The organism is Galbibacter pacificus (assembly GCF_029603165.1).
GTDB lineage: Bacteria > Bacteroidota > Bacteroidia > Flavobacteriales > Flavobacteriaceae > Galbibacter > Galbibacter pacificus.
Genome location: NZ_JAQSVC010000002.1, coordinates 57,672 through 173,014, shown reverse-complemented (window position 1 = coordinate 173,014; position 115,343 = coordinate 57,672). Strand labels below are relative to the sequence as shown.

The 115,343-nt window shown below is 36.5% G+C and carries 93 protein-coding genes (2 of these 93 cut by a window edge); 43 read left to right on the top strand and 50 right to left on the bottom strand.

All coding sequences use genetic code 11. The annotated features are described in order from the left end of the window. Together PSF86_RS05290 and PSF86_RS05285 are read right to left on the bottom strand one after the other, a co-directional pair. On the bottom strand, positions 1-3,731 hold the 5' portion of the coding sequence (locus PSF86_RS05290) for a CusA/CzcA family heavy metal efflux RND transporter (RefSeq protein ID WP_277899016.1). Its footprint begins 655 nt before the window's first position; only the first 3,731 of its 4,386 coding nucleotides appear in the window; the start codon lies at positions 3,729-3,731; the stop codon falls past the left edge of the window. 77 nt (positions 3,732-3,808) lie between these two features. After that, positions 3,809-4,117 (bottom strand): DUF6660 family protein, encoded by a 309-nt coding sequence (locus tag PSF86_RS05285; protein ID WP_277899015.1) that lies wholly within the window; start codon positions 4,115-4,117, stop codon positions 3,809-3,811. A gap of 159 nt (positions 4,118-4,276) precedes the next feature. Here PSF86_RS05285 and PSF86_RS05280 point away from each other — a divergent pair, with 159 nt between their 5' ends. From PSF86_RS05280 to PSF86_RS05245, 8 genes are all read left to right on the top strand, one after another. Next, on the top strand, positions 4,277-4,693 hold the full coding sequence (locus PSF86_RS05280; RefSeq protein ID WP_277899014.1) for an HYC_CC_PP family protein: 417 nt from the start codon (positions 4,277-4,279) through the stop codon (positions 4,691-4,693). A 117-nt stretch (positions 4,694-4,810) separates the two neighbouring features. Next, entirely contained in the window at positions 4,811-8,518 is a 3,708-nt protein-coding gene (locus PSF86_RS05275) for an efflux RND transporter permease subunit (protein ID WP_277899013.1), read from the top strand. A 38-nt stretch (positions 8,519-8,556) separates the two neighbouring features. Then, positions 8,557-9,777, top strand: a complete 1,221-nt coding sequence (locus PSF86_RS05270; RefSeq protein ID WP_277899012.1) for a TolC family protein — start codon at positions 8,557-8,559, stop codon at positions 9,775-9,777. 22 nt (positions 9,778-9,799) lie between these two features. Further along, positions 9,800-10,303 carry a DUF3347 domain-containing protein gene (locus PSF86_RS05265; RefSeq protein ID WP_277899011.1) on the top strand — a complete coding sequence of 168 codons (504 nt, stop codon included), beginning with the start codon at positions 9,800-9,802 and terminating at the stop codon, positions 10,301-10,303. Between the two features lie 26 nt (positions 10,304-10,329). Further along, positions 10,330-10,881 (top strand): helix-turn-helix domain-containing protein, encoded by a 552-nt coding sequence (locus tag PSF86_RS05260; protein ID WP_277899010.1) that lies wholly within the window; start codon positions 10,330-10,332, stop codon positions 10,879-10,881. Positions 10,882-10,948: 67 nt separating this feature from the next. After that, a complete protein-coding gene (locus PSF86_RS05255) occupies positions 10,949-13,471 on the top strand; it encodes a heavy metal translocating P-type ATPase (protein ID WP_277899009.1) in 2,523 nt (840 codons plus the stop codon). A 33-nt stretch (positions 13,472-13,504) separates the two neighbouring features. After that, positions 13,505-13,978 carry a DUF305 domain-containing protein gene (locus PSF86_RS05250; protein WP_277899008.1) on the top strand — a complete coding sequence of 158 codons (474 nt, stop codon included), beginning with the start codon at positions 13,505-13,507 and terminating at the stop codon, positions 13,976-13,978. Positions 13,979-14,010: 32 nt separating this feature from the next. Beyond that, entirely contained in the window at positions 14,011-15,240 is a 1,230-nt protein-coding gene (locus tag PSF86_RS05245; RefSeq protein WP_277899007.1) for an efflux RND transporter periplasmic adaptor subunit, read from the top strand. A gap of 178 nt (positions 15,241-15,418) precedes the next feature. Here the strand turns inward: PSF86_RS05245 and PSF86_RS05240 are convergent, their stop codons facing one another. The 5 genes from PSF86_RS05240 to PSF86_RS05220 all read right to left on the bottom strand — a co-directional run bounded on the left by PSF86_RS05240 (position 15,419) and on the right by PSF86_RS05220 (position 23,791). Then, positions 15,419-15,979: an RNA polymerase sigma-70 factor gene (locus tag PSF86_RS05240; protein WP_277899006.1), complete on the bottom strand. Its 561-nt coding sequence runs from the start codon at positions 15,977-15,979 to the stop codon at positions 15,419-15,421. A 153-nt stretch (positions 15,980-16,132) separates the two neighbouring features. Beyond that, on the bottom strand, positions 16,133-17,731 hold the full coding sequence (locus PSF86_RS05235) for a calcineurin-like phosphoesterase family protein (protein WP_277899005.1): 1,599 nt from the start codon (positions 17,729-17,731) through the stop codon (positions 16,133-16,135). An 18-nt stretch (positions 17,732-17,749) separates the two neighbouring features. After that, positions 17,750-19,183, bottom strand: a complete 1,434-nt coding sequence (locus tag PSF86_RS05230) for a SusD/RagB family nutrient-binding outer membrane lipoprotein (RefSeq protein ID WP_407933315.1) — start codon at positions 19,181-19,183, stop codon at positions 17,750-17,752. Between the two features lie 18 nt (positions 19,184-19,201). Then, positions 19,202-22,696: a SusC/RagA family TonB-linked outer membrane protein gene (locus tag PSF86_RS05225; RefSeq protein ID WP_277899003.1), complete on the bottom strand. Its 3,495-nt coding sequence runs from the start codon at positions 22,694-22,696 to the stop codon at positions 19,202-19,204. A gap of 150 nt (positions 22,697-22,846) precedes the next feature. Continuing rightward, positions 22,847-23,791: a FecR family protein gene (locus PSF86_RS05220; RefSeq protein WP_277899002.1), complete on the bottom strand. Its 945-nt coding sequence runs from the start codon at positions 23,789-23,791 to the stop codon at positions 22,847-22,849. Between the two features lie 160 nt (positions 23,792-23,951). Here PSF86_RS05220 and PSF86_RS05215 point away from each other — a divergent pair, with 160 nt between their 5' ends. Next, positions 23,952-24,338, top strand: a complete 387-nt coding sequence (locus PSF86_RS05215) for a hypothetical protein (RefSeq protein ID WP_277899001.1) — start codon at positions 23,952-23,954, stop codon at positions 24,336-24,338. Between the two features lie 64 nt (positions 24,339-24,402). On the opposite strand, the gene PSF86_RS05210 is transcribed toward PSF86_RS05215, so the two are convergent. From PSF86_RS05210 to PSF86_RS05200, 3 genes are all read right to left on the bottom strand, one after another. Then, entirely contained in the window at positions 24,403-24,759 is a 357-nt protein-coding gene (locus PSF86_RS05210) for a hypothetical protein (protein ID WP_277899000.1), read from the bottom strand. Between the two features lie 462 nt (positions 24,760-25,221). Further along, the gene (locus PSF86_RS05205) at positions 25,222-25,641 is read right to left on the bottom strand and encodes a hypothetical protein (RefSeq protein ID WP_277898999.1); all 420 of its coding nucleotides are present in this window, start codon (positions 25,639-25,641) and stop codon (positions 25,222-25,224) included. Between the two features lie 64 nt (positions 25,642-25,705). Continuing rightward, positions 25,706-27,358 (bottom strand): hypothetical protein, encoded by a 1,653-nt coding sequence (locus PSF86_RS05200; RefSeq protein ID WP_277898998.1) that lies wholly within the window; start codon positions 27,356-27,358, stop codon positions 25,706-25,708. 612 nt (positions 27,359-27,970) lie between these two features. Between PSF86_RS05200 and PSF86_RS05195 the strand changes: the two genes are divergently transcribed. The 29 genes from PSF86_RS05195 to PSF86_RS05055 all read left to right on the top strand — a co-directional run bounded on the left by PSF86_RS05195 (position 27,971) and on the right by PSF86_RS05055 (position 53,277). Further along, positions 27,971-28,402 (top strand): hypothetical protein, encoded by a 432-nt coding sequence (locus PSF86_RS05195; RefSeq protein WP_277898997.1) that lies wholly within the window; start codon positions 27,971-27,973, stop codon positions 28,400-28,402. Continuing rightward, positions 28,399-28,800 (top strand): hypothetical protein, encoded by a 402-nt coding sequence (locus tag PSF86_RS05190; protein WP_277898996.1) that lies wholly within the window; start codon positions 28,399-28,401, stop codon positions 28,798-28,800. Before PSF86_RS05195 ends, PSF86_RS05190 begins: the two co-directional genes overlap by 4 nt. A 55-nt stretch (positions 28,801-28,855) precedes the next feature. Continuing rightward, on the top strand, positions 28,856-29,638 hold the full coding sequence (locus tag PSF86_RS05185) for a methyltransferase (protein ID WP_277898995.1): 783 nt from the start codon (positions 28,856-28,858) through the stop codon (positions 29,636-29,638). A 246-nt stretch (positions 29,639-29,884) separates the two neighbouring features. Then, positions 29,885-30,496: a hypothetical protein gene (locus PSF86_RS05180; protein WP_277898994.1), complete on the top strand. Its 612-nt coding sequence runs from the start codon at positions 29,885-29,887 to the stop codon at positions 30,494-30,496. Between the two features lie 362 nt (positions 30,497-30,858). After that, positions 30,859-31,359: a hypothetical protein gene (locus tag PSF86_RS05175; protein ID WP_277898993.1), complete on the top strand. Its 501-nt coding sequence runs from the start codon at positions 30,859-30,861 to the stop codon at positions 31,357-31,359. 55 nt (positions 31,360-31,414) lie between these two features. After that, positions 31,415-32,488, top strand: a complete 1,074-nt coding sequence (locus PSF86_RS05170; protein ID WP_277898992.1) for a Clp protease ClpP — start codon at positions 31,415-31,417, stop codon at positions 32,486-32,488. Positions 32,489-32,527: 39 nt separating this feature from the next. After that, entirely contained in the window at positions 32,528-33,442 is a 915-nt protein-coding gene (locus tag PSF86_RS05165) for a hypothetical protein (RefSeq protein ID WP_277898991.1), read from the top strand. A gap of 77 nt (positions 33,443-33,519) precedes the next feature. After that, positions 33,520-34,095: a hypothetical protein gene (locus PSF86_RS05160; RefSeq protein ID WP_277898990.1), complete on the top strand. Its 576-nt coding sequence runs from the start codon at positions 33,520-33,522 to the stop codon at positions 34,093-34,095. A 73-nt stretch (positions 34,096-34,168) separates the two neighbouring features. Then, positions 34,169-34,669, top strand: coding sequence for a hypothetical protein (locus PSF86_RS05155; protein ID WP_277898989.1), 501 nt, complete (start codon positions 34,169-34,171; stop codon positions 34,667-34,669). A gap of 5 nt (positions 34,670-34,674) precedes the next feature. Beyond that, a complete protein-coding gene (locus PSF86_RS05150) occupies positions 34,675-35,829 on the top strand; it encodes a hypothetical protein (RefSeq protein WP_277898988.1) in 1,155 nt (384 codons plus the stop codon). Further along, a complete protein-coding gene (locus PSF86_RS05145; protein ID WP_277898987.1) occupies positions 35,813-36,346 on the top strand; it encodes a DUF6712 family protein in 534 nt (177 codons plus the stop codon). The genes PSF86_RS05150 and PSF86_RS05145 overlap by 17 nt, the downstream gene beginning before the upstream one ends. 25 nt (positions 36,347-36,371) lie before the next feature. Beyond that, a complete protein-coding gene (locus PSF86_RS05140) occupies positions 36,372-38,840 on the top strand; it encodes a pyocin knob domain-containing S74 family peptidase (RefSeq protein WP_277898986.1) in 2,469 nt (822 codons plus the stop codon). Next, positions 38,837-40,342, top strand: coding sequence for a tail fiber domain-containing protein (locus tag PSF86_RS05135; RefSeq protein WP_277898985.1), 1,506 nt, complete (start codon positions 38,837-38,839; stop codon positions 40,340-40,342). Before PSF86_RS05140 ends, PSF86_RS05135 begins: the two co-directional genes overlap by 4 nt. Before the next feature lie 123 nt (positions 40,343-40,465). Then, the gene (locus tag PSF86_RS05130) at positions 40,466-41,401 is read left to right on the top strand and encodes a BACON domain-containing protein (RefSeq protein WP_277898984.1); all 936 of its coding nucleotides are present in this window, start codon (positions 40,466-40,468) and stop codon (positions 41,399-41,401) included. A 32-nt stretch (positions 41,402-41,433) separates the two neighbouring features. Further along, positions 41,434-41,685: a hypothetical protein gene (locus PSF86_RS05125; protein ID WP_277898983.1), complete on the top strand. Its 252-nt coding sequence runs from the start codon at positions 41,434-41,436 to the stop codon at positions 41,683-41,685. A 1-nt stretch (position 41,686) separates the two neighbouring features. Next, on the top strand, positions 41,687-41,857 hold the full coding sequence (locus PSF86_RS05120) for a hypothetical protein (RefSeq protein ID WP_277898982.1): 171 nt from the start codon (positions 41,687-41,689) through the stop codon (positions 41,855-41,857). Next, entirely contained in the window at positions 41,844-42,293 is a 450-nt protein-coding gene (locus tag PSF86_RS05115; RefSeq protein ID WP_277898981.1) for a lysozyme, read from the top strand. Before PSF86_RS05120 ends, PSF86_RS05115 begins: the two co-directional genes overlap by 14 nt. Before the next feature lie 123 nt (positions 42,294-42,416). Beyond that, positions 42,417-42,923 (top strand): hypothetical protein, encoded by a 507-nt coding sequence (locus PSF86_RS05110; RefSeq protein WP_277898980.1) that lies wholly within the window; start codon positions 42,417-42,419, stop codon positions 42,921-42,923. Beyond that, complete coding sequence (locus PSF86_RS05105; RefSeq protein WP_277898979.1) at positions 42,920-44,089, top strand: PBSX family phage terminase large subunit; 1,170 nt, start codon at positions 42,920-42,922, stop codon at positions 44,087-44,089. The genes PSF86_RS05110 and PSF86_RS05105 overlap by 4 nt, the downstream gene beginning before the upstream one ends. Beyond that, positions 44,089-44,652: a hypothetical protein gene (locus PSF86_RS05100; RefSeq protein WP_277898978.1), complete on the top strand. Its 564-nt coding sequence runs from the start codon at positions 44,089-44,091 to the stop codon at positions 44,650-44,652. Before PSF86_RS05105 ends, PSF86_RS05100 begins: the two co-directional genes overlap by 1 nt. Before the next feature lie 7 nt (positions 44,653-44,659). Continuing rightward, complete coding sequence (locus PSF86_RS05095; RefSeq protein ID WP_277898977.1) at positions 44,660-45,079, top strand: hypothetical protein; 420 nt, start codon at positions 44,660-44,662, stop codon at positions 45,077-45,079. A 7-nt stretch (positions 45,080-45,086) separates the two neighbouring features. Next, positions 45,087-45,548, top strand: coding sequence for a hypothetical protein (locus PSF86_RS05090; RefSeq protein WP_277898976.1), 462 nt, complete (start codon positions 45,087-45,089; stop codon positions 45,546-45,548). Next, positions 45,548-46,693, top strand: a complete 1,146-nt coding sequence (locus PSF86_RS05085; protein ID WP_277898975.1) for a hypothetical protein — start codon at positions 45,548-45,550, stop codon at positions 46,691-46,693. The genes PSF86_RS05090 and PSF86_RS05085 overlap by 1 nt, the downstream gene beginning before the upstream one ends. Then, positions 46,693-48,585 (top strand): hypothetical protein, encoded by a 1,893-nt coding sequence (locus PSF86_RS05080; protein ID WP_277898974.1) that lies wholly within the window; start codon positions 46,693-46,695, stop codon positions 48,583-48,585. Before PSF86_RS05085 ends, PSF86_RS05080 begins: the two co-directional genes overlap by 1 nt. A gap of 23 nt (positions 48,586-48,608) precedes the next feature. Continuing rightward, positions 48,609-51,080, top strand: coding sequence for a coiled-coil domain-containing protein (locus PSF86_RS05075; RefSeq protein WP_277898973.1), 2,472 nt, complete (start codon positions 48,609-48,611; stop codon positions 51,078-51,080). A gap of 196 nt (positions 51,081-51,276) precedes the next feature. Then, positions 51,277-51,915: a sigma-70 family RNA polymerase sigma factor gene (locus tag PSF86_RS05070; RefSeq protein ID WP_277898972.1), complete on the top strand. Its 639-nt coding sequence runs from the start codon at positions 51,277-51,279 to the stop codon at positions 51,913-51,915. Beyond that, entirely contained in the window at positions 51,896-52,135 is a 240-nt protein-coding gene (locus tag PSF86_RS05065) for a hypothetical protein (RefSeq protein ID WP_277899616.1), read from the top strand. Before PSF86_RS05070 ends, PSF86_RS05065 begins: the two co-directional genes overlap by 20 nt. Before the next feature lie 55 nt (positions 52,136-52,190). Then, complete coding sequence (locus PSF86_RS05060; RefSeq protein WP_277898971.1) at positions 52,191-52,679, top strand: hypothetical protein; 489 nt, start codon at positions 52,191-52,193, stop codon at positions 52,677-52,679. Between the two features lie 109 nt (positions 52,680-52,788). Continuing rightward, entirely contained in the window at positions 52,789-53,277 is a 489-nt protein-coding gene (locus tag PSF86_RS05055; protein WP_277898970.1) for a hypothetical protein, read from the top strand. A 326-nt stretch (positions 53,278-53,603) separates the two neighbouring features. Here the strand turns inward: PSF86_RS05055 and PSF86_RS05050 are convergent, their stop codons facing one another. The 6 genes from PSF86_RS05050 to PSF86_RS05025 all read right to left on the bottom strand — a co-directional run bounded on the left by PSF86_RS05050 (position 53,604) and on the right by PSF86_RS05025 (position 59,612). Next, entirely contained in the window at positions 53,604-54,002 is a 399-nt protein-coding gene (locus PSF86_RS05050) for a hypothetical protein (RefSeq protein ID WP_277898969.1), read from the bottom strand. 40 nt (positions 54,003-54,042) lie between these two features. Then, entirely contained in the window at positions 54,043-54,444 is a 402-nt protein-coding gene (locus tag PSF86_RS05045; protein ID WP_277898968.1) for a hypothetical protein, read from the bottom strand. Positions 54,445-54,885: 441 nt separating this feature from the next. Further along, on the bottom strand, positions 54,886-55,659 hold the full coding sequence (locus tag PSF86_RS05040) for a sigma factor-like helix-turn-helix DNA-binding protein (protein ID WP_277898967.1): 774 nt from the start codon (positions 55,657-55,659) through the stop codon (positions 54,886-54,888). Positions 55,660-55,943: 284 nt separating this feature from the next. Then, a complete protein-coding gene (locus PSF86_RS05035) occupies positions 55,944-57,485 on the bottom strand; it encodes a recombinase family protein (protein ID WP_277898966.1) in 1,542 nt (513 codons plus the stop codon). A 463-nt stretch (positions 57,486-57,948) separates the two neighbouring features. Then, positions 57,949-59,295, bottom strand: coding sequence for a fibronectin type III domain-containing protein (locus PSF86_RS05030; RefSeq protein ID WP_277898965.1), 1,347 nt, complete (start codon positions 59,293-59,295; stop codon positions 57,949-57,951). A 140-nt stretch (positions 59,296-59,435) separates the two neighbouring features. Next, on the bottom strand, positions 59,436-59,612 hold the full coding sequence (locus tag PSF86_RS05025) for an adenylosuccinate synthetase (protein ID WP_277898964.1): 177 nt from the start codon (positions 59,610-59,612) through the stop codon (positions 59,436-59,438). A gap of 191 nt (positions 59,613-59,803) precedes the next feature. On the opposite strand from PSF86_RS05025, the gene PSF86_RS05020 reads away from it, so the two are divergent. After that, a complete protein-coding gene (locus tag PSF86_RS05020; protein ID WP_277898963.1) occupies positions 59,804-60,547 on the top strand; it encodes a tyrosine-protein phosphatase in 744 nt (247 codons plus the stop codon). Here PSF86_RS05020 and PSF86_RS05015 read toward each other — a convergent pair. From PSF86_RS05015 to PSF86_RS05000, 4 genes are read right to left on the bottom strand one after another with little or no spacing between them, the layout of a single operon-like run. Further along, positions 60,544-62,874 carry a GumC family protein gene (locus PSF86_RS05015; RefSeq protein ID WP_277898962.1) on the bottom strand — a complete coding sequence of 777 codons (2,331 nt, stop codon included), beginning with the start codon at positions 62,872-62,874 and terminating at the stop codon, positions 60,544-60,546. The two genes, PSF86_RS05020 and PSF86_RS05015, sit on opposite strands and share 4 nt — an antisense overlap. After that, the gene (locus PSF86_RS05010; protein WP_277898961.1) at positions 62,874-63,641 is read right to left on the bottom strand and encodes a polysaccharide biosynthesis/export family protein; all 768 of its coding nucleotides are present in this window, start codon (positions 63,639-63,641) and stop codon (positions 62,874-62,876) included. The genes PSF86_RS05015 and PSF86_RS05010 overlap by 1 nt, the downstream gene beginning before the upstream one ends. Before the next feature lie 22 nt (positions 63,642-63,663). Then, positions 63,664-65,628 (bottom strand): polysaccharide biosynthesis protein, encoded by a 1,965-nt coding sequence (locus PSF86_RS05005; RefSeq protein ID WP_277898960.1) that lies wholly within the window; start codon positions 65,626-65,628, stop codon positions 63,664-63,666. Then, the gene (locus tag PSF86_RS05000; protein WP_277898959.1) at positions 65,625-66,758 is read right to left on the bottom strand and encodes a DegT/DnrJ/EryC1/StrS family aminotransferase; all 1,134 of its coding nucleotides are present in this window, start codon (positions 66,756-66,758) and stop codon (positions 65,625-65,627) included. The genes PSF86_RS05005 and PSF86_RS05000 overlap by 4 nt, the downstream gene beginning before the upstream one ends. A 565-nt stretch (positions 66,759-67,323) precedes the next feature. On the opposite strand from PSF86_RS05000, the gene PSF86_RS04995 reads away from it, so the two are divergent. Continuing rightward, positions 67,324-68,724: a nucleotide sugar dehydrogenase gene (locus PSF86_RS04995; protein ID WP_277898958.1), complete on the top strand. Its 1,401-nt coding sequence runs from the start codon at positions 67,324-67,326 to the stop codon at positions 68,722-68,724. 368 nt (positions 68,725-69,092) lie between these two features. On the opposite strand, the gene PSF86_RS04990 is transcribed toward PSF86_RS04995, so the two are convergent. From PSF86_RS04990 to PSF86_RS04950, 9 genes are read right to left on the bottom strand one after another with little or no spacing between them, the layout of a single operon-like run. Continuing rightward, positions 69,093-70,226 (bottom strand): glycosyltransferase family 4 protein, encoded by a 1,134-nt coding sequence (locus PSF86_RS04990; RefSeq protein WP_277898957.1) that lies wholly within the window; start codon positions 70,224-70,226, stop codon positions 69,093-69,095. Beyond that, entirely contained in the window at positions 70,223-71,200 is a 978-nt protein-coding gene (locus tag PSF86_RS04985) for a glycosyltransferase family 2 protein (RefSeq protein WP_277898956.1), read from the bottom strand. The genes PSF86_RS04990 and PSF86_RS04985 overlap by 4 nt, the downstream gene beginning before the upstream one ends. A gap of 7 nt (positions 71,201-71,207) precedes the next feature. Next, positions 71,208-72,305 (bottom strand): EpsG family protein, encoded by a 1,098-nt coding sequence (locus tag PSF86_RS04980; RefSeq protein WP_277898955.1) that lies wholly within the window; start codon positions 72,303-72,305, stop codon positions 71,208-71,210. A gap of 6 nt (positions 72,306-72,311) precedes the next feature. After that, positions 72,312-73,388: a polysaccharide pyruvyl transferase family protein gene (locus PSF86_RS04975; RefSeq protein ID WP_277898954.1), complete on the bottom strand. Its 1,077-nt coding sequence runs from the start codon at positions 73,386-73,388 to the stop codon at positions 72,312-72,314. Beyond that, on the bottom strand, positions 73,370-74,389 hold the full coding sequence (locus tag PSF86_RS04970) for a glycosyltransferase family 2 protein (RefSeq protein WP_277898953.1): 1,020 nt from the start codon (positions 74,387-74,389) through the stop codon (positions 73,370-73,372). Before PSF86_RS04970 ends, PSF86_RS04975 begins: the two co-directional genes overlap by 19 nt. Beyond that, entirely contained in the window at positions 74,386-74,940 is a 555-nt protein-coding gene (locus tag PSF86_RS04965; protein WP_277898952.1) for a serine acetyltransferase, read from the bottom strand. The genes PSF86_RS04970 and PSF86_RS04965 overlap by 4 nt, the downstream gene beginning before the upstream one ends. Positions 74,941-74,947: 7 nt before the next feature. Continuing rightward, the gene (locus PSF86_RS04960; protein ID WP_277898951.1) at positions 74,948-76,072 is read right to left on the bottom strand and encodes a glycosyltransferase; all 1,125 of its coding nucleotides are present in this window, start codon (positions 76,070-76,072) and stop codon (positions 74,948-74,950) included. Between the two features lies 1 nt (position 76,073). Further along, positions 76,074-77,075 carry a glycosyltransferase gene (locus PSF86_RS04955; protein WP_277898950.1) on the bottom strand — a complete coding sequence of 334 codons (1,002 nt, stop codon included), beginning with the start codon at positions 77,073-77,075 and terminating at the stop codon, positions 76,074-76,076. Between the two features lies 1 nt (position 77,076). Beyond that, complete coding sequence (locus PSF86_RS04950) at positions 77,077-78,594, bottom strand: lipopolysaccharide biosynthesis protein (RefSeq protein ID WP_277898949.1); 1,518 nt, start codon at positions 78,592-78,594, stop codon at positions 77,077-77,079. Positions 78,595-78,931: 337 nt separating this feature from the next. Here PSF86_RS04950 and PSF86_RS04945 point away from each other — a divergent pair, with 337 nt between their 5' ends. Further along, a complete protein-coding gene (locus PSF86_RS04945) occupies positions 78,932-79,198 on the top strand; it encodes a hypothetical protein (RefSeq protein WP_277898948.1) in 267 nt (88 codons plus the stop codon). A 305-nt stretch (positions 79,199-79,503) separates the two neighbouring features. On the opposite strand, the gene PSF86_RS04940 is transcribed toward PSF86_RS04945, so the two are convergent. The 10 genes from PSF86_RS04940 to xylE form a co-directional block, all read right to left on the bottom strand. After that, the gene (locus tag PSF86_RS04940; RefSeq protein WP_277898947.1) at positions 79,504-81,390 is read right to left on the bottom strand and encodes a right-handed parallel beta-helix repeat-containing protein; all 1,887 of its coding nucleotides are present in this window, start codon (positions 81,388-81,390) and stop codon (positions 79,504-79,506) included. A 476-nt stretch (positions 81,391-81,866) separates the two neighbouring features. After that, a complete protein-coding gene (locus PSF86_RS04935) occupies positions 81,867-83,879 on the bottom strand; it encodes a glycoside hydrolase family 97 protein (protein WP_277898946.1) in 2,013 nt (670 codons plus the stop codon). A 6-nt stretch (positions 83,880-83,885) separates the two neighbouring features. Next, entirely contained in the window at positions 83,886-86,231 is a 2,346-nt protein-coding gene (locus PSF86_RS04930) for a glycoside hydrolase family 31 protein (RefSeq protein ID WP_277899600.1), read from the bottom strand. Between the two features lie 100 nt (positions 86,232-86,331). Beyond that, positions 86,332-88,824: a beta-galactosidase GalB gene (galB, locus tag PSF86_RS04925; protein WP_277898945.1), complete on the bottom strand. Its 2,493-nt coding sequence runs from the start codon at positions 88,822-88,824 to the stop codon at positions 86,332-86,334. A 75-nt stretch (positions 88,825-88,899) separates the two neighbouring features. Further along, positions 88,900-90,264 (bottom strand): hypothetical protein, encoded by a 1,365-nt coding sequence (locus PSF86_RS04920; protein WP_277898944.1) that lies wholly within the window; start codon positions 90,262-90,264, stop codon positions 88,900-88,902. A gap of 24 nt (positions 90,265-90,288) precedes the next feature. Beyond that, positions 90,289-91,884, bottom strand: a complete 1,596-nt coding sequence (locus PSF86_RS04915) for a RagB/SusD family nutrient uptake outer membrane protein (RefSeq protein WP_277898943.1) — start codon at positions 91,882-91,884, stop codon at positions 90,289-90,291. A gap of 4 nt (positions 91,885-91,888) precedes the next feature. Beyond that, positions 91,889-95,023, bottom strand: a complete 3,135-nt coding sequence (locus PSF86_RS04910; protein ID WP_277898942.1) for a SusC/RagA family TonB-linked outer membrane protein — start codon at positions 95,021-95,023, stop codon at positions 91,889-91,891. Between the two features lie 432 nt (positions 95,024-95,455). Continuing rightward, the gene (gene xylA, locus PSF86_RS04905) at positions 95,456-96,763 is read right to left on the bottom strand and encodes a xylose isomerase (protein ID WP_277898941.1); all 1,308 of its coding nucleotides are present in this window, start codon (positions 96,761-96,763) and stop codon (positions 95,456-95,458) included. Positions 96,764-96,777: 14 nt separating this feature from the next. Next, positions 96,778-98,259 carry a xylulokinase gene (locus PSF86_RS04900; protein WP_277898940.1) on the bottom strand — a complete coding sequence of 494 codons (1,482 nt, stop codon included), beginning with the start codon at positions 98,257-98,259 and terminating at the stop codon, positions 96,778-96,780. Between the two features lies 1 nt (position 98,260). Next, entirely contained in the window at positions 98,261-99,901 is a 1,641-nt protein-coding gene (gene xylE, locus PSF86_RS04895; protein ID WP_277898939.1) for a D-xylose transporter XylE, read from the bottom strand. Between the two features lie 180 nt (positions 99,902-100,081). Between xylE and PSF86_RS04890 the strand changes: the two genes are divergently transcribed. Next, positions 100,082-100,801 (top strand): NUDIX hydrolase, encoded by a 720-nt coding sequence (locus PSF86_RS04890; RefSeq protein ID WP_277899599.1) that lies wholly within the window; start codon positions 100,082-100,084, stop codon positions 100,799-100,801. Positions 100,802-100,822: 21 nt separating this feature from the next. Here the strand turns inward: PSF86_RS04890 and PSF86_RS04885 are convergent, their stop codons facing one another. The 9 genes from PSF86_RS04885 to PSF86_RS04845 all read right to left on the bottom strand — a co-directional run bounded on the left by PSF86_RS04885 (position 100,823) and on the right by PSF86_RS04845 (position 112,172). Continuing rightward, positions 100,823-101,065 carry a pirin-like C-terminal cupin domain-containing protein gene (locus PSF86_RS04885; RefSeq protein ID WP_277899598.1) on the bottom strand — a complete coding sequence of 81 codons (243 nt, stop codon included), beginning with the start codon at positions 101,063-101,065 and terminating at the stop codon, positions 100,823-100,825. Continuing rightward, the gene (locus tag PSF86_RS04880) at positions 101,065-101,589 is read right to left on the bottom strand and encodes a pirin family protein (protein WP_277898938.1); all 525 of its coding nucleotides are present in this window, start codon (positions 101,587-101,589) and stop codon (positions 101,065-101,067) included. Before PSF86_RS04880 ends, PSF86_RS04885 begins: the two co-directional genes overlap by 1 nt. Before the next feature lie 185 nt (positions 101,590-101,774). Further along, positions 101,775-103,394 (bottom strand): sodium:solute symporter, encoded by a 1,620-nt coding sequence (locus tag PSF86_RS04875; RefSeq protein ID WP_277898937.1) that lies wholly within the window; start codon positions 103,392-103,394, stop codon positions 101,775-101,777. A gap of 27 nt (positions 103,395-103,421) precedes the next feature. Beyond that, positions 103,422-104,615 (bottom strand): aldose epimerase family protein, encoded by a 1,194-nt coding sequence (locus PSF86_RS04870; protein ID WP_277898936.1) that lies wholly within the window; start codon positions 104,613-104,615, stop codon positions 103,422-103,424. Positions 104,616-104,637: 22 nt separating this feature from the next. Next, a complete protein-coding gene (araA, locus tag PSF86_RS04865) occupies positions 104,638-106,143 on the bottom strand; it encodes an L-arabinose isomerase (RefSeq protein WP_277898935.1) in 1,506 nt (501 codons plus the stop codon). 16 nt (positions 106,144-106,159) lie between these two features. Continuing rightward, positions 106,160-106,864, bottom strand: a complete 705-nt coding sequence (locus PSF86_RS04860; protein WP_277898934.1) for an L-ribulose-5-phosphate 4-epimerase — start codon at positions 106,862-106,864, stop codon at positions 106,160-106,162. Between the two features lie 2 nt (positions 106,865-106,866). After that, the gene (locus PSF86_RS04855; protein WP_277898933.1) at positions 106,867-108,558 is read right to left on the bottom strand and encodes a ribulokinase; all 1,692 of its coding nucleotides are present in this window, start codon (positions 108,556-108,558) and stop codon (positions 106,867-106,869) included. Between the two features lie 62 nt (positions 108,559-108,620). Then, on the bottom strand, positions 108,621-110,612 hold the full coding sequence (locus PSF86_RS04850; RefSeq protein WP_277898932.1) for a glycoside hydrolase family 127 protein: 1,992 nt from the start codon (positions 110,610-110,612) through the stop codon (positions 108,621-108,623). 21 nt (positions 110,613-110,633) lie between these two features. Next, on the bottom strand, positions 110,634-112,172 hold the full coding sequence (locus PSF86_RS04845) for an alpha-N-arabinofuranosidase (protein ID WP_277898931.1): 1,539 nt from the start codon (positions 112,170-112,172) through the stop codon (positions 110,634-110,636). Between the two features lie 240 nt (positions 112,173-112,412). Here PSF86_RS04845 and PSF86_RS04840 point away from each other — a divergent pair, with 240 nt between their 5' ends. Further along, positions 112,413-113,102 (top strand): NUDIX hydrolase, encoded by a 690-nt coding sequence (locus PSF86_RS04840; RefSeq protein WP_277898930.1) that lies wholly within the window; start codon positions 112,413-112,415, stop codon positions 113,100-113,102. A 142-nt stretch (positions 113,103-113,244) separates the two neighbouring features. On the opposite strand, the gene PSF86_RS04835 is transcribed toward PSF86_RS04840, so the two are convergent. Then, positions 113,245-114,687 (bottom strand): efflux transporter outer membrane subunit, encoded by a 1,443-nt coding sequence (locus PSF86_RS04835; RefSeq protein ID WP_277898929.1) that lies wholly within the window; start codon positions 114,685-114,687, stop codon positions 113,245-113,247. Positions 114,688-114,697: 10 nt separating this feature from the next. Then, positions 114,698-115,343, bottom strand: partial view of an efflux RND transporter permease subunit gene (locus PSF86_RS04830; protein WP_277898928.1) — the end only. The gene runs 2,504 nt beyond the window's last position; 646 of the gene's 3,150 nt are visible here — the last part of the coding sequence; its start codon lies off the right edge, out of view — the gene reads right to left on this strand; its stop codon occupies positions 114,698-114,700.

Sequence of the window (115,343 nt, the reverse complement as noted above, 5' to 3'; positions counted from 1 at the left end):
TTCAACTCCAATTGTACCTGATTGGACTGGTTGGAGGTCGCCAAAAATTCCAATTTTGAGGTTGCCTCTACTTCATAGCGTAACTTGGCGGCATTTTGAATATTAGAGAATACCGAATCAAGACCTTTGTATACCCTCAATATTTGCTTTTTAACCAACACATCTGCCCAAGCCAGGCTTGCTTCGCGCTCTATTTGGGCTTTGTTGAGCTCAAGTTGGGCCTCTGCCAATTGCACCTTCTCTTTTTGCAGTTTCATTTTTGAAGGAATCCCGAACAGGTCTATATTGCTCTGCTGTATCCCAATCTTGTTAAAAACTCCATCAGAATTGTTACCGACTTCTTCCTTGCCCGTAAATACTTGTGTATTGCCAAAATCGAAAGCACTTTTTTTCATTGCCTGTTCGCTTTTTACTTGCAATTCGGCAGCCTTTAATTGCGGGTAATTTTCAATGGCCATTGTCTGTGCTTTTTCCATGCTGATTGTTGGCAACGATTGTAATTCCTGAGCATTTCCTACAGAAACCACAGCCAATAAAACCACGAACAGTGCTGGTTTTATTAATTTATTCCTTTTCCACATATTTTTTAGCGATTTTTCTTCCATAAGCATGTAAAGCCCCGGTAAAACAAGAAGCGTTAGTATGGTTGCAGAAATCATCCCGCCAATAACTACCGTTGCCAACGGGCGTTGTACTTCTGCCCCAGCCGATACCGAAAAGGCCATTGGCAGAAAACCAAAAATATCGGTGGTTGCCGTAAGGAAAATAGGCCGGATACGTTCTTTGGTGCCTCTTTTTATAATATTGAGTATGTTATCTTCGCCTTCGGCTTTTAAATCGTTAAAACGGTTGATTAACACCAGCCCGTTTAATACCGCCACGCCAAACAATACAATAAACCCTACTCCCGCAGAAATGCTAAAGGGCATTCCACGCAACCACAAAGCCCAGACCCCACCAATGGCCGCCAAAGGGATAGCGGCATAAATCATTAAGGTTTGGCTAAACGATTGAAGTGCAAAATACAGCAAAATAAAAATGAGCGTTAGTGCAATGGGCACAACAATCAACAATCTGTTTTTGGCACTTTGAAGATTTTCAAACTCCCCGCCGTATGTAACGTAATAGCCGGGCGATAAATCGAGTTCGTTTTCCAGTTTTTCCTGAATATCCTTTACAACCGATTCTACATCTCTGCCACGAACGTTTACGCCCACATAGGTACGCCTAAAAGTATTTTCCCGGGAAATCTGCATCGGGCCGGGCAGGTAACTTATATTGGCAACTTCGTCAAGGTGGATTTGTGTTCCGTTGGGTAAATCGATGTATAGGTTTTCTATGTCTTTAATTCCCTGCTTTTGTTTTTCGGCCAAACGGACCACCAAATCGAACCGTTTTTCACCCTCAAAAACTTTCCCGGCCACGCCTCCGGCAAAAGCAGTGCTTATATAATTGTTTACCTTTTCAATGCTTAGGCCATATTGCGCAATTTTTTTCCTGTCGTATTGTACGGTTATTTGTGGCAGTCCAGAAATACGTTCGGCACTTGCATCGCCAACGCCGGGAATTGTTTTTATAAGTGCCTCCATTTTTTCGGCTTTTTCAGAAAGCACCTGTAAATCTTCACCATACAATTTAACGGCTATGTCTTCGCGTACCCCGGTTACCAGTTCGTTAAACCTCAATTCCACTGGTTGGCTAAAAATAAGGTTCACCCCAACCAGAACCGAGAGTTTTTCTTTCATTTTCTCGATAAGTTCTTCCTTGGACGTAGCCGAAGTCCATGTGTCCCTGTTCTTGTTCAAAATAATGTACATATCGGCTATATCCATGGGCATGGGATCGGTGGGAATATCGGCAACCCCGATACGGGCCACCACGGTTTTTACCTCGGGAAAATTCTCTAAAAGTATTTTTTCTATCTTTTGAGAAACATCTACAGATTCGCTCAATGCACTTCCAGGGCGTACCAATGCCTGCATGGCAATATCGCCTTCATCGAGTTGGGGGATAAACTCGCCTCCCATCCGGGAAAATAGTACACCGCTCATCAACATCAATAAAAGACTTACACCAACAACAGCTATCTTGCGTTTCAACACCCATGTTAAAATTGGCTCGTACACTTTTTGGATGCGCCCAAAAATACGGTCGCTAAACCTTTCCAAAGCCATTTCCATTTTTGCCCAACGGCTGTTTTCGTTTCGCGAAGGTTTCATAAAAAGCGAAGCCATCATGGGAACATAGGTTAAACACAGCACAATGGCACCAATCATGGCAAAACCAAAGGTATATGCCATTGGTTTAAACATTTTTCCTTCAACTCCGGTAAGAAAAAGTATGGGCGTGAATACAATTAAAATAATCAACTGACCGAAAAAAGCCGAGTTCATCATTTGACTTCCTGCGGTATAAGTGAGCTCGTCCATTGTTTTTTGACCGATCAACATTTTATTCTTTTTCAGTTTTTGCTGAATCTGAAAAACGGTGCCTTCAATAATAATTACAGCTCCGTCCACGATAATACCAAAGTCGATGGCGCCCAAGCTCATTAAATTTGCCCATACGTTGAACTGCTTCATCAAAATAAAAGCGAACAAAAGCGATAACGGAATGGTAGTAGCAGTAATAAGCCCGCCACGGAAGCTTCCCAACAAAATTACCAGGGCAAAAATTACAATCAACGCTCCTTCCAAGAGGTTTTGCTTTACGGTATCGGTCGTTCGGGCAATAAGCTCGCTCCGGTCCAAAAAGGGTCTAATCTCGATTCCTTCGGGAAGCGATTTTTGTATTTCCTTCATACGTTCCTGGACGTTCGTAATTACTTTACTGGGGTTGGATCCTCGCAACATGAGCACCATGCCGCCAACAGCTTCCTTTCCATCCTGAGTAAAAGCCCCGTAACGAACTTGTTTGCCATACGCTACATTTTCTGCAACGTCTTTAACAAGCACCGGAACACCATTAACGTTTTTAATAACAATATTTTTAATATCGTCTAAAGAGGCTATCAAGCCATCGCCACGAATAAAGTTGGCCATCCTGTTTTTTTCAATATAGGCACCTCCTGTGTTGATGTTATTTTGCTCCAAAGCTTCGAATACTTCAGAAATGGTTACCCCATTGGCATTTAGCCTATCAGAATCTATGGAAACTTCATATTGTTTAACATGCCCCCCAAAGGCATTTACCTCAATAACGCCTTCGGTAAGTGCCAATTGACGTTTTACGATCCAATCCTGAATGGTACGTAAATCTGTAGGCGAATATTTATTTTCATATCCGGGCTCGGTCTCCAGCGTATATTGATATATTTCTCCCAGACCGGTAGTAATGGGGCCCATGCTAGGTTTCCCAAAAGATTCGGGCAGGGTTGCGCTTACCTCGTTAAGTTTTTCTTGTACCAATTGGCGCGGCAAATAGGTACCCACATTGTCTTCAAAAACAACTGTGACCACCGATAGACCAAAACGCGAAATAGAGCGTATTTCCTTGACATCGGGTAAATTGGACATGGCCAGTTCTACCGGATAAGTAATAAACTGTTCCATATCTTCTGTGGCAAGGTTTTGCGATACGGTAATAACCTGTACCTGATTGTTGGTAATATCCGGGACCGACCCCAGATTAATAGTTGCCATGGACCATAACCCTATGCCAATTATAGCCACGGTGAGCAAACCTATAATAAGTTTGTTCTTAATGGAAAAGAAAATGATTTTATTAATCATAATATAATTCAAAAAAATTAAACACATGCATATACCTGTTCAAGGAACAAGTATTTAACTATTATCTGTATTTTGAATTATACTCTGGGGGGTTGTAAAATATCTATCGGAAAATCATCGTCTACTTGTAAATAATGAAATTCTATTTTTGATGAAATCTCCGTTGTTGACAAGTAATATTTTTCTGAAGTATTTTGAACTATATGTACATGGCAACAGTGACATTGGCAAAAAGGAGAACATAAATCTGCATCGGCATGGTCTGCACAGGAATCGGCAGCAACCATTTCATGCGTTGTTTTGTTAGTTGGCTCAACCCGGTCGTTACAGACCATAAAATTGAGTGCCAAAAAATAAAAAGATAGTATGTAAATAATCCATTTCACAAAACAAAAATACAATAATTAACATGCAATGCCATTGCATTTTTGAGTTTTTAATTTCAATTTTGGTCTTTTGAAAATAGTAAATTTGTACATCTCAACTCGTTAATTATTCTCTAAAAAAACATCATATATGTAATTTTTATTATTTTTGCATTTGGAATGAAAACCGTTTTGCAAAATATAGCAACTTGTTTAATGGCACTTGTCGTGCTGTTTTCTACCATGTCTTTTACCGTAGATATGCACTATTGCGGAAATGAATTGGTAGATGTAGCTTTATTGAAACCCGCCAAAAACTGTGGTATGGACATGCAAAACGATGCTTCTTCCAGCAATACACTTACTAAAAGCCACTGTTGTACCGATGAACATTTGGTGGTTGAAGGGCAAAAGGAATTAAAAGTATCTTCTTTTGATAAACTTACCTTCCACCAACAAGTTATCTTGGTATCGTATGTTTTTTCTTCTATAAATCTTTTTGAAGGTTTGGAAGAAAACATTATCCCGTTTAAAGATTATGCCCCACCCCTTCTCGTCTCGGAAATACACTTGGAGAACGAGACTTTTCTTATTTGATATTGAAACAGTTTTAATCAATCTGTATTGAAAGAAATTTCAACACGGAATGAATCGGTTATGTTGCGGTTTAGCAACGTTCAATCTATTATTTAACTGTATTCAATATGCAAGATTATGCTCAACAAAAGCATCAAGTTTTTAATCGAAAACAAATTAGTGGCCTTACTGTTGCTCATTCTTTTTACAGGATGGGGAATTATAAATGCGCCCTTTAATTGGAATACCGGATTTTTGCCAAACAATCCAGTGGCCGTAGATGCCATTCCCGATATTGGCGAAAATCAACAAATTGTTTCCACTGCTTGGGACGGGCGTTCGCCTCAAGACATTGAAGATCAAATTACATATCCGCTTACCTCTGCCCTTTTGGGTATTCCGGGCGTAAAAACCATACGGAGTTCTTCCATGTTCGGGCTTTCAAATATTTACATCATTTTTGAAGAAGATGTGGAATTCTATTGGAGCCGGAGTCGGATTTTAGAAAAACTCAATTCCCTCCCCGCCAATTTACTCCCCGAAGGAGTTAATCCCGCTTTAGGCCCCGACGCCACAGGGCTTGGACAAATATTCTGGTATACATTAGAAGGCAGGGATAAAAAAGGAAACGTAACCGGGGGATGGGATTTGAACGAGCTGAGAAGTATTCAGAATTTCTATGTAAAATACGGCTTGGCTTCTGCCGGAGGAGTTTCCGAGGTGGCTTCCATTGGTGGTTTCGTACAAGAATACCAAGTGGATGTAAACCCCGAACTGATGAGTCAATACAATATCGACCTTTCTCAAATAGTCAAGGCCGTTAAAAACAGCAACCGCGAAATTGGTGCACAAACATTGGAAATCAATAAAGCCGAATATTTGGTGCGCGGACTTGGTTATGTAAAATCAGCCAGCGATATCGAAAACGCCGTTGTTGCTTCAAAAAACTACACGCCCATTCGTGTAAAGGATGTGGCAAATGTTTCCCTTGGCCCTGAAGCGCGCAGGGGCATTCTCGATAAAGAAGGTGCCGAAGTTGTTGGTGGCGTTGTGGTGGCCCGTTATGGAGCCAATCCATTGGAGGTCATTAACAACGTAAAAGCCAAAATAGCTGCCATAAGCAACGGGATGCCTTCAAAAAAATTAATGGACGGACGCACCTCCAAACTAACCATCGTTCCTTTTTACGACCGCACACAACTTATCAACGAAACATTGCACACGCTCGACGAAGCGCTAACTTTAGAAATTTTAGTCACCATTTTGGTTATTGTGGTAATGGTCTTTAATTTAAGGGCTTCCATCCTTATTTCGGGCTTGCTTCCCATTGCCGTGCTCATGGTTTTCATTGCAATGAAAGTTTTTAACGTAGATGCCAATATTGTAGCGCTCTCCGGAATTGCAATTGCCATCGGGACAATGGTTGATGTGGGCGTAATCCTTTCAGAAAATATTATTCGCCATTTAGATATTTCTGATGATAAAACACCCATAAATACAGTTGTTTACAATGCCACTTCCGAAGTTTCGGGGGCCATTCTCACGGCGGTTTTGACAACCATTATTAGTTTTGTGCCCGTATTTACCATGATTGGGGCCGAAGGTAAATTATTCCGCCCGTTGGCCTTCACCAAAACCATGGCGCTCACCGCTTCCATTTTGGTAGCATTGTTCCTCATTCCACCGTTTGCAGCCTTTATTTTCAGAAAAAAACAATGGAAATCGTCATTGACATTTATTGGCAACACACTATTAATTGTCATTGGCATTACGTCAATTATTTATGGTTTTTGGTTGGGCTTGGCACTTATTGCATTCGCCCTGGTCAACATTTTTAAAAAGCGCAATAAAATAACAGCACAGTTGGCAAATAAATTAATGGTTATTATTACCGTATTAACCATTACTGCCTTGTTAACAGCATATTGGCGACCCTTGGGAGTTGACAAAAATTTAATCTTTAATTTCTTGTTTGTGGCCCTTATCTGCTTTGGTCTGCTAGGCATTTTTATAATTTTCAGCCGTTATTATACCCGTATTTTGCAATGGGCATTGGCAAATAAATTAGCCTTTTTGTCCATTCCATTGACTATTGTTGTGTTAGGGATTTCAATTATGCTGAATACTGGAAAAGAGTTTATGCCATCGCTTAACGAAGGTACTTTTTTGCTCATGCCTACTTCCCTACCGCATGCCGGGGTTGAAGAAAACAAAAAAGTTTTACAGCAACTTGACATGGCGGTAGCCCATATACCAGAAATTGAAACGGTGGTGGGGAAAGCTGGAAGGACCAATTCGGCACTCGACCCTGCCCCGCTTTCCATGTATGAAAACATTATTCAGTACAAACCGGAATATATAGAGGATAAAAATGGTAAACGCCAACGTTTTAAGGTGAATGAAGATGAGCTGTTTGTTCTAAAAAACGGAAAAACGATTGCCGATGGAAAAACAAATGGGCAATTACAAAAAATTTCTTCAGAAGAATTAATTCCTGATGAAGACGGGGAATACTTCCGTAATTGGCGTCCACACATACAATCGTCCAACGATATTTGGGACGAAATTGTCAATGCCACCAAAATTCCCGGCGTAACTTCTGCACCAAAACTACAGCCCATTGAAACACGGCTAGTCATGCTTCAAACGGGAATGCGTGCGCCCATGGGCATTAAGGTAAAAGGAAACAACCTAAAAACCATTGAACGTTTTGGGTTGGAGTTGGAAAACATCCTTAAAAGTACAGAAGGTGTAAAACAGGAAGCCGTTTTTGCCGACCGGATTATCGGGAAACCGTATTTGCTGATCGACATTGACCGAAATCGACTTGCGCAATACGGAATTTCCATTGAAGATGTACAGGAAATCCTTCAGGTTGCCATTGGTGGAAAAGTGCTTACTAAAACTATTGAAGGCCGCGAGCGCTACAACATTCGGGTGCGTTACCCACGGGAACTACGCGACGGGCCGTCAACATTCGAAAATATTTACGTCCCCATTGAAAACGGAAACCCCGTTCCGCTTAAAGAGCTGGCCACTATACGCTACGAAAAAGGGCCACAAGTAATTAAAAGCGAAGATACTTTTTTAGTGGGTTACGTTTTATTTGATAAATTGGATGGTTTTGCCGAAGTAAATGTTGTTGAAAATGCCCAGAAAGCAATTAAACAGCATATAGCGTCGGGCGACCTTAAAATTCCGCAAGGCATTAGTTACGAGTTTACGGGAACATACGAAAACCAAATCCGTGCCGAAAAAACCTTGTCGTTTGTCGTTCCGTTGGCATTGCTTATCATTTTCCTTATTCTCTATTTTCAATTCCGTTCCGTAAGCACTTCGTTTATTGTCTTTTCGGGCATTGCAGTAGCTTTTGCCGGAGGTTTTATATTGATATGGCTTTATGGTCAAGATTGGTTTATGAACTTTGGCTTCTTCGGGAAAAACATTCGGGAACTTTTTCATATGCATACCATTGACCTGAGCGTTGCCGTTTGGGTCGGGTTTATAGCCTTGTTTGGTATCGCTACCGACGATGGCGTGGTCATGGCCACCTATTTAAAGCAAACATTCGAGAAAAATACCCCCGAAAATATTAAAGACATTAGAGCATCGGTAATAGAAGCAGGTGCCAAACGTATCCGCCCGTGCCTAATGACCACTGCAACCACATTATTGGCATTGCTTCCGGTATTAACATCGTCCGGGCGCGGAAGCGATATTATGATCCCAATGGCCATTCCCAGTTTTGGCGGAATGCTCATTGCCTTGATTACCCTTTTTGTGGTTCCGGTGCTGTATGCATGGACAAAAGAAGTTAAAATCCCCCAAAGGGAAGGAGTTAATTGATTATAAGAATCTTGTAGGTACAAGTAATTAGAAAACAAATGAAAAATTTAATAACAAGTTTTATTTTTATCATGGTCGGGTTTCTAGTGAATGCGCAAACCCTAAACGATTATATCGATATAGCGCTTAACAATAACCCGCAAATAAAGGCTTATAATCTTAAATACAACATTGCCGAAGAAAAAACCAATGAATCGGCTACGTTGTCCAATACCGAGTTTGGCGCGGGCTATTTTGTAAGCGAACCCGAAACCCGAACAGGACCGCAGCGGTTTAAACTCTCTACCAAGCAAATGTTGCCTTGGTTTGGTACCATTACGGCCAGGGAAAATTACGCAAATTCGCTCGCCGAATCGGTTTATGCAGATATTGCCGTGGCCAAACGTAAATTAAGTCTTTCCGTTGCGCAATCGTATTACAATTTGTACGCCTTGAAGACCAAGCAAACCGTTTTACAAGAGCAAATAGAACTGTTAAAACATTATAAACAAATAGCCTTAACGGGGGTTGAAGTTGGAAAAACATCGGCTGTAAAAGTATTGCAACTACAAATACGCGAAAACGAGCTGGAAGAACAGCAAAAAATATTTGAGCAGGACTTTTTGGGCGAACAAAGTCGTTTTAATTCGCTATTAAACCAGCCCAAAGAGCATCAAATAACCATTGTTGAGAAGTTGCTTATCCCAACGGAAGCGGAAGAAATTAATATTGACAGCCTCTATGTGCATCCGGAATTATTAAAATATGATGCCATGTATGCATCTGTAACAGAAGCTGAATTGCTGAACCAAAAAAGTAGCGGACCAAATCTGGGGGTCGGTCTGGATTATATCAACGTTGCCGAAAGAACCGATATGGACATGCCCGACAACGGTAAGGATATTGTAATGCCCATGGTGTCGGTATCCATTCCCATTTTCAATAAAAGCATCCGTTCAAAAACCATTCAAAATAAATTACAGCAAGAACAGTTGTTAGCAGAAAAAAATACCAAGACCAACGAGCTTGAATCGTATTTGGAAATTGCCCTCAAAAAGAGAAAAGCAGCCAGAATTAGCCATGAAACACAAATAAAAAACTTAAATCAGGCAAAAAATGCAGAAGAAATATTGATAAAAAACTACGAAACCGAAACCATGAACTTTAACGACCTGCTCGATATTTTGGAGCTTCAATTAAATTTTCAGCTCAATAAAATAGAAGCCGAAAAAAACTATTACGTACAAAGTGCAACCATTAATTACCTTACAAATAAATAATAACTCTTAAATTTATAATATCATGAAAAAAGCAAGTTTTAAATTATCGATTATCGCCATTGCCCTTATTGGGTTTATTGCTGTAGGCTGTAAAAACCAGAACAATGAAAGTGCAGCAAACGGGAAAGCACTGGCGTTTAAAAACGACCTTACGGAAAAAGCATTTTTGCATTACCAGGAAATAAAAACAGCCCTTACCAAAGGCAATGTAGACGCCGCCAAAATTGGGGGTAAAAAGCTATCGGAAACCATTAGCAACAACTATATGGACGTCTCCAACCTTAGCAAAGAAATTGCTACCGAAGACGACATTGAAAAACAAAAAGTTTCATTCTCCAAACTTACAGAGGCCATTCAGCCTATTTTTGAATCCAATATTTCTGAAGGGGCTTTATACAAACAGTTCTGCCCCATGGCCTTAAACAACGAAGGGGGGTATTGGTTTTCTACTTCAGAAACTATTGAAAATCCTTATTTTGAAGGTAAAATGGATACCTGCGGCTCGGTAAAGGAAGTTTTAAAGTAATCCTTTATAAAATAAAAAAAAGGAAGATGAAGATACTGGTTAAAAATATGGTATGTGAACGTTGTAAAACAATTCTAAAACAGGAACTGGAAGCATCGGGCATGAGCATTAACGCAATTGAACTGGGGGAAATTGATATTCAAGCTGCCCGAGGAACCGACATGCAAACCATTGAAAATATTATTACCAAAAATGGTTTTGAAATGGTGAAGGACAATACCGACCTACTTGTTGAAAACATCAAGGCTCAACTGCTTCAGTTGGCAAACGAACCAAAAAATATAGCTTTATCTTCCTTTTTATCAAACAAATTCCACAAAGATTATTCGGTACTGAGCAAGGTATTCAGCAAACACCAAGGTATTACCATCGAAAAGTATTTTATCAACATAAAAATTGAAAAAGTAAAAGAGCTCATTCAACTCGGAAGGTTAAATTTCTCGGAAATTGCTTATCAGCTCAACTACAAAAACAGCAGTCACTTAGCCCAACAATTCAAAGCTATTACAGGAATGTCGATGAGTACGTACAAAGACCTAAAAAACTGGAACAGGAAACCTTTGGACCAAATACTATAAAAATTGCCCATAATTCCAAAAAGCGCCAACGCAATGAAAAGGTAATTTTGTTTATAAACAGATAAAGATGAAACATACATATAGCGTACAGGGAATGAGTTGCCAAGGTTGCAAAAACCATGTAGAAAAGGTTTTAGGTGAAGTAAAAAACGTTTCTAAAGTTACCGTTGACCTTGAAAAAGCCTCGGCGACCATTGAAATGAACGAGCACGTACCAATTGAGACGTTGCAAGAAGCCTTAAAAAAAGACGGCGGGCATTATAGCTTTTATCCAAAAGAAGAAGCGCATACAGCTTCGTGTTGTGGCAATCATTCAGAAAAAACATCAAAAGAAAAAAGAAAAAAGCAAGGTACAGGGGTGTTTTATTGCCCCATGCACTGCGAAGGCGATAAAACATACAACGAGCCGGGCGATTGCCCCGTTTGTGGGATGGATTTAGTAGAAGAGCAAAGCATTTCGAGCTCTAAAGAAACCGTTTACACTTGTCCAATGCATCCGGAAGTTGAAAAAGACGAACCCGGCGATTGCCCCATTTGTGGTATGGAGCTCGTACCAAAGGCCCCCGATGTTTCTGCCGAAGAAAAAAATTACCGGGCCTTAAAAAGGAAATTTTGGATAGCACTGGCCTTTACCCTTCCCATTTTTTTAATTGCCATGTCCGAGATGCTGCACAACAATCCGCTGTATGGAATAGCCGACCTAAAATACTGGAACTGGATACAATTTAGCCTTTCCATTCCGGTAGTTTTCTATGCCACATGGATGTTCTTTGAGCGTGCCTATAAATCCATAAAAACATGGAACCTCAATATGTTTACCCTTATTGGCATTGGTGCAGGCATTGCGTGGATTTTTAGTGTTGTGGGCATGTTGTTCCCCAATATTTTTCCCGATCAGTTTAAAACCGAAAGCGGTACCGTGCATGTTTATTTCGAATCGGCTACCGTTATTCTTACTTTGGTGCTATTCGGGCAATTGTTGGAAGCCCGTGCACACAGCAAAACAAACTCGGCCGTAAAAGAGCTGCTAAAATTGGCACCCAACAAAGCCATTCGTGTAGTTGATGGAAATGAGGAAGAAATTGCCATTGAAAAAATTAACATCGGCGACATTCTACGTGTGAAACCGGGCGATAAAATTCCCGTTGACGGAAAAGTTACGGAAGGAGAAAGCTCCATAGACGAATCCATGATAACGGGAGAGCCCGTTCCGGTAGAAAAGCAAAAAGGCGACACGGTAAACAGCGGAACCATAAACGGCAACCAATCCTTTTTAATGGAAGCCGAAAAAGTGGGAAGCGATACATTGCTCTCGCAAATCGTTACCATGGTAAACAATGCCAGCCGCAGCAAAGCGCCCATACAAAAACTGGCCGATAAGGTTTCGGCTTATTTTGTACCTATTGTTGTGCTTATTTCCCTTGTTACTTTTATCGTATGGGCCATTTGGGGGCCCTCGCCTGCCTATGTTTATGCACTGGTAAATGCCATAGCCGTGCTTATTATTGCATGTCCATGTGCCTTGGGCCTGGCCACGCCCATGTCGGTTATGGTAGGTGTGGGAAAAGGAGCTAAATCGGGCGTACTTATTAAAAATGCCGAAGCCCTGGAAACCATGTTAAAGGTTACTACCCTTATTGTTGATAAAACAGGAACGCTTACCGAAGGAAAACCCACCGTTGAAAAAGTAGTGGTTACAGAAAAAGATATTCCTGAAGAAGAAGCATTAAAATACCTGGTATCCATTAATAGTAACAGCGAGCATCCTTTGGCCAATGCCACTGTAACCTACGGAAAGGAAAAAGGCATAAAACCCGAAAGTACAAAAGATTTTAATTCCGTCACCGGAAAAGGGGTTGAAGGAACGGTAAACGGTAAAAAGGTTAAACTGGGCAACCAAAAGCTTTTTGAAAATGCATCGGTTAATTTTTCAGAAAGCATTCAAAAAGAAGCTTCAGATTATCAAGCACAGGGAAAAACTATTTCTTATTTGGCTGTTGATGATAATGTGGTTGCTTTTGTGGTCATTTCAGATAAAATAAAAGAAAGCAGTAAAAAAGCCATTCAGCAATTACATAAAAAGGGAATTGAGGTAATCATGCTTACCGGAGACAACGAAAATACCGCCAAAGCTATTGCCAACGAATTGGGAATTGATGGATTTAAGGCGCAAATGCTTCCAGAAGACAAGCTTAACGAAGTAGAAAGGCTACAAAATGAAGGAAAAACAGTAGCCATGGCAGGAGATGGCATTAACGATGCCCCGGCCTTGGCAAAAAGTAATGTGGGCATAGCCATGGGAACCGGAACCGATGTGGCCATAGAGAGTGCTGCCATAACTTTGGTAAAAGGCGACATGCACGGTATTGTAAAAGCCCGCACATTAAGCGAAAAGGTGATGAAAAACATTAAACAAAACCTATTTTTTGCCCTTATTTACAATACACTGGGCATTCCCGTTGCGGCAGGCGTGTTGTTCCCGGTGTTTGGTTTGCTGCTCTCGCCCATGATTGCCGCCTTGGCCATGAGTTTTAGCTCGGTGTCTGTAATTGCCAATGCATTGCGGTTAAGAACAGTAGCCGTTGAATAAACATATTTATGAACAATAAAAAAGAATAGAAATATGCAAACAAAGAAAAAAATGACAGGGAATTATACAAAGTTCTTTTTAATGTTGGGCTTTTCGTTTATAGCCATGTACATAACCATGTACCTAAACAGTTATGCAATAGACCATGTTTATTTTAGCCTTACGCGTTTCTATATGGCCTGTTTGGGAATTTCAACAATGGCAATTATCATGCTCTTGTTTATGCTTAAAATGTATAAAAACAACCGGAAGAACATTAGTATTGTATTGGGGAGCGTTGTACTTTTTTTAACAGCATTATTTTTGGTAAGAACCCAGAAGCCCATTATTGGAGACATTTTATGGATGAAAGCCATGATACCCCACCATTCCATTGCAATTTTAACCAGTGAACGCGCAGACATTAAAGATCCGGAAGTAAAACAATTGGCAGAAGATATCATTAAAGCTCAAAAAAGAGAGATTGAAGAAATGAAGGCAATGATTAAACGCCTTGAAAGCAAATAGCAACATTCTTCCTATTTAATTATATACAAAACATGAAAAAAAATACAATTTATATCATCATTGCCGCCATAGCGGGCTTATTATTGGGCTATGTTTTATTTAGCGGAACTAATGCCGTTGAAAAAAAGGAAGAACACCTGCATTCTAAAAACGAACAAATGTGGACCTGCTCCATGCATCCGCAGATTATGCGGCCCGAACCCGGCGATTGCCCTATTTGTGGCATGGATCTAATCCCGGCAGGACATCAAGATAAAGATTCTGTTAATACAAATCGGTTTAGCATGACCAAAAATGCCATGGCCCTGGCCAATATTCAAACTACCATTGTTGGAAATACTACGGCCAAAGCAAATACCATTTCTCTTTCAGGTAAAATTCAACCCAATGAAGATGAAACCTTTACACAACCGGCACATTTTAATGGAAGAATTGAAAAGCTGTACGTAAAATCGGTTGGGGAAACTGTTAATAAAGGGCAAGCCATTGCAGTTGTGTATTCGCCAGAGCTTGTAAGCGCCCAGCAAGAGCTCCTTACCGCTTATAAAATGAAGGAAAGCCAGCCCGGACTTTATACCGCCGTGAGAAATAAATTTAAAAACTGGATGATTCCCGAAAAGGAGATTAACGAGATAGTGAGCTCGGGAAAGGTTAAAAACCGTTTTACCATTTATTCGCACATATCGGGAGTTGTAACAAATCTGGAAGCCACTGAAGGTTCGCACATTATGGATGGTAAAGCCATATTCACTACCGCTAACCTCAACTCGGTTTGGGCTGTTTTTGATGCCTACGAAAAACAAATCCCCAACATAAAAAAAGGTCAGAAAATACAAATTACCACCAATGCATATCCCGGTAAAACAATTAATGCCACCATTAACTACATAGACCCCATACTTAATACCGAAACAAGGACCGTAGAAGTACATGCTGTATTAAAAAACCAAGACAGTGCCCTAAAACCCGGTATGTTTGTACAGGCTACCCTACAAAATGTAGGTACAGAAAGTAATACGGAAATAAGTATTCCTGCAAGTGCCGTTATGTGGACAGGTATACGCTCTGTTGTATATGTAAAAGATACTGCCGGAACTCCTACTTTTGAAATGAGGCGTATTGAAATAGGCTCCAAAAATGGAGAATATTACACTGTTATAAATGGCTTGCAAAATGGTGAAGAAGTAGTAACGCAAGGAACTTTTACCGTAGATGCCGCCGCACAATTACAAGGCAAAGCCTCTATGATGAACGGGGAATAGGTTGGTTGTTGTTATACTGTTATGTTGTTACGATGCTATGTTGTTGGGAGTTGAGGGTTGAGAGTTTATAGTTCCGGTTTCATTCTGGTTTAAAGTTTAAAGTCACAACGAAAAAAACCAATGAGCAACAATCAACGCCCAACGAACAAGGTTCCAAAAACCTTAACCCCAGAAAACATTAAAACAAAAGGCTAAAAAGAAAAGAGGTGAGCCGTAGCCTAAGGTTTTTTAGGGCGTGGGAGATATGTGTTTCTACTGTTCGTTTGGAGATGTTAAGCTGGTGGGCTATTTCGGCGTTGGTAAGGTTTTCTTCCCGACTGAGTATAAATATTTCCCGGCACCTATCGGGTAGTTCCTGGATGGAGTTTGTTACTATGTTGTTGGTCTGGTCGAATATTAATTGGTGGTCGGTTTCTGTTTCTGCATGGACATGCAACAAGTATTCTTTGTGCGCATTGGTTAACGGCAGTTTTTTTAGTTCTTTAAAGACCCTAAATTTTGTGGCCTGTTTTAAATAAGCTTCTATATTGTTGTTTTCTATTTTATGGCGCCGCTCCCAAAAATCCAGCCACACGTCCTGCACCAGATCTTTTGCATGGGCTTCGTTGTCTATAATAGCCCTTGCCATGACAAACAGCGGCTCCCAATACCGGTTAAAGAGTTGCTGAAAGGCTTTTTCATCGTCGCGTTTTATGCGGTTTACGAGTTGGGCAATGGTTTCTTTGGAATGTGTATTCATTGCCATCAAAATAAATAAAAGTCTTTTCTATTGGGGTTAAGTTAAAGTAAACTTAATGCAAATAGAAAGCTATGAAATAGACAAAACCCCGGTAAAATTACCGGGGTTTGCTGGAATTAAATCAATTTAATGAAAACAATTGATTATAAACACTTACTTGGTCTGCGTTTGGGCATCCGGTTGGGTGTCTATTTTGTAAGAACTGGTTCCGGTATAGGTATTACCGTACATATCGGTAGCTTTAATTTCTATTTGGTGTTCTCCTACTTCTAGTTTGGTATTGATTTTTCCCCTCCACAAATGTTTGCAGTCTATAGGGTTGGAAGAACGCCTGCCGGGCATTAATGTATCGGTAAGGTCCCACTCAAAAACCAATGCTTCATATGATGGATCCTGTTCCTGAACGTATTCCATTGGTTTCCAATCGCCTTTATCTATTCTATATACTACTTCGTCGTTTTCACTTCCTATAAAAAAGTTGGCATAAATACCTGCTTTGGTGTTCCTTCCTTTGGCTACAACCTTGGGGGCAAAGATTTTCATCTGGTAGTCTTCGGGCTTACCGGCCACTTTGTACTTAACGTTGTATTGGTTTCCGTTGAAGTGTATGTATGCATAACCTTTTGGAGTTCCATCGCGCATTACGGAAATAGGGATACCCTGTTTGTTTAACTTTCCAGAATACCAATCGCCCGAGGTTGTACCCACATTGTAATGATGGTGTGGTTTATCCTGCTTCCACCCCTGCTCTTTCCCTAGAAAATCCTGACGTTGTATGTGGGTGTGTGCCGACAGCGACAGGGTGTTTGGATATTCTTTTAAAAGGTCGAACAAACGCTCGCGGCTGTCGTCCTTGAAGGGATCGCCTTCGGGTTCGCTAAGCGGGATGTGGAATGCCAATACTATTAAATGGTCTTTAGGCACGAACTTTAGGTCGTTTTCAACAAATTGAAGTTGATCGTCACAAAAACCGCCCCAGTAACTTTTCCCGTCACGCGGATCGGGGTACAAAATATCGTCCAGGACTATAAAGTGAACCTTTCCATAGTTAAATGCATAATTAGCGGGGCCAAAATGCGCCTCATAAGTTTCGTCTGCCAGATGGTCTTCTTCGGCATCGAAATTAAGGTCGTGGTTACCCAGAAGGTTGTACCAAGGAACGCCTACATCTTTCACGGCCTTGATGTATGGGTTGAAAAGCGAGAGGTCGTTCCCTACCAGGTCGCCCATGCTCAAACCAAATGCTACATCTTTAACACCTTTTAATTCGTCTACGATACCACGTGCAAAGAAATCTACTTCTTCGAGCGTATATGGTTGCGGGTCTCCAAATATAAGCGAGGTAAACGCTTTGTTTTCTTCGGAAGGCATTAAACCAAAATCTACCGATCTGGGCAATTTTCCCGTTGGGGACACGCCCTCGAACTTAAATTTTGGGGAACCGTTGGGTTTATGAATGTAAAAGAACTGCGATAGGTTGTCTTTATTTGTATTGATTGCATATCCCGATGGTTTTATTACCGAAATAATGGCATCGTTGCTTATAGGAAGCTCGTATTTACCGTTGTCATTGGTTACCACTACTTCTACCCCATTGGTTACGGAAACCCCTTCGAGGCCTTTTTCTTTACGGTCTTTTTTTCCGTTCTTGTTGGCATCGTTGTATACATAGCCTTTTACGGTATCCTGGGCAAAGGAATATCCGGCCAGGAAAAGCATACAGCCGAGCGTACATAATGTTTTGTTTTGCATGTTTATATTCTTTTTAGGTTAATTTTCTGTGTCCCACCAAACTTTTATGCTTATTTCATCGCCTCCCATGGCTTCTACGGCCTTTTGGTAATTTTCGCTGTTCATTGTCCCCGCCGATATTGGATAGTAAAAACGTGTTGGCATTTCTCCATTATTAAGCATATCGGGAGATTTGGGCAATACCGGGAAACCAGTCCTTCTATATTCAAACCACGATTGATAATCGGTAAAATATAGGGCATAGTATTTTTGAAGCATAATACGCTCTAAAGTTCCGTTGTATGCCGTAAATTCGTTCTCAAAATAGTCTTCCGGTACTTCTGCCCCCCATAATTCAATAGCGGCCTTGGTCCCGTTTTGGTAATGCAGTTCGGCATTGTTTAAATAACCGCGCTGTGCCAGTTCTGCCTTTATAAATTCTACTTCGCCATAGGTAAGCATTGGTATAATCATTGGTGCGACTACTTGTTTGTTGCTTACGCCCGATGGTGTTGCTATACTATCTGGCAATGGGTTGTTGCGTTGATCTATTGGTTGACCTATGTACCCGTAATCTTCATCGTTCAGGCCTCTTGCCACAGTTGCATAAATTTGTCGTCTGGGGTCGTTAAAATTGTTCAGGTTGTTCATAAAAAACTCGCAATAATACCTAAACACGTTAAAATCTGAAGCCCTGTCCCAAGGGGAAAGATTGGGTGCAACGCCTGTTACCTGCAATACTGCTGCATCTTCATTTGAAGTAAATATAGGATATTTAGATGGGTTATTGATGATGCTTGTCATTTTCTGGAACGAATTCATTTCCGGCCTGTTAGACACCCTTAACAATAACCTTAAATGAAGGGAATTGGTAAACTTTTGCCATTTGGAGACATCGTTGAAAAAGAGAATGTCATCGGTATAGACCATTCCCACGGAAGCATCGTAGAGATTGTTTGCCTTTTCCAGATCTTCTAAAATGATTTTATAAATTTCTTCCTGCGAGGTATATTCCGGAAAGAAAATATCTTCTTCGCCTTTTAAAGCTTCAACCATTGGCACATTTCCAAAAACATCGGTAAGCATGGAAAACGCATAGGCCTTTAATGTTAGCGCAATGGCTTGGTAGTTTACCTTTTCTTCGGCAATGGCAGCCTGTTCCATTTCCATGATGTTGGGGAGCCATCGGTAATATTCGTTCCAGAAGCCCGCTCCCACATCTTGACGTAAATCGTACAGAAACGGTTGGTCTGTAGTTTGGTCTGCTCCATAAAACACCTGCATCAAGCCAAAGGTTTTATCCCGTGCTTCGTGTGCGTTTTCGTTTGCCAAGGCATATATTGTTGGGTTCAATGGACTTGCGGCCGTTATTTGCTCCAATTGATTGGGATGGGTGTTGATTTCTTCAAAATCTCCCGTACAAGCTGTAACTACAACTAGAAAGGTTATTAATATAATTGATCTAATTTTCATCATTTTATTATTTTTCACTTAAAAGTCTATTTTTACGTTCATGCCAAATTCTGTTGGTACCGGCATTTGCCCTACTTCTACTCCTTGATACAGTTTAGTGCCTCCAGCCTGACCGGCTACTTCTGGGTCGTAAATAGGAAAATCTGATATTACTGCAAGGTTTCTTCCGTAAATAGAAAACTTTGCCGCTTGCAAGAACGTGGGTGCCAAGAATTTCTTCGGAAGGGAATACTCGAAACTAATTTCCCTCAATTTTACAAAGGAAGCATCAAAAGAGTTGGCTTCGGTATTTGCCAGTTTATAGTGCTCATCATAATAAACAGCAATGGGTAAAGGCGTTGTGTTTGGCGAATAGGTCCCGTCTCCGTTATCTACAACACCATCTCCAACAAGTTCTCCTTCTTCCCTTCCCCTTAAGGTATGTTTTAATTTTCCCTGTTGGGTAAGTTTATGGTGGGTATGCGAATAGATTACGCCCCCATAACGCCCATCGATGGTCATGCTGATTCTAAAATTGTTGAACTTGAAATTATTGATAAACCCGGCTTGCCATTTCGGGGTTGTTTCTCCAATATATATATCGCTATCGGTCATTTGTGGGTGTCCGTTTTCATCGTATAAAACCTCGCCATCGGGGGAACGCTCAAATCCTCTTCCGTACAAAGCCGTAGCCGAACCACCTTCTACCCCTACCAATCTAGCGCTGGAAGAGCTTAACATTTGTAGTTTTCCTTCAAGTCTTGGGTCCAGGCTTAAAACCTTACTTCTATTTAAGGACCAATTAACAATGCTTTCCCACTCAAAACTATTGTTCTTTACAGGTTTAAAGCTAAGCATGGTTTCTGCACCAATATTCCTTACTTCTCCAGAGTTTATCCATGCGGTGCTATATCCGGTAGAACGGGTAAGCGGTACCCTTAATATTTGATTAACCGTTAAGGTTCTATAGACCGCAAAATCCAGATTGATACGGCTATTGAACATACGCATATTAAAACCGGCCTCTATACTTTTTGTAAGTTCCGGCTTTAGGTCGGCATTGTACAAGGTTGTTGGTGCCACTGCCGAGCTCGGGAAAGGGTAAGGCCCTTTTCCGTAATATTTACTGGTGCTATAGCGTGGCGCATCGTTTCCAACTTCAGCATAAGAAAACCGCAACTTTGTAAAATTGATTACCTCTGGGAAGTTAAGCAGTTCGCTTAAAATAACACTTGTATTTACTGATGGGTAAAAGAAGGACCAATTGTTTTTTGGCAATGTGCTCGACCAGTCGTTTCTTCCGGTAATATCTAAAAAGATCCTATTTTTATACCCAAAAGATGCCATTCCGTACAAGCTATTTACCTGTTCGTTACCATCATAAGCACTGGTAAACAAATTGGTTCCATTGGCAAGATTATAAATCCCGGGAGTTTCCAGTCCTTCTGTCCAGGAATCCAATCTTCTGTATTTGTATTTCATTACATTGCCCCCAAGCGATCCAGAAACATCGAAATTGGAAAATTTGTTGGTATATGTCAACAAGAAATCGGTATTGACCTCTTCGCTGTAAATATTTGTTTTCTTAAAAAACCCGGTACTATATCTGTTTATATCGTATGGGCGCTGTTGTTCTGTTCCTTTGGAATAACTGTTAAGGGCACCGCGCAACATTAGGTTAAGTTTGGGTGAAATTGCAACGTCTGCTTTTACATTTCCCGTAACCGAGTTTTGATCCAAAGAGTTGGTCATTTCATAAGCCATGGCATATGGATTGTCTATGTAACCACTAAAAGGACGGATCATGTCTACTTGTTCCTTTCCTTCTTTCCAAATGGGTTCGTACCAAGATAGGTCTACATTAGGGTTCTGAAAGATCATGAAATAGGCAATTGAATGATTGTTGTATCCATGACCGGGAAGATTGTCACTTTGCCTGTTTCTATAATTTATAACAGAGCTTAACTTTATTGCATTAGAAACCTGATAATTTCCGTTAAGGGAAACCGACATCTGTTCGTACCCGGTATTGGGCATGATCCAATCGTTTTTTAAATGGGTTATGGAAGTACGCATAGACCCCTTTTCGCCACCCCCTTGAATAGATACATTTTGTGTATAGGTTGTACCGACCCGCCAGAAATCCTTACGGTTGTCTTTATAGGGTTGCCATAATTGACGTTCGGCAGATTGCCCCTCCAAAGTTGGGTCGTATTGATAGTAATATTGCCCGTCAAATTTTGGTCCGAATGCAGAGCTGCTACCTCCAGTACTTTTACCATCTTCTGAGGCGCCATACGAATAATAAAGCGTTCCATCGGGCTTAACATAGCTGCCCTTACCGCTTCCCTGTCCATATTCGTATTGCCAGTCCGGCCAGCGCGTAATTACATCAAAACGGGTATTGGAACTTACGGAAACCCCCAAGCCTTTTTGCTTTTTCCCCGATTTTGTAGTAATGATTACAACCCCATTGGCTGCACGGCTACCGTAGAGTGCCGCGGCCCCGGCTCCTTTCAGTACCGATACATTATCGATGTCGTCGGGATTTATATCTGCTATTCCGTTCCCGAAATCTACCGGTGTATCGTTGGAAGCGTCTCCGCCCATGTACGAATTGGATGCCCCGGAAGTTGAAAGCTCACTGGTTACCGGCACCCCATCTACCACTATAAGTGCGGCATTGGCTCCGGGATCTAATGAATTATCGCCCCTCAATTTTATTTGTTGAGAATTTAATGGGCCGCCCAAAGATTGTATGGACAAACCCGGTACCTTCCCCCTTAGTGCTTCCGACCAGTTATTGGTGCGGGCATCGGTTAATTGCTCCGACTTAACCGTTTGTTGGGCATAGCCCAGTTTCTTTTCTTCTCTTTTTATTCCCAATGCGGTAACCACTACTTCGTCCAGTTCGGATACATCCTGCAATAACTGAATTTGGTATTCTTCTTCGTCTCCAATGGTTATGGTCTGAGAAATAAAGCCAATGTAGGTAATGGTTACTTCATCTCCTTTTTGTGCCGTAATGGTAAAGTCTCCGTTAAAATCGGTTACCACGCCCAAGGTTTTACCGTTTACTTGAACGGAAGCCCCCGGTAGCGGAACTCCATCTTGGTCTACAACTTTTCCATGGATGGTCATTTGCTCTACCACCTGTACCTTTTTGCGGATAGGAAAACTTTTAATCTTGGAGACGCTTATAAGTTCGTTAATCCTATAAAAACGCAATTGGTTTTCTTTTGAAACTTTTTCCAACAATTCCAAAAGATTTACCTCTCCCCAGAAAGTCCCAACAGAAGTGTTTAAATTGATTTGGTCTTCTGATATAATAAAATTGTAATTGGTCTTACTTTCTATTATACCGAATAATTCTTCGAGATTGTATGCCTTGTTATTTAGCATTACGTTAGACCTCTTTAATGCCTGCCCGTTTATTTCGGTAGCAAACAAACTATGCAATCCTAAAACTATTATTATATAAAATGAGGAAATACGCATAATTAATTTATGACATTTAGAAACGTTTTTTTTCATATTTTTATTCCGATTTAATCGATTAGCATTTTTGATTTGTGTTTGACTGATACATTTTTAATTTGTTGCGGTTATTTTACAGAGGAAGTGTTGGCGCACTTCCTTTTTTTGGGCACAAACTTTAATGGCCCAATATTTTTTGCTTACATATTATTTTTCATCTATTGGCAGTGTTTTAAAGATTAGTATTTGGTTTTTAGTTGTTTTCTTGAACTTTAAATTGGCCGTGTTGGTAACAGCCAAAAGAATGGATGTAAGGCTTTGGCCTTTAAATGTTCCCGTTATCCTTACTTCATTAAGATCGGGCTCCTGTAATTTTATGGCAACCTTAAATTTATTTTCAAGGACTTTAATGATATCCAAAAGTCTGTCGTTGTTGAAACTTAAGTTATTGGTCATCCATAAAAGTGTGGTCTTTGGGTCGAATATTTGGGTTTGCACCACGCTGTCCGTTAAATTAAACTCAATCTGTTCCTTAGGTTTTAATACTTTTGAAGTCCCAAGCCCCCGAACATCCACAGAACCTTCTACCAAGGAAACAGAAACCCTATGGGCCGTCATGTCCACATTAAATTTTGTCCCCAAAACCGTCGTGGTAACATTGTTTGCAGCCACCGTAAAAGGACGGTTTTTATCTTTTGAAATTTTAAAGAACGCCTCGCCCCTTAAAGTTACCTCTCGTTTATTGGACTTAAATTTTTGCGGAAAACTAAGACTGCTGTTATGGTTGAGCGTTACGGTACTGCTATCGGTAAGCACAATGGTTTTTATTTCATTTTCTGAAGTGGCAACGGTAGTATACAAAACTTTTTGAGGGCCATAAAAGCTATACCATGCCGAAAAACCGACGCCCAAGGTTACCACTATAGATGCCGCTATTCTATACCAGTTTGCCTGTTTGGTAGTAATTTTACGCTTTATGCTTTTATAGATGTCTGATTGTACCTGCTTTTTATGCTGAACGGAATCAAAGATATCGGCCTTGTTTTCTTCGGTAAAATATCTGTTAAAATCTTCAACAATATTCTTTTCACCTTCAGAAGCGGTTCCGTTTATATATCTACTTAATATTTTTTTGAATGTTTTATCCTTCATACGGTATGTCTAGGTATTCAACTATATATACCGTATATCCATGCCTACACGTAGTGAGAAAACTAGAAAAAAGCCCTATTTAACCTTTTGTTTAAATAGCCAATGTAGTGGTAACATTTACTTAATAGAAGTTTAACAAAATTATTAAAATTATTAGAAAATGAAAAAAACATTATTATTACTTGTAATTACTATGCTATTTGTAGCATGTACAAAAGACGAAATGAACGATTTTTATTATTTGCCCGAAGGTAATGAGCCTGAAAAAGAGGTGGCAAACGTTGATAAGATTGTTGGAATATGGAAAGATGATACGGGGAATTTACAAATCTTCTCAAATCAATTTCAATACACCAAAGTGAAAGTTGATGAAGATTACCATTTTAAGGGTGGTACATGGGAAAAAATAGAGAAAGGTGTATACTTGGTACAATGGAAGGATGATGAAGGTTCACACATGCTAACAATTGAGGTTGAATTTTACGATAACGGAAATACGATGGACTATAGTTATGGCGGTGAAACTTATAAAGCTATAAGGGATTAGTTATTATTCATTTTAAAATGAATGTAAAGGGAGTAGGCTTTTTAAAGTTTGCTCCTTTTTTTTGTTAAAATTCAAACCTATCCCATTTACCATCCCTGCCTGCTGAAAAAGAATATTGGTTATAATCAAAGCATTTATATTTTAAAATCATCCTGTAAAATATGCTTTCAATTTCGTTTATTGTTTTATCCTTTATTTTTTTACCATTTACTATATATGTACCAGCTTTTAATTCAGCTATATTAGTTTTATTATACACCTTCAAATGTGAGCTACCATAATAACTATACCTTATATAATCGATTAACAAACGCTTGGTAATTGGATAATTTGAAATATCGGGAATTGGCATATTTGTATTTTTTCCAAAATTAAGGAATTTATCCAAATTAAAAATGGATATAATTAAGTTTATATCCATTCATTTTTACTTATTTTTGATTACTATATCATTACATAGTAGTAGGTATTAGTTTAGGGAAAGCACCGCTTATTTTTTGGCGGTGCTTTTATATTTATTAATTAAAGCTTGATATTGCTTAAGATGTTCAATATGTTCTTTTGTTAACATGCGCATTTTAAACCATTGTCTAATTATGGGAAGAAAAAAGATAATTACAATTGCAATGCAAATAATATATTCCATATTTTAATAATGTTTTATTATTCTCATATTAAATCTATTATTAAAATTATATAACTTCACCTTACCATCACAACTTAATTTTTTTAAATTATAATTTAATTTAAGTTCAGATATATTATTATTCCAACAATTTAATATTTCTAATTTAGAATTTAACTTTAATTCAGATATGTCCTTACACCAACAATAACATTTTGTTTTATCTTTTGGTATTATTACTTTATTATTTACCATATTTTAATAATGTTTTATTATTCTCATATTAAATCTATTATTAAAATTATATAACTTCACCTTACCATCACAACTTAATTCTTTTAATTTATCAGTTAATTTAAGTTCAGATATATTATTATTAGTACAATGTAATTCTTTTAATTTATCATTTAATTTAAGTTCAGTTATATTATTATCCCAACAAGATAATATTTTTAACTTATCATTTAAGATTAGTTCAGATATGTTATTAAATTGACAATGTAACCTTTTTAAATTATCATTTAATGTAAGTTCAGTTATATTCTTATATATGCAACTATAAGAACTATTATTAATTTCTATCAATTTTTTACCCAAATAATAACTTACCACTAACAACACAACAATAACTGTGGTTTCTTGTACTAACCATTGCCATGTATCTACAGTATTATTCATTTTGTTTATTTTTTAAAATTTATTGTTATCTCTTAATTATAAATATGTTGGTTATTGGTAAAAGTTAATTTATTTCCATTTTGTTTATTTGTTCTTCAACATATGCGTTATACTCGGGCGTAACTATATAATCGTTCATATCAAATCTTTCAATGCCATATTCGTCTTCATATGTTATGTCCGCCAATGCCCATATTTCGGGGTGCTGTTCAAAAAAATCCCAATCATCCTTATCATTATACCCCATTAATTTCATTAGTTTTTTATCAATTACAAATCCTTTCATGTTTTTTCTTATTTTATTTAAATCTAATCCTGTTATATCTTCTTCTATACTATATTTAACTTCATCCACATATGCTATTTCCATTTTATCTTGATGTAATGATGGAATGCAATTGTACAATTCTTCACATACCTCATATATGGCATCCATAACCACATCAACTTCACTTCTTCCAACAATAAATGAATCGTGTATGGTTAACGGAACGATGTTTTTTTTAAATAGCTTTGGTAAAATAATGTCCAAAATTGTATTGCTTTCCATTTTTTGCATTTGTATTGCTATTTGGTTATGTTCAACCTCCTTTTTTTCTTCTATATATTGGTTGATTGATGGAAAAATGGAATTAAAGAATTGTTTTAATTTTCTGTAACTGTTATTCTTGCTATATAATATTTTGAATAAGTTTTTTTTCATGTTTTCCCTATCCATTTCACCTATCCACTTATCGCACAAATATTCGTATAGCGTACCACCAGTCACAAGTTCACCAAATAGCTTTAATTCATCTTTATTTATTTTATTCTCTTCCCTTAAAAGCAATGTGTAGAAGAAAAATGGTTGGCTATTTTTTAAATCGACATTAACCAGTTCTTCTTTGTTGTTATTGTATTTTATAAATGGACGCAAATAACTAGCCAAGCTGGTTAAATTGGTATCAAGTCTGTTATTTGTTTTGTTTCGTTTGAAGTAAAAAAAACCATCAGCTATATTGCTTACCCTACTTTCATTTATCATTCTTTGTTGCAAAATGTAAATTAATCGATGTCCACCTTCAGCATTTATTATTTGATTCTTTAACATATTGCCAGTTAAAGAATAAGAATCACTTTCAACATTTATCATTTCCATTATATTGACATCACTTACATCCATTTTAAGCTGTTTTAAAAGCCCTTTTACATCTTCGAATGTCTTTTGTTCAATGGCTTTTAAAGCTGGCTCTAAATCAATGGTAAATGTTTTAAAATATCTGCTTTTGGCTAATTTTACCTTTGTTATGGCTTTGCTCCTACAGTTGACATATTTTTTTATATTTTCCTTTATTTTTTTGTTTATCTTATTGTCTTCAATTTTCCATTGAACGGTTTTAGACACCATCATTGGCGGTATACGGTAAGACATCGGATATACGTTATCATCGTAATTAGAATAGCTTCTATTAACTTCCAGCAAACCATTTTCTTCAAGGAATTTAATTGCTTTTCTCCTTCTATGTTCTGTAGTATATTTATCTAATTGCTTATGGCTAACAGGTGTATAACCATATACTGCGGAAAAATCTGTTTTAAAAAAATCTTGTGATTGTAATATTGCAGAATAGATGGTAATTAAATCATCTTTCTTATCGTAGTTTAAACCATCAATTTTCTTCTTGATGATGATTGGAAGGGTTAAGTTCCTTTTTCTTTCTATTTTTTTTGTAGACACTTACTTTCATCTCTTTAGGTATCTCGTTATATATCATTCATCTCTTTACCTTAGAGATGAACCTCCCAGTTAATTACTCTGGGAGGGTAGGTAGCCATTTACAAATGGCATTTAATTATAAATATGTAGTTTTTAACAAAAAGACAATTTATTTCAACTTTTTGTTAAAATATTTTTCATTTAACTCTAAACCAATATACTTACATTTTTTCAATATAACAAGATTTCGATATATTATTTTTTTTCTATTTAAATTAAATTAAAAAATATACCCTATTTTAATTTTGTGCAATTTTTTCATTCTTTGGTAAGTACTGTTTTTATTATATCTAAGAAAGATTTGATTGTTATTTTTAGAACATATGACAACAGCCCTTAAGATATATTATATATAACTATATATTATATATATAATTATTATTAACTATATATATATAATCAAATAGCCACAGTCATATGTTCTAAAAATGAGTTATGAAACTTTGGTATATATTGATTTTATTATAGCTAAGAGAGATTTAAAAAATTGCACAAAATAATTTAAATAGAAAAAAATAGCATAACTATTCAACTTTGACTATTTGCAACATATTTATTAATAAAGAACAAAATATGAGAATAGTTGGGATGATTAAAATTGACAATATTGAGTTAGATAACTTTAATAAAATAAATGTCGAATACGAATTAAACGAAAAGAAAAATCTAATTGAAATTGATATTAATGGTAATGTGGTTTTCAATTATTTGACAAACGTATTTTTCAATGAAATTGAAAATGAAATAAAGAAAGATTTCAATTCATTTTTTAAAATGAAATATAAGGAAAATGATTATGGTTTAACAATCACTATAAAGCCATTTAAAAGCTGTTTATTAAACGTTCTACATGTTGGCGAGATAAAGATGTATATGGTTATACATAATGCGTCACAAATAACCAAAAACGATATGGATGAATTAAGGTTAAATGTTGAATGGATTGCAAACAATTTATTGCAAGGACATATTATAACCGATAAAAAAATGATAAAAAAAGTATGAAAGAATTATTGGCAAAATACCACAGCGAGACATATACAATTGAGTTCCAACACAACACCAATTACATAAAAACAATTGGACATATAAAAGATAATTTCGTTACAAAAATAAAGCTGGATGATTATACCAACTTTTATTATAATTACAAATGTAACCGATTAAATAAATTAGAAAATATACTTAAAAGTTATGATTACAATACGATGGTTAGCAAGGAATTTTATTTTGGTAATAACTATTGGTATTATGTTGTGGTTGATAAATTAAATGATGGTGAGGTGCTTGTATACGAGGATATGTATTATAATTATTACAAGAAAGGTTGTTATGGGATGGAAAAAAACCCTTTCCAACATTTGATAAAAGACTACATGGAGGTTAATTTAAATGAACTTTGACAATTTCCAACATATTTATAATTAATAGATAACGATAAAATTAAAGAAATATGGATTGGCAAAGCTTACAAAAGATGAATATAAAAGGCATGAAAAAGCATGTGAAATATTAAAAAAAAATAAATTAACTTTTGATGAAAAAATATTTGTCATGGAAAACTGGCATGAGGGAGCTGACAACCTTAACAGCAAAGCAGGGGCTTTTTTTACACCAGTTGGACTAGCACAAGATTTTTCATTGGAAATAATTGAAAACGAAAAAATAATTGATTTATGCGCTGGCATTGGCATGCTGGCGTTTTTTGCTTATCACTATCGTAAATGTGATGTTATGTGTGTTGAACTCAACCCAAAATATATTGAGGTTGGTAAAAAATTACTACCTGAAGCAAAATGGATAAACGCAAGTATTTTTAATTTTAAAGAATTCGGGCACTTTGAACAAGTGATAAGCAACCCCCCATTTGGTAAAATAAAGACTGGCATTGATGCTGAAATTAAAAATGAATTGAAATATAAGGGTTCGGAATTCGAGTTGATTACAATGGAAATAGGTAGCAAAATAGCTGATTATGGTACGTTCTTAGTACCACAGGGTAGTACACCGTTCAAGTATAGTGGCAATCAGGATGGTTTTATTGATTTAAGGCAAAATAACAAAGGTTACAACCCTTACGGACAACAGCCTATGCAAAAGGTGAAAAAATTCCTGAAAGAAACTAATTTCAATCCAATTTTCAACGTTGGGATAGACACCAGCATATATAAGGATAATTGGAAGGGAGTTAACCCTATATGTGAGGTTATTAATTTTGATTGGAAGGGAAAATATTGGTAATAATGAAATTTAGAAAGAATCTAAATAACCAATTTTTGACTTAAATTCAACGACATAAAACATTGTTAATCAAATATTTAAAATTTAAACTAAATTAAATTAAAATATTTTAACAAAACATTAACAAAAACTATTTGGTTATTAAATAAATGTTTTTGGTGATTGAAATTTTTCCGTTAATATTGCATCAGATTAAGGTTAACAATCGCCACCTATTTTAAAGGGGATTAAAAAAATTAATAATAAATGTTAATAGAAGAAATAGAAGAATTTCAAAGAGAATTAGCCGAAAATAATTTACCATTCATTAACGAAGGACAATTATTAATAGATAGGTTAATACCTAATAACCCAATACTAAGGGAAATGGAAAGGCGTGGGATAGACAATGAAATAACCGATACCAGACATAATGCCCTAGCATCTATATTATCTAATAGAGGTTTATATAATAATGCAATCCAAAGGGTTAATAATGGAGAAATTTCCGATAGTGATGTTATTATAAGTATATATAGGCAAATAATTGGAAGGATTATCAGATTTAGGGGAGTAAATTTAAGTGAAATAAATATTTTAGATACTGCCGAACAGATATATAATTATTACGCTGATTTGGATAGCGATATAAATCAATTAATCGATTATCACTATAGAAATGTGGAGGTTGGATATAATAGTGATATGAGCGAAATATATATAGGGCGAAATTTACAATATCCAGAATTTACATTGTATGTTGAAGATGGTATTGCAACTTTTTACGGGGCTGATAGCTTTGATGGTTTTGACTTTCTTTCAATTTATAGAACTAGACTAACTAATTTACTAAAGACTAATAATATAACATGGAATTAATAATAAAAAACGGTAGAAGATACCATGAATGTTCTGAAGAAAATATATCTGAACTTATTTTAAATGATGACTTATTACACTTGGATTGTTTATATAATAGTATAAACAATCTTAAATTAACTGATAAATTAAAAACATTAGGATGCGATGGCAATGTTAAGTTATTTAATTTCAATAATAGATTTGACATGGAAATATTAAAATTTTACTAACAATATGTGAGTAATGATTAAAACAATTAAACTTATTTAACTAATGGTTGGCACAAGATGTTAACCATTTTTTTTTGCAATAAATCCAACTTTTAAAAAAAAAGCACATATTTATTATAAACGTATAATAACAAATTAATATAAAATGAAGTGCAAAATTTTGAGAAGGATTTGCAATTTGGCGAACAATTTGAACAGCTAATTTTACAAAAAATCCAAAAAAAATATCCGAAAGCATATAAAGTAGAGGGTTACCACAAGGAATATGATTTATATGTGAACGAAAAAATAACAATTGAAATTAAGGTTGACAATCAAACCATTAAAACGAATAACATTTTGGTTGAAAGCCAATGCAACGGCAAGAAAAGCGGAATAACAACAACAAAGGCATCGCATTGGTGTTTTATCACCCATCAAAATGTAATTTGGGTTACCACAAAAAAATTAAAGGAATTATTAAAAAAAAATAGTGAAAGCTACTATTGCATACAAGGCGACTGGCAAGCCAAAAGAGGTTATTTTATTCCATATGATGAACTACTAACAATTGCCCATCACTACCCTACCCCAGCCAATTACACTTCACTCATGCCCCCCATTATAACACAAGAACAAAAAAATAAGAGAATAAAAGAGTTATTGAATTGACATAAAATTGTCAAAATTTAAACAATTCGCCCAACCCCATACATAATAACAATGTATGGAGCAAGCAACTATTTATATAAATGGTGTAATAGGTGAAGATGTTACACTTTTAGACGTTATAAGGCAAATTAATGGTTATGCATCATTTAATCTTTTAAATGTGCATATTAATAGTATTGGTGGTGATTATAACGAAGGTTTCGCCATTTATGATTACCTAATTGGCTTAAAATCAAAATATAAGGTAAACACACGTGCTACGGGCGATGTAATGAGCATTGCAACAGTTATATATATGGCTGGTGATGAGCGTTATGCGGAAAATAGCAGTAGAAAAAACTTCATGCTTCACCTTCCATGGGCAGAAGCAAAAGGAACAGCCGAAGACTTTAAAAACTATTCAACAGAACTAGAAAAAGCGGAAAATGAATTGAATTCGTTCTACGTGGAAAATTTAAAAAATGTTGATGAAAAAACGGTAACAAATTTAACCAAAACTGATTTGTATTTGAATGCTGACGAAGCATTTGATTTAGGGTTGGTAACCAATCTTGAGATACCATTTAAAGCGGTTGCAAAGCTAACTACACAAACAAATAACGAAGAAGAAAATAAGACAAATTTTATGTCAAAATTCGAAGAAAAAGTAAACGCAATTTTCAACAAATTATTTCCGAAAGCTTTAAAAGAAGTGCAAGATGGTACTGGTGTAACCATTGTGTTTGAAGATGTTGAAGCTGGTGAAGAAGTTGAAAAGGGTGATAAAGCAACCATTGATGGAGCACCAGCAAATGGGAAATATGTAATGCCTGATGGTACTACATATGTATTTGTCGATGGTGTATTAAATTCAATTGAAGTAGCGGAAGCGGAAGAAACAACTGAAGAAGAAGAAGTTGTTGCAGAAGCTGAAGAAATTTTATCAATGGAAGAATTTGAAAAAATTCTTGAAATGTTGAACAAAAATGTTGAATCAATTTTGGCTTTAACGCAAGCCAACGAGAATTTAAAATTAGAAATCAAAAACCTTAAAAAAAGCGTGGGTAGTGATTTCGAACTTGATGATGAAGTTGAAGAAAAAAAAGTAAAAACAACTTTAACAAGGGCTGCTCAAATAATGAGAAGCTAAACAAATAACGAAAAAGAAAAAAAGAATGATTAACGAAAAATGGCATACGATGTAAGTAATTTGACTAGCTATGTGGAAGAACAAAATTTTCCATTATTAAGGAAATCAATTTTTGGTGGAAGAACATCTGAATTGGTTAAAATACAAAGCGGTGTAAAAGGAAAAAGTGCGATTAATATATGGGAGACTGATGTAATTTACCAAGATGATGACTGTTCAAGAACGGCTTCAGGTAGTACAGTTTTTAGCCAAAGAGAAATTGAGGTTTCACCTATCGCAATCCACCAAGATTTATGCCCAAAAAAATTAAATGGGTACTACTTGCAAACACAACTAAAAGCTGGTAGTAAGGATGATGAAATAGTATTTGAAGCAGAATATACCGATGAAGTATCAGCAAAAATTGCAAAACAAAATGAAATTAATTTTTGGCAAGGTGATAAAACTTCAAATGACAATAATTTATCAAAATTCAACGGTTTTTTAAAGCAATTGAATGGAACTGATTATGTAACTGGTAATACTGAAGCAATTACAGCAATTACGAAAGAAAATATATATGGAATTGTGGAAGATATTGATGAACAAATTCCTGCCGATGTTGCTGATGCGGATGACTTAGTAATCTTCATGGGAGTTGATTCCTTCAAAAAATACAGAAGCGCATTAAAAGAAAAAAATCTATATCACTATTCAGCAGATAATTCAAAATTTGAAATTGAAGTTGCTGGAACTGAACAAAAAATAGTTGCCGTGAATGGATTGAATAATACTGGTGCAATCGTTGCTGGTAGAGCGTCAAACTTTGTTATTGGAACTGACTTGGAAGGTGAAGAAGATAATTTTGAATTATGGTATAGCAAAGATGCTAGAGTGGTTAAAATGACTGTTGCATTCAAATTAGGTACTCAAATCGCATTCCCTGAACAAGTAGTTTATTTTAAAACTGCCTAATAATTATTATTAAAACTGGGGTGTGGTAACAGCACCCCTTTTATAAGACATAACGATAAAAAAAATATAATAAATAAATGAGTTGCTTAAATAAGTTAACGTCAAACATCACATACGATTGTACAACTGGAACTAGGGCAAAAGGTGGTTTAGAAGGAAAAGCGGTTATTATAAATAAAGCCGATATAGACTTGCAAGCTTTAACCCAAAGTGGTAGTACGGTAACAAATTTATCGTTAAATGCTGGTGAGAGCGGTTATGACATCAGTTGGGTTAAACAACTGGGTTCTGCTTCATCTACATTCGCTGTTAACGATGGTTTGGATAGCTTCACACATGCATTTTTATGCAGGGTTTTTGGTTCTTCTGCTGAAGATGCGGAAAGGATAAAAGAGTTAAGTGAAGGTGAATTTGTTGTTGTTGTTGAGACAAAATATAAAGGTGAAGACAATGCCGATGCTTTTAAGGTGTATGGGCTGGAAAATGGTTTAAAAATGAGCGAAGCAACAATGAATTCGACAGAGAATGACAATAGTATGTTATTTACATTGTCATCATTGGAAGGCTTCGGTGAACAGTACCCATATTTGGTATTCTTAGAAACCGATTACAGTACAAGTAAAGCTAAATTTGATGATAAATTTTCATCTTAATTAAATTAAACAAATACAATAAAATAGAACATAATAAAGGTGTAACATAATAAAAGATGTTACGCCTTTTTTTATGACATATACATTAGATGAGTTAAAGAAAATAGTAAGTGATGGACTGGATGAAGTGCACAATAACATAAGCAATAAGGAGAAAGTTGTAAAATATTACAAGTACTTATACAAGTCACAAGGCTGTAAATGCAAAATACCAAATGTTGATATTAATAATATGTTCAACAAGTTAAAAGATGATGGTATAAAGAAGTTGGAAGAAATTGAAAATAGGAAATTCCATTTACGAGATAATGTAATTCCAATTAGGGTTAAAGGGGTTAATATAGACAATGTAAATTTAACGGATGAACTGGCGATGAAATTACTAAAAGAAAATGAAAACAGAATAAGTCTATTTAAGATTAAACCTGAAAATTGGCAAGAAGTGGTGGCAGAATTCTTCTACAGAACGCCTAAAAGAAAAATGAAAAGAAGAAAGCCAAGAAAGAAAAATACAACAGCAAAAAAAGATACATCAATTAAAAATGATGAAAATAACGAAAAGAAAAATGATTAATGTAAGTGGCAAAATTCATCAAATTAAATGAGGTTGACAATCGATTAAATGTAAAATATGACAAGCGGAATGAGGTAATGAACTGGGGTGCTGACAATGCATACCCTTCACTTATTAAAGCTTTAATCAATACATCTGTAACCAGCACACAATGTTTATCAATCAACGCCAAATATGTATATGGCAAAGGCTTTAATTTGCCCAATGCCAACAGATTAATTGTTAATAAACAAGGGCAAACAATCAATAACGTATTACGTATAGCATCAAAAGATTTTGAAGAAATTAATAATCTTTTTTTGCACGTTAATTGGAACGCAAATTATGAAATTACTTCAGTAAAGGTAATACCATCAACATGGGTAAGAATAGGCAAAAAAGATAGTGAAGATTATAATGGAAAATATGTAGTTTACAACAACTGGGACAAGTCAAAAAGTAAATTAATCCAAAAAAAAGAGTTTAATGTTATAGATAGATTTAACCCAAATAAAAAAATAATAGAAGCACAAGTTAATGCTGTAGGTGGTTGGACTAACTATAAAGGACAATTATTACACATTAATAAAGATTTTACCGATACTTATTCAATTAGCAATTTGGATAGCGTAATACTAGATGCGGATGCGGAATATCAATCATCAATTTTTACCAATAATGGATTTAAAAAAGGTTTTTTCAACAACAAAATTTTGGTTGTAAAACCATTTGCTGATGATAATGAGCGATATGCATTTAAAAGCACAATAGAAGCAATGCAAGGTGGGGATAACACTTCATCTATATTACTATTGGAAGCAGAAAACCCATCTGAAGATTTGAAGGAACAATTTTTAATGGAAAACATTGATAACAATGTTGATGACAAAATTTTTGAATATTCCGATAAAAAAATTGCCGATAATATTCGAAAAGCATTTGGCGTTCCATCCATTTTGATTGATAATTCTGATAATTCAATTTTTGGGCAAAGTGGGGAATTACTTAAAACTGCCATGCATCAACATTGGATGAACAAAGAAGAAGAACGAAATATAATAGAAGAAACTTTTCAATTAATATTTTCTTATTGGCACGAAAAAATTAATGTTAACGATTTGATTATAAAGGAAATAATAACGAGCAATAAAATAGATAATGTAGGTGAATCGATTAATTAATGCAGACGACATAAAGCAATACAAGGACATTGGAAAAAAGGTAGATGAAGAAAAAATAAACCAAATTATTGATTTGGCGCAAGATGTTGATTTAAGGGGGCTATTGAACAATGACTTTTATTTTGAGGTTATTAACCATAAGGATGAAGCAAATTATCAAGATGCGCTTACTGGTAGTACATTTGGTTTAAACGGTGCATTATATAGCCATTTTGGAATAAAAGCGATTTTGGTTGATTTTTTTTATGCTCGTTATGTAATGCAAGTTAATGTTAATATTACCCCATTTGGTAGTACAACCAAATTAAGTGATGATAGTGAGGCAACGCCAATAAGCGTGTTGAAAGATATTGCCAAAACAAACGAACAACAGGCAATGGCAAAGTGGCAACTGACAAAGATGTATTTGGATGCCAACAAAAATTTATTTCAATTTTGGAATACCCATACTAGTACAAATGATAGTTCATCAAATAGGTTATCATTTTCTTTAATTGGTGGCAGAAAAAAATATTAATAATTAAAAGGTTAAAAAAAATGGTGTGAGTAAACTAATTGTAAACGATATTAATGATAGATTTTTTGAACTAAATGGTATTCAATACCCAAAAATTTTTATAACTGAAAAAATTGGGGATATATATATTAAGTTGATTAACAAATACGACAGAAATTTTTTCATTAGTCAACCCCACAAATTAACTGATTATATAGTTGAAGGTGAAATCTATAGTGATTTAAGCAATTTCCAAACAGCTATCTACCCTATTATTTTTAACCCGAACATCAATTTGAAGGATGAAGATGTAATACGATGGAATACAGGGTATAATGATGATATAGTAAATGCTTCGGTTACAGGAACAAACAATAAAACTTTAACTTTAACGCAAAGGGATGGTAGCACAATAGTTGCAACATGGACTGATATTGATTCACCACCTGATGGCGATGAATATATTAATGCGCTAATATTTAATCCGAATAATGGTGTTATAAGTGCTGGAAGAACGGGTGGATTACCTGATGTAACAACCTCTTTGGATGGCAGATATTCTTTGCTAGGGCATACACACACAACTTCAGATATAACCAATTTAACACTTTCAACATTAGGTGGTGTACCATCATCAAGAACAATTACAGCAGGAACAGGACTTACAGGTGGTGGAAATTTAACAGGTGATAGGATTATATCAGTAGACAATGATGTATCACCATTAACAGCTACTAGGATACCAGCAAGTCAAGATTTAAATACATATCAAAACCCTGGTTTTTGGTATCAGTCTGCAAATGCAGATGTAGGTAGTAATTATCCATCGTCTTATGCTGGTAGTTTTGTAGTACAAAAATCAGCAGGTGTCACACAGCAATATTACCAATATAATAATGATGGTTCAGGTGGTTCTCCCGAAATGTATATTAGAAGTTTTTATTCTGGTAATTGGAGTAGTTGGGGTAAAGTATGGCATTCGGAAAATGATGGTTCAGGAAGTGGCTTGGATGCTGATACTGTAGATGGATTACATGCTAATTCTGGCTATGCAACAAATGCTAGGATACCTGCAACAGATTCTAATGGTTATTTTTCTGCTTATTTACTAAGACAATCTTATGCAAGTAACAATACAAGTGTAGGACATATAATGACACAAGTAGAGACTGGTACAGGTAATAATTATATACGTCCCACTACTCCTGCTTCGTTTAGAGCTGCTGTAACAGATAATAATTATATATTAAAAAATAATAGAACAGATGGAGGTTATGCTTGGATTAGGAGAAGTACAGCAACAGGAGCGGCTCCTCTTTATGTAACTCAACAAAGTAGTGGAGAAATAATCAGATTTTATCAAGGTTCAGGAGATGGTTCATTAAGAGCATCTATAGGTAATGACGGAAGTTTTCATACATTAGGAAGTGGTATACAAATAGGGCAAAGTTCAAACCCATGGTTAACATTACATTCATTATCATCAGGAAGTGATGGGGTGGACCAAGGCGGAGGTATTTCTATTGGGGAATCTGGAAAAAAAGGTAGCGCAGCAGTACATTTAACATATACTGGTAATGGTAGAGGGCATTTAGGTATGGGTGCAGTAGATAGTACTGGTATACCTGAATATGAAGTATTAGAAATGCATTATCAATCTAATAGTGGAACATTTAAAGGTAATTTAATAGCTAATGGTAATATTTATTCTAATGGTTCTAATTATTATGGTGATGGTAAAAATATACTTCAATTTTCAGATAGTTGGTTAAGATTAAATCCTAGTGGTAATTTCACTACAGGAATATATTGTGGTAATTCATTATTAAGAACAGATGGTTCATTGCAAGTTGGAAATTCACCTGTTAATTTTACTGCTAGTTCATCAGGTATTAATCTAAATAGTACAGTCACATTTAACGCAGCATTTAATGGTAAAATTAACGTGTCCTCAACCAATTTAAGGAGTTCTGGTATGTACGGAATATATGATTCAAATAGAATTGGACATATATGGAGTATGGGTACATCTTTTAGCATTCCAGATGATGGTTCTGATTTTGGTAATTTATATGGTTTAGCATATAAACATACTAATAATCCGACTGGTGGTAGTATGGCTGGTGGACATCAAATGGTGTGGGTATCAAATGGCGTACCCAAAAGTGCTATTGGTACTAATATATGGACGGCTGGTAACGTTTATGCAAGCCACTTTTTCGAAACATCAGATAAAAGTTTAAAACACAAAATCACCCCACTTAAAGAGGGAATTAAAACAATAAAAAAAATAAATACCTATAACTATAAATGGAAATCAGATGATACCGATGATATAGGTGTAATTGCACAAGAAATTGAAAAAGAATTACCACAATTAGTTAATACAAATGAGGAAGGTATTAAATCTGTTAACTATACCAAGTTAATACCCATATTAATCAATGCTATCAAAGAACAACAGCAACAAATTGACGGTTTGAATAACGAAATAAAAGAAATTAAAAATAGATGATTTTAATTGATTCCAACGATAATGCCACCTTTAAGTTAAATGGTAAAGCATACCCCCGTGTATTTGTACCTATTATATTAGGTGAAAATACTATTGCAATATATAATGTATTTGATGTTAAGCAACAATTATTGGCTAGTACCACATATAATACTATTGCTGTTAATGGTACTACATATGGGAATATAAATACATTGGTGGAAGCAATTACATTATTAACTTACAATGTTGGTGGTTCTGAAGGGTTGATTGATATTAGTGCTGGGGCAAATATAGCAATAGATAAGAGTAATCCGCAAAATCCTGTTATATCATCTAGTGGTGGTGGCGGTGAGGGAACTGTAACCGATTTGGGTTACAATCCATCATCTACAAATGGCGTAATAACAAATAGCCACGGTGATAATGCAACAATACCATTGGCAAATGGTACATATGCTGGCTTATTATCACCATCGCAACGTAACATAATAACTAATTTAAGTTCAAATTATCTTGGTATAAATGCAAAGGCTTCAGATTCAAACTTATTAGATGGCTTAAATTCAACTGATTTCTTGCGTTCAAATGGAAAGGCATCAGATTCAAATTTATTGGATGGTTTGGATTCATCAACTTTTATGCGAGCACAAAACACAAATGGTTATTATGGATTGGTAAACCCAGCCAATAGTAATAGCGCATGGATAAGAACAACACAAAGCGGTTTGTTACCATATGCGTCAGGTGGCAATTCATCATCATTAGGAACATCAAGTTGGAATTTTAAAACAATATATGGTGGTACTATATACGAAAATAATACATCATTATCTTCAAAATATTTGGGTATAACTGCAAAGGCTGTTGATAGTGATAAACTAGATGGTTTAAATTCAACTGATTTTTTACGTTCAAATGCAAAGGCTTCAGATTCAAATTTATTGGATGGTTTGGATTCATCGGCTTTTGTGCGTTCAAATGCAAATGATACAAAAAGTGGCTATTTGATAATGAATGATAACAGCCATTTAAGGCTTGGTAGCGGTAGCGATTTCAGAATGTATTTTAATGGTACTAACACATACTTTGATATGTATGCTGGTAATCTATATTTTAGGCAAAACAGCACCACTAGAATAACATTTGAACGTAGTAATGGTAATATAACCACTACTGGTACAATGTATGCAACCAATTTTTTTGAAACATCTGATGAAAGGTTTAAAACCAATATTCAACCATTATCAAAAGGTTTAAAATCAATTTTAAATGTTGACACATACACATATAACTGGAAACATAATGATAATGGTGATATAGGTGTAATTGCACAAGAAATTGAAAAAGAAATACCTGAAATAGTTAATACAAATGAGGAAGGGTTTAAATCTGTTTCATATACGAAGTTAACCCCTATTTTAATCAACGCCATTAAAGATTTAAATAAAATAGTTGATGAGCAGAATGAGAAAATAAAGGACTTAACAGAACGAATAAATATCATTGAAAATAGAATATAAATGGCTAGACAAACGAATGCGATAGTAACTTATGAAGATTTAAAATGGATGGAAGATAACAATTTGTTATATGCTGACATTCCAACGGTTGCGAGTAAAATGTGTGTTACTAAACAATCACTTATGCTACGTTATGATGGTTTGGTTATGTCACTAATAAACGGATATAGTAATAGCCAATTAGTACCATATCAACGAGTTAAACAAGCTGCACGATTTGAAGAAGAAATTGTAAACCATTTAACTTATAATGGTGGTTCATTTAATTTAACCGTGTTTAATGGACAAGGTTATTCATGGGCAATTACCGTAAAATATATTAGATATTATCCGCTAGCTAATGTGTGGGATGAAGATACAAGTGCTAATTGGTTATCGATAACCCCAACAACTGGTAGTGGAACAGGGGTTAATATAACTTGCAATTATGGTTACAACGATACCATTTATGAAAGAAGAATGGAAATAACCATAACAAGTAATGGAACATCTTTTACCACATATGCCTATCAAGATGAAAACCCAGGGGTTGACACAACACCAATGGATGTAAGTATTGGTAGTAATGCTGAAAATGCATGTGTTGCTTTTATTAATGAAGCTGGAAGATTACATTATTATATAAAAGATGGTTATACATGGACTGGTGCTGATAAATTATATGTAAATGTTGAAGGAACTACATTGGCAGATACTGGTTGGTACTCAAATGGTGCATGGGCGAGGTATTGGAACAAAAGCAATCAAACATTCAACGGGTTAACTCAATGTGAAGAAGATAATTCTGAAGGTGGAGGTGGTACACCAACGCCCGATAATAAAACAATATTATTGGTTCAGGACAACCCAGCAACATCGGCATGTCAAACATGGAACAATACTGGTGCAAGGCAAACATTTTATATCCCCGATGATAAGAACTGGACAAGTACTGGTGTGTTATATGCAAATGAAGATGGTTCAACATTGGCTAATACTGGTTGGTACAGTAATGGAACAAGTGCAAGGCTATGGATAAAGGAAAGTAGTAGTTTTATCGATAGTGCATCTTGCGCATAAATAATAAATGAAAAAAGAATATAAATTAAAAAATGAATAATACCGTAGATATATGGCAATGGTTAGTGCAACAAGCCCCAGTTGTTGTTGTGATGGGAGTGGCAATTTATTATTTGGCAAAAAAATTAACAAAAGCTGAAGATGATAAAGATACGCTGGCTAAGGATGTAATTAGATTAACTGCCATATGGGAAGAAAGATTAAACGATTCAAAAGAAGCTGACAAAGAAATATTAAATGTATTGCTTCAAATCAAAGAAATCGTTCAAAAAAATAATAGATAAAATGAAAAAGTTTTTGATGAAATTAAATACAATATTGAAAAAAAATTATTGCAATAAAAACTATTGCGATGCCCAATTAAAATTAAATGAAATTAAAAATAAATTGGAAATAAAATACAATATGAAATATAACGAGCTTGTTAATGTGGAACTTATAAATGAGGATAAATAATGATGGGGTTAATTTTATTTTAAGGTATGAGGGTTATAGTAGTACCCCCTATTTATGCCCAGCAGGAGTGCCAACAATTGGTTATGGAAATACTTATTATCCTGACGGCAGAAAAGTTACAATGAAAGACAAAAGAATAAATAAATTTAAGGCAAAAGACATGTTTTTTGTGGTTGTGAAGAAATATGAAGATGCGGTTAATAATAAGGTAACCACTACCCTAACCCAAAACCAATTTAATGCATTGGTAAGCTTTTGTTACAATGTTGGCATACATGCATTTTCATTATCAACATTGTTAAAAAAAGTCAATAAAGATTGTTATGATATTACCATAATAGATGAATTCTTAAGATGGAACAAAGCAAAAGGGAAAGTTATTGAAGGATTAAAAAACAGGAGAAAAGAAGAAGCAGCATTTTACTTTACACCATAAATTAAATTACTCATACATATAACCGTTATACAATGCCCCATAAAGGGCATTTTTTTATTTCCATACTTAACATTTTAACCCATATAGCGCATAATAATAATAGCAAAACAAATGAAGTAATATATGGCAACCAAACAGCAAACAACTTGGATTCCAGCGATGAGGGATGTAATTGAAAATGAAGATTTAACCTTTCTTAATAAAAAAGAAATATGGTTTTTAACCAATAAAAGATTGCCCAAAGAAGATAAAATTGCATGGGATACCTTCGACAATTGGAGTAAAGGGAGAGCAATTAATATGAATGATGAAATTGGCAGGACGATTCAAGACATGTTATTGGAAGCCGATATAAGAATGAAGCAGAGTATTGGTAAAAAGATGTTGGACAAAAGCACAGAAAGAAGTTGGCAAAAAATGGCTTGGCTATTGGAGAGGAAATACAAAGAGTTTAACAATAAAGTTATCCAATTACCACAACATGCACCACAGATATTTATTGATGCGAGAAATAGCAAAGATGAAGATATGATAAATAATATACTAAATGGTGGTTTGTTAAAGGATGCCAAGCCAATTGCCCAACTAAAAGAAAATAATAACGAAAATGATAATGATAATGATAGTTGAAAATAACCACGGCATTCAGGAAGATAAATGAACTAAAAGGTAATATAAGGGTTGTGCAAGGCTCGGCAGGGAGTAGCAAAACTTATTCAATATTACAACTACTTATTTTAACTGCTATACAAAATAGGAATAGTACGCTGGTTAGTATAGTTAGTGAGAGCATGCCACACCTTAAAAGGGGTGCAATGCGTGACTTTGTTAACATATTAACCGAAATGGGATTATACAATGAAAAACAACACAATAAAACTGAAAATAGATATAGGTTAGGAAGAACAAGATTTGAATTTTTTGGTGCAAATGAACCATCAAAACTAAGGGGTGCGAGAAGGGATATATTATTTGTCAATGAAGCAAACAATATAAGTGAAGAAGCATTTCATCAATTACAGATGAGAACAAGAACTTTAACCTTTTTGGATTTTAACCCATCGCATTTAACATATATACGGGATTTGATTGAAGATGATAAATCAAATTTTGTAATTCTTAATTATTTGGACAACGAATATTTACCTGAAAATACGATACAATATTATCAGGATAAAATAAAGAAAGCTGAAAATGGTAGTGAGTATTGGAAAAATTGGGTAAAGGTATATGTATATGGAATAGAAGGGCAAATTGAGGGTGCAATATTTACCAACTGGAAAGAAATAGACAGATTGCCCGATGATGCAAAACTGTTGGCTTGTGGCTTGGATTTTGGATTTGCAAATGATGAATGTGCCGTTAGTGCATTATACCAATATGATGGGGAATATATAATTGATGAAATCATTTACCAAAAGGGATTATTGAATAATGAACTGGCAAAATTATTAATCCAAAAGGGGTTAAAAAACACAATCATTTATGCGGATTCAGCCGAACCAAAATCTATAAAAGAATTGAATACATATGGTTTAAATGTTGTACCAGTTAAGAAAGGAAAAGACAGCGTTAATTATGGAATTAATTTGATGCAACAAACATCCTTTAGGGTGGTTAATTCGGCGGTTAATTTAATCAAAGAATTAAACAACTATACATGGGCTAAAACAAGGAATGGGGAAAGGTTAAACATACCAATTGATAATTATAACCACTTAATAGATAGTATAAGATATATATATCTAATGAGAATGGGAAAAAAACAACATTTCGGATTAAAAATGGTTGGATAATGGATTTAAAAAGATACACATTTAAAGAGTTTTTAAGCCTATCTGATGAATCTATTATTGATAGTTATCTGTTTGTATTGGAAGCATTAAAACCTCTTAAAACGCTAAATAAAAAGCCTTTAAAGGAACTTATAAACCTATCATTTGGAGAGGTGATAAACGCAAAATTAATTTTAACGCAACCAACAAAAGAAGGATTGGTTGAACTGATTAAAATGGTTAGCAATTTAAAGAAAAAACAAATATATGATTTATCGATATATGATTTTTATGGTGTGTTGAACAACCTAAAGGAGCAAGTAATAACCATCAATGAGATGGAAGAAAATAACCTAGTAAGTAAACACACAAGCATAGAATGGGAAATGGTTGATGGAAGTAAAAGACTGTCAAAATATGGGGTGTTAAACACAATTGACAAATTGGCTAAAGGTGATATTTTAAAATATGAACAAATTGAAAAATTGCCTTATCAATTGGTACTATCAAAATTAATGATGGACATGGAAAAAAGTGATATAGAGGCGGATATAAATAATATTAAAATGAAAAAAATAGCTTAAAAAAAACATGTACGATTTATTAAAAAATATTGCTCAAATAAATAACTGGGAATTTATCTATGGTAGGCAGGACTATCAAAATGTGGAAGATATGTATAATGAAATCGATGATAATAAGGTTAATTTATTTTTGGATTCGGTTGTAATCGATACATCATTTTCTGAAAGTGGTGTTGAATCAAATACATATTCGGGAAGGTTTCTTTTACTATTATCATCCGATGTTGATGAATTATATGATGGTGATGAATCTTCAAAATATCAATCCTATATAAAACCATTAATTGACAACCATTTAACCAAAATCAAAACGATTTTAAGCTGTGGCGATTATGCCATAAATACATTTAGGACAACCGAGGTAATTAACTTATTCGACGGGAATTATGATGGTATCATTGTAAACTATAACGTAAGCGAAATATAATTATGAATTGGAAATTTTTGATAACAACAAAATAATTGAAGATGAATTAAATGCCATTAGGGATGACATTTTAACCCTTTATAATAATTCTAACAAAAGAACTTCAGGACAATTTGAGAAGGACTTAACAATTGAATTGGGCAACAACATGGGTAGCCTTTTAGGTAACATGACATTGCAAGGGAGAAAAGCAGGAAAACAACCACCCATTGAAGCCATTGAACAATGGATTGAAGAAAAGGGCATAAAACCATTGGAAGAAAAAATGAGTACTTCCACCCTAGCCTATTTAATTGCAAGAAAAATAGGGCAAGAAGGTACTGATAAAGAGAATCATTTATATGTGTATGATAAAATTATAACGCCTGACAGAATACAAAGTATAATAGATAGGTTAACCGTATTCAACGCACAAATGTTCATAAATGAAGTAACAATAACAATTAAAGAATCATTTAAAAATATATAATGGCAACCAATATAATATCACAACCCGAAGGAATAAATAATGTATTGTCCGCATATAACAACAGTATAGTTAAATGGGATAATAATACACTTTCAAATATAACATATGGGGAAGTACATACAAGTGTAAGCACATTACCATTTAAGGTTTATCCAGCCCCTGATGGTACATTTTCAATTAATTTAAAAGATATAATTAAAGTTGAACTTGGTGATGAACCATTTGAAGATAGTATTGAACCTGATTTAAGTACTGGTGATTTTATTTATCAGGATCCAAATTTAAAATTAACATTCAATCCAGAATTTAGGGTATGCAATGATAACGCCACATGCCAAGGGCAATCCATTGGCTTTAGGTTAATTAAAAGTGCTGAAGATATTCTTGGTTATGTGCAAAAATTAAATGCATCGCCAAATATGTACTTGATGTTACCAAGTGAAAATAATGTGGATTTTAAAGCAACATATTTTGAGGGTTACCCATTTGATGTTGCATTGTTAAATGTTGAGAACAGCAAAACAATCAAAATTAAAAATGCGAGTACTGGCATGGAAGTTAGCGAAGCGACAAATGATATAAACGTTAAAAGAATTGTTGTAAGCGATGGTGCATATGATTGGACAAGTGAAGATATATTACCACTTACACCAAAACAAAACAAGCTGGAAATATACGTTAACGATGTATTTAAAAATAATTTGGTACTGGATAGGATTGATGCAAAATGCGGTGTATACCTTAAATGGTTCAATCGTAACGGTGCATACTCATATTGGTTATTTGATAGATTTTATGAAGATATACTTAAGACAAAAACTGATACCAAAAACAAATATTATGTGGGTTACGAAAATATTGAAAACCTTAATAAAATATATCAAAACGGTAATAAAACAATTGAACGTAGTTATACATTAACAACAACTGTTAGAAAAGAAGATTATAAAACAATTGAGAGTTTATACATGTCACCGTTTGTTCAAATGTACATACATCAAACACCATTCAACCAAGTAAGTAATAAAGATTTTATCAATGTTGAAATAGAAGATAAAAGTTATGTGGTTAGCGAACAAAAAAATGGAAAAATACAAGTTAAAGTAACTATAACGATGCCCGATTTATTTATGCAAAATTATTAATGGTTGAAGAAATATTAATTATTGAAAACAAACAAGTTGATTTAATACCTAAAACGATTACAAGGAACATCCAGCTTAATAATTTGGGGAATGTTACCAATAAACAATCATCGTATAGCCAATCAATAAAATTGCCCAAAACAACAAAGAATACCAAAATATTTGAATTTCTTGGCGTTGTTGGCAATCAATCAACCGCACCATACAAAAAATTAAAATGTACCTATTATTGCGGTGGCGTATGCTTGGTTAATGATGGTTATGCCGTTGTTAATGGTACAACCGATATGTATTACAACATAGTAATATATAATGGTATTATAACCTTGGCAACAGCATTGCAAGGTAAAACAATGGCAGATTTGGATTATTCTTATGCGAATCACACTTTGAGCGAAAATAGCTATAAGGATGGTTTATTAAGTGATAATACATTGTATCAATATCCAGTTGTTGATTATTCTGATTGGGAGTACACAAACATCTTTCCAGCAACGGTACAAATTGACAAGCAATACCCAATGTTAAGGGTAAAACAGCTATTTAAAAATATTTTTACCCAAAGCGATTTAATTGTAACTGGTGATTATATCGATGAAACCATTGGCAATGATGAGATAACCAATATCACCGATGCATATAATATTACAGATGCTGGTGGTGGTGGCGATACTGCATTGGGTAGTTTTGCCACAAATACAATTACAAAGAACGTAACTGATGGTATTGCCCCAATTCATATTGAAAATGATTTTAATATAACAAGCAACTCATTATCATCCCCATTATCGGTTAGTTCTAACAAAATAACATGTAATTCAAATAATAAACCAATCCAATTCACATGTACATTCACGTGCACATGCGATGATGGTATTGGAACGATAAGAATAACCAAGAATAATGTTACCATAGATTCATTTCAGTTTGACGATGATATAACCGAAACAAATTATGAGGTGAACACCATTTTAAACAATGGTGATGATATAGGTTTTGAATTAATATCGGTTTCAAATGGTAGTTATGATGTTGTATTAAGCGCAAGGATTAATGGAACGGCAAAGGAAATTGCACCATCATCATACGATGTTAACATCATAAGCAATTCCGAAATAACGCAACTGGATTATATAAAGGACGTTATGAACCGTTATGGTTTATTGATTAATTATAATGCACTTAACAATACATATGAATTAAAAAATATAGATAACCTTATAACCGATTTTGATAATGCTGACAATTGGACAACAAAATATCAATCAAGTGAAGGCGAATTATATAAATCATCATACTACCAAAAAAATAATTTTAAATTTAATTATGATGAAAATTATATTGATGAACCATTGGATGGTTATTTTACCATCAATAATCCAGTACTAGCAGAACAAAAGGAAATATATACAAGCGTCTTCAATATCGCATATGCTGGCACTAGACAATTCAAAACCAAATCATTATATAGGTTACCACTTTTAAACTATGATGAAGACAATGATAAATTGGTGGCAAAGGAAGAAACATCACCCTTATATCTGTTCAAACTAAAAAGGGGCTTACCATCAACATTCAATGCAAGGTTATTAAATGATACACCTTTTAGCGTTACGGCATCACCTCAATTAATAGGTTATGTAACGTTGGAAGATACCAGCATGCAATATTATTTGGATACCTATTACAATAAATTCATTCAACTTTTACAAAACTATAAAGAAGTTAAAATGAAAATGAAACTATCAATTGTGGACATATATAACTTTTCGTTCTACAAGTTGATTTTTTTAGAACAAACTGGTAAGTACTATTTCATTAATAATATTCGATTTAACCCAAATAAACCAATTTCAGATGTGGTTTTGGTTGAGATACCATTTTATGTATAACGATTAAAATAAAGAAAATATGAGTGGCACAAAAGGTAAATATACTAGACTTAGATATAAACACAGATGGCTTAATAAAAAAATTAGGTGACACAAAAAAAAGTATTGACGAATTAAAGGAATCACAAAAGGAGTTAAAAAAACAAGGTGATACCAATTCGGAACAATATGTAAAAAATGAAGCGCAATTAAAATCATTAACATCTTCGTTCAACAATCAAAAAAAGGTAGTTGAACAATTGATTGATGAACAAGGCAAACAAGTTCAGGTTACCACAAAGTTAACATCAGCAATTACAAAAGAAAATAAATCGATTGATGAAGCTTCAAACAATAATAAGGAATTAAAAAAACTTCGTAACCAATTAAACACTTCCACCAAAGAGGGTGCGCAAGCTGTGGAACTTATCAATGATAAGATTGATAAGAACAATGCCTTTATAAAGCAAAATACATCAAGGTTAGAACAGCAAAAACAATCAATAGGTGGCTATACATCAGCAATCAATAAAGCCAAAATAGGTGTTAAGGCATTTGGTGCAGCATTAAAGGCAACTGGTATATTGCTTATTGTCGGTGCAATAACAAAATTCACGGAAGCTTTAACACGTAACCAAAAGATTGCAAATACAATCAATACGGTATTCAATGCCATTTCAATAACCTTCGATAAGGTTGTTGGTACTGTGGTTGATACTGTAACGCAAGTATATAACGCAACAAATGGTTTTGATAATTTAACCAAAACCGCAAAAGGTTTAATAACGCTTGGTTTAACCCCAGTTCAATTGGCATTTCATGGTATAAAGGCATCCATTTTGGGTGCGCAATTATTATGGGAAAAATCAATATTCGGTAATAATGATTCAACCAAAATAAAGGAACTGGAAGATGATTTGGCAAATACAAAAGCAACCATTGATGAACTTGGAAAACAGGCAATCATTGCTGGAAAACAAGTGTACAATAACATAGGGGGCGCATATGACGAATTAAAGGAAACTGGAAAGGCAATTGCCAATAATGTATCAAAAATAGATTACTCAAAAATAATAGATGATGCCAAAGCCCTAACCGATATAAAGAATAACATGGAAAGGCTTGTTATTCAACAGGAAGGTATTATCCAACAATTTGAAAGACAAGCTGAAAAACTAAGACAGGCAAGGGATGATGAATCAAAGACAATTGAAGAAAGAAAGAAAATAAATGAAGAACTGGCAAAGGTACTGGATGAACAGGCAGAAGCAGAATTAAAATTAATCGATTTAAAAATAAGCGGTGCATCAAAAGAAGCTTCACTTAACAAGGGCAATATCGATTTGGAAAATGAGGTATTGCGGTTAAAGAACGAAAGATTGGAAGTTGAAAACAGGATTGAAGGGCAACGTTCCGAATACTTGGCAAACCAAAACGCACTTAACAATGAAGAAATTGCACAACTGCAAGATTTCCAAGCAAGAAAAAAGGCAATAGAAGATGAAATAAGGGCATACACAATCGAAAATGATTTTGAATATAGGGAACAAAAAATACTTGCAGATTATGAAGCACAACAAAAGGAACTGGAAAATTTAAGGTTAACGGAACAACAAAAAACGGATTTACTTTTGCTTGCCCAAACTGAAAGGGATGCACAACTGCAACAATTAAAGGAAGAACAAAGACAGGCAGAAATCGAAAATGATTTAATTAACCTTGAAATAGATAGACAGGCACAAGCGGAAAATTGGCAATTCAATTTGGATGGGCAACTTAATTATTTGAACAAACAAAAACAACAAGAACTATCCACAGCCGATAAAACTGGAAAGGATAAAACAAAAATAGAAGAAAAATATGCCAAGTTAGAAGAAAAGATAAAACAAGCAACAGCACAGGCAAAATTAAATATCGCATCGCAGACATTGGGCAATATGGTTGCCATAATGGGCAAGGAATCAACCGCAGGAAAAGCATTTGCAATTGCACAGGCAACCATTGATACATATGCATCGGCAGTTGCTGCATATAATGCAATGGCAGGAATTCCAATTGTTGGGCCAGCATTGGGTGCGGTTGCCGCAGCGGCAGCCGTTGCAGCTGGTATTGCAAACGTAAAACAAATAACATCCACAAAAGAACCATCAATGCCATCAACAGATATTAATGGTTATGCAACGGGTGGAAGGATAAACGGTGGACAAGCAATAAGCAGGAGCAATGGAGATAATAGATTGATTACAGCCAAGGATGGTGAGGTAATATTAAATGAAAACCAACAAGCATTATTGGGTGGCGATGCCCTATTTAAATCAATCGGGGTACCTGGCTTTGCAACTGGTGGCGTTGTGGGTAAACCATCAAATACAGCTTCACCATTAATCGATTATAACCTATTAACGCAAAGCATGCTAGTTGCTTATTCAAATGCACCATCACCAGTTGTGAGCGTGGAAGAAATAAACGATGTTAACAACAGGGTAAGCGTTATACAATCGGGAGCAAATTTATAATTCCAATGGGCATATCAAATAAAGGTATGCCCATAATTATTTAAAAATAAATGAACTTTTAATCAATTGCCACATATTTATTAATAAAACAATTTCAATATGAAAAATGATATAAAGGAAATTATTGAACGAACAAAACATTTGAAAGAATTTGCACATGCAATAATCAATAACGAGCCATTTAATTATACCCCAATTGACAAAGATTAAAACATTAAAATTATTTGAACAATACCACAACACGGACAATCAAATTAAAAAGGAAAAAATAAAGAATAATATCATTGAGAACCATATACCATTTGTTATTAGCATTGCCAATAAATGGAACAGGAAGGAACATAAGCAAGATTTGATACAAGTTGGAAATATAGGCTTATTAAGGGCATTTGATGGTTTTGATTATAATAAGAACTTTTCATTTGTAACATACGCCCATTCTTTTATATGGGGAGAAATGAACAAATATATGAAGGGCAAAACCTCCACAATACACATTCCAATGCACAAGTATTATGAAAAAAATGAAACCTACCCCTATAAAAATATTTCGTTCAATTATAACATAACATCAAATCTATATGAGGACGCAAACTATATATACGATGATTTGGAAGAAGAAGAAATAAATAATAAAAGAATAGATATGTGTTTGAACGCTTTAAACCAATATCCAAAACATAGGTATATAGTTATTAATTATATGGGATTGAACGTTAAAAAAAGAAGCATGCAGGAAATAGGTGATACATTGGGGGTAAGCAGAAGCAGAATATACCAATTATATAACGAAGCCATTGAACTGATAAAAGAAAATGTTAAACCAAAACAATGATAAGTTAATTGATTTTATAACAAAAAATGAACCCATAATACATCAAATGGTGCAATATGGGCTGTTGTCATTTACCATAATACGGGATATTGAGATATATAAAAAATGGAAGGAAATTAAATTAAACGAAACATCAAAATATCTTATTCTTGCCAATGATTATGAACTTTCCACAAGACAAGTGCAACGGATAATAAACAATATGAACAAAGATATTTGATATAATATCTATATTTGGTACTGCAACCATACAATAAACATCTTCAATATATAAAATGATTAAAACCAAATTATATTATAGTAAAGAAATATTGGATATATATAAAGAAAGTTTTAAACCAGTATATTATGAAAAAGATATTAGGGTAATTAATTCAAATTATTCAGATGAAATAAATGAATTTGAAAATAGTATAAGTAATGATTATATAATTATAGATAATGGAAAAATAAAAGAAATTAATTCATATTTTATTCAAAAGAGAAGTAATAATAATATTGTTGAATATAATTTTGAAATAAATAAAATAACCAAGTATGATAAAATGGTTCATGAAATTACTAACAATTATAGAGTTAAAATACTAATACCAAATAAACATGAACTAATAACCTTTATCCATCTAAAATGGTATCAATATTGGAAAATTAAGTATGATAAAAAAGATACTTGGTTACATAGAAGCAAATTAATAGATAAAATTGTATTCACCTTAATCGGTAGTATTATCACCCTTTTGTTAACTAAGTTTATAATTAACTGAATATATATTTATTAACCTAAACCCCTTATTTTAACCTGAAATCGGCAATTTAGTTAAATAACCATACAATAAACATCTTCAACATAAAACAAGAACATTATAACAACCAATGAAAAAAACAATCTACTACAGTAAAAAAACCAAAAAACAATTTGAAGTTAACATAAGTTATACATTAACGCAATTTGAAGAAGATTTTACCAATAGCGAAGAATATATTAAAAATACAAAGAACCTCTATGTTATAATTGAAAAAGGTAAACTAAAAGAAATAAAAGCACTATATTATAATGAAGATATACATAGTGTAATAGTTGAACATAAAACTAATATTAGAGAAGATATAGAAATTAACAAGTTGTCCAAAACAGATATAAAAAATTTAGGTATTAATAATGTAAATTATGAAATATCTTCCCCCTCTATAGAAATTACCGAAAAACAAGTTTATATATACCTTAATATGTTCGAATATTGGAAAATTAAATGCCATAAAAAAGATACTTGGTTACATAGAAGCAAATTAATAGATAAAATTGTATTCATGTTAATCGGTAGTTTTATCACTCTTTTGTTAACTGAATTTATATTTAACTGATTATGAGTTTGTTATGTGTGAAATATAATTGAAATATTGAATAGAAAATGTATTAAAGTATAAGGTTTATTATATTTTTTGCTTACTTTACCCACTAAAAAAAACATATAAAAAACTCTTGTATATATTGATTTTACTGGCTTTATCGGTATTTTACGATGAATAAATTAATTAAAAATATACAGATAATTTATATTGGATTAAATTCCATTAATTTCAATGATAAAATATTGCATTATAATTTACCTTATGTAAAATAAGTTTTTTATATGTTGCTATAATAAAAATCTATGATGCATAAATGGTATGATTAATTAACCTATCCCCTACCCTCTCATAATATGATAACATAAGCTTGTTATTGCAACTATTAATGAAAATATAGCTATTACAATGGCTGTATGGTTGTATATTATATTATTAAACTTAAGAATTAAATACTGATACCATGTGAGGTTAAAGAATATGAATGGAATATAAATATCATCGGTTTCAATGTAATATTGTTTATCTGTACCATAAAAGCCACGTTCATCTTTTTTCATATAAACTAATTGGTAGGGTGTATTCAAAGTTTCATAACTCATTTCATTACCATTATCACCATATATCATCCCATAATACAATAACAATTTATTGCCCTTGATTAAAATGTAACTCTTATCCAATGGTATGTCTTTATTATTGGCTAGTTCATTGGAATCATATGATATATTAATATTCATGGTTGGTTATTTATCTTTAATTCAATATCCATATATAATATTAGTTGCTTAATATTAATGTTATAAAGGTTAATACTGAAACAATTAAAGTTGTTATTGATACTACCATTGAAACATTGTTAGTTATTTTAGTACTCTTTAATACATTTATCTTTAGTTCTTCTACCCTATCTATTTCATCATAATATTTATCTACACTACCCAATTGTTTTACCTTTCTACCTTTATCTGTTAACCTATAAACCTTTTCTTGATGTCCGTTTTGTTTGATTAAACCAGTTAATCTTAAGCTGGAAAATATGGTATTAAATTCAGTTTTACTTAATACCTCATGTAGATGATTATACAAATTATAATTCCATATAATCTTATCTGTGTTATCAAATATATTTAACAACAACATCTTTTGTTTATCTGTTGGTTTGAAGTTATTTTTTTCCATCGTTATATAGTTATTTATTTATTAAAGGTAACCATAAATAAAAATGGCTGGTAACAAATAACCCAGCCATTATAACGTATAACATAATATCAAAATGAAAAATTATATATATCTCAAATATACCAATAAAAAATTATATAAACAATATGCTCATATCAATCATAACCATTCAAATAACCAATCAACCCTTCAATTGCGCTTTGTACATGGTACAATAGCCATGTTGTGCCACTAAAATAACATGCATATAATAGTATTTGATATAAATTAAAATCATTATGCCCAATAAATCCAATTAACAATCCAATCCAAAATGATAAGCACATCATGCAACTTAATAATTTGGATAAAACGTAAAATTTTACGTTCAAATACAATCTAATATTTTCAAAAATACTACCAAATACAATGATGTTACATATGCCATAACATCCCAACGTTTCAATTATTAAATTCATTTATATTCTTTAACCCCTTTATTATCTGTCTTACCCTTTCATCCGAAAGGTTATATATTTTCCCCAAACTCTCATAAGTATAATTGCCATTAAAATAATCCATAATCATATTAAAATGTTTTGGGTTCTTTTTCTGTATAATATTTTTATAATGTTGAATTATTAATTTATAATCCAAATCATAATCATCATTGGAAGCCATATAATCAATCATTTCTTCATCACCATCATATTTTGTATTAAGCGATATATAACTGTTGTATGCATGCTTAAAATACCTTTTAACCATGGCTGTTGCAATGTTCAAATCATCCGCAATAATATGGGTGTCACATTCGGTAAAATATATATGCTCATTGTTTGCCTTATGATTTATATATCTTTCAATTTTTTTAAATATAAAATGAGTATTATAATTCAAATTAACAATTTCCCTTTGGTTGGTTATTTCCCTGCATTTCTTTTTTATATATAGATTCAGATATGTTATAAATTTTATGTTTTTATTTAAATCAAATTTGTTTACACATTCATCCATCACAAAATATATCTCATTTATATAATCATATAATTCATCTTCGTTCCTTACATATTTTTTTGTTGCGGATGTTATATATCTAATATTATGAAGATATAATAACTGCAATGCATCATTATCTTTATTATTCTTACAATCTAATATTAATTCAATTGTCCTTTTTTCGGTTAATGGTTTATATTTTTTTAATAATTCCTTTAATTTTTTTGGTGTGTACATTTTTATCTTTAATAATAAATATGCTGCAATTGGTTAAAGTGAATATTATTTTAAATAAATTATTATAACGCATTTTAAAGCCATTTAAGAGCATTTAATTTATTTTATGATATAACATAACATTTTTTATTTAAATGCTCTTAGATTTAATTTAAATAACCTTAAATTTGATTCTATGGTGTATTATTATATATAAAACTTATTAAGGTATAATTTATAATAGATTTTATTTATGGTATGAAATTGAAAAGTTAATTGAATTTGGGGGTAAGGAATAATTGAATTTAGTGCATTAGTTCAAATACGGGTTCACCGTAATTCTTTTGATGTGGGTTGAATTTAAATATCATATTTTCTTTTAATAATATGTAGTTTTCATATTTAAAATCAATAATAAAATTCTCCATTTCCACATCTATTTTGAAATTGATATTAATGTGGTATTCTTTTTTTGTTTTGTTATCGGTTGTGGTTATGCTATTTATATATTTATTTAAAATTTCTTTTTTCTCTTTGAAGGTTAATTTATTTGACAAGTCATTTATATCTTCTTCAATGCTATTGATTAGTTTATTGCTGTTAGTTATATTATTAATAATATTTTCAACGTCCTTTATTTTTTGTTTTTCAGCTTCAATACTTGAATCGTAATCATTTATTATTGCTTTTATGTCCTTTTCATCAATAAGCCCATCAACAGTCATTCTAATGGCTTTATTTTTCTTTTTGTTATAAGCCGTTATATTGTTATTATAAGTTGTTATATCGGCTTTTAAACGCTTCAATTTATCATCATCATGTTTATATTCATCCTTTACCTTATCGATTAGCCAGCTGTTATTTATTATAAGCTGGAAAATAAAATTTTCCATTTTATCTATATCCAATCTTCTATTGCCACAGCTTTTATGTCCACTTCTAACGCTTGCGCATATATAATGCTTATCACCAGCTTTTTTATTTATTCTTCCATTGTAGTTACGTCCACACTTGCCACATTTTAATAAGCCTTTTAAAAGGTATCTGTGCGTTACTTTTTTTCCCGTACTTGATTGTGAATTAGATAATTTTTTTTGGACTGCATCAAATAAACCTTTATCAATAATGGCTGGGCATTCGTATATATTATTTTTAAATAGTCTTTTACCTATGTATGTTGTGTTGTGCAATAAATTCCATAATACATAGCTTTTCCATTGCTTGCCATTTCTAGTTAATCGTTCTTCATCATTTAGTTTATTGCAAAGGAATTGCACACCGTCATTATTTTTTAAGTATAATTGGAATATCTCATTTACAAATTTTGCTTCATCATCATCAACCACCATATATCCATTATCATCTTTTTTATATCCCAATGGAATAATGCCATGCGTCTTACCTTCACTTACTTTTTTTTGTATTACATTTTTGGTTTGATAGGATTGAAGTTGCGCTTGGTATTGATTTAAATTTGATAGTATTGAGGTTGTTAAAAGTGTTGTAGGGTTATTGAAATCCAGCTTTTCATTATTACCAAAATACACATCAATATTATTCTTTTTTGCTATATCAACGAAAAAAGCAAATGTTAAGCTATTTCTATCGAGCCTGTTCTGATTACGCATCCATACTGAAGTAATAACACCGCTATTTATTTCATTCATCAGAAGCTGTAGTTGTGGACGTTGTGCAATGTCCAAAGTACCGCTTACCCCCTCACCTTCATTATATATTTTGTATTTTAATTTATGAGTTTTAGCAAAGTCCTTGCCTTCATTAAGTTGGTTATTGATTGAATTTGAATCTTCATCTTCTTTGCTTAAACGGACGTATATAGCTAACATAGTAATAGTTATAAATATTAATTTATTTGGTACATATATACAAATATATTATATTTGCATCAATAAACTACATTTATAATTAAAACATTTGTTTAAATAGCAGGATTGTGTTTACAATAATGTAACAGTAGGTATTGATTAAATTAAAAGAGGAAGGATTATTGTTTCTTAAGCTGAAAAGTTATTGGACGGGGTAAAACAGTTAAATAAAGCAATTAAAAAGACATCAAGATTAAGCCTCTATAGCAACATAAAAAACTTTGTGAACTATGAATTTGATTATATAAAATCGTTTTAAACACAAATCTGAAATTTAAATACCTAAAAGAAAATGCTTAATATAAGCTCACAAATTGTTCAAAACCACAATTAACAGTATTATAAACTATCTAAAAAAACAAAAAAGCTGCTATTTACCTGTGTAAAATAGCAGCTTTTTAAAATATTATACCTGAAGCTGGTTTTAGTCGGTTGTTGGAACAATTTTATCTATTATATGGATAATCCCATTGGTGGCTTTTATGTCTTTAATTATAATTTTAGCCTCCCCGTTTATAACAATATTCCCACTGCCGTCTTCTGTTATGGTAAGATCTTCGTTTAGCCCGTTTGTAACAATTGCTTCGGCAATTAGTTCCTGTGCCGTAAATTCTCCTTCAACTACATGGTTAACAATTAGGCGGTTAAGCACAAATCCGCCGGGAAGGGTTCCATAGGCAGTAAACGCCGCGTTGTTGGGCGCAAATACCGTAAACGGACCATCTTCTTCCAGATTTGCCGTCATCCCGGTGCTTTCCAGTACCGTTTGCAGCGTAGATAGATCGTCGCGGGCAACAATAATATCTATGACCGAATCGGTTATGGGCTCGGCAGAGGTACTTGCAGTATATGCATCACTTAATTCTGAAACATTTCCAGACGCATCCATTGCCTGTACGGTAAATTCATATGAGTTGTCCGGGGCTAAGCCGGTAACTTCCATGGTTGTGCCCGAAACCCTGCCAATACTGACGCCGTCTTGAAAAACTTCGTATTCGCTAATAGCTTCATTGTCGGTAGAGGCTGTCCATGTTAAGGTTAGTGTTGTAGAAGCAATATCGGTTGCTTGTATGTTGGTTGGTACGGTAGGCTCCTCGGTATCTTCACCAGACAGTGTCGTGGCCGTTATGGTCGCGCTTTTTTCTGATAGGTTCCCTGCAAGATCCTCGGCAACGACATAAAATTCATATTCGGTTCCTGTTGCAAGATTGTCTACCGTAAATACTACTTCACCATTGGTTTTACCTATACTGGTTCCGTTCTGGAAAACTTCGTAATCGGTAACTTCGTTGTTATCGGTGGAGGCTTCCCAAGAAAGTTCCATGGAAGACGCTGTAATATTTGTTGCCTGCAAATTGGCGGGAGGACTTGGTTTTTCTGTGTCCTCTTCATCAGCAGTTGTTACGGTTAAAGGGTCGCTCATGGAAGATGCATTGTCTTCTCCATCCAACGCTTGTACAGAAAATTCGTAACTGGTATTGGCCATAAGTCCGCTTATTTCAAGGGATGCATTCCCTCCGCTAAGTCCAATACTCTCGCCGTCCTGAAAGACTTCGTAATTGGTTACCTTAACGTTATCGGTGGCGGCTTCCCAAGATAATTGTAGCGATTCGGTTTTTACGTTACTGGCGCTTAGGCCCGTGGGTACGGTTGGTGCTTCGGTGTCGCTTAAAAGTTGGTCTAATGTTTCCCTGTCGTCATTACAAGAAATTGTAAATAAAATCATTACGGACAAGCATAGTTGCCCGAACTTCATGGCTGCGTTTTTCATTAGATTTAGATGTAATTTATATTAATGGTACAATTGATAAATTACATACGTTTAAAAAGGGGAAATAAGACTATAACACCCATTGTTTTAACATATTATGATTAGTTATCCCGCTAATTGTGGATAGAAAGCGTAAAAAATCATTCATTTTTTTTATTGCGTCTCTTTTTTCTCCATGTTAAATAGAAGATTATAATTAAAACGGGGATTACAATATAAAAAGTAACATCAATCCACGAACTCAGGTCAATGGGATCGTTGTTTCCCGGTTTCGGAATGCCGTCTGGCGTTTGTAATATGTTGCTTAATATCATCATTCTATGTAAAATTAACTACTAAAATATACAATTTTAAAATGTGATAGATAAGTATTTTTTTACATTTAACTTTTTTATTGGGGTTAAAATTACAGAGAAAGGAATTTCTTTATGTATACAATATATTTAATATAAAATTGCCTCAATAAAAAACATAATTGTTATTTTGGTACTGTAAATTATTAACCCCTATGCTATTATTTCCCAAAAAAAGGAGGCTGGCAGACCGTTTTAAAGACTTTGTCGACATACATTGCCATATAATTCCGGGCATAGACGATGGTGCGAAAAACCTTTACGAATCTTTTTACTTAATTAACAGGGCCATGAATATGGGTATTACCGGCTTTATTGCCACCCCACACGTATTATCGGATTTATACCCAAATACCCCGCAAACTATCGCTAATGGTTATGATGAGATAAAAAAGTATTTGGAAGAAAAGAAAATAACTCCTTCGGTTTTTAACGTGGCCGCAGAATATATGGTAGACAGTGAATTTGAAAAACTTTTGGAAGACAAAAATCTCTTGTTTTTAAAAGACCGCTATGTATTGATTGAGTTGCCCTTTTTACAGGTTCCAATGAACATGGAACGAATTATCGAGCAGCTTACGGCAAACAATTATATTCCAGTTTTGGCACACCCCGAACGATACCGTTATTTTCACCATCAACAGTTTTTGCTTAAAAATTTAAAGGAAATGGGGTGCCTATTGCAACTAAATGCTTTATCCTTAGGGAATTATTACGGAAAGAGTATCCATAAAATGGCCGTAGACCTTGTAAATTCGGGTTACATTTCTTTTATAGGAACAGACATACACAACCAGCAACACATTTCTAAGCTTGAGGAGGTTGTTTTAACAAAGGCAATCGATCATGAAATCAGTAAAATTATAGAGAATACCAAAAACACTTTCGGTACCGTTTAAAACCATTTCTTCTTTTTGTTGTCCTTTTGAATGTATCCGTACCCCATTTTGGCCCCATACCCCAAATTGGCTGCCTTTACGTCGTTAATAATCAACGATATGTTTTTTAGCTTTTTATCAATATAAAGTTCCTTTACGAAGCTCAACAATGACTTTTCGGTATAGTTGGCACGCGTAACATATATAGTCCTGTCGGCATATTTGCTAATCAAAACGGTATCTGTAACAGGCAATGTCGGTGCCGTATCGACCAAAATAACATCGTATTTGTCTTTTACCGTTTTAAACAAGGTATCCAACCGATTGTCCATTAATAATTCGGCCGGATTGGGCGGTATTTTTCCCGATTGAATAACATCCAAGCTGTTAAAAGATAAAACTGGCTTGATAATATCGTCTATTTCGGCATCACCATGAAGGTATTCTGAAAGCCCTATTTGCGAACTATTTGTAATAAAATTGGTCAAGCTTGGCTTTCTAATATCGGCGCCAATAAGCAAAACATTTTTATTTGAGTATGCATAAACAGTAGCCAGATTGTACGATACAAACGACTTTCCTTCACCCGGAATGGTAGATGTAACATAAATTACCTCTCCTTTACCACTGTCTTTTTTGTTAAAAAGATAGTCAATGTTCGTCCTTAATATCCTAAAAGATTCTGCAAGGACAGAACGGTCGTTTACCTGTATTGTAAGCTCTTTTTTATGTTCAATATGCGGTAATTGAACCAAAACGGACATATTGGGAAGTGTCTCTGTAATATCTTCCTTTTTATGAATTTTGGTGTCCAGCAATTCTTTAAAATAAATAAAGCCAAAAGGTAACAACAGACCTAAAAACAAACTGGCAAAATATATTTTTGTTCCAGACGATATTGGCCTATAGCTACTGTATGCCGGCTCTATTACTTTGGCACTTGGAGAGGTAGCTGCCATAGAAATGGCAGATTCTTCCCGCTTTTGCAATAAGTATAGGTAAATGGTTTCCTTAATGTTTTGTTGTCGTTGGATATCCCTGTTTTTCCTTTCTTGGCCTGGTACAGAAGAAATCCTGGAATTAATAAGGTCTTCTTGAGCCCTTAAATTGCTTGTTTGTATGTTAATTGTGCTCTTTAAATTATTTAAACTTTGCTGCATGGAAGACCTAAGGCCGTTTAATTGCTGGTCTAGTTGTACCACTATGGGGTTGTTTTCCCCCGACGTTTTTAACAGCCGCTGACGCTCCAGAACAAGTTCATTGTACTTGGTTGTTATGGACGAAATATTAGGGTCGGACAGCCCAATGTTCGTGGGCAAGAGTTCGTTGTTTTCCTGAGACCCAATATAATCGCTCATATAGTTTACTGTATTGAGCTCTGTCCCTAATTGGATTAAATTTTGTTCGTTTTGGGCGCCGCTCTCTAAAAATATCCCCGCTTCTGAAGTAATATCCGTTAGTTTGTTGCCTACCTTAAAGCGTTCCTTGGTTAAGTCTACTTCAGAAAGGTCGGTAGCTATTAAGTTTATACGTTCGTCTATAAACTCGGATGTTGCTTTGGCTACCTGATTTTTTTCTTCGATGGAAGATTGGTTGTATACTTCCGTTAGTTTGTTTACAATATCTTTTGCTTTATCCTGTACCGGATCTGTCAAGTATATTGATACAATATTTGACCCTTTTGAGATAGACGACACTGAAAGCTTGTTTTTATAGTGTTCCCGCACGCTGCTTACAGGTTTTATTACAACTTTTAATGGCTCTCCTGTATATTTTTTAAAATACTGCAAATTGGGTATCACAATAAGGCTACCTAAACTGGTTGGTACGTTTTCCCCAAATAAATATGTCTTTGGCTGCCTATCGTTAATGGCATAATTAAAACTTGTTTCAGAAATAATGGTAATGGTAAAGCGCAAGGAAGATTTATTAATAACCGAGTCCTTGGCCAGAAAATTTAGGGTAAATGGCTGATTTTGATATATTTCAACATCGCTAATACGGCCTTGTGCAAAAATTTGAAGGTTAAGCTTTAAATCTTCAACCACGGTCTGCATAAGTTCCCTTGACTTGAGCACCTGTATTTCCCCTTCTACTTTTGTAGAGCTAAAAGGGGTTTCCGACAATCCTTCCAAAACAGAAGCCTCGGGAGAAAGTTTAGTTTCATCGGCAATTAAAATAGTGGCTTCGGCACCATAAATTGGTTTGGAATAACGAAGAACCGCAAATGCTATGGCCACGCATACCAAAAGACTAAAAACAAACCAATACCATTTCTTTAAATAAGGTTTTATAAACTCTTTAATGTTGACCTTGGATGGTGTTTCCTGTATATCTTGTAAATTCATTATCGTGTAATTGCAATAATAGCAGTAAGCATGATAGAAAATAACGAAAGCCCTATCGTTAACCTACTGTCCAGGTTAGATGTTTTTACTACTGAATTGTTTGGCTCTATGTAAACCACATCATTCTGTGTTAGGTAATATACCGGAGAATGTATAAACTCCTTGGTAGTTAAATTGATACGCGTATACGTTTTTGCCCCGTTAAAGTCTCTTATTACCAATACGTTATCGCGCCTTCCTTTAATATCCAGGTCTCCTGCCAGGCCAATGGCTTCTAAAATGGTTATCCTTTCGCCGGCCACGTTGTATGTTCCCGGTTGCCTTACCTGCCCTAAAACCGTAACCCTAAAGTTTTTTATCCTAATGTTAACAATGGGGTCTTTTAAATATCCGCCATCTATCAACTTTGTCCTGAACAGTTCTTTTGCTTCAGAAGTAGATAACCCCAATAATTTTATCTTCCCCAAAACGGGAAAATCAATAAAACCTTCTTTATCAATTACATATTCCAGTTCCTGTATATCTTCGCCGGAACCCTTGGTTAAATTAAAGGGCGTTGTTGCGGCCATGTCGAAACTGGAAATATAAATACTTAAAATATCGTCTATTTTAAATTTTGGCTCGAAAGTATTGGTTTCTACCTCTGTTTCAAATTGTTGGGCATTTTGCAAATAAACAATATCCTTACGTGATCCGCAGGAAATTAAAAACAGCATAATAAAGAGCGTAGTTATCTTAATGTAATTATTTATTTCACTAATAATCATTTCGTTAGGTATTTAGCAAGTATTATAAATTGTAACTATGGGGAACAAAGTTTAGCGATTGCAATATGGTATAATTGGGCATGGTGGTTTGCAGTACTTTGGTGTCCAAATGTTCGTAATCGGAGTTTTTGGATACAAATTCGGGCACAATCTCCTTGAGTTTCTTTACAATAATATTTTTGTCGTGATATAAGTTTAAAATACAAAGAGCATCTATTCTGGCTTTTAGTTTTTCGTAGTCCATCTCTTTTACCTTGCTTATCATAATTTTTTCGTGGTATGTCGGCAAGGTATTTTCGCCATTGGCCAAAAGTTCTTCATAGAGTTTTTCCCCGGGCCTAAGTCCGGTAATTTTTATGTCTATATCTTCCGGATAGCGTAGTCCAGAAAGACGGATCATGTTTTTTGCCAGGCTCATGATCTTTACACTCTCGCCCATGTCGAAAATAAAAATCTCTCCTCCCTGCCCCATTGTTCCGGCCTCCAAGACCAATTGCGAGGCTTCGGGGATGGTCATAAAATACCGCGTTACATCTTTATGGGTAACGGTTAGCGGCCCGCCTTTTTCCAATTGTTTTTTAAATAACGGGATTACCGATCCGTTAGACCCCAAAACGTTTCCAAACCTTGTGGTTATAAATTTTGTGTGCTTGGACTCTTTTTGGAGGCTTCCAATATAAATCTCGGCAGTACGTTTGGTAGCGCCCATTACATTGGTTGGGTTTACGGCTTTGTCGGTAGAAACAAATACAAATTTGTCCACTTTATACTTTAATGCCATTTTAGAAACAATGCGTGTCCCGCCAACATTAATTTTTACGGCCTCATAAGGATTGTGTTCCATTAAGGGTACGTGCTTGTATGCTGCTGCATGAAAAATAATATTGGGTTTATAGGTTTCAAAAACACTTTCCAGTGCGTGTTGGTCCCTGACATCGGTTACAATGGGATAGAAATTGTTTACCCCGCCCTGTTTTAATTCCTGCTGAAGGTCGTATAGGGCAGATTCGGCAATATCTACCAAGATGAGCTTCTTAAAATTAAAAGCCGATAATTGTCTGGATATCTCGCTCCCTATGGATCCCGCCGCCCCGGTAACAAGCAATACTTTTCCGTCGAACTCCTTTTTAAGCTCCTTATTTTCAATATTGATGGGCGTTCTGTCTAACAAATCTTCCAGTTGAATGGGTTTTATTTGATTGACGCTCAGTTCGCCGTTCATCCATTTATCAATGGGCGGCACCACTTTTATATTGGGCACAACATCAATTAATTCATCTATGTTCTTTCTCAGTGTTGAAGATGAAGTATTTTGAATGGCTACTATAATTTCGTTTATTTGATGCTTTTTTATAAAAGCTTCGTTTACAGAAGTCCTTCCTATTATTTTGGTCCCGTTTATGCTGTTTCCTATTTTGTCTTCGCTATCTTCTATAAACGCTACTACTTTATTTTTTTGGTCCATATTATTAACCAGCGCATTGTGGGTCATAATCCCCGATTCTCCTGCACCGTATATCAATATATGCTTTGTAGACTTTAACTTACAGTTAATGTATTGGTAGGCTATTTTAAAAACAAGCCTGGTTTTTGCCAGTACAACAAAGTTTAAAAAGGCGTGCATTATTATAATGGATTTAGGGATGGTAATTCCCGGAACCATGGCCAGTTCTTTATTGGTTACTACAAAAACCGATGTTAAAACGGCCAAAAGCATTGTGGCCAAAAATATTTTCATTAAATCTTTTACACCCGTATACCTTATCACTCCTTTATAAGACCCTGTAATTAAAAAACTCATAAGTGCCAGAACCCCGACAATTGGCATTTCTTTTAAAAAACTGCCTACATTAAAATTTAACGTTAAGTGAAAACGTATAAAATACACCAAAAAGAGCGTAATCAATACCAGCATTATATCTATAGCCAGTACCAGCCATTTGGAGGCATATCTCGGGGCTTTGGAAATTAGGTATTTGTAAATCATCTCAGTAAGGTATTTTTAATTAGGTTGGTTACTTTTTCCAGGTCTTCTTCAACAAGGTTAGAACCACTGGGCAAGCAGAGGCCCCTGTCGAAAAGCATTTCAGATACACCGTTGGTATATGCAAGGGCATTTTTAAATACCGGTTGCAGGTGCATGGGTTTCCATAAAGGCCGGGAATCTATGTTTTCATTTTCCAGGCACAAGCGTACTCTTTCCCTTTCTTCGTAGGAATTTAAAAGAATTGTGGTCAACCATCGGTTGGACTTCGTTCCTTCCGGTTCCCTTAAAAAATAAATACCCGGTATATTTTCAAGACGTTCACGGTAATATTGATAATTCTTCCTTCTTGCCAATACGCGGTCGTTAAGCACTTCCATCTGTCCTCTTCCTATTCCGGCTACAACATTGCTCATACGGTAATTGTAACCAACCACGGAATGCTGATAATGAGGTGCATTGTCCCTAGCCTGTGTTGCCAGAAAAACGGCTTTTTTCTTTAATTCCTTATTTTGCGTAACAAGTGCCCCGCCCCCGGAAGTTGTAATAATTTTGTTTCCGTTGAACGATAAAATGGATATATCTCCAAGTGTTCCGCATTTTATGCCAAGATATTCGCTCCCCAATGCTTCTGCACTGTCTTCAATTACCGGGATATTGTATTTCTTGCTTATTTGGTTAATGGCCAAGGCATCGTAAGGCATTCCATATAAATGGACTGCCACTATTGCTTTTGGTTTTTTGTTTTTTTGTATCCTTTTTATAATTGCTTCTTCCAATAATGCTGCCGAAATGTTCCAGGTATCCGCTTCGCTGTCTATAAAAATGGGGTTGGCACCTTGGTACAAAATCGGGTTGGCAGATGCCGAAAAGGTAAAACTCTGGCAAAGCACATCGTCTCCAGGACCAACGCCTAACAGTACAAGCGCTAAATGAATTGCAGAAGTACCCGAAGCTACAGCGGCCACATGCACATCTTCTTTTAAATATAAGGCTATGGCTTCTTCAAAAGCATCTACATTTGGGCCCAAAGGCGCTACCCAATTGGTTGAAAAAGCTTCGGCTACATATTTTTGTTCGGTGCCGCCCAAGTGTGGTGATGATAACCATATTTTTTTGTTTGTTGCAATCATTTTACTCTTATCTTTTTCATAAGAGTTAAGCGAGAAAGTAAGATTTTGGTTGGTTGGCAAAAACAAAAAAGCAATTGCCCCTTGTTTTTTAAATGCACCGAAATAATAAGAATAAAAACTTAAGATGAAGTTACATAGCAATTTGATTGCCAGATAAGTATAAGCTTTTTCAATATTAAATCAATACGTTGCTATTAATCAATTAAATATCAAAAAAGAACAGTGTAAAAGTAATAAAGTATTCAATGAACAAATTGCTAATTCGGTGAACGACGGATTAAATTCGGTTAACTACTTTTTTGTAAACAAAACGTTAAAAAAATGGTATTTTATCGTCTTTATATGCATTTCTTCTTGCTTTATTCGCATTGATATCGTAATTCTCTTACAGAAACGCCATTTTAAAGAACAAATGAAGTTCATTGTCGATTATCATAAATTTAATAGAGTAGTTTCCAAGAAGACTTTATATTTGTATCGTCTTTTTTATTTGTGGCAATGTAAACTTGTTGCAATTATTATAAAACCCACGATTCTATAATAAATTACTTTCAAAAAAAATAACGTGAAAAAAATAAATAAAATCTGCTGTATCGGTGCAGGATATGTTGGCGGGCCCACCATGTCTGTAATTGCTTATAAATGCCCAGGTATAGAAGTTACCGTTGTAGACATTAACGAAAAAAGAATTGATGCATGGAACGATAAGAACCTGGATAATTTACCCGTTTACGAACCCGGACTAAAAGAGATTGTTGCCGAAACCAGAGGTAAAAACCTATTTTTTTCTACCCAAATAGACAAGGCCATTGATGAGGCAGACATGATATTTATCTCGGTAAACACTCCTACCAAAACCTATGGTAAAGGTAAAGGGCAGGCAGCAGACCTTAAATATATCGAATTGTGTGCCCGCAATATTGCCAAAGTTGCAAAAACCGATAAAATTGTAGTGGAAAAATCTACCCTACCGGTACGCACGGCCCAAGCCATAAAAAACATTTTGGATAATACGGGAAACCATGTAAATTTTGAAATTTTGTCAAATCCCGAGTTTCTGGCAGAAGGGACTGCCATTAACGATTTGTTGTATGCAGATAGGATTCTTATTGGTGGAGACGATACCCCCTCGGGAACAGAGGCCAAAGATGCCCTTGCCGCTATTTACGGGCATTGGTTGCCCGACAATAAAATTTTAAAAACCAACATATGGTCGTCCGAGCTTTCCAAACTGGTAGCAAATGCCTTTTTGGCACAGCGTATCTCGTCTATTAATTCTATTTCTGCACTTTGCGAAAAAACCGATGCCAATGTACAAGAAGTCTCTAAGGCAATTGGCCTAGATAGTAGAATTGGCCCTAAATTTTTAAATGCTTCTGTTGGATTTGGCGGTTCTTGTTTTCAAAAAGATATCCTCAACCTTGTATATATTGCCAAAACATATGGTTTAAATGAAGTTTCCGATTACTGGGAGCAGGTTATCCTTATAAACGACTATCAAAAAAGAAGGTTTGCCAATAATATTGTTAGCTCACTGTACAACACCGTTTCCGGTAAAAAAATTGTTTTCTACGGATGGGCCTTTAAAAAGGATACAAACGATACCCGTGAATCGGCCGCTATTTATGTAGCCGATGCCCTGTTGGATGAACAGGCCGAAATTGTGGTATACGACCCAAAAGTATCCGAAGAACGTATTTATGCCGATCTGGATTACCTTAATACCCGTACCGAAGAAGAAAACCGGAAACTGGTTACCGTTGTAAAAGAACCCGTTGAAGCTACCAAAGAAGCGCATGCCATTGCCGTTTTAACTGAATGGGACGAGTTTAAAAAATACGACTGGGAAACTATCTATAAAAACATGTTGAAGCCTGCCTTTGTCTTTGACGGAAGAAGGATACTTGACAAAGAAAAACTCGACACATTAGGCTTTAATTATTACCGCATTGGCGAAGGAGCTTGAGTTTGTTGATATGCTGTTATGTTGTTACGATGCTATGACGCTATTTTGTTGAGAGGTGAGAGAATCAAAGTTACAGAGGGACAGAGTTGCAAAGGTTCAAAGTTGCAAAGATTCAACTAACAACGAGTAAAGTTCCAGTCACTTCGACGAAGGAGAAGTCACATAAAGTAATGAGTCAATAAGTTAATGAAGAAAGGGTTTTTCTAGTTTAGAGTTGAGAGTTTAGAAGGTTCAAGTTTCAGGTTTTAAATATCGCTAACATAAAACAATTAACTAACCCCTAATCACTTTTCCCTATTCCCTAATAACAATTAACCATTAACAATTAACTAACCCCTAATCACTATTCAAGGTTTGGGGAGGCTTCGTTATTTACAGATATCGCTATATGTAGACAATGCTTTATTCCAAAGAGTTTTTTGATTGTATTTGTTTATAACACAATCTCTTGCCTGATTGCTTAAAATTGTTATTTTTTCAGGATGGGTTATAATTTCTTCCATGGCCTTCATCAAGGCTTCCATGTTTTTTGGCGGAATTAAAATTCCGTTATAATCATTTTGTATAATTTCATTACAACCCGTAATATCTGAAGATATGGCGGGCGTTTTCATGGCGGCAGCTTCCATTAATACAATTCCAAAACCTTCTCTGTATGATGGAAATGTAAAGATGTCCATTAATTTTAAAAAGGGTTTTACATCTTTTTGGTACCCTACGTGAAATATTCCGGGATGTGTTTTTATTTGATCCTTTATTTTGTGTGATACAGGATCCTGAATATCTTCATATATACCTACCAATAACAGTCGGATATGTGAGTATTCGTCATAAAGGGAAGAAAATGCCGATACGAGCTCGTTAATGCCTTTGTCGCCCACAAGTCGGCCTACATATCCAAAAATAATGTTCTCCTTTGTAAATTTTACTCCTTTAATTTGGGCTGTTACTACATTATCGGGATTAAAAACCTCTGTATTGATTCCGTTAATGCTCCCATTCCATATAATTTCAACCGGTTTGGAAGTTATTTTATCCTTGTATAGCGTACTTTTTACGCCATGACTTACAGAAAATACATGTGTGGCACAATTGCAGGCAATCCGTTCCATGCACATTAAAAATTTTCTTTTAATGCCCGATGTGCCTTCGTAGCGCAAACCGTGTAAAAAGTAAATCCTGATCGGGGTTTTATTAAAATACGATGCCAGCATACTAAGCAACCCCCCTTTTGGGGTATTGCCATGAACTACTTTTGGTTGTATTTTTTTTATGAGCCTATATAGTTTGTACAAGCTTTGAATATCGTTTAATAATGAAATTTCTCTTTTAATAGTTATGGCGTATGTTTTTACCTTTTCGGTTTCTTCAAAATTTTGCAATCGTTCTCCGGGGCTTGAAACTGCTTCTACATTAAAACGTTTTTTTAACACCTGAACTTGCCCCCTAAAAAAATTTAAAGACTGTGGAACTGTGGTTACTATTAAAAAAGTATCTTTCATTTTTTATGAGGCTTAGCTTTGTAAAATTGGCTAAAAAGCCATTCATTGTTAGAAAAAACTTTAAAAAGTTCTCTTTTTTTATTTGTAGACCTAAACTGCAAAGGATATAGATTTATATTTTTTAACTGACAGATTATTTCTTTAAAAAAGGAATAGTCTTTGGTTTTTGTAAAAAGTATCTTTAGTAATGTAATGGTTTGCTCGTTTACCTTTTCCCTACTTTTTTTATAAGCAACGGAATTTTTAGTGATGATATCTTTGCTAAAACAATCTATTTTTTTAATTGCATCTAAAATATCGGTGACCAATTTTTTGTTTTTTAACTCATTGTGGCTTCTGGTAATAGATCCCGTGGTTTGCACAAAACTGGAAACAATGGTGTTTACTCCCATAATTTTTTCTGCCAGAAAAACAGCTTTAAAGTTAAACTCAACATCTTCTACATATACCTTTTCCCTAAATTGAAGTTTGTTTTTTTGTAAAAACGCCTTTTTATAGAGCCTAACGCAAGCCGATTGATGATAGCCGTGGCTAAAATATTCGGCTCCAGAATAGGCTTTGCCTGTTAATAGTTGTTTTACGGTATAGATTACCTTGCCATCTTCCTGTATTCCCTGTGCGCCAAAATCTAAGATGTCCAAATTGTTGTCAAGGGCTGTTGTAATAATCTCTTTTAAAACATTTTCGTTTAAGTAATCATCAGAATCCAAAAACAAAACATACGTTCCTTCGGCATGGTTTACCCCCGTGTTTCTTGCACCGCCAAGTCCCTTGTTTTTTTGGGAAACAGTTTTAATATTGGTATGTTTTTTGGTCAGCTTATTAACTATTTCCATGCTGTTGTCGGGGGTTTCGTCATCAACTACTACTATTTCATAATCGTTTTTGTCCAAATTCTGCTTTAGCGTAGACAGTATACATCTTTCAATATACTTTTCAACATTATAAACAGGTATTACAATACTTAAATGCATAACTAGACTATAGATTAGGTTTTACAAAATTCAATAAATAGGTAAAGAGGAAATACATCAATAAAACAATACCTAAAACCTGATGTTGATAATTAAAAAACCTTTTTTTAAGAAAAGGATAAAAAATTACCACGGCCAACATAAACCAAGACAAATAGGCAAACCTGTTTGAAAAATTGGCCGTAATTATCAAAATCCAAAAAGCATTAGATATTAAATAGGTGCCATAAATACGATGATACATTTTGTCGGTAAACTTTTTCTTGAAAATAAAATACCATCCGGCAAATGTTCCGGTGGCACTGTACAATAAAAAATCCCATCTAAAACCTGTATTCGAAAAAGCACTTTTATCAACATCGGCCAATAAATATTGACTTAAGCGGTCGTCGGCAAAACCCAAGCTTGTAAATATCATAATAAACAGTGAACCAAAGACCAACGAAAGTGGAATTGCCGCAAACCATGCAATTAAATATGCCTTTGGAAAATTTAAAAAGAATGTAATCACATAAGCGGCGGTAGGCAAGTACATAGATTGATGGAAGGTACACGATAGAAAAACAATTAACCCCGAAACAATGGGCTTTTTGTGGTATGAAAGCCCCAAAATAAAAATTGATGTGGCCATTCCGTTTCTAATGCCGTTTACACCATAGGCATAAAATGAAAATGAAGCAACGAGGGCAATAAAGCAATAGATCCAGTAATTTTTAAAAAACCTCCTGCATGCTACGGCCAATGGCAAAATATAAATACAGGCACAGATAAAAAAGAAACCATTAATCGTGGTAACCAAGGCCGAAAACTTTACTAAAAAGCCAAAACCAAAATCGCTACCGATATCTATGGGACTTCCGGAAATTTCCCGTTGAAACATATATGCATAAGTGGTCATGTCTATAAATTCCCCGCTTATGGGCCTTAACCCAATAAAGAATAGTATAAACAGGGCATATGGCCAGCCAATAAGCCCAAGGTATTGTTGAACCTTTTTATCCTGATAGTCCATAATCTGCGTATGGAATACCGTAAGGAGTATTACGGCCGCCTGCATATTATAAAAAACGGTACCATATTTTTCTATGGGAAAAAGGTCGAACATAGTTGGTTATTTAATAAGGTCTTTAAAATCTTTGTAATTGTTTATCAGTGATATTTGTTTGCTTTCTTCCCCGTTAATGGCCAAATCCATGGCTTTGGGTATTGCGGCAAAATCATACTCTTTTATCAATGTTATTTTTTTATTGTGTTTTATCCATTCGTAAGACTGGATTATTTTATGGTTGTTGTTAAGGAAAACCAGGGCAGGGGTATTGGTGATATGACAAAAAATCATTCCGTGCAGCCTGTCGGTAACAACAAGTTCTGCCTTTTTAAAGGCCTCCCAGATGGCAAAAAGTGCTGTCAGCCTTTTTTTCATGGAAAGCTGCGTTCCGCCTACATGGGTATCGTAATAATTATGGAGTTTAAACCTTTTTTTAGTGTACTCGATTAATTGTTTTTCTTGTGCGGGATTTAGTTTCTTTTCTTTGTCTTCCCGTAGGCAAATAATAATTCCTTCCCTTTTATATTTGGGAATTGTCCTGTTTAATGTCATAACAATATCGGGCAATAGCAATACTTTGTTGTTGGGAAAGTTGTCTTTAAAAAAGCGATACGATTTTTCTTCTCTTGCTATTAAGGTTAAATGTTGGTGAGAGCCATACACCTTTTTTGCGGTGTCCAACTTTTTTCTTCCGTCGGGAGCAATAGAAAAATCTATTGTTTGAGGAAAAGACACTATTTTGTTGTTCGGAAATGCTTCTATTACCAACTGCCTAAAATATTCTATTTGGTGGTAAAGGTCGCCCATGTTCCCACCGCCAACAGTAGTTATTATATCGTTGGGCGTAACCAGTTTTTTTACCATTGTTAATCCTTGCAAGGTTTTGCTTATGGGAATTTCAATAACCTGCCGTTCCGGGAAACATTGCTTTAAAAATGCATGTTGGGCATAGGTAATGGCCACATCGCCAAGGTTTCCGTAATCGGCTGCCAAAAAAATATAAACGCGGGACTTTTTATTGTTGAAACGAAAGAAAGGTTTTTTTGAGCCCGAATATTTTAGCTTTGCCAAGTGCAACCGTACTTTGGTCTCAAAAGAAATCCCCTTTTTTATTTTTTTAATTATGCTGTCTTTTTCCATGTCTTTAGATACATTGTTAAGGTTACCAATCTGTATTTGATTATTTTTTTGTAGATGAAATCAATTTTAGACACCGGGACATACCAGTTGATGTATTTCTTTGTTTCGGTATTTTGAAACATTTGGTCGATGTACATTTTTTTTTCTGAAGCCGTTAAGTTATTTTCATAGAGCAACAGGTTGTTAATGCAATATTGTATACCAAGAACGAGGTTATGGGCCAGTGCTTTGTTAACAGCTGCTTCGGTATAGTTCCAGTTGTTAAGAAAAGCTTCAATGGCCTTGTGTTTTTTCAAAATAAGGTCGAAAGAATCTTTATGGTAGGTTTTTATAAGTGTTTCTACATTTCTGTTGATATAATGATATAAATGTTCTTTTATAATAATTACCGCACTTGCTTTACAATAGGCCCTAGAGTTAAAAAGCATATCTTCTACAAGGGAAATTCCTTTATCGAAGCGGAGATTATACGTATCTATTATTTTTTTAGAATATACTTTGTTCCATGCATAGCCCAATAAATTGAGGAGTTCCGCCGATAATTCCGGAGGCGATGTCAATGTCCTTAAAAAATGAGCATTTTTGTAGGCTATTTTTTGTTGCTGAAGCAATTTGCCGTTATCGGTTTCGGTATCCAGAAAATAGCCAAAAACATATATATCGGCAGGTGAGACGGTTATTTTGTGCACAATGGTCTCCAGCAGATTGTTTTCAATCCAATCGTCGCTGTCAATAAAATATAGGTAATCTCCTTTTGCACGGTCAATACCGTAGTTCCTTGCATCAGACAAGCCACCGTTGGGTTTGCTCAGGATTGTTACCCGGTCATCTTTTTTTGCATATCCTTTGGCTATTTCCCTGCTTTTATCCGGCGATCCATCATCTACAATAAGCAGCTCAAAATTTGTATATGTTTGGCCAAGAACACTTAAAATACACCTTTCAATATATTTCTCGACCTTATATACGGGCATGACAATAGTAAAAAAGGGATGTTTCATGGCGTTACATATTTAAAGTCGATATAGTTTTCGGTTGCATTTTCCTTTGGGTGTATACTACATTGGCTACTTATCACCACGGCATTGTTGGGCACATCAAAATTCACAAAGCAGTTGGGGGCTATTAAAACATTGTTTCCAATGGTTATGTTTCCAACAATTACCGTATTGGCACCAATCCATACTTCGTTACCAATTTTGGGTGCCCCTTTTTTTTGACCCCTATTTTCCTGGCCAATGGTAACCCCTTGTGCAATATTGCAATTGTTGCCAATAACAGCATCGGGATTTAATACAATATTGCCCACATGGCCAATAAACAGGCCGCCGCCTATTTTGGTGGTTGGCGGTATTTGTACTCCATAGAAATATCCAAAATGGCGTTTTAATATTCTAAAAAAGATGCCTTGTATTGACGAACCACTATATTTTGCCGTTTTTCTGTATAAGAAGGTATACAAAAATGCAGGGTTCAGTAGTTTTTTAATCAACTGTTTACGGCCGGTACTTGCTTGGTACCTATATAGGTCGGCTTTTATTATTGCATCCATTTTAGTATCATTTTAGCAGTGTATCAAAAAGCATTTCTACTTTTCCGGCATTGTTTAGATTTTGGTAGTATGTAGATTTTAACTGTGTTTTCTCTTTAAAAAGATTTATTAAATCTGGGTTTTCCAATAGGTTCAACAAACCGTTATGCAAACCATCTTCGGAGTTTTCCACAATCATTCCCGTATTCCCGTCGTCCAGTATTTCGTCCATTCCGGCACAGGCGGTGGTTAATACCGGGGTGCCCAATATAACCGACTCTGTAACGGCCGTACTGTATCCTTCTTCAAAAGAAGAACACACAAAAAGGTCGCACTTGGCCACATATTTATGCGGGTTGCCCTGAAAGCCCAATAGATAAACGTGGTCTTGCAATTTATTTTCGGCAATAAGCTCAAGCAGCTCATCTTTTAATTCGCCATCACCAATAATATATAGTTTAACATTGCTATGTACCTTTACTATTTGGCCCATTACGTTTACCAGTCTTTTATAGCCTTTTTGGCGGGTAAGCCTTCCAACGGTGCAAAGGTTTACCGTTTGGGGATCAAGCTCGATATTGGTTACTTTTTCCTTTCCGTTATCCAGTATCCACTGTGTTTCCACGACATTATGGATAACATATCCTTTAGAGCGGTCAATGTCTGCTATTTCTATTAAGGAAGCCAAGGAGCGCTTGGAAACGGCAACAACGGCATCGAATTTTTCATAGCAATGAACCATTTCTTTGGTTGATTGAAATACCTTTTCAATGCCAAAATTTTCAAGGTCGATATGCAGCCACGATATAAGTTTTGTTCCCTGGTGCGGGCAACCGCTTACCATGCGGGTTGGAACGCCTTCCAGGTATGCAACGATTACGTTGTATTTGCCCTTTATGAACAATTTGAACAATTGCCTTGGCGTAAGTATTTTTTGAATGACCGACCACCCCCTGAAGACTTTCTTGAAAATAAACTTTTGCTTAATTGCTGGATCGAGCCCGTTTCTATTGATGCCTTCTTCAAAATAAGTCAACAGCGTTACATCGTACTTGGTTAAATCTATGGAATTCAATAAATTAACAAGTACCTTTTCGGCACCGCCACCCCTTAAGTCGGGATGAACAAATAATATGGTTGGTTTATGTATCATATTAAAACTTTAGTAATGGCTTTATGGGGAAGTATATTTTATTTTTAAAGCAAAAGATAACGAGCCTCAACCTGATCGGGATGTTACCGGAAGCTTTATAAAACCGAAAACAATATTGGTACATTTCGTTGTTACGTAATGCTTTTATCCTTTTTAATTGATAGCCATCGGGGTGGTTTAGCTCGTTTACCAATATAAAAAACAAGCTATGCTCTATATAATATCTTGAAAAATCAACTGTATATTCCCTGTCGGTCAATCCATAGTGCCGGTATATGTCCAGCTTACTTTTAAACTGATTTAAAAGATGCTTGGTAAGGTTGGGCTTAAAATGCCTTTGTGTAATAGACAAGGGGTTGTTTACATAATGATAGAAGGCATCCTCAATGGCATAAATTCCATTGGCGTTTAGGTAACAGAGTAAATTGAAGGTAGAATCTACGCCGACCCTTAAATTTTCGTCATGGCGGATGTTGTTTTTATCCAGAAGCTCCTTCTTAATTAGGTTGGTCCATGTAAACCATAACAATTTAGAAGCATGGGAATCTTTTTTTAAAAGCGACAAAAAATCGTTTTTGGAAAGAACGTTGTTCTTGGGGAAAGGAGTGCTCCTTTTTTCAGAGCGACCATTTTGCTGGTAAAAGTAATTGTAATTTACAATATCTACATTTTGTTCCTTGGCTATTGCAAGGGCTGTTTTGCATAAGTCGGGTTCAATATAATCATCGCTGTCCAAGATTAGAACATATTCCCCTTTGGCTACCAAATAGCCTTTGTTAACGGCAAATGGTTTTCCACTGTTTTTTTGTGTTATTAATTTAAACCTGGCATCTTCTTCTTTAAATTTCCCGCATATGTTATTAGAGTTGTCCGTAGAGCCATCATCAACGGCAATAACCTCGATGGTTTTTAAGGTTTGCGACAATATAGAGGCAATGCATTTCTCCAATTGCTTTTCGGCATTGTAAACAGGGACTATTATGGAGATATCTACGGGGTTCATTTTAAGAACTTTTAATAGTGTTTAATTTTTTAAATGAAGTTTTTATCAATTCCTTTTCAAAATCATCAAGAGAAAAGTATATACATGTAAAATAGATCATGGAATAAATAAGTACTTTAACTGAAAAAATGTACCAGCCCGAACCTTGTATTTGGGCAATGCATAGATATCCCACGGCAATGGCAACAAGAAACGATATAAAAAGTGGCAATGTTCTGGAAAAGTAATGTGCCATATTAATAGCGAGGCTCTTTTTTAAATACCACCAAATGCAGGCCCTTTCTATAAACATAAAAACAACCGTGCAGACTATAAGCCCCAATGCTCCATAAATAAGGGAGTAATACCAACCCAGCATAAAGCCCAGCAAGGTGGTAACAATTAGGGTTACCCCCCTGAACGTCATTTTGTTGTGTGCCTGTAAAATATTATTGGCAAACCCCTGGCTTAGAATAAACGTAAGGCCGATCATGATAAGCAGGGTGTAGCTATAAGCTTCTGTAAATTCGCTGCCTACCCAAAGTATAATAAATTGCTTTCCGGTAAGTATAAAACCGCCAAAAACAAACAATAAAACCAACAGTAGGATTCTAGATATTTTTATAAACGTATCGGTAACAATAACGCTGGGCTCGTTTTTTACTACCATTTTCATTGCCTTAGGCTGAAATAAAGAAGAAATGGCCCCCGAAAAAGCGCCATAATAAGTCCCCAAGGTTACCCCTACCGCATAAATGGCCACAATGGCCGTCTCGTAGTTCAGGCCAAGGATAACCTGCCCAAATTGCCACCTAAGCTGATTAACGATACTGAAGATAAAAATCCAAATGGAATACCCTAAAATTGTTTTCAGCAAAACTTTATCAAACTTGTACAAGCGTATTTTTACTTTCAGCTTTTTAAAAACAACATAGGCCACACTGGCCATAAAAAGCAGGTTCATACACGTATCTACTATTACAATGCCAATAGAATTTGCTCCCATGAGCAAAATGGCAACAATCAATACCGAGCGGATAATGTAGCGTATAATGCTAATTGTTTTTGGTGCAATAAATTCTTCATATCCATTACATATTCCGGTAAAGGCGCCCCCGGGCAGGGTAATAGAAAGGTTGAATATTAAAATGCCGGCCATTATTTTGGCTTTCCTTAGTTCTTCGGCATTCATGGTATCTCCAAACAGCCCGTTAATGTTAAAGTATAATACAAGGCCAACAACTACAATAATCAATGAGATAATGGCATACATTATAAAGCACAGGGCCAGAAAGTTGGCTTCTTCCTTTTTGTTGTTTTCGGCACGGTACTTTGCCACAAACCTTATTATGGTATTGTTAAGCCCTAGGTCCAATACGCTCATATACCCAATAAAAGCACCTATCATGGTATAGAGACCATACTCTGAAGCACCTAAGGACCTAATGATAAATGGAGTAAGCAGGATGCCAACAATATTGGTTAGAAATATTGTTGCATACGATAGAATAGCACCACCTTTTATTTGCTTTGATAACATGTTGTTATTGTAAATTCAATTAACATTTATGGTTGCTATTAATCCTATTTAATGACAATTGAATTACCGTAAGCCGGGGGTATAAACATGTGCATAATTAAGCGACCAAGCTTAAAAGGGTTGCCGTGTTTATGTTGTTAAAGATCAAAAAAAACTTCTAAACTGTGTAGATAATAATTTGAAATGCAAAATATTTAGGTTGAATGGCACTTTATAATATATTGAGTTAAAAATTGGTTAATGAATGATTAAAGTTCTGGTTTTTGGTATTGATTAATTGTTAATAGGTTTTCTGGCTGTATGTTTAAAGGTTGAAGTTGAAAATTCATGGTTGCAGTTGGCACAATGTAAGTGGCGGCCGGTAGTTTTGGGTTTGCAGTTGGCACAATATAGATGGCGGTTGACAATTCTAGGTTTTGGGATGGTAGTTCTGGGTTTGCAGTTGGCAAAATGTAGTTGGCAGTCGGTAGTTTTGGGTTTGCAGTTGGCAAAATGTAGTTGGCAGTCGGCAGTTCTGGGTTTTGGGACGGCAGTTCTAGGTTTTGGGACGGTAGTTCTGGAATTGCAGTCGGCAGAACTCAGTTGGCTGTTTTTTATCAATTGATAATTATTGTTAGGGAAATTGTTAATTGTTATTAGTTAATAGGCTAACTAATGCTAACAACGAAAAAGTGACTAGAGCTCTACTAGTTAATCATTGTTAGATGAATTTTGGAACTTTGCAACTTTGAACCTCTGCAACTCTGAACCCTCAACTCTAAACTAGAAAAACCCTTTTCTTATTAACTTATTGACTAATTGCCTTATTAATAATATGCAACTTCGATCCCGACGCTATTATTGGTCGGGATCGAAGCGACATTAAACATTATTTTATGATATGATTATAGTGGGCAATCCAAATAAAATTTATTCCATTTTATTATTCTGCAATACTATATTCTCGGAATTGATTTGCTCGACCTCCGTATTCATACTACTGTTTTTTATGGTGATGTTTTTACAGTTATCCAGATACAGCTCTCTAGAAGATGAAAATTTACATTCATCAAAAGTAATACGTTCGCTGGAGCTGCCAATAGCATCGTTCAAATTGGTCAAGTATAATGGGCGGTGTGTCACGCTAATATCTTCACCTTTTATGGTTACGTTTTTTGCAACCGTAGTTTTGCCCATTGCAAAATATGCATAACTCACGTCCCTGTCGCTAACAAATACATTGTTTCCTATTTCGGCATCTTCTATATTGGTAATGTAAATGGCTTGCTTAAAGTCATAAAATTCGTTTCCATTCACTTTTACATTAAAGCTTCCTACACGGATAGAAGTATCGTATCCCGCTATTTTGTTGTTGCTTGCCTCGATATTATATGTCAACTCTTCATTTGCAACGGTATAATGGTCAAAACCAATACCTACATTTGTTTGGATATCCGGTTTTGCTTTCATGGTATTTCCGGTAATCTTCACATCATGACCTGCGTTAATCCCTATTCTGTTATCCATTGTATTGTTTTCTATGTTGATAAAATCAGCAGTAAAAACAAGTACATCGGCCACATGATTGCCCGTAAATTTATTATTTTTAATGGTAACGTTTTCCAACTGCTCATATGCATAAAGCGAGCCGTCGTCTTTTCTCTCCCTGTATGCTTCAAGGTCGATTCCTATTTCCGGGGCAGTCCCCTCGTAATCTTTACCAGAACCGTGTTCGCCCCCGGCTCCCGAAATGGTACAGTTTTCTACCGTAATACCACTCCCGTCGGTTATTGAAATATTGTTTCTTCGGCATTTATCTATAAAGCTGTTGCTTATCACCACATTTTCAGATTGAAAGTTTCCATCCTTAATAGAACCGTCCCTTTCCCGTATAGAAGAACCTTGTACCATAATTCCGTCGCCACTTCCTTCGTAAATATTTACATTATCAACAACTACGTTATGCGAACCCAATATCATGAGCAGGCCACCATATTCATGGGTATTTCTTGAAACGCCAACTTCATCTACAACCGCAGAATAATCGTGTGTGTAACGGTCTCCTACTAAATTCCCACCTTCAATGGTTATATTTTGGCCTTTAAAAGTAGTAAGAAGCCTGCTGAAGGGGTTATTAGTAGGTTGTACCCTAAGAAATGTATTGTCGCTCATAAGAATATGTGTATCCGTAGGTACTTTAATGGAATTATCAGCATAACTATACGGAGGATGATTTGTAAGGCGCTTTCCATAGAAATAGGCATCCAATTTATCAATTTCAAAAACCTCGCCGCCAATTTCATGAGTAAGTTCTAATGCAACATTTATATGTTCTTTATTCTGAAAGGCATTTTCATCAGAAGTTTTGCCTTCCACCATATCCCATCGGGAAGGTTCGAAAATAAAATGGGGGTGTTCTATTTTTACATCGCCGTCTATTTTCAGGTCAATATTTAATAACTGACCATCGATTACCCCGTCTCCGGAAAAATCCAAACTTCCGTTTACTATTTCTCCACCGTCGAAATTTAATTTTACACCCGATGCCAATTGAATGGACTTACCGCCCAAATCGTAATCGCAACTAATGTTAAGGGAAGCATTTGCCTCTGTAGCGGCAAAATCGTAATCACAGGGAATATCTACCGCATCTGTAATTACATTATAGGGATCGTCTGAATCTTCAGGATCCGGATCGATTATTTCCATATTATCATCCTCTCCATTAATTAAAGACTCCAAAGCCTTATCATCTGTACAGGACGTGAAAAAAATCATCAATAAAATCAACAGCATCGACCAGCTATTTTTTTTCATGGTTAAGTTCTTTTAAAATTAATTTTAGTATTGAGGCTTGTTTAAAAACAATAGACGAAATGCATATATTACCGACAAAATACCTCTTTATGTATACGTTGTATAACTCCGTTTGGACTACAAGTCGTACAATAAAAATGTTAAATTTTATCAATACATCACAAAATACTGTTTTTCAACGATTTAAATATAAATATTAATTTTATATTAAAACAAAAAAAATAATAGCGACCCTATAAATTACTGATTAACAAGATTATATACTTCGATTTAAAGATTTATTTTGCAGAAAATGAGTCTATTTACTAAAATACTGAAAATTAACAAGTTCTGATTTTATTAACATTTTAATGATTTCCTATTTAAAGTATCCTGAAAATGAGAAAGGGATACCTAATGATATCCCTTTTTTCTTTGAAAGCATATTAACAAAATACCTCTCTTTTTATTTTAACCGATGCTTCTTTTAAAAAAACTTAATTCAGTTTTTTAAAACGAATAGCTGCTCCTCCACTGGCACCCAAATGGAGTTTTAACACATCAGAAGTGGTAACTTTTTTCTTTGAAATAGCAATGGCATCCGGGTTATGGGTTTCATCGGTTCCTTCGGCATCGGCATAAATTTGTGCTTCATAAGTGGCATTTTCTTCTAAAAAGGATAATGGAATATCAAAATCTCTAGCCTTTTCATTGGTCATGCTTCCCAAATACCAATCGTCGCTATTAATATCTTTTCTAACGGTTGTAATATATGAGCCAATTTCTCCGTTCAAAATTTTGGTATCCTCCCAATTGGTAGGTACTTCTTTTAAAAATTGAAAAGCCGGTTGTCCTTCGTAATTTTCAGGAAGATCTGCCAACATTTGTATAGGCGAAAAAACGGTTACCAACAAAGCCAATTGTTTGGCTGCTGTACTGTGCACCCGCCGTCCCGGATATCCTTGCTTTACTTCCACATCCAGAATTCCGGCGGTAAAATCCATGGGGCCCGATAAAAGCCTCGTAAATGGCAAAATGGTGGTATAACTCGGCGGATTTCCTTCGCTCCATGCATTGTATTCTTGCCCGCGTGCCCCTTCCCGGGCCATCATGTTCGGGAATGTCCTTCGTTCCCCGGTGTCTTTAATTGGTTCGTGATACAGAACGGTAAGGTGATATTCGGCCGCTTTTTCTAAAACATATCTAAAATAATTCACGCCAAATTGACCATGATGCCATTCTTTCATTTTTAACAACGAACCTACATGCCCAATTTTTACATCGTGAATACCTACTTTATTGTACAATGCAAAAGCACTGTCAATTTGCTTTAAGTAATTATCGATGTTCGAACCTGTTTCGTGGTACCCGATAATGCGAACATTATGTTTGGCAGCATAATCGGTAACCGTTTCTAAATCGAAATTATCGGCTTCATTGGTAAAACTAAATTGATGCATGGCATTTTTGTACCAATCAGGCGTCCAACCTTTGTTCCAACCTTCAATCAATAAATGGTCTATGCCTTCTTTTTCGGCAAAATCAATATATTCCTCGGCATGTTTGGTTGTAGCTCCTTGTTTTTCCCCTTCCCAAAAAGTATATTTTCCAATATGCATCGCCCACCAAATTCCCATATATTTAAAGGGCTTTATCCAACTGGTATCTTCAATTTTATTGGGCTCGTTTAAGTTTAAAATAAGGTGCGAAGTAATTAAATCGGTTGGTTTTTCACCAATTTGCAAAGTTCGCCAAGGTGTGGTAAACGATTTTGTGGTTCTCACTTTTACCCCATCTGCCCAAGGCACTAAATCGGTTTTTAAGGTTGTCTCTTTGGTATGTGCCAAAGTAGTACTTGCAAAATCTACCAAATTGGCCTCGTGAAAGCTCAATGCCAATCCGTTTTTGCTTTCTATTGTTAATGGAGTATGAACGGTATCTAATGCGCTCACCGGCGAATCTTTATAAAGATATTCATAACGCTGTTGGCCATAAGCGGGAATCCACCATGCTTTTCCATCATCTGAAAGGTTGAAAGTGGTCAACTCGTCCATGATAAAAATGCTGTCTTTAATTCCCTGTTCCGGAAATACGTACCGAAATGCAACCCCATCGTCAAAAGCCCTGAATTCAATATTCAACTTTCGGTTCTTTGTTCCTTTTTCCTTCAATTCAACTTTTAATTCGTTGTAATGATTTCTGATCTCTTTTTTTTCACCCCAAACCTGTGTCCAAGTGTTATCGAAAGAGTCTTGCCGAACATTTACAATCTCAAAATTTTTATATAGAGAATCGGCATCCTTAAATACAAACCCCATTTCTGAAGGGTTTAAAACCTGTGTTTCTCCGTGCAAAACCTGGTATTGTGGAATGCCATTGTTTGATAATGAAAATGTTATTTTATTTACATTCCCGGGTGATGAAACTTCTATTGGTTTCTGTTCTTTGGTACATGCAATTAGAGCATATGCACAAATAGTGGTTATACAGTATTTTAATTTTATGAGCATAGTTTATTATTTAGTCCATTCTACCTTAAACGATGTTTTTCCTTGAAGTGAATTTGATTCAACTTCAAAAGTATTTCCGGTTTTTTCAACAGTAACAGTATGTAATTTTTCCCCTGCCGGAAGGTACACTTTCCCTTTAGCAGTTGTCGTTTCAGCAGTAGCATATACGTTAAGCTTCAACTGTGTCCAATCCATATTTTTAGTAGATTGTGCCAATTTAATATGAGGGATTACCGTTCCGTTTTTTACCAACACTACAATTGGTATTTCACCAGCTTCAATGGTATGCCAACCACTTTGGTATACTTTTTTAGTTTGATAGTCTATCCAGGTACCTTCGGGAAGGTATACTGCTCTGGATGTTTCATTTTCAAACAAAGGAGCTACCAACATGCTAGCACCAAAAAGGTATTCATTATCCACAAGCCATGCGCCCGGATCGTTTGGAAACTCTACAAAAAGAGCCCGCATCATTGGCAATCCTTTTTCCGAACTTTCTTTGGCTTGCGCATAAATATATGGCATTAATTCGTAACGCATGTTGTCTGCCTTTCTAAAAGCATCGAGGAAATCTTTATTGTACAACCAAGGTTCTGTTGGTGGTTCGCCATGACTTCTTACATGCGACGAAAGCATCCCGAAAGGGGTCCACCTTCTATACAAATCTTCAGGAGATTTTGTAACAAATCCTCCAACATCGTGGCTCCAAAAAGAAAAACCGCTCAACCCTAATGAAAGTCCGCCGCGAAGTGTTGCAGACATTGCCGTATTGGTAGTTGCGGCATCTCCTCCCCAATGCAATGGGTAACGTTGACTTCCAGCCCAGGTACTCCGTGCCCAAATAAGCGTATATCCTTTTTCTTTTTTAGTGATTTCTGCAACTGCTTTGTTGTATCGTAACGGATATAAATTATGCTCGTAAAAACCGGTACGTCCTGAATGATAAATTCCATTTGCCGGTGCTGCTTCTCCAAAATCAACTTTAAAAACACTCACGCCCAAATCGAACAAATGTTTCAGTTTTTCCTGATACCACTCCACTGTTTTTGGGTTGGAAAAATCCAGCACGGCATCTTCATAAGGAATGTTTCCTTTTCTATCTTTTACAGCCAAACCATTATCGACAATCTCATTAAACAAGGTATTTTTGGGCGTAAAATATGGCAATTGCCACAAACATACTTCAAAACCTTCGTCTTTAAGGTCGGATAACATTTTTTTAGGATTATTGAACCTTTCTGAAGCAAACTCATAATTGTTTCTCCAATCTACATCAAACCAACCGGTGTCGAAATGAATAACATCGCTCGGAATTTTATTCTTGCGCAATTCCTTGGCCACTTCCCTGCCCTCTTTTTCCGAGAAATAGGTAATCCTGCTCATCCAAAAACCAAACGACCATAACGGCGGCATTACAGATTTACCGGTCAAATCTGTGTACTCGTCCAAAATATCTTTAGGTTCGCCCAAAAAGATAAACAAATCGGCTTCATCGTCGCCAATCATCATTTCGTTGGCGCCACTAAAATACTTGCCGAAATCGACCGTAATTGGTGTTGAATGATGCATAAAAACACCATAACCGCGACTGCTCATGTAAAAAGGAATTGGCTTGTACATGGTTTCGTTTTGTACTCCGTTGGCATCATCTGTATATAAAACCACCTTTTCTCCACGCTTGTTGAATTGTATGAAAGATTCTCCGCAACCAAAGATTTTCTCATCCGGTTGAAGCGAAAAAACCGCCGCCATGCTTCGGGAATAATCGCTGTTCCTTCTTACATAAGAAAATGGCAGCACCGGTGTGTATGTATTGGTTACATCTGTATTGTGCAAAGTACTGGTTAAAAGTTTTCCTTTTCCGTCATAAATCTTAACATGCCAAGGGTTTTCAATAATTACGACTTTTCCGTTTTCATTGGAATATTGATAACCGCCCTCTATTTTTTTATACGTCCATGCATCGGGATTGTTGGGTGCTTTTCCATTAACCAACATCAACGATTCTTCCTGCGGATGAAATTGCGGTCCCGATGTCATTTTTATGCGGATCGTCCTATCTGAAACAAACTGAATTTGAAATGGCAAATGTGGTGCCGACTCATATTCTGTGGCCGGAAATTCGTTTGCCGGAACCGTATCTGGTTTCATCAACATATTGTTGAATGCCTGCCTACTTTGGTATTGGTATCTTTTATATTCAAGGGTTCCTTTCCCCGATTTGGGATCAAAATCTGTTAAATGATCTGCAAAATAAAATGTGTTTTCGTAATTATAAAAATCTTTGCTTATATCGACCGGCGCATTCAATACATCGGCATGTTGTATTTGCGCATCGGTTTTGGTAAACATCAGCAAGGCAAGAACACTTCCTGCAATGTACTTGTTGATGCTACTCCTTTTTGTATGATGTTCTCTTTTCATTGTTTTTAGTTAATTGTACGCTCGTTTTTTAGTTGAGTTGAATATTGATAGTTGCTTCTTTTAAACCCGGTGACGTAGCTGTAAGCGTTACTGTTGATGCTTTATCTCCGGCTTGAACAATTACCAAACATTTTCCATTCAATGCACTATGTTTTGTTCCTTTAAATGATTCGTGATTGGTTGGATCGCCACTGGCAACGCCCACAATTTTGCCATCTCCTCCCAACTGAAAAGAAATTTTATTATTGGCCTTAGGAACAAATATGCCCTTGTTATCCTGAATGTTTACCGTAATGAAAGAAAGGTCTTTTCCGTTGGCTTTAATGGTATTTCTATCGGCATGCAATTTTAACTGCGCCGCTTTTCCGGCAGTTTTAATTTCTTTTTCCATAACAACTGCTCCATTTTTTCTAGAAATTGCTTTTAACGTGCCCGCTTCAAAAGGAACGCGCCACATAACATGAAGATCATCAGCTTCTTTGCGCTTCGTTCCTAAAGATTTTTCATTTAAAAAGAGCTCTACCTCATCAGCATGATTGTAATATGCCCAAATATCCACTGTTTGACCTTCTTTCCAGTTCCAATGCGGAAATAAATGCAACACGGTTTTATCGGTCCATTCGCTTTGGTACATATAATACACATCTTTTGGGAAACCTGCCAAGTCTACAATTCCAAAATACGAGCTTCTGGAAGGCCAAGTGTATGGCGTAGGTTCACCTATGTAATCAAACCCTGTCCAGATGTACATTCCGGAAAGATAGTCGTGTTTTTTAATGATTTTCCAAGCCGTTTCGTGCAACGAACCCCAAGGCGCCCTTACTTGATCGAAAGCAGAAACCGTATTGTCCGGGTTTCCTTCCGTAAAAACCTTGTCCCAGCGCACGGGCCATATTTTGGTGGTATCCGAAGGAAAATCATAATGTCCCCTTGTCTGCAAAGTCGAGGTGGTTTCGGTGGCAATAAAAGGTGTATTCGGGAAATTCTTTTGATGCTGGGCATACGTTTGATGCGCATAATTGTACCCAATAATATCCAACGCACCCGATCCTGCCAAAGCATTGGGTTCGGCTGCCGTATCTTCAAACTGAAGGGTTACTTCCTTATTTTTTATATGGATTGGAGGATTCATTCCCGCTGTTACCAAGCGTGTTGTATCAAGGGTTTTTACAATTTTTGATAATTCCCTTCCTATTTCTGCACCACGTTCGTTCCATTGTTCCGGAATCTCATTTCCGATGCTCCACATAAAAATGCTGGGGTGGTTACGGTCTCTTAAAATTTGGGCTTCCAAATCTTTTTTATGCCATTCTTCCCAAACATTTCCATAATCGAATTTAGTTTTGCTTCGCTCCCACATATCAAAAGCTTCGTCCATAACGATAAAGCCCATTTCATCGCATAAATCCAAAAGTTCGGGTGCCGGTGGATTGTGGGAAGTCCTAATTCCATTTACCCCCATTTCTTTTAGAATTTCTAATTGACGCTCGATAGCACGAGTATTGATGGCTGCTCCTAAAGGTCCCAAATCGTGGTGCATACACACACCTTTTATTTTTGTTTGCTTTCCGTTTAGCATAAAACCTTTATCCAGATCGAATTTAAAGCTTCTTACCCCAAAATTTGTTTTGTATTGGTCTATCAATTCGCCATCAACAAAAATTTCGGTATATGCCCGATACAAATGTGGATGCGCGTCCGACCATAGTTTGGGAGCATCTAACAGGATATTTTGAGTTATTTTTTGGTTTTGACCCGCACCAATGGCAAACGCTTCCTTAACGGTTTTAACCATAGTATTTGCGTCGAAAATACGTGTACGCAACATGGCAGTTTTTTCTTGCCTATCTGAATTTTGAACAGCAGTTTCTATTTTAACAACTGCGCTGTCTTTAGACACTTTTGGAGTGGTAATGTACGTTCCCCAAGTATCCACATGAAGTTTTGCGGTTGTTTTTAACCACACATTTCGGTATATGCCCGAACCAGAATACCAACGTGAATTTGGTTGTTTGGAGTTGTCTACTTTTACAAGAATCACGTTTTTAGTTTTTCCGTAATTCAAAAAAGGTGTCAGGTTGTATTCAAACCAGATATATCCATTTGGCCTTTTTCCAAGATAATGCCCATTGATCCAAACTTGGCTATTGCTGTAAACTCCATCAAAAACAATAGAGATTAATTTATTTTTACCGCTTTCATCAATAGAAAATTCCTTTTTATACCATCCCAAACCTCCAGAAAGATAGCCTCCGCCATGACCTGTCGGGCTGTTTTCGTCAAAAAGCTTTTCAATACTCCAATCGTGTGGCAGGTTTAGTGTACGCCATTCTGTTGTTTCAGAAATTGTATCGTTATCACGAATACTATCGTTTAAATAAAAACTCCATTTATCGTTAAAGTCGGCTTTTCTATCAAAGTCCAACGCTTCGTTTTTTAATGAAGAATTGCATGCGCCGAACAACCCGACGCATGCAATATAAAAAGCTAACTTAAACTTTCTGTTTAAAAATAATTGCATTGTTTATATATCTATAGTTATAACAGCAAGGAAAGTAACATACGCTACTCTCCTTCTGTAATTTAAAATAATGCCTTACGGAATGATGTAATGGAAAACCAACCATTCGTCGCTATCTGGATTATAACTGGTACCAAACCAAATACCTTGCGTGTCAAAATCGTCAAACGCTTTAACAACTGTAATTGTATTGGTAGTTGGGTTCATCCAATGTCCTTCATTTTGAATTAAGGTTTCGCCATCTAAAGTAATTTCGTTGGTTGCCTCGTTAATGGTAAACGTACCGGAAGTTTCTACGCCATCTTGATTTCGGGTATACGTTTGTGTCCCGTTCCATTGATCGAAACGAATCCAAGAATTGGATGCAATGGCCGCCCAATTATCGTCCCATCCCCAACTATACGAACTGGTATGGTCTACCGTCCAACCGGCACCAGAAGCCAGCCAATCTACAGGGTTTCCGTTTCCATCGAGCTCCCAAATCCTGCCCGAACCAATACCGCCTGTTAGCATTTCAAGCAATTCACCGGGCTCGAAAGTAGGCTCAAAGCCTTCATCAACTTCGGGTTCTGTTTCTTCCGGAACATAGTTATCGGCATATTCTTTAGAGACATAATTCCATATATACCACCATTCGCCTTCATCATTGGTCCGCAAAGTGGCTATTCGCAACTGGTCTTCTGTCAATGTCAATATTTTAAGATCGTTATTCCAATTATTTACATTCGGAATAAAATTATCCGGTCTTAAAATAGTGGCATCGGTAGTTGTTAAGGTATGTGCTTCCTTGTCTAAATAGTACGTCCCGCTTTCTAATTCATTTCCTTCGCTATCGTGTGTGGTCATGTACGGTCCTCCAATTAAGCTAAAGGTCATGTAGTTTCCCCAATGCATATCTTCATCTGTACTTCCATTTGCATTGCCTTCGGGTTCCCAGTTTGGCGTAAAATCGTTCCATTCTACAACTCCAGACGGGTCTGCATACGACATTGCCCCGGGAGCCAACCCATATTGGCCGTTATCAAAAACCCATGACTTTTCATGTCCGGGCCCTCCAGATAAAAATATCCAAAGTTCGTCGTTTACATAATTCAGGTTGTCTTGTGTTACCGAAACAGTTACCGGATCTGCATCCACCAAACCGCCATCGGTCATTGCCGAAAACTGGATGGTATAATCGCCTGCAAAAGCAAAATGAATGGTATCCACGGCCCTGTTGGAGCGTCCTGTTCCATAATTCCATACAGGCACCGTTTCTGGAGTATTATTGGTGAGAATTACTGTATTACCCCCTTCGTCTATGGAATAATCCTGCTCAATGGTATATTGAAGTTCAGATGGGTCTAATTTATCCCCCAGGCTATTTTCATGATCATCGCACGAAGCAAAAAATGCCGCAATGCACAATACCATGAGACCAAATTTATATATAGTTTTCATTTTTCTATTTTTTAAATTTAATAATTACCATCCTGTGTTTTCCTTCAAAACATTGTTTGATAATGTAATTTGCGTATTTGGTATTTGTTGCAAACCTTCTGTGGTTTGAATATTTCCTGCCGAAATGGTTTTCTCGGTCGTTACTCCACCATTTAAAACAGTAGTGCTTGTTGCCAAGGTTGAGGCTGCTGTGCTTACTCCTTGGCGAAGCAGATCCCAATACCTGATGCCTTCCATGGCAAACTCTTTGTGTCGCTCCTTCATTATGTTGCTTTTGTTTGCCGTTAGCGAAACAAAATTATCTCCAAGGGCCCTTTGCCTTACTTCATCAAAGTATTGTTGTGCATTGGAGCTTCCCAGTTCTGCGGCCATCAATAAAACATCGGCATAACGCATTACGTAATAATCTTGAAACTGGCCTATTTGAAAATTGAGTGCGCCTAATTGTTCTGCTACGCTTCCCAGGTTTCCGTCTTCATCATAATCCGTCATCGGACTGTACTTTTTGTTGTAATAACCGGTATATTCCCTTTGTTTGTCCTGATTTTCAAATGGAATTTCATCTTCATCAATGGCAATTATGGTGGCTGCTCTCCTTGCGTCGCCTTCTTCATATAAATTATACAATTCCGGGTTCACGGTAACTCCCCATCCCCTTCCAAAAGGATAATAATCAAATTCACGCATACCGAACATTACCATCCAGTGGTTTCCATCAGTATTCCCATCATAATCACTTGTATAGGTGAATTTTATTGAAAAAACAATTTCCTTGTTATTTTCTCCTTCAAAATTTTCAACGGAAGCAGCAGGCCATAAAGTACTAAAATCGTCTACCAAACCATGACCGCTTTGCGCTATGACATCTTCTAATTGTGCCAATGCTGAAGATTGATTAACCAAACCAACCAAGTCTGAAGCTCCATAATATCCTGTATAATACAGGTAAACTCGTGCCAACATTGATTTTGCTGCCCATTTGGTAACCCTACCGGCCTGAACCGAAGTGTAAGGCTCAGACGACATATTTTCTGAAGCAAAAAGCAAATCTTGAGCAATTACCGCATAAATTTCTTCGGGTGCAGATTGTGGAATGTTCTCATCTGAAGGTTCGGTTAATAATGGAACTTGACCAAACAAGCGCACCAAATCGAAATATAAATAGGCCCTAATGAACCGGGCTTCCGATTCGTATGTTAACTGTAACTCTTCATTTCCAGACCAATCAATTTGATCCATTTTTTGAAGCAAGGTGTTGCACCTAAAGATGGCCTGATAGTATTTTATCCAAGTATCGTTGTACAAATCTACATCAGATGGTGACCTGCTCACATCAAATTCATCCAACATTTGGTAACCAAATCCATCTGAATTCCCTGTTCCTCCAAAACAATCGTCTGATAATACTTCGGAAGCAATCGGGAACGACAATCCCGATGCGCCCACTGCTATCTGCATTCCGTCGTAACATCCAACAAGTGCATCGTATGCATCTCCCGGATTTTGATAAAAGCTGTCGCTTGTAAGCTCTGTCATTGGTTCTGTGTCCAGATAATCCTTGGTACAGGAACCCAATATCAACATTGCTAATGTTATTGTGTATATGCTAAGTTTTTTCATTTTTTTAGAATTTAATGTTTAGTCCCATCATATATGTTGTTGGACGTGGGTAATATCCAACATCTACGCCTGAAGAAAAGTTGTATTCGTCTGAAGAAACTCCAAACCCAACTTCAGGATCCATCCCGTTATAATTGCTAAACGTATATAAGTTCAATACAGAAAAGTAAACCCTAAGCTGGCTGGCAAAAAAGTTTTCTTTGTTCACTCCTTTGGCGATATCGTAACCAAGTGTTACATTATTAATTCTAAAGAAATCGCCGTCTTTTACATAAATATCAGAGAATTTGGTATAGTTTCTATTATCCAGCGTTAATCTTGGAAGCGTATTCGACGATCCCGGCCCATGCCAACGGTCTAAAAATTCTGCCGTGTAAGTGCCGTAGGCACCCGACATATTTCTGTACGACTGCACCAATTGATTTCCGGCAACGCCACTAGTTTGCACCGAGAAATCGAGTGCTTTGTAATTGGCACCAAGAGAAATACCATAGGTTAAATCGGGGTTTGGATTACCAATTTGTGTTTTATCGCTTACATCAATAACCCCATCTCCGTTTCTATCTACATATTTTAAATCTCCCGGTACAGCTGTAGGCTGAATAACTGTTCCATCTGTATTTCTATAGTTTTGAACGTCTTCTTCGGTTTGAAAAACACCATCGGTTTCATACCCCCAGAAATATCCTAGCGGATGGCCATTTTCGGCCCTATAAAATTCTGGTGAATTGTCCCAAAGTTGCGCTGTTTCACCATGAATAATGCCGTCTTCAGTAGGAATACTTCCTACTTCATTTTGGTTATAGGCTCCGTTAATTCCAATGTTATAAGAAAAATCTTCACCAATTTGGTCTCTAAAGGCAAGTGCCAGTTCAACCCCACGGTTGGTTACATCTCCTCCATTAATCCATTTGTTCTCAACTCCAGAAGTTGGTAAAACAGGAATACTGATTAACCAATCTTTGGTTGTTTTTTCGTACCAGTCGAAATTAACGGTCAACTTTGATTGAAAAAACCTGGCATCAAAACCAATATCCAATTGTTCTGAAGTTTCCCAAGTAAGTGCCGGATTTGCTAATCTGTTCGGGTAAGCTCCCGGTGTTAACACTGCTTCTTCGTCTCCAAAAATGTAATTTGTGTATCGATAAGTAACCGGGGCCAAATACTGAAAGTTCCCAACATTTTGATTACCTACTTGCCCCCAGCTTGCTCTTAATTTAAAGTAACTTAACCAATTGCTTGCGCTGTCCATAAAGTTCTCGTTGGTAACAATCCATCCACCTGAAACAGACGGAAAATACCCCCAACGGTTTCCATTGGCAAAATTAGACGAGCCATCGGCCCTAAAGGTAACATTCAATAAATAGGTTTCTTTAAAGTTATAGTTTAACCTTCCAAAATACGACATACGCTTCACTTGGGCGTCAGGGCCGCCCTGTAAGGTTATTTGCGCCCCTTCGGTATTAGTGGCATTGCTTAGCCAGGCATGTTCCAGATCGTCAAAGACTAAATTTACATTACTTCCGTACATCGAAACCCCTTCATAATTAAAAGAGGAAGACCCCAACATGGTCTCGAAATGGTGATTACTGTCAATATCAAAAGTATAGGTCAATAAATTATCCCAAATAAGGGTTTTACCTTCATTCATACTTTGTGTCGCCGTGGTAAAGTTGTTGAAGTTGTAAGATGACAATTCATAAATAGGGCTAAACGAATGCCCTTGTGAAGAAAAATAATCCAATCCTAAACTGGTTCTGAACTTTAAATTTTTCAGCAATTCAAATTCCATGTATACATTTCCCAATAACTTTTGGGTTTCATTCCTGTTTTGGTTCCCATAGATCATTGAAGCATACGGATTTGACATTCCTGCCAACCAAACTTCAGCATCATCAGCTGTGTTGTAATAATTACCATCTGCATCATACATCGGGATCAACGGATTGGCCTGAAAAGCCCCACGCAATGCATTATTGTATTGATTACCTACGCCAATACCATTATTTTTGATATATGCAAAACTTAAATTCTCCCCAAACGTTACCCTGTCGTTATAAAATTTATGTTCTGAATTAAACCGAAAGTTGTAACGTTCGTAATTAGACAAATCGGCACCGCCAACAACACCCTCCTGATTGGTATAAGACAATGAAGAAGAATACGTAGAGGCATCGCTCCCCCCGGTTAGGCCCAATGTATAGTTTTCGGTTTTTGCGGTAGCGAACATTTCGTCCATCCAATTGGTACCTTCTCCCATTTGGTCGATATCGGCATTGCTAAAAATCGGGGAGCTTCCCGAGCTGATTGCCTCCTCGTTCATTAAAGTTGCATATTCGGTTGCATTTAGCATATCAATTTTTCTCGTTACTTCTTGCAAACCGTAATAATGATCGAACGTAATTTGTGCATGTCCTTTTTTACCCTGTTTGGTGGTTACAAGCACAACACCATTTGCTGCCTGCGAGCCATAAATAGCGGCTGATGCGGCATCTTTTAGAATGGAGATATTTTCTATATCTGCATTGTTTAAATAAGAAATATCGTTGGTCAATACCCCATCTACAACATATAGCGGAGCATTATTTCCCGTTGAGCCCAAACCACGGATAACCACATTGAACCCTTCGCCGGGTTGCCCGGAAGTTGACGTAATCTGTACCCCGGGTGTTTGCCCCTGTAGTGCCTGTAATGCATTGGTGGTGCTCTGCCTTTCTAGATCTTCTCCCGAAACTTGCAGATTGGCACCGGTTACCAATTCTTTCTTTTGGGTTCCATAACCCACCACTACAACTTCGTCCAGTTGTTGGGTGTCTGTTGCCAAAGCGACGTTTATGGTTGACTTACCTCCTACGGAAATATTCTGGCTTACAAACCCAATATAACTAAATTGTAATGTAGCATCTGCTGATGCATTGATTGTGTAATTCCCATCAAAATCTGTAGTGGTACCGTTATTGGTACCAACAACTACAACATTTGCACCGGGAATTGGCATTCCATCTTCTGCAGAAGTTATTGTTCCCGTAATTGTTCCGCTTTGTGCGTGAGCATAGCCCATTTGAAAAAGCAGAACAAAGAAGAACAATACAACTTTTAGAAAATGATTTTCTAAAAATCGATTTGATTGTTTTTCCATAATAAAAATTGTTAGTTTTAATTAATTAGCTAAATAGCACAGGCTGTTATTTTTACAATGTTTGCCATGTACATAATTATTGTTGTGCCTCCTTATTATAATTGTAAATTTTACATTAATAATTTTAGACAAAATAAATTGACCAGCACCGTACCTATTTCACGGTGGGCAAACCCATTTTAATATTTAAAATTTTATTATATAGATATTTACAGCTACATACAAAACCAGTCAAAGATGCTTCGTTATGTGGCCATAAATGTTATACTTTAAACCAAAAAATGTATTATTTTGGATTTAAAGTTGTCGAAGGTTTAATGACAATTTAAAAATGTCATGTTACGGTATGCTAATATGCCCTATGACGAATTAGCAAAACTTGATTTTAGTTGTTTTTCCATAATAAATAATTGTCAGTTTTTAATTAATCAGCTATATAGCATTGGCAATAATTTGCTCGTATAATTCTTGTTTGCCACTTAATTGTTGTGGTTCTCCGTTGGAAATGGCTATTTGGCTTAACGCCTCCAAGGTTAGTTGCCCTTTTTCAAATTTGGCACCGTTTCCACCGTCAAAACTTTGGTAACGTTGCAATCTCAACTTTTTATAGTTTGTATCGTTTAAAATTTTATCGGCACATATAAGTCCGCGCGCAAAAGCATCCATTCCGGCAATGTGTGCGATGAATTTATCTTCCAGATCGGTAGAGTTTCTGCGCACTTTGGCATCGAAGTTTATTCCCCCTTTTTTGATACCGCCACCTTGTAGTATTACCAACATGGCTTCTGTAATCTCGTAAGTGTTTAATGGAAACTGATCTGTATCCCATCCATTTTGATAATCTCCCCTGTTTGCATCGATACTGCCCAACAATCCATTATCTACAGCCACTTGAAGTTCGTGCTCAAAAGTATGTCCCGCCAATGTTGCATGGTTTACTTCTAAATTCAGTTTAAAATCTTTTTCCAAACCATATTTATTGATAAAACCTATAGTTGTTGCTGCATCGTAATCGTACTGATGTTTTGTAGGCTCCATGGGTTTTGGCTCGATTAGGAATGTACCGTTGAATCCCTGTTTTCTTGCATAATCCCTACAGGTGGTCAAGAACATGGCCATATGGTCGAGTTCACGTTTCATATCGGTATTCAACAAACTCATATAACCTTCCCTTCCGCCCCAAAAAACATAATTTTCGCCACCAAGGGCAATGGTTGCATCTATGGCAATTTTTGCCTGTCCGGCCGCATATGCAACCACATCGAAGTTTGGATTGGTGGCCGCTCCGTTCATGTACCTTGGATTGCTAAACAAATTGGAAGTTCCCCAAAGCAGTTTTATACCGGTTTCTTGTTGTTTTTGTTTGGCATATTCAACCATTGTTTCGATGCGCTTTTCAAATTCGGCCAAAGTAGGGGCCTCATCGACTACATCTATATCGTGAAAGCAATAAAAAGGAGTTCCAAGTTTGTCCATAAACTCAAAGGCCGCGTCCATTTTTGCCTTGGCACGGTCTATAACGTTTTCGGATTGATCCCAAGAAAAAACCTCGGTTGGCGCTCCAAAAGGATCGCCTCCTTTGTTGTTGAATGTATGCCAATATGCGGTAGCAAAACGCAAACGCTCTTTTAGTGTTTTTCCTGCCACAACTTTATTTTCGTCATACCATTTAAACGCCAATGGGTTGTCGCTTTCTTTTCCTTCAAATTTTATCTTATCGATATTCTTAAAATAGCTCATTTTTTATAGTTGATTTATATGTTATTCTTCCAAGTTTGATATATTTCCTGATATTGACCAACCTTTTTGGTGTCGGGAGAAACCCGCTCCAAACAGGCAAGCCCACTAAAGGCCTCTTCTAGTTTTGAATAAAACCCATGTCCGTATGCAGCTCCCCTTGCCGCGCCATCGGCCCCAGAAGTATTGTACAGCTCCAAAGTTGTATTGGTGGTGTTAACAAATATCTCCCTAAAAACGGGGTTTAAAAACAGGTTTGCCTTTCCGGCCCGAACCACTTTGCCTTCCACACCAACATTGCGCATTATTTCAAAACCATAGTTCATTGCAAACACAATGCCTTCGCATGCCGCACGGACAAAATCTGCTTTTTGGTGAATATTAAAATTTAGGTTTTGAATCCCCGAAAAAGTAGGTTTGTTATTAAAAATACGTTCTACACCGTTCCCGAACGGGTAAAAACGGAGTTCGTTGCTCCCAATGGGGCTCTGTCCTGCCGATTGATTTAAAAGCTCGTAATCAATTAATTCGTCTTTAGAAACCGACATAATTTTACGGATCCACTGGTATAGAATCCCCGAACCGTTAATACATACCATTACGCCATTTCGCTTTTCTTCAAGTTGGTTATTCACATGCAAAAAGGTATTAATACGGTTGTTTGCATCGTAATCGTCTGTGCTACTTACTCCATAGATAACCGCCGAAGTACCTGCTGTTGTTGCTATTTCTCCCGGATGGAGCACGTTTAACGACAAAGCATTGTTGGGCTGGTCTCCGGCCCGGTATGTAACTTCTGTTTCTTCACTCAATCCAAGCTCTCCCGCTATTTGTTTGCTTATTTTAGCCTGTTTGCCAAAATTTGGAACCACTTCCGGTATTAATTCCGGTGAAATTTCCATGGCATTCAAGATTTCTGTGGCCAATCTATTTTCCTTAAAATTCCATAGTGCTGCTTCTGAAAGTCCAGAGGTGCTTATCTGGGCAATCCCGGTTAGTTTGGCCGCAATAAAATCTCCGGGAAGCATTGCGTATTTTATTTGAGCATATATTTCCGGTTGGTTTTCTTTTACCCATTTCAATTTTGAAGCCGTAAAGTTTCCGGGGCTTCCCAAAATTTGTTGTTGGCATTTCCCTTCTCCTATACTTTTATATGTAGTTTCCCCTATTTCGGCAGCACGGCTATCACACCAAATAATGGAAGAACGTACCGGCTCTAAATTTTCATCGACCACCACCAACCCATGCATTTGATAGGCTATACCAATGGCTTTAATTTTCTTTGTATCTATATGATGTTCCTTACGGATTTTTTCAATTCCTTCCTTTACATACTCCCACCACATATTGGGATCTTGTTCTGCCCAACCATATTCTGGAGCTGCCATTTCCATTTCGTGGTCCGGCACCATTAAAGCACAAACAGAAGCATTTTTATCGGCATCAAAAACAGCCAATTTTATAGAAGAACTCCCCAAATCTATCCCTAAATAATACATGTTACAGTTCTGCTTTTTTGGTGGTTATCACAACTTTTTTCTTTATTTCCCATAGGCCTTCCATTTCCTCCAAGGTTTTTTCTTTGGTTTCAGGCACAAACTTCCATATAAATATTGCCGAAAGCACTGCCATTATTCCATATACCCAATAAGAAAATCCATGATGGAAAACTTCTGTTAAATAGGCATTGTTATTCATCATCGGGAACGTCCACGAGACAATAAGGTTGGCCAACCACTGAATTGCAACAGCCACGGCCATGGCCCCTTTTATTTTATTCGGAAAAATTTCTGAAAGCAATACCCAAGTAACCGGCCCCCACGAAACAGCAAATGCCGCTATATAAAGCAACATTAGCAATAAAGCTGGCATCCCGTTGTTTTCTGCATACAGAACAGTACCAAGGCCAATCATGCTTATGGCCATAACAATACTACCGATGAGCATTAAAATTTTTCTTCCGAACTTATCTACCGTAAAAATCGCAACAATGGTAAAAAGAAGGTTAATGGCTCCCACAATAATGGTTTGCAACATAGAGGCATCTGTTTTCATGCCCATACCTTTAAATATTTCGGGAGCATAATAAAGCACAACATTAATCCCTACAAATTGCTGAAAAACAGACAATAAAAGTCCAATAACAATAATACCCCAGCCATAGCTTAGCCAAGGGGCTTTTTTTATATTAAAAGATTTTTTTATTTCGGTTAAAATAATTGTTGCCCTGGAAGCCCCGTTATACTTTATGAGCGTATTAACCGCGGCTTCTTCATTTCCTTTAAGCACTTGAAAGCGTGGCGTCTTCGGAACAAAAAACAGCAACATTAAAAAAAGCATGGCCGGAATACATTCCGATAAAAACATATACCGCCAGCCAATGCCATTAATCCATTCTTCGGCCTGGCCCTTTACTATATAATAGTTCACGAAATAAACAATAAACATACCGCCCACAATAGCCAATTGATTGCAAGATACCAGCTTGCCACGAATATTGGCAGGAGCCATCTCGGCAATGTACAATGGTGCCAGCATACTGGCCAGCCCTACTCCTATTCCACCAATAATTCTATATAAAATAAATACGGCCAAACTGCCGGAGGGTAAAAAATTAAGAGTGTCTGGATAAGCAGAACCCAACGCCGACACAAGAAATAATATTGCAGAAAGCACCAATCCGTTTCTCCTTCCCATAGAGTTTGCAACCCTGTCTCCCAAAGCTGCACCGATTATACAACCAACCAAAGCGCTACTTACCATGAAGCCCAAAATGGAATTGGTAAGGTTTTCGGTAAGTGCATTTGCTTCTGATAAGAAATTGGAAAAAAGAAAATAGGCACCAAATATAAAAAGTACCGTCAAGCTTATAATTGCCGTTTGCTTTTTGAAAAACTTAAAGAAAAAAGAACCAAATAGCGCAAAAACAGTAATGCAGCACAAAACAATTACAGTCTTGAACTGAAAAATGATGTTTTGTGCATCGGCAGTGTTAGCCCCAATCTGTTCAATAAAGAAATTTCTTAATGCTCCTACTGCGCCAGAGATTACCGCAGTGTCATATCCAAAAAGTAGTCCGCCCAAACTGGCTACGGCAGTTATTAAATATACATTCTTGGCTTTTGAATTGGTTTGGTTCATTATAATAGTCAGTTAAACTATAACTTATAGTTAATTTGACTACAATACTAATTAATTAATTTCATTTTATCAAAATTTTAGATTTAAAAATAAATAATCGTCAATAATAAACACAATAAGGTGACGTATAGGAATTATTTTGTATATATGCAAATTGAAAACAACCGTACACAAACAATGATGGTTAAAAAATTCATCGACGAGGAATCAGGAAAAGTTATTGAAGAAAAGGTAATGAACGCCATTACTATTGACTGTGTAATATTTGGTTTCGACGAAGGCAAGCTGGAAGTTCTTTTAATAGAGCACGCAGAAGGTATTAGCAAGGGAAAATGGGGTTTACCGGGCGGTTGGATCAAAGAAGATGAAAGTATCGATGAGGCCGCAAACAGATTGTTAAGGGAACTTACCGGAATCTCTAATCTATACCTTGAGCAATTAAAAGCCTTTGGAGACCCCAAACGTTTCCCTTTGGGCAGGGTTATTACCATTGGGTATTATGCCCTGATAAAAAAAGAAGATTATGATGTAAAGGCCGGGTTTACTGCATCGGATGCGAAATGGTACAAAATGGACGATGTTAAACATTTAATATACGACCATAACGAAATTTTAAACTACAGCTTAAAGCATTTAAGGAACAGGGTACGCCAGGCACCCATTGGCTTTAACCTGCTCCCTGAAAAGTTTACGCTTTTGCAGCTTATGCAACTCTACCAGGAAATTTTAAACGTGGAATTGGACAAGCCTAACTTTAGAAGGAAAATATTGAAGATGAAACTCTTGGCAGACCTTAAGGAGAAAGAGCAAAATGTGTCGCACAGAGCTGCAAAACTCTATAAATTCGACCCGGATATTTATAAAAAACTTACCGAAAAGGGATTTAATTTTGAAATGTAGCCGACCCTAATTTTTGGCTCCCTATTCTTCCCAAACTCCAAACTTCCCTGATCGATAATCCTGAAATGCCTCCCTTATTTCCTTTTCCGTATTCATCACAAAAGGTCCTTCGGCCGCTACCGGTTCGTTAAAAGGTTTGGCATGCCCCAGTAAAATCTTGGCTTCGGTAAGTGCTTCAATGGTTAATTCTTCGGCATCGTTATTAAATTCAACCAGGTAATGCTTTTCTGTATTTTTTCCATTTACAAGTACATTTCCCTTTATTACATAAAAAATATGTTGTTTACCTTCGGTATGGTCAACGAATACGTAGCATTTTTCTTAATTTCTATGGTAGCCAAGGCAATATCGGTTAATGTATCTATTCCACCTTTTGTGTCTTTCCACATTCCCGAAACCGCATTAATAACAACGGTTTTGTCCTTATTATCAAGCTTCGGTATGCCTTCTTTTTGGACACCTATATATTTTGGTTCCACCATTTTATATTTGGCGGGCAAATTAACCCATAATTGCAATATTTCCAGGTTACCGCCTTGCTCTTTAAATTTATCCGAAGAAACTTCTTCATGGATCAACCCTTTTCCGGCAGTCATCCACTGCACGCCTCCTGCCGTTATTGTACTTTCGTATCCATTAGAATCTTTATGTTTTATGTCGCCTTCCAGTATAAAGGTAACGGTTTCAAACCCTCTGTGCGGATGCGGGCCAAAAGGCAAACCATTATTGTTTTTGCCATATTCCTGCAACCCATGATGGTTTAAAAATAAAAAAGGATCTAAGTACATAATACTTTGCGTGGGAATTGCCCTATATGTCGCTAAATCGTCAATTGGTGCATAAACTGCTTCGTGGATTTTCTATATAGTACTCATGAAAGTTTTTTTAGGGTTCTAAATTTAAGGATTATTTTCAACAACAAAAGGGACTAAAATAATTTTAATCCCTTTTGTTCAACCAATTATATATAGATTTATTTTCCGTTAAAAAGTATCATCACCCCAATTACAATGGCAATTATAAGTACAGATACCAAAATATCGATCCAATTATAACTGTTTTTATTGTTATTTTTTTCTTCTTCTGAAATGGTATTGAACGTAAGGTTTTCTACTTTTTCTTCTGAAGGAGCCTTACTGAGCAAGCTTACAACAATAGTGAGTATTACACAAAAAAGGAAGAACCATGCGCCAAAGGTCAAAAAGTTCATATCGCCCAATTTGAAAAGGAATCCGTTGGGGTCCAGCGAACCTTTTACCAGTTCTAAAATGATGCGAATAGCGCCCACAACAAAACCGGTAATTAAGGTAATAAATGCCCCTTGTGCATTGATGCGCTTATGGAAAATCCCCAATAAAAAAACTGCCGTAATCGGTGGAGAAATATACGATTGTACTTTTTGAAGATATTCGTATAAAACTCCCGATATATTTGCCATGATGGGGATCCAGATAATTCCGATAATGACCACAATTACGGTAGCAATCTGTCCGGTTCTTACCAGTTTTTTCTCGGGCGTATCCGGCTTTAATTTCTTATAAATATCAACGGTAAAAAGTGTTGAACACGAATTAAATACCGATGCCAACGAACTCATAAGCGCGGCAAGCAAGCCTGCTGCTACCAAGCCACGCAACCCGGAAGGCAATAAATTGCTCATTAAAACCGGAAACGCCTCATCGGGGGTATCCCATTCCAGTTCGCCCCTCATTTTTAAAGTAAGCGCAATAACCCCGGGGATTAAAAATAAAAATACAGGAAGCAGTTTAAGCAGGGCGCCAAAAATGGTCCCCCGCCTCCCTTCTTTTATATTTTTGGCCGTTAAGGTACGCTGAACAATGTATTGGTCGGTGCACCAATACCAAATTCCCACAATAGTGCTTGTTATAAACAGTGTTGGCCAAGGAAATTCGGGATCGGATGCCGAACGCCACATATTTAAATATTCTGGGGTAACGGTCTCCTTCATACTCTCCCAGCCGCCAACATGATCCAGACCAATAATTGTTAATGCCGCTGCGCCTATTACCAATACAATGGCCTGCAAGGTTTCGGTATAAACAACGGCACGCATTCCGCCAACAACGGTATACAGGCCCGTTAAAACCACCGTTGAAAGGGCCCCTGTCCAAAAATCAATGCCCAAAAGAGCCGAAACCACTATTCCCCCGGCATAAATAGTCACCGAAATTTTGGTAAGGACATAAGCTATAATGGAAAAAACCGAAAGCACCCAACGCGAACGCGCATCAAAACGCTTTTCTAAAAATTCGGGCATGGTAAATACGCCGCTACGGGCATAAAAAGGCAGGAATACCCAACCGAGAATTAATACCACCCAAGCTTGGATTTCGTAAATAAGCATTGGCAGTTTGTTTCCAGCCCCGGCACCGGCCAGACCAACAACGTGTTCCGAACCAATATTGGAGGCAAAAATAGAAGCACCAACAACAAACCAGCCCACATTACGGCCGGCAAGAAAGTAATCTTCTGTGTTGTTTTGTTTTTTTCTGATGATCCATATTGCAATCCCAACCAAAATCAAGAAATAAAAAGCAATACAAATCCAATCGAGTGTATCTAAAGTTTTCATTTTTAAGTTATAACAAGTTTATAATAGCTATTTCACGGAAAATTTAAAAGAAGTTTCGGTTTGGTATTTTTCCCCTGGGCTTAACAATACCGATGGAAAGTCTTTTTGGTTTGGCGAATCGGGGAAATGTTGGGTTTCCAAACAAAAACCGGTACGTTTTGCGTAGGTTCCGCCTCCTTTGGCCGGCAAGGTGCCGTCTAAAAAATTTCCGGTGTAAAACTGTATGCCAGGTTGATCGGTAAATACTTCCATAAACCTGCCACTTTTAGGATCGTATGCCGTTGCCGCCAATCGCTGTCCTTTGTCTTGGTCTTTTAATACCCAACAATGATCGTACCCCAAACCACGTTTTAGTTGTTCGTTTTCGCTATTGATTTCTTTTCCGATGGCTTTTGCCGAAGTAAAATTGAAAGGGGTTCCTTTTACCTTTCGAAATTCCCCGGTTGAAATTAAAGTGGCATCAACAGGTAAAAAAGCATCAGCATTAATCATTATTTGATGATCTAATATCTTCTTTGAAAAATCCCCCGATAAATTAAAATACGAATGCTGGGTTAAGTTCACTACCGTTTTTTTATCGGAAGTAGCTTCATACTTCACCTTCAAGGAATTAGAATTGTCGAGCGTATAGGTAACCGTGGTTTTTAAATTCCCTGGATAGCCTTCTTCCATATCCTTGCTTAAATAAGATAATTGTAGGGAAACCGATTTTGAATTAGAAATTTGGGTTGCTTCCCAAACCACTTTATCAAAGCCCTTGTTACCCCCGTGCAAATGGTTTTTTCCATCGTTTAACGCCAAGGTATACTCTTTACCATCGATTACGAATTTCCCGCCGGCAATCCTATTTCCGTAGCGACCAATAATAGCCCCAAAATAAGGAGATGGGGTTAAATATCCATCCAAAGAGTTAAATCCTAAAACAACATCTTTATTAACTCCATTTTTATCGGGAACTTTCAAATTGGTAATAATCCCACCATAATTGATAATATCCACTTCCATTCCATTTTCATTAACAAGTCGATATTTTGTTATTTTTTCTCCGGACGGAAGCTTACCAAATTCGGATGTTGAAATTTGATGCTTTGTAGTCATTCCTTTGGTTGAATTTTGTTCTTGGTTATCAGATGCATTTTCTGTTTTTGTTTTACACTGAGTGAAAACAAGTGCCAAGCACAAAAGCAGAACATATTTTAGACTTCGTTTAGACATATTCATAATTTATTTTAGGTTTAGGCGGTTACATTGCATGTTGAAACAAGTGATAATATGCTTCGTTGGCATTAAGCGTGTTTTTAAATTCCCGGATATTGGTATTGGCATCAATTACCAAGAGTTCTATTCCGGCAATATCTGCAAAATCTTCCATATAAACCGTTGAAAGTGCCTGCGAATATACCGTATGATGCGCGCCGCCCGCCAAAATCCATGCGGTAGTCGCCTCTTCAAGATTTGGTTTGCAATCCCAAAGTACCCTAGCCACGGGCAGCTTTGGCAATTCCCCCATTGGCTTCACGGCTTCTACTTCGTTGACGATCAACCTGAAACGGTTCCCCATATCTATCAACGATGCATTAATGGCAGGACCAGCCGGTGAACCGAACACCAAACGCACGGGGTCTTCTTTCCCGCCAATCCCCAACGGATGCACTTCGCACGAGATCTTTCCGTCGGCAATCGAGGCACAGATTTCGAGCATGTGCGAGCCCAGCACATACGATTTTTCGGGCGTGAAATGGTAGGTATAATCTTCCATGAACGAGGTCCCCCCGTCCAGTCCCTGTGCCATCACTTTCATGGCTCGCAACATAGCTGCCGTTTTCCAATCGCCTTCGGCGCCAAAACCATATCCGTCGGCCATTAACCGCTGTACGGCAATTCCCGGCAATTGTTTTAAAGCTCCCAGATTTTCAAAAGTATCGGTAAAGGCCTTAAATCCACCTTCGTCCAAAAAGGCACGGAGCCCCAATTCTATTTTGGCGGCATCGATAAGCGATTGGCGTTTTGCGCCACCTTTTTTAAGCGGTTCTGTCAAATTGTACGTTGATGCGTACACATCGAGCAGTCCATCTAACTGTTTTTCGGTAACGGCATCGATATGTTTTACCACATCGGACGGATCGTAACCGTTTACCGCCATCCCAAAACGGACCTGCGCCTGCACCTTATCTCCTTCCGTTACGGCAACCTGCCGCATATTATCTCCGATCCGGGCAACTTTCATGTGCCGTAGCTCGTCCCAGCCCAAGGCCACGCGTGTCCAGACCCCTAATTGTTTTTGTACGCTTTCCGACTTCCAATGGCCTACGATTACCTTCCTCTTTTGGCGCATCCTGGACATCATGAACCCAAACTCCCGGTCGCCGTGCGCCGATTGGTTCAGGTTCATAAAATCCATATCGATATCTTTCCAAGGGATTTCCGCATTGAACTGCGTGTGTAAATGGCACAATGGCTTTTTTAGGATGTTGAGACCGGCAATCCACATTTTGGCCGGGGAAAACGTATGCATCCACGTAATGATCCCGATGCAATTTTCGGCCGTGTTCGCCTCAATGCAAATAGCGGTTATCTCGTCGGGCGTGGTAACGATGTTCTTATTTACAATTTTTAGGTCGATATGTGGCGATGCGCCTAGGCCTTTTGCAATGGTCCCTGCGTTTGATGCTACCTGTTTAAGCGTTTCAGGTCCGTATAAATGCTGGCTTCCCGTTACGAACCATATTTCTTTTTCTGTTGAAATCATTAATTGTGTTTTAATATTATTTCTGACCGTAATAGGCATCTTTGCCATGCTTACGTTCGTAATGTTTTTTTATAAGTGAATCTTTTAACCGTGGCGCGTTCGGGTTGATTTGAAGCGTTAAATAGGCCATTTTGGCCACTTCTTCCAATACTTTGCTGTTGTAGACTGCCTTCGAGGCCGAATCTCCCCATGTAAAGGGTCCGTGGTTGCCCAACAAAACCATTTGCACTTCCTTGTGCGAGATGTTCTTGTGCTTGAAGCAATCTAAAATCTGGATCCCGGTATTGTGCTCGTAGTTCCCTTCGATCAATTCATCTTTCATTGGCGGTGCGCAAGGGATATCGGCTACCAAATGATCGGCATGTGTCGTGCCGAAAATAGGAATGTCCATATGCGCCTGTGCCCAGGCCACCGAGTAAGTAGCATGTGTATGCGCAATGCCGCCAATATCTTGCCAATGTTTGTACAAATAGGCATGGGTCTTGGTATCGGAAGAGGGGCGCATTTCCCCCTCGACAATATTGTTGTCAAAATCGACGATAACAATATCCTCCGGTTTCAGCTTTTCATAGGGAACACCGCTCGGCTTTATGGCAAAGACCATGTTCTTTCTGTCAACGGCGCTCACATTTCCAAAGGTGTAGATTACCAGGTCCAGTGCGTTCAGTTCCATATTGGCCCCATAACATTCCCTTTTCAATTCTTTGTATTTAGATTCCATAACTACTGATTATATCTATTGGACGTACTGTTTTCTATATATGCCGAAAGCCCCGAATAAGAGGCCAATAAGTTTTTATAAACTTCCACTTGACCTTCCTGCGGATGGTATTCGGCCTCAAAATCGCTTCCCAAATGCTTACTCGCTTCAATTACATCTTTATAGATACCTGCGGCTACCGAGGCGTATATGGCGGCCCCCAGAGCAGGTGCCTGATCGGATGCCGCTATTTTTATGGGCATGTTCAACACGTTGGCGAGCGTTTGCATGATAAAAGGGGATTTCCGGGCAACTCCGCCAATCCCGATAACGGTATTGATCTTGACCCCTTCTTCTTCAAAACGGTCAACTATTTTTTTGGCGCCAAAACAGATGGCATTTACCAGTGCCTTAAAGACATGAGGTGCCTTGGTTCCCAAGCTCAGGTCCATCATGGCGGCTTTTAATCCCTGATCGGCATCGGGCGTCCTCCTGCCGTTGATCCAATCCAATGCGGTAGGTATACTTTCTTCCAACGGGATATTTTCAGCGGCTATAGACAGTTCCTTGATAAAGTTCCCCTCTATTTCTTTCTTTAGACCCGCTTTTTGAATTTCTGAAATACTTTCTGCGGTGTACACCAAATTGCTCAAAGGCCATGAAAGCACGTCCTTAAACCAGGCCAACAAATCGCCGAACGCCGATTGACCGGCCTCCAGCCCCACCATTCCGGGAATTACGGAGCCGTCTACCTGGCCGCAAATACCTTTTACGGCTTTCTCTTTAATCAAATTTTCATCAGCTACAATAATATCGCAGGTCGAAGTCCCCATAACGCGTACAAGCGTGTGTTTATCTATTTTTGCTCCAACGGCTCCTGCATGGGCATCAAAGGTACCCACGGCTACGACCGTTTCGGTTGTTAACCCCAACCTTTCGGCCCATTCGGCGTTCAGGTTTCCCGCAACCGTATCAGAAGTGTAGGTTTCGTCATAAAGCCGTCCCCTTAATTCGGCCAGATAAGGATCCAGCTTCCCCAAGAATTTTTCTGGTGGGAGCCCGCCCCAGTTTTGGTGCCACATGGCCTTATGCCCGGCTGCGCAACGGCTTCGCTTGAAACTTTTCAGGTCTTTTTCGTCCGACAGTAAATAGGTAATGTAATCGCAGTGTTCCATCCATGTATAAGCGGCATTTTTAACTTTTTCATCTTCCCTTGCAACATGGAGTATTTTTGCCCAGAACCATTCGGAAGAATATATGCCCCCTTCGAATTCGGTAAAATCCCGGCCGCCCCAACTTCTGGAAAGCCCGTTGATTTCGTTGGCCTCTTCTATGGCGGTATGGTCTTTCCACAGTACCATCATGGCGTTTGGGTTCTCGGCAAATTCCGGCAACAACGCAAGGGGGTTACCATCTTTGGAAAGCGGCATGGGGGACGAACCCGTGGTATCGATACAGATGCCTTTTATAGTTTTGGGATCGACTCCAGTAGTTGAAACTACCGTTTTTATGGTCTGCTCCAACCCTTCGATATGATCTAAGGGATGCTGGCGAAACCGGTTCTTGGATGCGTTACAATATAATTTTTGTTTCCATCTTTGGTAGTATGCAACATCGGTGGCCATTTCTTCGCCATTGGCAGCATTTAACAGTACGGCCCTTACGGAGTCTGTACCATAATCCAACCCGATTACGTATGATTTGTTCGCGCTCATTGCATCAATTAATTTTCAATTTGAAACGTTTATAGAATAAGGAGCCAATTTAACTCCTTGCTTTATTTAGATTCTTTTATAGATTGTAATTGTAACGGTAGCCACACCTTCATCTTTCCAATTCCTCGATTTGACCATGCGTAGTATGGAATGGCTTTTAATTTTTCATTTTCTAGAACATTCACCCCGCCTAACAGGTTATCTTCCTTTTTTACCTGAAAACTTTCATTTTCTGAAATTGAAATGCCATCAAAATTTTCTTTGTTATCAATCTCTTCCACAGCATAGACCATTGGGCCATATTCCAAAGCAACCTTGTTTCGGTCTTCTTCAACCTTTTCATTGGCCAATGCTTCACGAACTTCCATAGGAATGTTTAAGTTAATGGTTTCTCCTTTTTTCCAGTTTCGTGTAAGCGTTATGTATCCATTTTTGATGGAAGCCTCAACCTGTTCTCCATTCACCTTTATTTGTGGTGTTGCATGTACTTTCTTTTTGTATGAATACAGTGTTCCCGGGAGTACTTCGTTTCTGGCCCAGCCTGGAATCCTTAATTTTAGGGTAAAGTTTGATTCGGTTTCGGGAGTGACCGTTAATTTTACATTTCCGTTCCACGGATAAGCGGTTTCCTGGGCAATTTCCAGATTTGTATGCGCTAGGTTAATTTTTGCATGATTGGATGCATATAAATTAACAAAAACGGTATCGGCTGTTTTAGAATAAATTAGCCCCGGCAAGGAAGGGATAAACCGAATAACGTTGGTTGGACAACAAGAGCAATCAAACCAATCCTGCCGTGTACATGCACCCCTATTAAATTTGTAGACCCCATCTGATTCCAATGCATTTGGATAGAAAAATTGAGTACCATCGAGTGAAAGTCCGGAGATTAAACCATTGTATAACGTTCTTTCGATTACATCGAAATATTTTACATCTCCGGTCATATTGTGCAATCTATGATTCCAATACACATCTCCAATGGCGGCACAGGTTTCGCTGTATGCCGTTAAGTTTGGAAGTTCGTAATTTTCTCCAAAAGCCTCTCCTTCATGTTTCGCGCCTATTCCACCGGTAATGTACATTTTTTTGTTGACCATATTCTCCCAAAGCTTGCTTATTGCTTTTGCATATGCCGTATCGTTTTCAATTGCGGCAATATCGGTCATTCCCGCATACATATAAACTGCCCTTACAGCATGCCCCACTACTTCATCTTGTTGAACTACCGGAATATGGTCTTGGGTATATGGACCAAAATCTTTTCTTCCTTCATGGTGCCCTCTTCCGTCAAGAAAATACTTAGCTAGATTTAAATATTCTTTTTTATCGGTAATTCTGTACAGTCTTATCAATCCGGTTTCAATAATTTGATGTCCTGGAACTGTATGTATTTTGCCTTCTTCCGGACCAAAGGTCTTCACCATTAAATCGGCGTTCTTTAATGCAATTTCCAAAAAGTTTTTCTTTCCGGTTGCTTCAAAATGTGCCGCGGCAGCTTCATATAAATGCCCTGCGTTGTATAATTCATGGCTAGCCTCTAAAGATTCCCAACGCTTTCCTTGGTCAACGTTTACCCATGTTGCTGGCGGATGCGCTGGATTTATGGTTCGCCATGTAGTTAAGTAACCATCTTTTTCCTGCCCTACTTTTACAATACTTATCAGGGAATCCAATATTTTTTCAAGTTGTGGATTTGGGGTACTAATTAACGAATAAGAAGCCCCCTCAATAATTTTATAAACATCGGTATCGTCAAAGGGCATGGCGCCTTTTACCTCGCCTTCCATTTTTCCTCCAGCCACAAGAAAGTTATCTAACCGCCCTTCTTGCTCGCATTTTTCCAGTGCATATTCAATTGTTTTGTTCTGAACTTTTTCAATAATGGGAAGCCAGAAATCATCGTTTAATTTTACATGCTGAATGTTAACCGATTCTATTTGGTACCCTTCTATTTTTTCTTGTTCCTCTTTTTTTTCTTCTGAAGAATTACACGCAACTAAACAAAAACTCAAAAAAGGAATTAATACATATATTTTTGTAATTCGTTTCATAATTTCACACTTGCTTATTGGCTATTTACCTTCAATCACAACCACAGAAAAAGGAGGCAAATCCACACTTAACATTCCTTTTTTCAATTTAAAGTCCTTAAACTCCTTGGACTGGACCTTATTTGGTTCCTCAAAAGTATTGTGATCCTGAAGTTTCTCGGAACTTAAAATTGTTGCCGATACATTTTTTATGTTCAATCCGTTCATATTTACGGTAACTGTGTTTGTTTTATGGGCATCTATATTTACCAAGGAAACGTGAACAGTATTGTTACTGTCTTTTGATGCAGAAGCCGATATGGCGGGCAACGATTTTCCATCAACTTTATATTTTGGTGATTCAAAAGATATTGGCAAGAGTTGTGCATCGTGGTGTACGGTATACATTTTCATTACATAATAAGTGGGCGTAAGCAACATTTTCTTTTCGTTGGTTAGTATTACGGCCTGTAGCACATTGACCGTTTGTGCAAGGTTGGCCATCTTTACCCGCTCGCTGTGGTTGTTAAAAATATTGAGTGTCGCGCCTGCAATCATGGCATCGCGCATGGTATTTTGTTGATATAAAAACCCAGGGTTGGTGCCCTCTTCCACATCGTACCAACCGCCCCATTCGTCTACAACAAGGTCTATTTTGCGGTCTGGGTCGTATTTGTCCATAATGGCCGTATGTTTGGTAACAAGCTCGTCCATTTTTAAAGCCTCCTTCATAGTTAAAAAGTACTCTTCTTCGCTAAAATCGGTTGCAGAACTTTTATTGTTCCAATCGATTACGGAATACGAGTGAAGGGCAACTCCTTCAATAAGGTGTTTTGGAATGTCGCGCATTAAAACTTCTGTCCAATGATAATCATCGACATTTGCCCCAGAAGCAATTCTGTAAATCCCCTTATCGTTGCTCCAACTACTCATAAACGTTGCATATTGGCGGTATAAGTTTGCGTAATGTTCTGGTGTCATGTTTCCACCGCATCCCCACATTTCGTTTCCTACGCCCCAATATTTTACACCCCAGGGCTTTTCCCGGCCGTTTTCCCTACGAAGTTTAGCCATCGGGCTTTCCCCGTCATGATTTACATACTGGATCCAATCGGTAAATTCCTTGACAGTACCGCTGCCTACATTTGCCGCCAAATAAGGCTCGGCACCCAAAGCTTCGCACAAGTTTAAAAAATCGTGGGTGCCAAAACTATTGTCTTCGGTTACACCGCCCCACCATTGATTTACAATAGTTGGTCTCTCTTTTTTTGGACCAATGCCATCTTTCCAATGGTACGTGTCGGCAAAGCAGCCTCCGGGCCACCTCAAATTAGGGATTTCTATAGCTTTTAGAGCTTCAATTATATCGGTGCGCACACCATCTTTATTTGGAATATCGCTATTCTCGCCTACATAAAAGCCATCGTAAATGCATCTTCCCAAATGTTCTGAAAAATGTCCGTAGATATGTTTACTAATGATTGGTGCATCCTCTTCGACTTGTATTTTTATTTCAGATTGTGCCTTTATACCCGTTATCGAGAGTATGCCGAATGCAAGCAGTGCTTTTAAAGTTTTCATTTTATCAAGATCTGTTTGGTTAGTTATTTTTATAAGTGTTAATGTTACATTTACAAATAAATTAAGAATAATCCATAAAAACAAATAAAACTTTAATCTCAATACTATTATTTTGAAGATAAGCCAAACATAGCTTAACCAAGTCTTAGCTTTATGCGGACATAAAAAAAGATCTGTTAAACTTATTTTTGCAAAAAATCTGTAAGTTTACATAAACTTATATTGCATAAATCTACCCGCATGTTAAACAGTTATAGTAAAGAAGATAAGGTTTTATTAGCCGTTGATTGCATAATATTTGGTTTTGATAATGAAGAACTTAAAATTTTATTGATTAAAAGGGATTTTAAGCCCGAAAAGGGAAAATGGTCGCTTATGGGCGGCTTCCTAAAGCAAAACGAAACCCTTGACGATTCGGCCAATAGAATTTTACACACCCTTACCGGAATAAACAATATTTACATGGAACAGCTCTACGGATTTAGTAAGATAGACCGTGACCCGGTAGAGCGAACTATTTCTGTGGCTTATTATGCACTTATTAATATTGAAGAACACAACGAAGAACTTATTGAAAAATATTCGGCCCGTTGGTTTAATGTAAAAGAAGCCCCAAAACTAATTTTTGACCACGACCAAATGGTAAACCACGCCATAAGGCGTTTACGGTATAGAACTTCCAACAAACCTATTGGTTTTGAGCTTTTACCGGAAAAATTTACCATGAGACAATTACAGAAACTGTATGAAGCCATTTTGGATGAAGAACTTGACAAAAGAAACTTTATCAATAAAATAAACAGCCTGGACATTCTTGTTAAATTAAAAGAAAAAGATATGACCTCGTCCAGAAAAGGTTCTTATTTATATCGATTTGACAAGGACAAATACGATAAAAAGGTAGAAGACGGATTTACTTTTAAAATATAAAAAAACACCACGGTACAGAAGCCGTGGTGTTTTATGATTAACTAATTTGAATTTGGCGCCCCATCGCCAAAGTACTTCCGGCAAATGGGGCATCCAAAATCCAAACCATGAATGAAGAATTATTTAAGTTGCTTTTTTTCAACTATTCCACTACAGAATTTGGAAGCAGGCCCAAAGCCTTAAAAAGCGACACCCGCTCCTTAAGCTCCTGTCCGAAAAGCTGAACGCTTAACTGTTCTGCCTCCAATGCCTGTCTTTCTGCATCTACTACATCAATGTAGTTTATAAGCCCTTTTCTATAACGCTCATTGGTTAACTCGGCCGCACTGTTGGCTGCTTGCACAAAATCCTGCTGAGCCAACAATTGTTCGTGTATCCACTTAATATTGGAAATGGAATTTTCTACTTGCCTGTACGAAACCAAAACACGTTGGTTATATGCTGCTTCGGCCTGTTTTAACTCACTTTTTCTAAGCTTGATTTCTGAACGTTTTTTACCACCTTCAAAAATTGGCAATGAGGCAGAAACCCCGGCAACCCATGTCCTGCTGTCGTTTTCGATCCAATTATCGCTGGCTCCCGATAAATAGCCAAACGAACCATTTACGTAGAATGAGGGCAACAATTGTTTCCACTGATTTTTCACTAGGCTTTTGGAAGATTCCAACATAAGCTTAGCCGATTTTAAATCGGGGCGCGTGGCTGTTAAGGAATCTTTTTCCAAGAAAATTAAATCTGGTGGCAAGTAGCTTATTTCTGTTTTGTTTATACTGAAATTACTCGCGTCCACGCCCACCAATGGTGCCAAAATAAGCTCTATTTCCGTTCTTAGTTTATGTATTCTTTTTAATTGAACCTGCACTGAAGACAACTCGGTTTTAGCCCTCAAGACATCAATTTGGCTCACCAGTCCGGCTTCATACCGGGTCGTGGTTATTTCCAGATTGTTCTGCCTTGTTTTTTCGGTTTCCTTTAAAAGGTCCTTTTCGGCATCGACCTGTAACAGCAAAAAATAATTTTGAGCCACTTCTGTAATAATCTGTAGCAAAATATCCTTTTTATCTTCCATACTTGCATCGGCAGCCAATCGGTTTGCTTTTACATTATCAATGTTTTTACCAAACACGTCCAGCTCGTAATTTACCGTAAGCGGAATATCAAAAGTATTAATGGTAACCCTGTCCAATTGCCCCCCAAAAGGGTTTGGCCTATTTGCAGAAAACTCTTGTCTGGCGATAGATGGTTCTAAGCGCAGACTGGGCAACAATGTAGAAAAAGCTATTCTTTTTTGGGCAACTGCCTGTTCTACCCTAGCCTGAGCAATTTTTATGTCCTCATTGTTCTGCAACGCCAGCCCTATTAAACTGTCCAGCTCTTGATACCCAAAAGCCTCCCACCATTTATCTGTCTCGATTACCGGCGTGGCACTTTTGGTAATGGTATCTGTGCCAATGTATAAAACTTCGTTTATCTGTTGGGGCACATTCCATTTCCACGTGGCAGTTGTATCTTTATCTTGACCATAACCAATTGTTTGGATCAAGAACGCCAAAATAAATATGGTTTTTAATAATATCTGTTTCATTTTTATTTTTTTACTTATCATCAACTGTTGCTTTTTTTAGTACCATTTTTCTACAGAGAACATAAAACACGGGCGTAAACAACAGTCCAAACAAGGTTACACCCAACATTCCGCTAAATACTGCTGTACCAAGGGAACGCCTCATTTCTGCACCTGCCCCTGTAGCCGTAACCAATGGGATTACCCCCAATATAAAGGCAAAGGCAGTCATTAAAATGGGTCTTAGCCTCAATCTTGCCGCTTCTTTTGCAGCCTGTTGCAAATTGTAGCCTCTGTCTTCAAGCTGTTTTGCAAATTCTACAATTAAAATGGCATTTTTACTGGCAAGCCCCACCAGAACAACCAAACCAATTTGTGTTAAAATATTATTGTCCATGCCCATTATGCCTACTCCAAACATTGCAGAGAGCAAACACATTGGTACAATAAGGATTACTGCCAAAGGTAATACCCAGCTTTCGTATTGTGCGGCCAAAAGGAGGAACACAAACAAAACGGCCAGTGCAAAGGCAATTCCTGCCGTATTTCCGGTACTTTTTTGCTGATAGGCAATCTCTGTCCATTCGTAATCAATCCCTTCGGGCAATATCTGGTCGGCCAAACGCTCCATGGCGTCCAAGGATTCCCCGGAACTATGCCCAGGCGTAGTATTTCCG

Excerpts from the sequence above, each read along its gene's own strand:
- PSF86_RS05010 (WP_277898961.1), bottom strand. The coding sequence starts at position 63,641 with ATGATTATTAGTGAAATAAATAATTACATTAAGATAACTACGCTCTTT.
- PSF86_RS05170 (WP_277898992.1), top strand. The coding sequence starts at position 31,415 with ATGGAGCAAGCAACTATTTATATAAATGGTGTAATAGGTGAAGATGTT.
- PSF86_RS04840 (WP_277898930.1), top strand. The coding sequence starts at position 112,413 with ATGTTAAACAGTTATAGTAAAGAAGATAAGGTTTTATTAGCCGTTGAT.
- PSF86_RS04975 (WP_277898954.1), bottom strand. The coding sequence starts at position 73,388 with ATGGAAAAAGACAGCATAATTAAAAAAATAAAAAAGGGGATTTCTTTT.
- araA (WP_277898935.1), bottom strand. The coding sequence starts at position 106,143 with ATGATTTCAACAGAAAAAGAAATATGGTTCGTAACGGGAAGCCAGCAT.
- PSF86_RS05220 (WP_277899002.1), bottom strand. The coding sequence starts at position 23,791 with ATGAAGGATAAAACATTCAAAAAAATATTAAGTAGATATATAAACGGA.
- PSF86_RS05210 (WP_277899000.1), bottom strand. The coding sequence starts at position 24,759 with ATGGATATAAACTTAATTATATCCATTTTTAATTTGGATAAATTCCTT.
- PSF86_RS05155 (WP_277898989.1), top strand. The coding sequence starts at position 34,169 with ATGACATATACATTAGATGAGTTAAAGAAAATAGTAAGTGATGGACTG.
- PSF86_RS04845 (WP_277898931.1), bottom strand. The coding sequence starts at position 112,172 with ATGAAAACTTTAAAAGCACTGCTTGCATTCGGCATACTCTCGATAACG.
- PSF86_RS05270 (WP_277899012.1), top strand. The coding sequence starts at position 8,557 with ATGAAAAATTTAATAACAAGTTTTATTTTTATCATGGTCGGGTTTCTA.
- xylE (WP_277898939.1), bottom strand. The coding sequence starts at position 99,901 with ATGAACCAAACCAATTCAAAAGCCAAGAATGTATATTTAATAACTGCC.
- PSF86_RS04875 (WP_277898937.1), bottom strand. The coding sequence starts at position 103,394 with ATGAAAACTTTAGATACACTCGATTGGATTTGTATTGCTTTTTATTTC.
- PSF86_RS04970 (WP_277898953.1), bottom strand. The coding sequence starts at position 74,389 with ATGAAACATCCCTTTTTTACTATTGTCATGCCCGTATATAAGGTCGAG.
- PSF86_RS05115 (WP_277898981.1), top strand. The coding sequence starts at position 41,844 with ATGAGGATAAATAATGATGGGGTTAATTTTATTTTAAGGTATGAGGGT.
- PSF86_RS05130 (WP_277898984.1), top strand. The coding sequence starts at position 40,466 with ATGCTACGTTATGATGGTTTGGTTATGTCACTAATAAACGGATATAGT.
- PSF86_RS05135 (WP_277898985.1), top strand. The coding sequence starts at position 38,837 with ATGATTTTAATTGATTCCAACGATAATGCCACCTTTAAGTTAAATGGT.
- PSF86_RS05050 (WP_277898969.1), bottom strand. The coding sequence starts at position 54,002 with ATGAATATTAATATATCATATGATTCCAATGAACTAGCCAATAATAAA.
- PSF86_RS05045 (WP_277898968.1), bottom strand. The coding sequence starts at position 54,444 with ATGGAAAAAAATAACTTCAAACCAACAGATAAACAAAAGATGTTGTTG.
- PSF86_RS04860 (WP_277898934.1), bottom strand. The coding sequence starts at position 106,864 with ATGGAATCTAAATACAAAGAATTGAAAAGGGAATGTTATGGGGCCAAT.
- PSF86_RS05240 (WP_277899006.1), bottom strand. The coding sequence starts at position 15,979 with ATGAATACACATTCCAAAGAAACCATTGCCCAACTCGTAAACCGCATA.
- PSF86_RS05055 (WP_277898970.1), top strand. The coding sequence starts at position 52,789 with ATGAAAAAAACAATCTACTACAGTAAAAAAACCAAAAAACAATTTGAA.
- PSF86_RS04935 (WP_277898946.1), bottom strand. The coding sequence starts at position 83,879 with ATGCTCATAAAATTAAAATACTGTATAACCACTATTTGTGCATATGCT.
- PSF86_RS05180 (WP_277898994.1), top strand. The coding sequence starts at position 29,885 with ATGTTAATAGAAGAAATAGAAGAATTTCAAAGAGAATTAGCCGAAAAT.
- PSF86_RS05190 (WP_277898996.1), top strand. The coding sequence starts at position 28,399 with ATGAAAGAATTATTGGCAAAATACCACAGCGAGACATATACAATTGAG.
- PSF86_RS05160 (WP_277898990.1), top strand. The coding sequence starts at position 33,520 with ATGAGTTGCTTAAATAAGTTAACGTCAAACATCACATACGATTGTACA.
- PSF86_RS05025 (WP_277898964.1), bottom strand. The coding sequence starts at position 59,612 with ATGATGATATTAAGCAACATATTACAAACGCCAGACGGCATTCCGAAA.
- PSF86_RS05065 (WP_277899616.1), top strand. The coding sequence starts at position 51,896 with ATGTTAAACCAAAACAATGATAAGTTAATTGATTTTATAACAAAAAAT.
- PSF86_RS05280 (WP_277899014.1), top strand. The coding sequence starts at position 4,277 with ATGAAAACCGTTTTGCAAAATATAGCAACTTGTTTAATGGCACTTGTC.
- PSF86_RS04850 (WP_277898932.1), bottom strand. The coding sequence starts at position 110,612 with ATGAAACGAATTACAAAAATATATGTATTAATTCCTTTTTTGAGTTTT.
- PSF86_RS05275 (WP_277899013.1), top strand. The coding sequence starts at position 4,811 with ATGCTCAACAAAAGCATCAAGTTTTTAATCGAAAACAAATTAGTGGCC.
- PSF86_RS05080 (WP_277898974.1), top strand. The coding sequence starts at position 46,693 with ATGGTTGAAGAAATATTAATTATTGAAAACAAACAAGTTGATTTAATA.
- PSF86_RS04915 (WP_277898943.1), bottom strand. The coding sequence starts at position 91,884 with ATGAAAAAACTTAGCATATACACAATAACATTAGCAATGTTGATATTG.
- PSF86_RS05245 (WP_277899007.1), top strand. The coding sequence starts at position 14,011 with ATGAAAAAAAATACAATTTATATCATCATTGCCGCCATAGCGGGCTTA.
- PSF86_RS05020 (WP_277898963.1), top strand. The coding sequence starts at position 59,804 with ATGCTATTATTTCCCAAAAAAAGGAGGCTGGCAGACCGTTTTAAAGAC.
- PSF86_RS04960 (WP_277898951.1), bottom strand. The coding sequence starts at position 76,072 with ATGATACATAAACCAACCATATTATTTGTTCATCCCGACTTAAGGGGT.
- PSF86_RS04920 (WP_277898944.1), bottom strand. The coding sequence starts at position 90,264 with ATGAAAACTATATATAAATTTGGTCTCATGGTATTGTGCATTGCGGCA.
- PSF86_RS05040 (WP_277898967.1), bottom strand. The coding sequence starts at position 55,659 with ATGTACACACCAAAAAAATTAAAGGAATTATTAAAAAAATATAAACCA.
- PSF86_RS04955 (WP_277898950.1), bottom strand. The coding sequence starts at position 77,075 with ATGAACCCCGTAGATATCTCCATAATAGTCCCTGTTTACAATGCCGAA.
- PSF86_RS05005 (WP_277898960.1), bottom strand. The coding sequence starts at position 65,628 with ATGATTTACAAATACCTAATTTCCAAAGCCCCGAGATATGCCTCCAAA.
- PSF86_RS05225 (WP_277899003.1), bottom strand. The coding sequence starts at position 22,696 with ATGAAAAAAAACGTTTCTAAATGTCATAAATTAATTATGCGTATTTCC.
- PSF86_RS05100 (WP_277898978.1), top strand. The coding sequence starts at position 44,089 with ATGGATTTAAAAAGATACACATTTAAAGAGTTTTTAAGCCTATCTGAT.
- PSF86_RS05255 (WP_277899009.1), top strand. The coding sequence starts at position 10,949 with ATGAAACATACATATAGCGTACAGGGAATGAGTTGCCAAGGTTGCAAA.
- PSF86_RS05030 (WP_277898965.1), bottom strand. The coding sequence starts at position 59,295 with ATGAAAAACGCAGCCATGAAGTTCGGGCAACTATGCTTGTCCGTAATG.
- PSF86_RS04870 (WP_277898936.1), bottom strand. The coding sequence starts at position 104,615 with ATGAATATGTCTAAACGAAGTCTAAAATATGTTCTGCTTTTGTGCTTG.
- galB (WP_277898945.1), bottom strand. The coding sequence starts at position 88,824 with ATGCAATTATTTTTAAACAGAAAGTTTAAGTTAGCTTTTTATATTGCA.
- PSF86_RS04930 (WP_277899600.1), bottom strand. The coding sequence starts at position 86,231 with ATGTTTACCAAAACCGATGCGCAAATACAACATGCCGATGTATTGAAT.
- PSF86_RS04950 (WP_277898949.1), bottom strand. The coding sequence starts at position 78,594 with ATGTTATCAAAGCAAATAAAAGGTGGTGCTATTCTATCGTATGCAACA.
- PSF86_RS05265 (WP_277899011.1), top strand. The coding sequence starts at position 9,800 with ATGAAAAAAGCAAGTTTTAAATTATCGATTATCGCCATTGCCCTTATT.
- PSF86_RS05230 (WP_407933315.1), bottom strand. The coding sequence starts at position 19,183 with ATGAAAATTAGATCAATTATATTAATAACCTTTCTAGTTGTAGTTACA.
- xylA (WP_277898941.1), bottom strand. The coding sequence starts at position 96,763 with ATGAGCTATTTTAAGAATATCGATAAGATAAAATTTGAAGGAAAAGAA.
- PSF86_RS04965 (WP_277898952.1), bottom strand. The coding sequence starts at position 74,940 with ATGGATGCAATAATAAAAGCCGACCTATATAGGTACCAAGCAAGTACC.
- PSF86_RS05060 (WP_277898971.1), top strand. The coding sequence starts at position 52,191 with ATGATTAAAACCAAATTATATTATAGTAAAGAAATATTGGATATATAT.
- PSF86_RS05250 (WP_277899008.1), top strand. The coding sequence starts at position 13,505 with ATGCAAACAAAGAAAAAAATGACAGGGAATTATACAAAGTTCTTTTTA.
- PSF86_RS05215 (WP_277899001.1), top strand. The coding sequence starts at position 23,952 with ATGAAAAAAACATTATTATTACTTGTAATTACTATGCTATTTGTAGCA.
- PSF86_RS04880 (WP_277898938.1), bottom strand. The coding sequence starts at position 101,589 with ATGTACTTAGATCCTTTTTTATTTTTAAACCATCATGGGTTGCAGGAA.
- PSF86_RS05260 (WP_277899010.1), top strand. The coding sequence starts at position 10,330 with ATGAAGATACTGGTTAAAAATATGGTATGTGAACGTTGTAAAACAATT.
- PSF86_RS05205 (WP_277898999.1), bottom strand. The coding sequence starts at position 25,641 with ATGAATAATACTGTAGATACATGGCAATGGTTAGTACAAGAAACCACA.
- PSF86_RS04900 (WP_277898940.1), bottom strand. The coding sequence starts at position 98,259 with ATGTATTATTTAGGGATAGATTTGGGGAGTTCTTCTATAAAATTGGCT.
- PSF86_RS04910 (WP_277898942.1), bottom strand. The coding sequence starts at position 95,023 with ATGGAAAAACAATCAAATCGATTTTTAGAAAATCATTTTCTAAAAGTT.
- PSF86_RS05235 (WP_277899005.1), bottom strand. The coding sequence starts at position 17,731 with ATGCAAAACAAAACATTATGTACGCTCGGCTGTATGCTTTTCCTGGCC.
- PSF86_RS05000 (WP_277898959.1), bottom strand. The coding sequence starts at position 66,758 with ATGATTGCAACAAACAAAAAAATATGGTTATCATCACCACACTTGGGC.
- PSF86_RS04940 (WP_277898947.1), bottom strand. The coding sequence starts at position 81,390 with ATGAAAAAAAATAGCTGGTCGATGCTGTTGATTTTATTGATGATTTTT.
- PSF86_RS05110 (WP_277898980.1), top strand. The coding sequence starts at position 42,417 with ATGGCAACCAAACAGCAAACAACTTGGATTCCAGCGATGAGGGATGTA.
- PSF86_RS05120 (WP_277898982.1), top strand. The coding sequence starts at position 41,687 with ATGAAAAAGTTTTTGATGAAATTAAATACAATATTGAAAAAAAATTAT.
- PSF86_RS04835 (WP_277898929.1), bottom strand. The coding sequence starts at position 114,687 with ATGAAACAGATATTATTAAAAACCATATTTATTTTGGCGTTCTTGATC.
- PSF86_RS04990 (WP_277898957.1), bottom strand. The coding sequence starts at position 70,226 with ATGAAAGATACTTTTTTAATAGTAACCACAGTTCCACAGTCTTTAAAT.
- PSF86_RS05125 (WP_277898983.1), top strand. The coding sequence starts at position 41,434 with ATGAATAATACCGTAGATATATGGCAATGGTTAGTGCAACAAGCCCCA.
- PSF86_RS04855 (WP_277898933.1), bottom strand. The coding sequence starts at position 108,558 with ATGAGCGCGAACAAATCATACGTAATCGGGTTGGATTATGGTACAGAC.
- PSF86_RS05015 (WP_277898962.1), bottom strand. The coding sequence starts at position 62,874 with ATGAATTTACAAGATATACAGGAAACACCATCCAAGGTCAACATTAAA.
- PSF86_RS05095 (WP_277898977.1), top strand. The coding sequence starts at position 44,660 with ATGTACGATTTATTAAAAAATATTGCTCAAATAAATAACTGGGAATTT.
- PSF86_RS05165 (WP_277898991.1), top strand. The coding sequence starts at position 32,528 with ATGGCATACGATGTAAGTAATTTGACTAGCTATGTGGAAGAACAAAAT.
- PSF86_RS04980 (WP_277898955.1), bottom strand. The coding sequence starts at position 72,305 with ATGTTCGACCTTTTTCCCATAGAAAAATATGGTACCGTTTTTTATAAT.
- PSF86_RS04890 (WP_277899599.1), top strand. The coding sequence starts at position 100,082 with ATGGTTAAAAAATTCATCGACGAGGAATCAGGAAAAGTTATTGAAGAA.
- PSF86_RS04985 (WP_277898956.1), bottom strand. The coding sequence starts at position 71,200 with ATGCATTTAAGTATTGTAATACCTGTTTATAATGTTGAAAAGTATATT.
- PSF86_RS05085 (WP_277898975.1), top strand. The coding sequence starts at position 45,548 with ATGGCAACCAATATAATATCACAACCCGAAGGAATAAATAATGTATTG.
- PSF86_RS05035 (WP_277898966.1), bottom strand. The coding sequence starts at position 57,485 with ATGTTAGCTATATACGTCCGTTTAAGCAAAGAAGATGAAGATTCAAAT.
- PSF86_RS05195 (WP_277898997.1), top strand. The coding sequence starts at position 27,971 with ATGAGAATAGTTGGGATGATTAAAATTGACAATATTGAGTTAGATAAC.